We start from the raw sequence: 115,343 nt of genomic DNA, 5'->3' as shown, positions 1-115,343 counted from the left end.
GCCATCAGCCCCTAATTCCATAGCGAGAGCCACATCGGCAGGGCTTCCGATTCCTGCATCAACAATAACCGGTACCGTTGCTTGCTCAATGATGAGGCTCAGATTCATCGGATTGATAATTCCTTGACCCGAACCAATTGGTGATGCACCTGGCATAATGGCGTGACAGCCTAATTCTTGTAAACGCTTGGCTAGCACCACATCATCGGACGTATAAGGTAACACGATGAATCCTTCCTCTAGCAACATTTCCGTTGCTTTTAGTGTTTCGACTGGATCTGGAAGTAACGTTTTTGAGCAACCAATCACTTCTACCTTCACCATGTCGCACAAGCCGGATGCTTTTGCTAATCGGGCAATACGTACCGCTTCTTCCGCTGTTGAGGCTCCAGCTGTATTCGGAAGTAATTTATATTGCTCTAAGTCTAGCTTTTCTAAAAAATTCGGTTGATTCGGTTCAAAAATGTTCATACGTCGAACAGCAAACGTTAATATCTCCGCACCAGACACTTCTACTGCTTCTCGCTGAATATCCATATTTGGATATTTTCCAGTCCCTAATAACAAGCGTGATTGAAACGAATATGGTCCAATGGTTAACATCATCAACCGCCTCCTACAAAATGTACAATTTCTACTTGATCTTGATCGGACAATGTTGTTTGTTTATAGTCTTCTTTTTGAATAATGTTTCGATTGACTTCCACGATTACAATTCGATGATGAAGTTGAAAATGGATCAATAAATCTTCGACTGTTCGAATGTCATCAGGAAGTTGGAGTGTTTCTCCATTAATGTGTAACTCCATATCCTTTCCTCCTTTCTTACATACTTGTTGGTACTACTCGTAACAAGTGAAAGCTTGATAAATCGATAGATTCATATGTTTTTCCTTCTACTAAATCAGCCATAATCACTCCAGTAATCGGACTAAGTAAAATTCCGTTGCGGTAATGACCAAACGCACCAAACAGCCCTTTAATATCCGGATGCTCTCCAAGGTAAGGAAGTCCATCACTTGTTTGCGGGCGAATGCCGCTCCACACGTTTTCCCAATGGGCTTCTACTATGCTAGGAAGAATAGCAGAAGCCCGCTCGAGCAGGCTTTGCACTCCCTTTACGCTCACTTTTTGATGAAACGTTCCTTCCTGGGATGTGGCACCGATGACTAATCGGTTCCCTTTTTTCGGAACGATGTAACAGCCGTTGTTCGCAAAAATCGTGGACGTAATGAACGGAATTTCCGTTACAACGGAAAGACATTCCCCTTTGACCGGAAAAAGTGGAACATCGATGCCAGTCGGTTTTAATAATTGTTTTGACCAAGCTCCTGCACATAGAATTACATTATCGGAAGTGATTCGCCCTTCTGCCGTCTCGACTCCTTTCACTTGACCTCTTTCCCATAAAAGGCTGTACACTTCCGTATATTCCTTAATGACAGCTCCGAAACGAGAGGCGGCTTTTGCAAAAGCAATCGATAATTCAGCCGCGCGTACTTGACCGTCTCCTGGAAGGTACATAGCACCATAAAGCGTTTCCGTCACATGGGGCTCCCTCTCTTGCAATTCCTTCATCGATAACCATTGGACAGAAGGATCTTGTTGTTTCCAAAATTGATAATGTTGTTCGAGCGCCACCCCATCCTCTTTCGAACAAGCGACTTTAATTAGCCCTCTTTGAACGAGCCCAATGTCGATACCCGTTAATTCCTCTAATTCTTCAACAATTGAAGGAAACATCTCTCGGCTTTTTAACGCTAACGGAATGAGCGGGCTATCCGTGGTAAATTCCGATTGGGCCCCTAACATCCCCGCCGCTGCCCTTGACGCTCCTTGGGCGATTTCTTGTTTTTCGAGGACGATTACGGACGCCCCTCGTTTGGCCAGTTGAAAAGCAATGGAACAACCGATGACTCCACCTCCCACAATCACTGCATCATATCGTTTGTTTTCCATGTTTGGCCCTCCAGTTTTTTAGTAACCGTGTATATGCTTTTGCGGCACTTACAGGATCTTTTGCCAAAAACACACCCGACATCACGGCAATTCCCTTTGCTCCCGCATTCAGAACGTGCACGGCGTTTTCAACTGTAATTCCTCCAATCCCAATCACCGGGATAGGTACTTCGTTAGCAATCTGTGTCAACGCTTGAATTCCTCGTGGTTGTAACCCCTTTTTACTCGCCGTTGGAAAAATGTGACCATACACACAATAATCAGCACCGTGGCGAGCGGCCGCCAGCGCCTCTTCCAACGAATGAACAGAGCAACCTACCTGTAAAGATGGAAAATGGTCCTTGACTCGTTTAACGTCTAAACTATGGTAAGCAAGTTGTACCCCTTTCAAACTATAAACAACCGCCACATCAACACGGTCATTCACGACCATTTTGGAAGCGGGAACGCCTTGATCTAATAAAGAGGAGACAAGGTTACCTAACTCTTTCGCCGTCATTTGCTTTTCCCGCAAATGAATCGTATCCACGTATGGATGAATGTGGGCTACAATCTCGACAATCTCCGCACTTTGTTGCTGGCCGGTCGTAATGACATGCAATTCTTGTTCCAATTTTTCTCACCTCTAGCGGACATCGGTCATCGGGAACCACGGAAAGGTAACAGCCATGAAATATATAAGCAGAGTAAAGACGAGCATACCAAAAGAAAAAAGAACGTCATGTTTGTTGATTTTCATTTCGTAATAATACGTTCGTTCTGACTCTTCTGAAAATCCTTTCGCCTGCATCGCTACCGCCAATCGTTGCGCCCGTCGAATGCTTTGTGAAAGCAAAGGGATCGCGTATCGGTTCATGCGCTCGACAAACGCTTTGACTCCTTTTTCATTCATGACTCCTCTTACCATTAAAGCCTGCCGAATCGTTTGAAATTCCAAAAACATGATTGGAATAAGTCGGGCCCCTGCTAAAAAGCTATAGGCATATTTCGGCTTTAGCTTTAGCTGCTGCATTAACGAATAGAACAAATACACTGGTCTTGTTGTTAAAGAAAACGTTAAACCGAGCAAGGCAAACGTAAGGGCACGAAACCCTAAATGCAACCCACGATAAAAGCTTTCCTCTGTGATGTGTATCAGTCCCCATTTCCACCAAGTGGTTTCGCCTTTGCCGAAAAACATCATCGACGTGGACGTTGAGATAAAAATAACCAAAAAAGGAAGGAGGAACATGAGAAGGTGTTTCCAACGATAGCCCGTAAATAAAACGAACATGAGTAAACATCCTACCATGATGTAAAACGACACGTTTGGATTATGAATGAACAACACAGTAATAAAAAAGAAGAGCATAACCAGCAGTTTCACAGCTGGGTTCATTTGATGGAGCCACGTTTCCCGATAGGTCAATTCCCATCTCATAAGAAATCCTCCTTACCTACTTCCGACAAGTTCTTTCGTTGGACGATGGATTGGCTCATCACGTACCAATCGGCCATTAGTAATTTCCCATCGTCTTGTTGCAAATGTGTCGACAATATGGGTATCGTGCGTCACCATAAGAATGGTCGTCCCTTGTTCCCGAAGGTGTTCTAACCGTTCTAATAAGGCAAACGTATTTTGCGCATCCTGACCAAACGTCGGTTCATCTAACAGCAACAACGGTTGGTGATGTACGATGGAAGCGGCAACGCTTAAGCGACGTTTTTGCCCAACGGATAATTGATACGGATGCTGATGGCAAAGCCCGTTTAAATGGAATTGTTCTAAAAGCGTGTGGACGATCGGCTCTATTTCCACTTCTGGTCGTTTTTGCAATCGAAGGCCATACGCCAATTCGTCGTAGACGGAATTAGTGACAAATTGAAATTCAGGTTGCTGAAACACAAAACCGATTTGTTCATACATTCGTTTCATTTTGTGTACCGTTTGACCTCGAAAAATACATGTTCCTTTTGTTGGAATGAACCCAATGATCGCTTGCAGTAATGTGCTTTTCCCCGCTCCATTGCTTCCGGTAATGGCAATCCATTCTCCTTGATAAACAACCGCTTTCTCCACCTCGATGTGTATCCGCTTGTTTCGTAATCCTTGAAACTGTTCGAGTCGAAGAATTTCGGTGGTTGATACCGTTTTCCGTTTGTTCGAACGTTTTGCCTGATATCGATCCCAACAGCCCGGATACCAAATACCGTGTTGATCAATCGTCTCTTGGTACTGTTGAAATATCTGTTTTGCCGGACCATTAGCGATAACCTCACCATGTTCGTTGAACAATACGATACGGTCCACCCAATCCAAAATCAGGTCAATTTTATGTTCGACAATGATGATCGTTTTTTCCGAAGCAACGTGTTTTAACACCCGCCATACTTCTTCTGTTCCTTCCGGGTCAATCATAGCGGTCGGTTCATCTAAAAATAGTACGTCCGGGTCTCCTGCTAAAGCAGAAGCGATGGCTAACCGTTGCTTCATTCCCCCGGATAATTTTTGAATGGGTGTGTGGGGAGTATCTAATTGCAAATCGACGAGTTGAAGCAACTCTTTAATCCGGTCAGCCATTTGTTCACGAGGTACCAATCGATTTTCTAAGGTAAACGCGAGCTCTTCATCGACATAGGGCATACAAAATTGGGAATCGGGGTCTTGAAACACATAGCCCCATGAGGCCGGAGTTTGGATGCTTTCTGCCTTCATCGGAACTTCAATCGTCCGCGGAATCAAGCCGGCTAATACTTGAAGCAACGTTGATTTTCCACAACCTGATGGACCTAGTAAAAGGACCTTTTCTCCTTTGGAAATGGATATAGTTATATCTTTAAAAAATAGGGAATCGGTCCCTGGAAATTTCAGTCGTAACTTGTGGACAGAACAAACCGGTTTCATATGTTCACCTTCTATCGATCTAATGCCTCGTAATCCTCAGTAGAAGCTGGTCGTACAAGTTGCGTAACCCCAGTAGCCTCCAGCGCTTTCACTAAGCAATAAGCGAAAATTCCGGCAATCAAAATAGCTCCAACAAAGCGGGCACCAATAAATAGCATTAAATTCCATAGCGCTAACTCATCAATATACCCTTTGTATAAATCCATGATCAGAGAAGCCAATGTGGAACTAATGGCCGCTAATGAAGCAACAAATACATTGAAACGTTTGTAACGGAAAATAGCGAACACCGCTTCGGCAAACAATCCTTGTAAAAATCCGTATAGTAAAACTTCAAGTCCCCATTCCGACCCAACAATAAATTCCCCTGATGCTGCGGCTACTTCCGCTAGCAGTGCGACCCCCGGTTTACGAATAATTAAAAACGCCACAATTGCGGCAATGAACCACATACCGTAAATCAGCTGATCGAGATGAAGTCCAAATGGTTTTACAAAGTAGTAAAACGGTCCCCACAGTTTATATACAATCCCAAAAACTATCGCAATCACAATCGTTGTTAAAATGTCAGCTAATTTTAATTGTTTAGAGTGTTGCATATTGTTCCTTCTCCTTTCCTGTCATTGGCCAAGATTCTAATGTGTACGCCATTTCCCAAAATAAATATTCATAATGACTGCTAATTAGAAAATGTTGTTTCATTCGTTGGCGATCCGCTTCCGTTACTACTTCCGCAATCGCATCAAGTCGTGATATCTGCTCTTCTACGAGTTGACGGAACCATTCCGACCCGTAAGCAGCAATCCATTCTTGATAAATGGGCTCATCTGGTCGACAATCTTTTAGCCGTTCACCAATTTCGTAATAAAGCCAATAACATGGCAAAATGGCAGCCACAATATCTCCTAAATGACCTTCGTACGCCGCCCGATACATGTGGGACGTATACGCGTAAGCAGTCGGAGCTGGCATCATCGAAGCCTTCTCTTCTTCCGTAATTCCTAATTGCTTTGCAAAACGCTCATGTAACGAGAGCTCGGCTTGGTACGTATTTTGTGCGTGATGTGCCATACGAGCGGTAGTAGGTAAATCAATGGCTTTTGCTGCTCCGAGCGCTTGCACTCTCGCAAAGTGACCTAAATAATACGCATCTTGCAGTACATAGTATCGAAAACATTGTAAATTAAGCGTTCCATCCCCAAGCTGTTTCACAAAAGGATGATGAAAGCTTGCTTCCCATAGGCCATCTGCTTCTTGCCGAAGCGTCTTTGAAAATGACATATTTTTCTCCCCCTTAGTCAGGTGTCATGTATGAAAAACACAGTGTGGGCCCAAAACTGCGTTTTTTCCAATAAAAAAACCACTTTCCTTACCAACATAAGGAAAGTGGTGATTGTATCCCATACAAGTACATCACATAAATGGATGACAAACGATGTCAACCATTCCACACTTCCACTTCCCTACGCTGGTATGATCCAGATCAGGTTCTAAGGGTCTCAAAGGCACACTTTGATCTCAGCCTATCTAAAGGCACCCCTAGTGGAATTAATGAATGTATTCAATTATAATTCCTGTTGTCTTTTTTATCTTAACATGATGATTATTTTTGTCAAATCCTTTCTTAGAAAGATGTTATTCATTTTTAAGATTTCATATACCAATTAAAAAAGCTGCAACCAAATAAGTGGTTACAGCTAACAAAACCCGTAATCACAGCGGTTATTTTTTAATCAAATCTTCCCGTTGTGATTGTTCAATCCATTCTTGGAGTTTTTCTTTTAACGTGTTAAAGCCGGCCTGTGGTGTTTCATTTTTGACGCTTCCTTGGCGCTTTTTCCCTACTTTCTTTTTGCCAGTTGCTTGAGCCGCCCGAATGGATAAACTAATTTTCCCGTCCTCATCAATGGAAAGAACTTTTACTTTTACTTGATCGCCAACTTTTACATGGTCGTGAATGTTTTTCACAAACCCTTGGCTGATTTCCGATATATGGATAAGCCCTTGTGTTTGATTATCAAGCTCCACAAAAGCACCATACGGTTGAATACCGGTCACAGTACCTGTTACAATTGTTCCTACTTCTAATTTTTCAGTCATGGAAACACTCCTACAATATATGTTTTTTCACCGTTATCGACAATTGTAGATTATATCATAGTTGGGTAGAGTAAGCAAAAAACCTATCATTTGATAGTTATCGGAAATTTCAAAATTTATTTGAACAAATTTTAAAGAATGACTATACTTTTAATGAAATTCATAGTAACATGTAAAAAATTAATGATTAAGTAAAGGAGTCGTATTATGAATCAGCAAGAACAATGGTCGTCAAAAATCGGCTTTATTTTAGCCGCAGCTGGTTCTGCCATCGGATTAGGGGCCATTTGGAAATTCCCTTACATGGCAGGAACAAACGGTGGCAGCGTATTCTTTTTCTTATTTATCTTGTTCACCGTTCTAATTGGGGCGCCCGTGTTGTTAGCAGAATTTATCATCGGTCGCCATGCCCAGACTGATGCTGTTCGTGCCTACAAAAAAATTGCACCGAATAGCGCTTGGCATTGGGTTGGATATTTAGGAGTCGTCGCATCCTTTGTCCTTTTGTCCTTTTATAGCGTTGTCGGCGGGTGGATTGTCTCCTATTTACTTCGAAGTCTAAGTGGCTTATTAATCGGAAAGACACAAGAAGAATATAATCAACTTTTTGGTTCTATTATCAGTAATCCATGGGAAGTACTACTTGCTCAATTCATCTTCTTAGTACTAACGATCCTTATCGTTCAAGGTGGTATTCAACAAGGAATTGAGCGCGCGAGCCGTTATATGATGCCAGCCTTATTTATCTTATTTTTAGTATTAGTCATACGCTCGTTAACGCTCGATGGCGCGATGGAAGGGATTCAATTCCTTCTAGTTCCTGATTTTAGTTACTTAAATGGCCAAACGGCATTACTTGCTCTTGGACAAGCCTTCTTTGCGTTAAGTGTGGGTGTTTCAGTCATGGTAACTTACGCTTCTTATTTAGGCAAAGAAGAAAACTTACCAAAATCGGCCACGTCGGTCGCCGTCTTAAATATTTTTATTTCATTCTTAGCAGGCCTGGTTGTGTTTCCAGCCGTTTTCGCACTAGGATTTGAGCCAGCTAGCGGTCCTGGTCTTGTCTTCGTTGTCTTACCAGCCGTGTTTAACGAATTAGCGTTTGGAGGCTTTTTCTTCTTTATTTTCATGGTTCTGTTACTATTTGCGACACTCACATCCTCAATATCGATGCTAGAGATTGTGGTCGCCGTCTTAACGAAATCCGAACAACGAAAGCGTAAAAAATTTACCTGGATTTCCGGTCTGTTGATTTTTATTGCTGGTATTCCAAGCGCCTTATCGTTTGGTATATTTGCCAAGCCACTCCTATTCGAAAAAACTTTCTTCGATCTAGCCGATTACTTTGTTAGTAATATTTCCTTACCGTTAGGTGCTTTGTTGATCTCACTCTTTGTCGGATACAAAATTCCGCGCGAACAAGTTTGGGCCGAAATGAAGCAAGGGGCAACGATGAAACACACATTATTTACAATTTGGTATGTCTCTGTTCGTTATATCGCCCCAATTGGTATTATCATTATTTTCTTAAATTCGTTAGGGCTCTTTTAATTATTTAGCTATGTTATATGTCATTGTTGATTTTTAGAAAGTTATTCACACGGCGGCGACTCCAGCGGGAACAAGAAGCCGCAAGACCTTTACTTAAGCGTAGCGAGGGAAGCGGCTTGCGGCTTGCCCGCGGAAAGCGTCCGCCACAAGCGTAATGTATACATATCAACAGTATCGTTTAACAGACATTCATACCAATAAAAATTGGCACATCGATGAATAAAATAATAACAAAAGTTATCCATAGTTATTTTAGGGTAGAGCCAATTATTAAAAAAGAACGAACGAGGCGTTCGATCTTTTTAGGTATATATCATGGGAGGGATGGAGGAATGTCTCAATTTGGTGAAAATTTACGGATGATTCGCGAACAACGTAAGATGACTCAGCAAGAATTAGCTTTAAAAGCACGGTTAGGAACACAAACGATTGAAAAATACGAATCGGGAGAATATATTCCAGACACTCAAACCATTTTACGTCTTTCTACTGTTTTAGACGTCCCCGCCTCAGAATTATTAGAGAATGAAGTGCAAGAAAAAACGACTTCTATTGATCCGGAAATTGTTCAACTAATCAAAGAAATTGGAACGAAAAAAGCAAAATTAATTTTACGTAAAGCAAAAGAGTTCTCTGAACAAGATTTCTTACGCGTTATGCAAATGTTGTACGAAATTAAATACGAAAAAAACGAATAATTTCTCTTTTTTTCGTATTTTTTTGTATAAGACATGTATTAACTGGATATTCTGTAAATACAAAGCTTTCTAGTATTCCCCCCTTTGTTATCTTTTTATGTATGGCACTTCGACATTCGAAGTGTTTTTTTTTTTACCTGCTCTTCACGAAAATGAAATAGGACGGGATTGGGCATACTATGAGTACAATTTTTCATGGGGGAGTGAAAGATAAATGACAGCAACGATTGAACAGATAGCACACATAAACAATATTGACGTATATTATGAAAAATACGAGAAAGCGTTATCTGACGAATACGTTGTGTTAATTCATGGATTTCTTTCATCGAGTTTTACTTTCCGGCGCCTGATTCCTTCATTAACAGACCATTACAATGTCATATCCATTGATCTTCCTCCATTCGGAAAAAGCGGTAAATGTGATAAATATAAGTATTCGTATAAAAATTTAGCGAAAACGGTTTTAGAACTGCTTGATTACTTAGGCATTCAAAAGGCGTATGTCATCGGCCATTCCATGGGAGGACAAATCGCCTTAAACATGATGACGTTAGAGCCGTCCTTCGTTGAAAAAGGCGTTCTCTTATGTAGTACAAGCTATATGAAAAGGGCTCGAGTCCCCCTTATCCTTTCAAGCTACCTCCCGTATTTTCATTTGTTTGTCAAATTTCATATAGCTAAAAAAGGCATTCTGTCCAAACTACAAAATTGTGTCTGTGACCATTCGCTCATTGATGATGAAATGGTATTTGGCTATATCCAACCGTTTTTAGAAAACGATATATTTGTGGCCTTAAATAAAATGATTCGCGACCGGGAAGGCGATTTACCAAAACAAGAGTTAAATCGTATTCAAACGCCGTGTCTTCTTATCTGGGGAAAAGAAGATCGCGTCGTTCCACTTCATGTCGGTGAACGGTTAGCCCAAGATTTAACGAACGCACAGCTTGTCGTGTTAGAAAATACTGGTCACCTGCTGCCAGAAGAAAAACCAAACGAAATACAGCGGTACATTCAAACCTTTTTTCAAAAAGATGCGATTGGTTTAGGATAAATGTTACTCGGTAGGATGTTTTCTCTTAATTTGTAATAATTTTTCCTTGAACAAAAAGATTTTGCTCTTATCTGTTGTTCAAAAAAAAAAAAAAAAAGAGCCTTTTAATAAGGCTCCCTTTAATTTACAATTCACAGCTTTGTTTTTCTTTAATTAATAGCAATTTCTTGGCGATTTGAATGCAGGCTTCCAATGGAATGACTTGTTCAAAGGAAAATTCATAAGTACGCTGAATCTCTTTCGCTAATTGGTTGGCATCGTCCAATTGATGTACTTCTTGAACGACATCAACAATTTCCGTATCGTAAAAATCCTCTCCTAACTGAAAAGGATCCCATTTTTTTAACGCTTCAACAAGACGTAAATTTAATTGTTGAATATCCAAAGCGCATCACCTTTTTATTTGGTCTTTCTGACACCTTATTTTATCATAACAGTAAGAAGATGTTGAAAAGGAATGATGCAAATTGGCAAAGCGATTCAATTTTGATGAAGTGATTCCGCGAAAACAAACAGCTTCCGTCAAATGGGATCTAATGAAAACAATGTTTGGAAAAGAAGATCTATTACCGATGTGGGTGGCAGATATGGACTTTCGTCCGCCGCAAGAAGTGCTAGATTCCTTACAAGACCGGTTGCAACATGGCATTTTCGGCTACACGCACGTTCCTGAAAAAGCGAGCCAAGCGGTTCAACAATGGATGAAACGACGTCACCATTGGAACATTTCGACCGAATGGCTCGTCTACCATATCGCCGTGGTTCCGGCCATTAGTTCCTGCATTCAAGCATTAACCGAACCAGGAGATAGCGTGCTTATTCAAGCACCGGTGTATCATCCGTTTTTTGACATGATTAAGCTAAACGGAAGAAAGCTCATCAATAATCCATTAGTGTTTAAGTGTAATACGTACGAATTCAATTTTGCTGACTTCGAACAAAAGCTTCAAGCAGGAGTCAAGCTATTTTTATTCTGTAGTCCCCACAATCCAGTCGGTCGCGTATGGACGAAAGAAGAACTCAAAAAAATCGGAAAGCTGTGCCAACAATACGATGTAACGATTTTATCTGATGAAATCCATGCAGACCTTACTTTTCCACCCCACAAACATATACCTATCGCCTCGTTTCCTGAATGGAGAGAACAAGTCATTACACTGGTTTCCCCAAGTAAAACGTTCAACATAGCTGGTTTGCAAGCATCTGCTATGATTATCCCAAACAAGCGCTTACGAACTCTCATCGGTCAGCAAATGAAACGCCAAGGCTATTTTACATTAAACACCATGGGCATTGTGGCATTAGAGGCAGCATATCGGTACGGGGATGACTGGCTAGATGCATTATTAGGCTATTTATATGAAAATATTCAATTAGTAAAAACGTTCATCGAACAACATCTTCCTGCGTTGACCGTCATACCACCGGAGGGAACGTATTTAGTTTGGATTGATTGTCGAAAACTCGGACTCAGTCCAAAAGAATTGCATCGAATCCTTGTGCAAAAAGGACACCTCGCTTTGGAACCCGGAGAAAAATTCGGTCCTGGCGGCGAAGGATTTGTCCGCATGAATGTCGCTACACCAAGATCCCAACTACTGGAGGGATTAGAACGATTAAAAAAAGCGCTAGGACAAATCGAAAAAGGAGACTAGTTAATCTAGCCTCCTTTTTTATTTCACCGTTTTTTCAGTGCTAATTTCTCCACAGGCAATTCGTTCGCCGGCGTTTCCTGCCGGTTGTGACATTCCGTCATCGGCTTCTTGGTGTATCACAATCGAAGTTCCTTCTTTTGTATATAAGGAGTTTTTCCCTTCTTTTAGTGTCACTTGGGAAGCCAAAATTTCAACCTTTACCGTACCATCATCTTCTACAATGAGATTAGGTAAATCACCCGCATGTGCCCCCTCTGGATTTAAGAGCCCATGATCTTTTTCATCTGGGTTAAAATGGTCGCCAGCGGATGTAAAGTCCGGTGGTTCACAGACGCCTTTATTATGAAAATGGATCGCATGCTCACCTGAAGGGAGTCCTTTTAAGTCCACTTTTACTAAAACGCCTTCCGCTTGTTCTTCTAACGTAATTTTCCCTAATGAATCTCCATCACGATTCATCATATCTACATCCAACTTTTTCGGATGTTGTTCCGCACAAGCCGCTAACAAAAAGGTAACTCCAATGATAGGAAGTATCTTTCGCACGTTACATTCCTCCACCTATGCCAAGATTCTCCTACCATTGTTGCCTACACCATTATGGAATATTCATCCAAAAGAAAAAGCAGCCAGATTATTTCTGACTGCTATCATCGTTTTGTTGATTCTTTAGTTGTTGTTCAAACTGTTTTGCTTTCTCTTCTTCTTTTTTCGAGTAGCGAATAATGAACCGCATCGTAATGATGGCTGCAATAATAAAAATGGCCATCGTAATCGTCGCTGGAATATATTCTGATTTATCTTCTGGAAAGTATAAAAAGAGTTGTAACATTCCGATAAACCCCTTATTTGTTCACAATCATTTATTCTTGAACAACGTTCATTTTTTCAATAATAACGTCCTCTACCGGCTTGTCATGTAAACCTGTTGATACGTTCGCAATTTTGTCTACAACGTCCATTCCTGCAATTACTTGTCCAAATACGGTATGACGGAAATCTAACCAAGGTGTTCCACCGTTTTCAACATACGCCTCAATAATTTCTTTCGGGAAGCCCGCTTGTTCCATTTGCCCTTTAAAGCTCGGGTCTAGGCTTGCGTTTTGAACGATGAAAAATTGGCTTCCGTTCGTATTTGGACCAGCATTCGCCATGGATAACGCCCCACGAAGATGGAATAATTCTTTGGAAAATTCGTCTTCGAACGGCTCTCCCCAAATACTTTCGCCACCTGTTCCATTTCCATTTGGGTCACCACCTTGAATCATAAAATCTTTAATGACGCGGTGAAACGTTAAGCCATTGTAGTACCCATTTTTGCTGTGGGTAACAAAGTTTTCGACCGCTTTTGGTGCATGTTCCGGAAACAATTTTAATGTTATTGTTCCGTGATTAGTGACCATTTCCACGACGATTTCGTTTTCTAAAACGTCGGTAGTTAATTGTGGATACATTACTTCATTTGTCATTGTTTCTTCTCCTTCATTTTTCATTTCCGCATCGCTTGCCTGCGAAGATTCTTTGCACCCTGATAATAACATAATCAAAGGTAAAATGACGAATACAATTGCTCGAACCATTGCTTTAATTCCTTCCCTTCTTATCTTATTTTTTACTTTCGAACCATCTTCATGTCGTTCATAATAAAATTAAACAATTTTTTAAGGAGGTTCCACATGTCTGCCATCCAACCGAACGATCTTGTCACTTGTATTTACAAAACCGGAAAATATATTGGTGAAGTGACGGATGAAGGCCCGTCCCATTTCGTTGTCAAAATTTTAGCGGTGGTTAAGCACCCAATGCAAGGGGATTTACACCATCCGAAGCAGGTGGATGTGCCTTTTTTCCATGAACGAAAAGCTTTAGCCCATTACGAACGTGCCAATATCCCTAAACAAATGGTAAAACCGTATGAAGGTGAAGTGCCAGACTACAAAGAGTCATTGCAACAAGCTTTTTATCATTTAAAAGAAGAATTAAAACAAGAAGCCACACCGTTTGCTGAAAAAAGCTTACTCGCTTTACAAAGTATTCAAAAAGAATACGAGTTAATGTACCGATTGACATTTGCTTAAACAGCAAAAAAGCTGTTTCGAAACTGAATTTCGAGACAGCTTTTTTGGCTATTGTCCAAACGAAATGTAATTTAATAATTGTTGTAAATCGACGCGGTCCCCAATGGTCGGTGGATCGGATTTTTTCAAATACTGCTTATCTCTTTCAAACAACCGATAAATATGGTACGTTGTCAACGCATCATCTAACGCCCGATGGTGATGACCGACCCCTTCTTTTCCATATTCCTGTATCGCTTTCCACAACCCCGTTTGATTGCGGTCCCCAAAAAACCGTTTATACTCCATTGATAAATCAATAAACCGAGCATCCAATGGGAACGGAACCTCTTCCCGCTCACAATGGTCACGAAGGACTTTCATATCCATGTTCCCCCATGTAACAATACGACTTGGCCCAAACTCATCCCATTTTTTCATTTGCTCGTACAATTCTTCAAACGTAATTCCGTGATTCACTTGCTCTTGTGAAATCTTTAAAAAAGTTTTACACCGCTCGGTTAACTTAGGAAACAGTTTGGGTTGAACAAATGATGAAAATTGTTCAACGATTTTTCCTTCACGTACGACAACGATGCCGGCTTCAATAATTTCTGGTACAAATCCTCGTCTCTGCCCAGATTCGGCCATCGTGAACTCAAAGTCCATAAAAAGGAGTTGCTGTTCATTCACCTACTTCACCTTCTAACTTTCGTTGTATTTACAACCGTCACAACCTGCCGAACAAAATACCTTGTTATCTAACATTATATCATGGGCGCTTTAAATATTTTTCTAATTTACAAGAAAAATGCAAAAATATTGAAATAGACATCAAAAACAGGTTATAAATATTTAGTAAGGCGAAATATTTTTAAAAAAGGTGGTTATCCATTACCATTGAAAAGCGGAATTTTCTCATTTCTTCCGTTTTTTACATGACAAGTCTCTTCTTTTTCTTCTGCTGCATGTTATTATGGAAGGGAATGAAAGAACAACAGAGACTATCATCACTATATGAAAGTACGAAATAGGAGTAACAATGAATATAAGAACGTGGATAGGGTTTTTCATTACCGGATGTTTACTTATTTTTTTCATCCAAGGAATTCGTCTTTTTGAAAAGGAATGGGAAGTGCGGAAGGTTCAGTCTGAACAATTTACAAAATTTCCACTCGAACCGATCCATCTTCCTGAAACGAGTTATTTGCTCGACCGAGACAGCCAACTTTTTGCAGAAATCGGACCAACTAATCGTCTGTACGTGTCGTTAGACGAGATTCCGCTTTTTTTACAACAACTGTTCGTCCTATCAGAGGACCATATGTTTTACGAGCATAAAGGGTTTGATTTACTAGCGATTACCCGTGCGCTCATTACAAATGTAAAAACACAAGGTATCGAACAAGGAGGAAGTACGATTACCCAGCAGCTTGTTCGAAACGTGTATTTGTCCCACGATCAAACGTACGAACGAAAATTGCAGGAAATTTTATATGCCTACCAGTTAGAACAAATTTATACGAAAAAACAAATATTAGAGTACTATTTAAATGCCATTTACTTTCATAACGGAATATACGGAATTGGCTCGGCCGCCCAATTTTATTTTCAAAAAAGGGTACCGGACTTAACGAAAGGAGAGCAAGCCTTTCTTGCGGCCATTCCGAATAATCCGAGCAAATATAACCCATTAAAACATTTTGACGATACGAAACAACGCCAAGAACGGCTGATTGACCTCCTAGTGGAGCACGGCATGTTAACTTCTCAAGAAGGTGAACAAATCAAACGTGAGCCGATTCAGCTCCATCTAAAAAGAAAAGTCGATCGGTTTCCGGATTACGCTGTTTACGTGGAACATGAGCTCAAACAACTCATTGCCGAACAAGAGGGATATACAGCGCGTCTCCATGAGGCGACAGATGAAACGGAAGTCAAACACATTCAAGAAGAGCTCGATCAACGAGTGCAAACCATTCTTGAAAGTGGTGTGTATATTCATACCGCCCTCTTTCCTACCGTTCAAGAACGAGCCGTCGCAAGTGTCCAAAAAGTATTACAAGGAACGGGCATTCAAGGAGCAGCAGTGGTTATTGACCATACGAACCATGAAATTGTTGCGATTACCGGTGGAGTCCATTACAAAAAATACGATTTCCATCGTGGTTTCCAAGCGTTTCGTCAACCTGGCTCTGCCATTAAACCTCTTCTTGTATATGGCCCTTATATTGAGCGCTATCAACCTCCGTTAACGAAACGAGTAAATGCCGGTGCATTTTGTTATCAAGGGTATTGTCCTCAAAATTACGGTGGGACGACCTACGGATGGGTGTCCCTTTTACAAGCATTTGCTAAGTCTTACAATACGCCTGCTGTTCGGCTGGTACATGAAATGGGAATCAAATCCGCTTTTCAAGATTTCAACTTGTTTTCCTTTTCACGAGTGAATGAAATGGATCAGAAGCTTCCTGCTGCGATCGGTGGGCTGACGTACGGGGTTTCTCCTCTTGAACTTACCGATGCATACACCGTTTTCCAAAACGGAACGTATGTGCCAGCACGCGCTATTCGAAAAGTAACGGACAAAGAAGGAAACGTGCTGTATGATTGGAAAGATGAGCGAACCATCGTGTGGTCGGAAGAAACTGTGAAAAAGATGCGAATGTTACTACAAGAAGTCGTTCGTACTGGTACGGCACAATCATTAAAGCGTCCAAAGTCTTCGTTTGTCGGTGGAAAAACGGGAACGACTAACGATTTTAAAGATTTTTGGTTCATTGGCATCACCGACCAATGGACAGCCGGCGTTTGGGTAGGAAAAGACCGCCCGGAAAATTTACAAACATGGGAAAGAACGAATCCGGAATTACGCATATGGGAAGAGCTGTTCCAATAAAAGACATGCTAATTGTGCATGTCTTTTCATCATTGAATATGGTAATGTATTTATTTTACAATTTTTATAACTGGAATTTTTTATCAAAAGAGGTGGTTTCGGTGCCGTTGGAAGAAGAAGTTATGGGGCTGTTAATTGGTGGTGCTTCGTTCGTTATAGGCATGGCCTTTCTGGTAAATATCTTACTTTTTGTCAAAAATAAAAACCATCGCCTCGCATACATGTGGGTGATAGTTCATCTTATTTTACTCTCGATAGCGATTTATTTCGGAATGCAATCCATTCGTGTTGACCACCATCATCCGATGGCCTCAGAAGAAATATCGCTCCTTTTAGGGCAAGCAGGAATTCTTTGGGCTGGAAGTATTCTTTGCTTAATCGTAGGTCTAATTCAATTTTCCAAAGCAAAATCCCCTTGATGAAAGGGGATTTTTTATATCGGTAAACTGGCGAGAATGCTGTTGTATAGCTTTAAAAACGCGTATGAAATAAATACAATCGATGATGACCAACTAGCGATTTGAAACGTAATAAAACCGATTAACGAAAGCGGTGTTAATACGGAACTCATTTGATACAAGTAATAGAAAAAATAGACAACCTTGGTGGTAATAAATATGAGTCCGATAGCGAAAATGGATTTCGTAAATAAAACTGAAACAAACCCACCAATAAGTAGTATCGTCAGCCCCGACCGATTAACGCGAACTTTAATCGCATCTTCTTCAGTACGAACAAATAATAAAACGGCGAACTCATGAAACGTCTCGGCCACGAGTTTCAACGCCGCAAGTAACATAAAACAAGTGATTGAGCAAAAAACAAATAATAAGATTCTGAGCTCTTGTTCCGACAAAAACTCCAACATCCCACCGTACAATCCAATGTTTTCAAACCAATGGAGGAGCGCATTTTCCCCAAATAATCCAAAGGAAATGCTAAACAGCACAATAGAAAAAAAAGGAAAATACCCACTATAGTGACTCATCCACGTCCATCCTCTACATTTTTCCATTCGTTTATATCATAACATATCAGAGTATAATTTGGCTTAGTCCAGTTTTTCGACTTTTGTTCAGTTTTCTTAAAATTTTGTCCACTTTTTCTAACATTTGTCCACATTCTCGATCACTTTGTCCACATTTTAAGCCGAGATTTTTAAAAAAGTAACGTCACATCTTTCGTGCATTCAATTCGATTATTTTCAATTTATCCTCTATTCAATTACCAAATTTTGTACATTTTTTTAAAAATCACTAAAAAAACTGCCTCGGCACTCTTTGGCCGTAGCAGTTTTTCACATCGCACGTTTTCGTATATATTGTCTCGGTTTGAACGGGATGACGGCATCTTCCAGTTGAAGAGGAGTCGTACTTTTTAGCTGTATAACTGCTCCACGATCATTGTTTTCGACATAATATTCATCAACATGTACATGGTGATAGCGCCAGGCAGCAACGAATAAAACGGCAAAAAGTGTACAAGCTAAAACAACTTTTCTTCGCATAAATACACCCCATTGGATAGTGTGGGAAGGAAAAAGAAAATTTATGCAACTTTTTATCATTTTTATTCGTATATTATGTCAAATGTTTTACTTTAATACAGCAAGGAAAAAAAGAATCAATCATGCAAACGCACTCATTTTACGTTATAATTGCATAGAGGTTTTTCGACAAAAACCACCAAGAAGGACTGGCAAAATTATTGCATCAAAGACCCAAAAAAGGATAAGCTGAAAGAGGACTTTTGTTCAGATCGATGTTCATAATTTTGCAACAACATTCTACATACAAAAGGGGGTACTAGACGTGACTCTGTTGCATTTAGCAATTATCGCGCCATTTTTGATGGCCATTCTCGTACCGTTCTTATATAAAGCCTTTCGCTCCATCCATACCGGGTGGTTTGTTCTTCCGTTACCAATTGTCTTGTTCATTTACTTTCTTCAATATTTACCATTAACTAGAGAACACAATACTGTAACAAAAACGATGGAGTGGATCCCATCACTTGGGATGAACTTTACGGCCCATGTCGATGGGTTAGGATTACTATTTGCACTCCTGATTACAGGTATCGGTTCGCTTGTTGTTTTGTATTCTGTTTATTACCTGTCCAAGAAAAAAGAACAACTTCATAATTTTTACGTATACCTCTTGCTATTTATGGGGGCTATGCTTGGAGTTGTTCTGTCCGATAACCTAATTGTGTTGTATATGTTCTGGGAATTTACATCTTTCTCATCCTTTTTACTAATCGGTTATTGGTATCATAGAGAGCGCTCTCGGTACGGTGCTGAAAAATCGATGCTAATAACGGTTTTTGGTGGTCTTTCCATGTTGGGAGGATTTTTGCTTTTATCCCTCATGGGCAATACATTCAGCATTAGAGAATTAATTAGTCAAGCAGGTGATTTAACTGCTCAACCACTATTTATTCCTGCAATGTTGCTTGTCCTACTCGGTGCATTTACAAAATCAGCGCAATTTCCGTTTCATATTTGGCTTCCTGATGCCATGGAAGCGCCTACCCCAGTCAGTGCGTACTTGCACTCGGCAACGATGGTTAAAGCCGGTATTTATTTAGTCGCACGTTTAAGTCCAGTATTTGCGATTTCCGGAGTATGGCTCTGGCTTGTCGGTGGAATCGGAATCCTTACGTTATTCTGGGCCTCTTTTAATGCCGTTAAACAAACGGACTTAAAAGGTATTTTAGCTTATTCCACAGTGAGTCAGCTTGGCTTAATTATGTCCCTTTTAGGAGTAGGAGCGGCTGCGCTTCATTTTGAAGGAATGGATGAAAACATATATACGGTAGCCACGTTAGCTGCTGTATTTCATTTAATAAACCATGCGACATTTAAAGGTAGTCTCTTTATGGTCGTCGGTATTGTCGACCATGAAACAGGTACTCGTGATATCCGACGTTTAGGCGGTTTAATGAGCTTTATGCCAATTACGTTTACGATTGCGATTATCGGCTCCCTTTCGATGGCTGGCCTACCACCATTTAATGGATTTTTGAGTAAAGAAATGTTCTTTACGGCGATGGTTCACGTCCTTGAATTAGACTTCTTCTCATTAGAAACATGGGGCTTCTTATTCCCTGTGTTAGCGTGGGTTGGTAGCATATTTACTTTCTTGTATAGTGTGATGTTAGTATCGAAAACCTTCACTGGTAAGTATCAGCCGGAAAAATTAGAAAAGAAACCGCATGAAGCGCCGTTTGGTATGCTAATATCGCCAATCGTCTTAGCATCATTAGTTATTATTTTTGGATTTTTTCCGAATATCTTATCGGAGACAATTATTGCTCCTGCGGTTGGTGTTATTTTAGCAAGCCTGTTACATGCAGGAGAAGAATTCCACGTGCATATTTCACATTGGCACGGCTTTACCATTGAAGTGTTCATGACGTTAGGTGTCATTTTAGTTGGTCTTGGATTGTATAAACTATTGCCGAAATGGATGAAAGTGTACAACCTTCAACCAGAAAAATTGACGTTTAACTACTTGTATGACCGTGGATTAGAGATAATGGATCAAACTTCCTATAAATTCACCCGAAGCTATATGACCGGGTTTATTCGTTCATATCTTGTGTATATTTTCATCTTTTTCATTTCCATTTTAAGCATTACGTTAGTCGTGCGTAATGGATTTGTTCTTGATACGTCTAACGTAGCACCTGTTGGTACGTATGAAATTGTTCTAGCCATTGTCATGGTTGCAGGAACGATTACGACACTATTAGCCAAATCAAGATTAACCGCCATCATTGCCCTTGGTTCAGTTGGATACAGCGTATCGCTGTTTTTTGTGTTGTTCCGTGCACCTGATTTAGCGTTAACTCAGCTAGTCATTGAGACCGTGTCTGTAGCGCTGTTCCTTCTTTGTTTCTATCACTTACCGAAGCTGAGTCGTCACGAGACTCGAATGAGTTTCAAACTTGGAAATGCCGTTATTTCATTAGGCGTTGGTGCCATCGTGACATTGATTGCTTTATCTGCTCATAGTCAAAAGTTATTTGACTCTATAGCACAATATTACGTAGAAAATACGTACAATGAAGCGGGCGGTAAAAACATGGTTAACGTCATTCTCGTTGATTTCCGTGGTTTTGATACGATGTTTGAAATTTGTGTATTAGGTATTGCCGCACTTGGTATTTTCTCGATGATTAAACTACGCTTAACAAGGAGGAAAGAAGGATGAAAACAAATGACTTGATTTTACAAACGGTAACGACCGTTGTCACCTTTATTATCATTTTGTTTTCCATCCAGCTTTTCTTCGCTGGCCACTATCATCCAGGTGGTGGATTTATTGGGGGATTGATGACTTCAGGAGCCATCGTCCTTCTTTTGCTAGCTTATGATATTAAAACGGTGACAAGCATTTTACCAATTGACTACAAAATTTTAATTGGCATTGGTCTCCTCCTTGCTGTTGGAACAGGGGCTGGCGCCTTATTGTTCGACGTCCCATTTTTAACCCATGCGTATGATTATTTTCATCTTCCTCTTTTAGGAAAGACATCGTTACACACAGCGGTCCTGTTTGATACAGGTGTCTACTTAGTGGTTATTGGTGTCACGATGACCATTATTCAAACGATAGGAGAGAGTGAATAATGGAAATATTAATGGCGATTGTCATCGGCTGTCTTTTTACAGCTGCGACGTATTTAATGCTTAGTAAAAGTTTGTTGCGAATTATTATAGGTACTGGTTTGTTAAGCCACGGAGCCCATCTACTTATTTTAACGATGGGTGGCTTAAAACGGGGAGCAGCTCCGCTATTAGGCGAGCATGCGGAAGTATATGTGGATCCATTACCACAAGCGTTAATCTTAACAGCGATTGTTATTAGCTTTGGTGTCACTTCCTTTTTCTTAGTTCTCGCTTATCGAGCATATCAAGAAATTGGAACAGACAATATGGATCGAATGAGGGGAAACGAAGGAAATGATTAATTTATTAATGTTACCGATACTCATACCGTTAGTTACAGCCATTGTGTTAATTTTTATCGGGAAAAATGTGTTTTGGCAACGGACCGTTTCGGTGATTTCAACGATCGGAACCGTGCTAGCTTCGATCTTTTTAGTACGCTATGTACATTTATACGGCATTCAAACGTTAGATTTAGGTAGTTGGCAAGCACCTTTCGGAATTACGCTCGTTTCTGACATGCTCTCTGCGCTTTTAGTGTTAACAACGAGCGTGATTGCACTTGCCGTACTGTTCTATTCGTTCCGCACTATTGGAGTAGAACGTGAAAAATATTATTACTACTCCGTGTTTCAATTTATGATTGTTGGTGTAAACGGAGCCTTTACAACAGGAGATATTTTTAACCTCTTCGTATTCTTCGAAGTGATGCTTATGTCCTCCTACGTGTTGCTCGTTTTAGGAGGCACAAAAATTCAGCTTCGTGAGTCCATTAAATATATTTTAGTTAACGTAATTTCATCGGCGTTATTTGTGATTAGCGTTGCGTACTTATACTCTGTGACAGGTACGTTAAATATGGCCCATTTATCCGTTCGTATTGCGGATTTAGGACAACCAGGTATTATTACGGTTGTGGCGATTTTATTCTTGATTGTGTTTGGGTTAAAAGGAGCGATTTTCCCGCTTTATTTCTGGCTACCAGGTTCTTATTACGCTCCACCTGCTCCAGTATTAGCGTTATTTGGTGCTCTGTTAACAAAGGTGGGCGTCTACTCTATCATGCGGACGTACACGCTGTTGTTCTACCATGATACAGGGTACACCCACGCCATTTTAGGTGGATTAAGTTTAATTACCATTATTGTTGGGGTCATTGGAGCCATTGCGTATTGGGATATTCGTAAAATTGTCATTTATAACATCATTGTTGCTGTTGGTGTCATTACATATGGAATATCCGTAATGACACCTGAAAGTTTGGAAGGGTCTGTGTTTTATCTCATTCATGACATGATTATTAAAGCGTCCCTTTTCCTACTCGTAGGGACTATCGCTTATATTACAGGAACAAACCGCCTAAAAGAGTTCAGCGGCCTTATCAAAACATATCCGCTGCTCGGATGGACGTTTTTCATTGCCGCTCTCTCCTTGGCTGGTGTGCCACCATTTAGTGGATTTGTAGGAAAAGTGTTAATTGCCCGTGCTGGCTTTGCGAAAGGAGAAATGATAGGAGCACTAATTATCCTTTTATCCAGCTTGTTGGTGTTATATTCAGTCATGAAAATTTTCATCAATGGATTTTGGGGAGAACCAAAAGCCTATGAGAAAAAGCCAATTGGTTCACTATTCGGCCCTGCCGTATTCCTAATTATACTTTCTGTGTTCTACGGAGTAAGTGTGGAATGGATCAAGCCGTTTTTTGCCCAAGCTGCCGATGTGCTCGTCGAACCGACAATATACATTGAAGCTGTGTTAAAGGAGTAATGCATAATGGCTTTTCAAATGTTGTTAAATGTACTTTTAGCGTTCATGTGGATGTTTTTGACCGTTTCTTTTGATCCGTCGACTTTTATCGTCGGTTACGTGTTAGGCTTGATCATTATCTTTGCGTTACGAAGATTTTTTCACTCTCGTTTTTACGTCATTCCATTTTTAGCCCTTTTAAAACTGTTACTTATTTTCTTAAAAGAGTTAGTTCTTTCGAATATTGCGGTATTAAAAGTCATCATAAAACCGAAATTAGATATTCAACCAGGTATTTTCGCCCTGCCAACCCAATTAACGAAAGACTGGGAAATTACGATGTTAGCGAATTTAATCACCCTTACACCTGGAACGTTTGTGATTGACATCTCTGAGGACAATAAAACGTTATACGTTCATGCGATGGATGTACCAGATGTTCAAGCAGCGATTGAAGGAATTAAAAATTCTTTTGAAAAAGCGATTATGGAGGTGAGCAAATAATGTTAACTACTATTTTAAATATTTCGTTAATCATTATTTCCATCTCCATGGTCGGTCTCATTTATCGAGTCATTAAAGGACCATCTGTACCCGATCGGGTCATTGCTCTAGATGCGATGGGAATCAATCTCATCGCGATTGTTGCGATCGTGTCCATCCTGTTAGATACGAATGCATTTTTAGAAGTCATTCTATTAATTGGTATTTTAGCGTTTATCGGTACGGTTGCCTTTGCGAAATTTTTAGAGAAGGGGGTTATTATCGAACGTGAACGAGATCGCTAATTTCTTTGTCGGAGCTTTTATTCTCATCGGTGCCTTGTTGACGTTAGTTACCGCAGTTGGTTTGATAAGACTCCCTGACGTGTACACGAGAAACCATGCTGCCAGTAAAAGCGCCACGCTTGGCATCATGTCTATTTTACTGGGGACGTTTTTATATTTCTTCCTTCATGAAGGACACTTTAACTCTCGTGTCCTTCTCGGGATTGTGTTTATCTTTTTAACTGCACCTGTCTCAGGACATTTAATAAGCCGGGCAGCTTACTATTCCGGTGTGAAGCTTTGGCAAGGCAGTGTACGGGACGAATTAAAAGGTGTAAAAAAGAAACGTGCAGATCGTTCATAAGTCTGCACGTTTTTTTACGTTTATTTTTTCGGTACAACCGCAATGGTACATCGAGAAATACAAATGAGTTGTTCTTGTTCATCAACGATACGGATATTCCATACCATTGTTGTTCTACCTTGATGGACGACTTCAGCGATTGCTGTCACGAATCCATCTCGCTTGGATTTAATATGATTGGCATTAATCTCAAGTCCGAAGCATATTTCATTTTCCTGATCAATGAGCGTATAAGCCCCGACGCTGGCAACTGTTTCTGCTAAGGCAACGGATGCGCCTCCATGTAAATACCCAAATGGCTGTCGTGTACGTTCATTCACAGGCATAGTAGCCACTACTTTCCCTTTATCGACCGTTTTTAACTCAATTTGCAGCGCCTCTAATAAAGTATTTTTAACATTCATGGACGTCCCCTCCCATATTTTACATGTTCAACTTACCATATTTCACTGCTAATGAAAACGAATTTTTTACGAGAAAACTACAAACCAATAAATAATGCTCGATTGAGGGAATGAGGAAAGGCTTACCCATCATTTCTAAGGACACTTGTGCTAATACGATTATTGGTTGGCTTAGGGCATATTTTATTAGGGATTATTGATTTATTTGAACATTGGGGAGCATCGATATCAATAGAAAAAGGCGTGTCTACATCAGACTCGCCTTCTTTTTATTTTGTTATTTATCTTTTAGCTAACGTACTCCCCACAATATTTCTTATTGTTCTATTTAATAATACCCATACGGACCATATGGATAATAATATGGGTACGGATAGTAATAAGGGTATGGACGTGGACGGAAGATGGCACTACCTACTAAGCCGCCAAGCAGTCCGCCAAAAAATGGGCCACCGAAAAACGGGCCGCCAAAAAATGGGCTACCGAAAAACGGTCTTCTCCCCCCAAAAAATGGCCCACCAACAAATTGACGTGAATGCATCGGGTAACCTCCTTTATACATACTCACATTATTCGTATGCATTAAGAACCTGGTTGGTCTAGGCAAGAGCGGATATATTACGATTCCGTCAACTTTGCTCGTAATTTTTTCGGAACGGATAAATGAACCCACTGTTTTAACAATTCTTGTTTTTCTTCAAGGGTTAAATAATAACGCTCTTTTGCGACTTCTTTTGCTTTGTTGGTGATATAATGTAGTGTAATGGCTGCTGCCACAGAAATATTTAAGCTTTGAACAAACCCTTTCATAGGGATAACAAATGTACCGTCCGCTGCGTTTCTCGCATCATCCGATATGCCCGCATGCTCATTCCCAAATAAAAGAACTGTCGGTTTCGATACATCTACATCTTCTAAATACACACTCTTTTCCGATAGATCGGTCGCAAATACTTGGTAGCCTGCTTGCTGATAATCTCGAATCGCTTCTACGATTGTTGGTTTTTCTTTGATTGTTAACCATTTATCTGCACTTTTCGTAATGTTGGCGTTTGGCTGAAACGGAGCTCGTCCACGAACAATGGTAACATCTTGCACTCCAAATGCATCTGCTGTACGGAGAACTGCCGCTTGGTTATGGCCATCATCTACGCCCTCTAATAATAATGAGATGTATCGAGTGCGTTCATTAAGCACTCGATACAATTTTTCCATACGTTCATCATTAATCATTTCCCAATAAACACGGTTATCTTCAAGTAACAATTGTTCCTCTATGAGCTGTTGTTTCAGTGAAGAATGGTTCGTTTTTACATTTTTCATGTTCGTTACCCTCTCTGATGGTAATGTAAAGACTACGTTACACCATAACATAATTCACTCAAAAAATAAAGGAACGGTCAGAATTATAAAAGAATCGCCGCAAGCCATCCGAAAATAATTAATGGTACATTGTAGTGTAAAAAGGTTGGAACACACGTATCCCAAATGTGATTATGCTGACCGTCGACATTTAATCCGGATGTCGGTCCAAGGGTCGAATCAGAAGCAGGAGAACCAGCATCTCCTAATGCAGCGGCTGTACCGACTAAGGCAATAGTCGCCATTGGGCTAAAGCCAAGTTCTAACGCTAATGGGACAAAAATCGTTGTGATAATTGGAATCGTCGAAAAAGAAGAGCCGATCCCCATCGTCACAAGTAACCCAACGATGAGCATCAGAAGTGCGGCAATGGATTGATTTCCTCCTATTAAGTTGGCTGCCCCATTTACAAGGGACTCTACTTCTCCTGAAGCTTTTAACACACTTGCAAATCCAAAAGCCGTAATCATGACAAATCCGATAAACGCCATCATTTTCATACCACTAGTTAACAGCTCATCGGCTTCACTTAAGCGAATTGTACCACTGGCATATAATACAAGCATTCCCGCAAATGCACCGAAAATCATGGAATCGAATTGCAACTGAACAACTAAGGCAATAATGATCGCGACAATAGAAAATATAACGCTTATTTTCGAATACGATTCAACAGACAGTTCTTCAGAATGAATCGTTTCATAGCGACGATGTTTCCGATAGGATACGAATATCGCAAAAATTAATCCTACAACAAGGCCAAGTGTTGGTAAAAGCATCGCTAGGGGAATTTGTGTCACATCCACTTCCATTCCGCTTTCAGCCATGTTCGTTGCTAAAATATCATGAAAGATTCGCCCAAATCCAACAGGTAACAAAATATAAGGAGCAGTGAGACCAAAGGTTAAAACGGATGCAATGAGCCTACGGTCTACTTGAAGTTCATTTAAAATTTTTAATAACGGTGGAATTAAAATTGGGATAAAAGCTATGTGAATCGGAATTAAGTTTTGTGAAAAAATAGACATGATTAACACAAATAAAACAATCACTGCTTTTGATAATGCTTTTCCTGTACGATCACCTTTTTTTGCAACTATTTTTAACAAGAATTGAACAAGTACTTCTGGAAGCCCTGTTTTGGATATTGCAACAGCAAAAGCACCGAGTAACGCATAACTTAACGCGACTTCTGCTCCGTTTCCTACACCTGAAGAAAAAGCTTCAATGGTCTCATTGATGGACATTCCACTAGTGAGACCACCCACCAACGCACCAACTAGAAGGGCAAATACGACATTCACTCGTAGTAAACTAAGCGCGAGCATAGTGATGACTGCTATAACAACGCCATTCATGAATAAGAACTCCTTTCAGCTGTTAACACTTTATCTTGGTAAATTGGTAGAGAAATAAAATACGTTTCCTAAAATAGCACGGATGGATTCAACAGTCAATGAAATAATTTTCCATTAATAAAATTTATTCTTATTAGTCCAACGCCGATATGAGATGTAAATTGCTTCATAGCAGCAAGTAAACTTCACTTAGAATTAGGGGTTATGTCAAGTATTGTTTCCATTTCCGCAAGTATTTCTTCTACTTGGCAAGTAATACTCTTTACGGAAAGTATTTTTGTATGTAATAAAAAATGAAGTAACACCCCGATTTTTTCTCCTCCAACCTAAAGGAAGCCATCATTTGTTTATTTAAACAAAAACGTTTGGGATCTAACCCAAACGTTTCCATATGACTATCCATCATTTATTTGTTTCTAATTGGTTCAAATCGTTCTACAAATAGCGCAAGTGTACGAGTCATCACACCAGTTCCACCTGCTGGACCGAGATCATGGTTCACTTTTGTAGTTGCTGTACCAGCGATATCAAGATGTACCCATGGCGTATCTTCAGCAAATTCGCCAATAAAAGCTCCACCCATAATTGCGTGTCCTTCACGTCCTGGAGAATTGTTTAAATCGGCAATTTTACTGTTACGAACGCGTTCCTTATCTTTTTCTGTATATGGGAGACGCCAAATAAATTCATCTGCTTCAAAGGAGGCTTCGAGCACTTGTTCAAATAAGTCTTCGTTATTTGTAAGTGCACCCGTTTTATCTAATCCAAGGGCGATAATAACCCCACCTGTTAATGTCGCTACATCGACTAAGTAGTTCGCCCCATGGTATTTCGCATACGTAATAGCATCAGCTAGTGCTAAACGACCTTCCGCATCAGTGTTTAACACTTCGATCGTTTTTCCGCTCATCGACGTAATAACGTCATCTGGTTTAAACGCTGAACCACTAATCATATTATCGGTAGCTGGGATCACTGCCACGACGTTTTGTTCTGGACGTAGCTCACCGATGATTTCCATTGCTCCTAACACAGCAGCCGCTCCGCCCATGTCTGTTTTCATTTCAACAAGGCCTGTCTTCGGTTTGAGGGAATATCCACCTGTATCAAACGTAATCCCTTTTCCGACAAGCCCAATAACGTCGGTCCATTCTTCTTTTCCCTGATATTTTAAAACAATCATCTTTGGCGGTTCCGCCGACCCTTGGTTAACCGCTAAAAAGGCCCCCATGCCAAGCTTTTGCATGTCTTCTTTTTCTAAAATTTCTACTTCAAAGTCGTATTTGTTCGCTAAGTCGACCGCAAAATTCGCTAAATCCGTTGCAGTTAAAAGGTTTCCTGGTGTATTCACTAATGTTCGTGCTGTATTTGTTCCTTTTCCGTACACATAACCGACCGTTAACGCACTCAAGACTTCTTCTTTATCTGCCGAAGACATGACTTCTATCGTTTCCACCATTTTTTCCGGTTCGTTTCCTTTTTGCTTGTATCCTGCAAATTCGTATGTAGATAAAGCAAAAGCTTCCGCGAGCGCATGCGCTACATCTACTGCAGAGTAGTCATTATTCACAAATGTATCTAGTAGTACAGTAGCAGATGTATATTTCCATTTTTTTATAGATGAAAACGTTCGTCCAAATGCTTCTTTTAAAGCGGCGAACGAAATGTCTTTTTTACCTAATCCGACAAAAACAATCCGTTTCGGTTTAATATGGCCAAACGTATGAATTTTTGTGACTTCCTTTCGCTTCGCCGAGAGATCGCCCACTTTTACTAGCTCTGTTAATTGACCATGAAAACGCTCATCTAATTCTTTTAAACTATCTCCAAACTTATCAGGTACATCCCAAAGTCCGACAATTAAGCATTCGTTTTGTGAATTAAACCCGTTTCCATTCGAAAATTCAAACATGTTCGACACCTCCTTCTTCATTATAACAAAAGCTATTTCGACTATCTAAAAAATATCATCTATGGGAAAAGAAAACTCGGCAATGGTGGGAGAGATTTGATTTTTTCAAAAGGCACTAGTTCCACCGTTTGTGGTATAATGAAAAGGCATTGGTCAATGTACTGACAAACTTCTTGTACGTTGACTCCATCCATCGTTTCCATTGTATGGGTAAGGTAATGATGGGCAGATTGTAACATCATACGAGCTCCTTTTATGTTCCCATAACTATAATGGTAAAGACCGACACACATTTGTAACATTCCTTTAATTAAGTAATTTTGTTTATCAATCATCCATATTTCTTCTAAATAATCATGACACGTATAGTAGTCACCTTTGTTGAATGTTTGTTTGAAAATTCGAAATGTTTCTTCGATAAAATCATTCATACAATCACCTCTTTTTATGAGGATTACATATACCTCATTAATGACGAAGTCGAAAGGATGTTTCATTCACCATGGATTTATTGACAAACTTCCCTCTTTTGACCTCATTAACAGCCATCTTCTTTGCCCAATTTATAAAAGTGCCAATTCAATTTATTGCCAGCCGAAAATTGGATTGGTCCTTAATGACTTCGACCGGTGGTATGCCAAGCTCTCATTCAGCTGCGGTCACTGCCTTAGCAACTGGTGTCGCTTTGGAAACGGGACTGGACTCCCCATTATTTGCAGTCGCGACCATTTTTGCCATTATTGTCATGTTTGATGCTACTGGCATTCGCCGTCAAGCAGGAGAGCATGCCATTGTGCTCAATCAGTTAGTCGCTGATTTTCATAAATTCGTCGAAGAAGTAAAAGGATGGCCAAAGAAACCACAACAAGAAAAACAAAAGGAATTAAAAGAACTATTAGGACATAAACCGATAGAAGTCTTTTTTGGTGGATTAACTGGGGTCTTACTAACGCTCATTTTGTATTATTTTATCTTTTAAAGAAGCAGCAGGACAAAAAGCACGCAAACAAACAAAGCGTGCTTTTCACTTTCTTATGTCAATATATTCACTAAGGGGATGGAAACATGAAAATCGTATCGATTTGTCCGAGCAACACAGAACTGTTGACTTATTTAGGATTGGAAGAAAAAATTGTAGCACTCGACGATTATTCAGATTGGCCCCCACAACTTCAACACCTACCACGAGTTGGTCCAGATCTATCGATTCGTATGGATGAAGTCGAAGCACTCGAGCCTGATTTAGTGGTAGCCTCGTTAAGTGTTCCTGGGATGGAAAAAAACATCGAAGAGCTTGAGAAACGATATTTGCCTTACATCGTCTTAAATCCATCTTCACTAGAGGAGATCGGACGTGACATTCTATCACTCGGTCAAGCATGTGGGGTAGAAGTACAAGCAAAAAATGTTTTTTATGCGTATCAGGAACAATTGAATATGTTTCGCCAAGCTGCTTCACAATGTAAGACCACACGACGCTTATATTTCGAATGGTGGCCCAAGCCGATTTTTACACCTGGAAAAAAGAATTGGCTTACGGAAGTAAGTGAACTAGTTGGAGGAACAAATGTGTTTGCGGATGTTCCACTGGCTAGCATCCAAACGGACGGAAACGACGTGATTAACCGAAATCCAGACTACATTTGTTTAGCATGGGTCGGCGTACGCACGGAAAAAGTTCAGCCTGCTGTGGTGAAAAAAAGAGCTGGCTGGGAGCAATTAGAAGCTGTTCAAAACGATCGTATATATGTATTAGAAGAGGAGCTGTTTTGCCGTCCGTCCCCACGTCTCTTTGAAGGAATATTAAAGTTAGGGCGACTGCTTCATCCAGAAGTGTACGAATCCGTTTCCTTACTTCCACCTTTTAATCGATAAAAAGGTGAATCAATAAAAAAAGTGTACGTTTATTTTAAAAATATCTGTACGAAAGAATAGTAAATTTAAAGCTTGAGGACAAATATTCCTCAAGCTTTTTTGTGCAAATTACTATGTGATTTACTGTTGATTATCGCGTAATTTATTATTTATTTAATGTAAGGCTTTTCTCTACAAAAACGGAAACTTAAACGTTATTTTTTATTTGGTTGTATATAGGCTTGGCGGAAAACTTGCATAGACTCTTCTTCATTCAGCGCGATTAATTCATCTTCTGTTAATCTGCCCTCACCCATTCGTATGATGTACACATCCACCGTTTTCTTTCCCCACTGTTCATAAACAGCTTCGACCGTTTCATAATATAAATCAATTTTGTTACCCTTAATCGCTGAACCGGTATCAGCTACTACCCCAAAGCCGTAACCAGGAATGAACAAAATCGTTCCAATCGGAAACACTCGAGTATCCGCTGCGATGGTGGAATATAAATCACGCTTTACCTTAACTCCCGAAAAGGTGATTCCATATTGAGGGTGATTCGGATGTTTCCCTGTTGATTCGAATCCAGCTGTATAGCCTGTAGCGACGACTGTTTTTTTCGGATATTGACTCCAATCAAACTCTTCTTCAAGGGATGGAGTCGCTATAACAGGTTTACTAGCGGAAATTTTTACGTTTGTTTGAGCAAAATACTTCAACATCTTCTCTTTTAAACTAAATTGTCGTCCTTGATGAAGTTCTACGTCTTTACTATCTTTCCAAAGAGGCGATGCTTGGTAGTAAATCCAGTTAGCTAACGTTTTGGCCTTTACTCCAGAAATGGATTGATATGTAACTAAAAGAGCTAACATAAACAACACGGTCATAAACGTTCTTTTTAACCATTTTTTGGTCCTATCCATTATTAACATTCACTCCTCCCAGGTCTATTACTTCCCAGGAAGGAGTGAAAATATACAATAAAAACAAAAAAAACGATGGATATGTCGGAAAATTATGTTAATTATTCATAAAAAATAAAAAAGCCTTCACTTGTTCGTGAGGCTTAAAACATTCGGTATCCTTTTTTACGTAAAATTTTCATCGTAATTCCTGCTACAATGGCTCCTGCTAAGCCACTTGATAAAATAATGACATCAGCTGGAGCGAGTCGACTAAATTTTTCTCCAAGCAACCGAAACGATTCCTGTGTATTTGTAAAATAGTCGATGAAACGAACTTCGTTATTCACAATAAAAATTGCTACAATCGGATAAATAAAGGCCATAATCCATGTCATCCGAAGCAACATGTTCAATAAAAAGCCAATGCCGAAGAAAAGAACGAAAAACAAGAGCATTGAGATAATCAATCTTGGAATATCCATCATAGGTCAACACCTCCTAAACACTAAGTAAAAGTGTACTCAATGTTTAGGATGGAGTCAACCAAGAGGAGTTTTTGCATTGATTGTAAATCTAATAGGCAAATGTTGATTTATTCATCTTTTTTCTTTCCACTACCACCGCAACTAGGACAGGTTTCTGAACCACCAAGAACTAATTGAAAATACCCATTCCCAGAACAATACGGACAGCTATTCATTTGTTTTTCTCTCATCTCTTCCATCTCCCTTTTTAGAATTTTCTGATAATATATCATCATCTTCGATTGAAGGAAAGACGGAAGAGAACCGATATGAGTTAATGAAAACGGATACATCTTTATTTTCTTTTGTATATCTTATTATTTTTTAGTTTTTTGAAAATTTATAAAAATAATTTGTAGTCTTTGTATCTAAAGTGATTTCCTGGATTTAACGATCCTTTATCCTTTTTAATTGATATCATTTTATCTTTTATCAGTTCGTGAAGAATAATCGAGGCGCTACGATCTTGTAAAAGGTCTTCTGGGTCTATCCATTGAACTTCTTCCATTTCAACCTCATTTTTTTGAATGTGGACATGTTGTGGCGTTAACGAAAAGATGAGCAAATTATCGCTAATGTCATCATGTAACACCCCTGTACGTAAACCAACGAGTCCATTCACAACAGTGTCGATACCTGTTTCTTCTTTCACTTCTCGTACTACGGCTTGATCGACCGTTTCTCCTTTTTGTACAAATCCAGCAGGTAACGACCATTTTCCCTTAAGTCCTCCATACTTCTTTTTCACCACTAACCAGCGTCCCATTTCGTCTTGACACCAACCGGCTACTGCTAACCATACAGAACCAAGATCTTTTGGCATACCCAACTCCCCTTTCATATAGAGACCTGCAACAACTGCGATGGGCAAACTGTTCCGAATTTTTTTCATGCGATTTGTCAGTTTTTTCGCCGGTACTTAGTCGATTTCCTTTTTTGAATTGTCCACTTTCACTGAATTTTTTCCTACTTTTCACCAAGATTGGTCCAGTTTCTCATCCAATATGCCCAATTCCCTCAATCGTTTGTCCAGATTTACAACATTTTTAGAAAAGATAGAATGTACCCAAACATAAAAAACCTTAGCCCCCCAGTGGAGAGCTAAGGTTCATTTTATGTTAATTAAAAGAAATTAAATTTACCTTTTTTGAACACAAGTGAAGTACCGCCAATCATGTAAAGCGCACGGTTGTCAACTACTTTTTTCATGAATGCCGCTTTTGTACCCATTAATTTTTTACCAAAAACGATACCGATTGCATCGTCTTCACCTAATGAACATACCGTACCTTTAATGTCTGGTTTGAATGTCTCAAGCTCTTCTTTTCCACGAATTAAAGCGGCTAAGTTGCGAGCACACACTTCCCCTTGCTGCATCGCAATTTGAGCTGTTGGAGGGTATGGACGGTTAATTTCTTCGTTAATAATTAATGAGCAGTCACCGATAATGAACACGTTGTCGTAACCAGGTGCACGAAGATCTGGATTTACTTTTACGCGGGCACGCATGTTTTCAAATCCAGCTTTTTCAATGATGGAGTTACCGCGTACACCTGCTGCCCATACAACTGTACCGGCTTTAATTTCTTCAACTTCATCTTCACCTTTGGCAACGATAATTCCGTCAGCAGTCACTTCTTTAATAGCTGTTCCGATGCGGAATTCTACCCCTTTACTTTCTAAACGAGCTGTTGCATATTTAACAAGCTCAGGGTCGAATCCAGGAAGAACCATTGGAGCTGCTTCAACACATACGATTCGAACTTTTTCGAAATCGATATCGTATTCACGGCAAAGCTCAGGAACACGGTTTACAAGTTCACCAAGGAACTCGATACCAGTAAAGCCAGCACCACCAACAACAATTGTTAAGCGTTCATCTTTCTTCTCTTCTTCAGTGTTATATGTTGCAAATTGATATTCAATATGCTCACGAATTTGACGCGCCGAATTGACGTTTGAAATAGAAAAAGCATGCTCTTTTAGACCTTGAATACCAAATGTTTCTGGCTCTGCACCAAGAGCAACTACTAAATAGTCGTACTCAATTTCACCGCTGTCAAGGATAACTTTGTTTTCAGACGGATGAATGTCTTCAACGGTTGCTTGAATAAATTCAACTTTGTTACGGTCGATGACGTCACGGATATCGTAACGAACACGGTCGTGATGTAACGTACCAGCAGAAGCTTCATGAAGCCATGTTGTTTCATAATGGTAATCGTTTTTGTTAACTAAAACGATTTCAGCTTCATTTACACCAACTAACTTTTGAAGACGTGTTACTGTCATTAATCCACCATAACCTGCACCTAACACTACAACTTTTGGCTTTCTCAAATCGATCACATCCACCTTTTTCTAATTTTTTGGACACTGCTACCCTTTGTGATATACTTCACGAATATAAACAAAAAAATGATAAAAAATTGTCATAAAATCTTAACATTATGCCTACATTACATATTATTCTTTTTAACATCGTTTTTCAAGGTATATTCCGAAGAAGATTAACTTTAGAAAATTATGAAAACAAATAAAGAAAGCGTTTTCTTTAATATATCAACACTTGTAGTACAAGTTGTTCATGATAAATGGAAGAAATTTATATGATATGATATAGGTAAAGGTTTTAAAATGGGAGGGATCACGGTTGAAAGAAGATGCAAAATTGTATGATATTACCGTTATCGGTGGCGGTCCTACTGGATTATTCACTGCATTTTATGGGGGAATGAGGCAAGCATCGGTCAAAATTATTGAAAGCTTGCCACAGCTAGGTGGTCAATTATCGGCTCTTTATCCAGAGAAATACATTTATGATGTGGCCGGATTTCCAAAAGTTCGAGCCCAAGAATTAATCGATAATTTAAAAGAACAAATGAGTAAGTTTGACCCAACAATTTGTCTAGAACAAGCCGTTGAACATGTCGAGAAACGAGAAGATGGAACATTTAAAATTACGACGAATAAAGAAATTCACTTTTCCAAAACGATTATTATAACAGCCGGTAATGGAGCTTTTCAGCCACGAAAGTTAGATTTGCCTGAAGCCTTACAATACGAAGGGAAAAACCTTCATTATTTTGTCGACAATTTAGAATCATTTCGAGATAAACGTGTCGTTGTATGCGGAGGCGGGGATTCGGCGGTCGATTGGGCGCTCATGCTGGAGCCGATTGCTAAAGAGGTCACTATTGTTCACCGTCGCGACAAATTCCGTGCCCATGAGCATAGTGTCGAAAACTTAAAAAACTCACGTGTCCACATTATGACGCCGTTTATTCCAGTAAAATTAGTGGGAAAAGAATACATTGAACAAGTAATACTAGATGAAGTACGTGGAGTTAAGAAAGTAACGCTAGATGTTGATGCGGTCATTGTGAATTACGGATTCGTCTCTTCCCTAGGCCCTATTAAAAATTGGGGGCTAAACATTGAGAAAAACTCGATCGTTGTGAACTCCAAAATGGAAACAAATATTCCAGGTATTTATGCGGCTGGTGATATTTGTACATATGAGGGGAAGGTCAAACTGATCGCTTGTGGTTTTGGTGAAGCTCCAACAGCGGTCAATAACGCGAAAGCATACATGGATCCAAAAGCTCGTCTGCAACCGATGCACAGCACGTCGATGTTTGATCAGAAATAAAAACAGAAAAAACCTAAAACCGTAAACTTGTGGTTTTAGGTTTTTTATTCGTCATTATTTGACTAAACCTAACATTCCTCAGGCGTCCCGGTATTGGTAGCTGTTCGGAACGAAGAACCGCAACCACATGTTGCAATTGCGTTTGGATTATTAATGGTAAAACCGCCGCCCATTAAAGATTGCTTATAATCAATCGTTGTTCCTTTTAATATCGGCGCACTTTCTTTGTCCACTAAAATTTTCAATCCGTGCTGCTCGAATTGAATGTCTCCCTCTTTAACTTCATGGTCGAATCCCATTCCATAGGAAAGGCCGCTACAACCTCCCCCTTTTACAGTCACACGTAAGTATGCCCCTTCTTCTTCATTATGCTTCATCATATCTTTAATCTGAAACGCCGCTGCTTCAGTCAAAATCACGACATCGTTCATCATTTCCACCTCCAAACATTCAAAAGTGAGGTTTTACTACTAGTATATCCCTTTCTCTTTTGTCCCTCAACTAATTGAGTTCCCCATTTTTTATCAAACCTAGTTCTTTTTTCACTCTACACACATTATAATCAAAGTATAGTTATAACGACCTAAGTTAATCGAACGAAAAAGTAATAACTGAAGGTGAAATGATGGAAATACTATCTCCTTACTTTGAACGAAATATTAGCTGCCATCTTTGTGAACAGCCATTTACAACAACCAAAATTCGGTCCAGATTCGTAAAATTAAAAGGACTGGATACCGATTTTTGTCCGTTATACATTTCTAAAGAACTAAATCCTTTGATATATAATGTTCACGTTTGTCCTCATTGTGGATACTCATTTACGGACGATTTTTATCCAAAATTTATTCCAGCTATAAAAGACAAATTAGCGCTTACGTTGTTTGAACGATGGACACCTAAAAATTACGGAGGACACCGAACGATTGAAGAATCAATAAATACATACAAATTAGCTATCTTTTGCGGTATTGAAAAAAAAGAAAAACATATTGTGATCGCTGGCTTGTACTTACGGACAGCTTGGCTTTACCGAATAATGAACAACCATGAAGAAGAACAGCGCTTTTTAAAATTAGCTGTTCAAGAATATGTCAATGCTTATCTGATCGAAGACGTCCCACGCTATGGAATGTCCGAAGTCAAACTCTTATATTTAATTGGGGAATTATCACGTCGTACAGGACAATACATTCAAGCTGCTTCTTATTTCTCCCGCGTGTTTCAATTACGAAAGCATACGATTGAAAAACGGATAGTTGAGATGGCTCGTGAACAATGGTACCTAACGCGGGAAGCATACAAAAAAAGTGCCACCAACTAAAAAAGCAATCCCTTCCTTGGTAATAGATTGCTTTTTTATTAAAACATCGGATTTTCTTCCAAATATTTATAAATATTTTTAACTAAATCCTCTGGTGTTTCTCCAGTGACCATTTCTCCATTCACGAGTGCATATAACGTTTCCGCACATTTCCCACAATAGCCTAAACAACTATATTCGACAATATCTAAATCTGGATCTTTCTCTAGTATTTCTCTTGCGCGCTGGGCACCGCTCGCAAGGTTACTTACACAAAACTCAATAATCGGTTTAATCAACTTGATCACCCCTCTACTAATTGTTTATCGTACCTTTTTTCTTCAGACACGTCAATGAATTAAGCTGTATGTCAGATTTTGAATAATTTTCCCTAATTGTGTTGTGAATTTGCAGGGATTTCGCTATACTTTTTTATGGAAAAGAAAAACTAATTGACAAATACGTATTTTTTGAAAAAAAGCACAGTTGAATCAAGACAGATATAAGCATTGTGCAAAAGGGGAAATTTTCATGAAACATTTAGTGCTTCTTGGTGGAGGATATGGAAATATGCGCGTTCTCCTCCGTTTATTACCAAACAATCTACCGGAAGACGTTTCCATTACACTGGTAGACAAGGTGCCGTACCATTGTTTAAAAACGGAATATTACGCACTAGCTGCTGGAACCATTTCTGATCACCATGTTCGGGTGCCTTTCCCAGAACATCCACGGTTAACCGCTAAGTATGCGGAAGTCACAGGCATCGATTTAGAAAATAAGCTCGTTCACTTAAAAGATGAAGAATCAATTTCTTATGATGATTTAATTATTGGTCTTGGCTGCGAAGATAAATATCATAACGTTCCAGGTGCCAAAGAGTACACGTATAGCATTCAATCCATTGAGAAATCCCGAGACACGTACCAAGCGTTAAATAACTTACCAGCAAATTCTGTTGTCGGAATTGTCGGTGCTGGACTAAGCGGCGTTGAATTAGCCAGCGAGTTACGGGAAAGTCGGCCGGACCTGCATATTAAATTATTTGACCGTGGAAAACACATTTTATCTTCATTCCCAGATCGCTTAAGCACGTACGTTCAAGACTGGTTTGAAACACACGGAGTAGAAGTCATTAACAACGCGAACGTAACGAAAGTTGAGCCAACCGTTTTATACAATCATGATGAGCCGGTTAAATGCGACGTCATTGTATGGACTGCAGGTATTCAACCGAACCGTATCGTTCGCGAATTGGATGTAGAAAAAGATCCTCAAGGTCGGGTCATTTTAACGAAATATCATAATTTACCTAACGATGAACATGTGTACGTTGTAGGCGACTGTGCTAGCTTACCACATGCACCAAGTGCGCAATTAGCTGAAGGTCAAGCAGAGCAAATTGTCCAAGTGTTACTTAAACGCTGGAAAGGCGAAGAGCTTCCGGAAGAACTACCGCAGATTAAATTAAAAGGTGTATTAGGCTCCCTTGGGAAAAAACACGGGTTTGGCCTTGTCGCCGACCGAGCGATTACTGGACGGGTTGCACGCCTACTAAAGTCCGGTATTCTTTGGATGTACAAATATCATAACGGATAATCAAAAAAGAGCTAGCGTCTCCGTTACTGGAAACGATAGCTCTTGTTCTTTTTATTTTTTCCTTTAGAAATTTTTTATTCCGCGCGATATCCGTATTTTTCTAATTTGGCATATATCGTCTTTAGCTTCGGATTACCTTCTCCCACAATTTCCCCTTCAATGACAACTACGGGATAAAATAAATCTTCTTCAATCACTCGTATCGCAAAAGCTTTCATTTCTTCATCTTCTGGAGGTTGAAAAATATCAACATACTTTATCGTAAACGGCTGATTTGGAAATTTACGTGATATGGCAGCCTCTAACCATTCATAGGTTTCTTTGGATGAAGGTAAGTTCACACAGCTAGGGCAAACTTGTTCGGCCCCATAAACGACAATTTCAGCTACTTTTTCCATTTCGTTTCCCCCTTTGTTGATTCACTAATATTGTACATGAAAGTGTGCTAAATTTCTAAACATATGAAGAAGGGTTTTGGGTAATAGCGTACTTCTTAATTCTTCAATAGATTTTTTTGTGAAATGTCATTATAATGGTAATAAGGAAAGGAGTCGATAGTAATGTCTGATCAAACAATGAAAGAACAAGTACAAGAAGTATTAGATAAATTACGCCCATTCCTACTTCGCGACGGAGGAGACTGTGAGCTTGTTGACGTAGAAGACGGTGTCGTCAAACTTCGCCTTTTAGGTGCATGTGGTAGCTGCCCAAGCTCCACTATTACGTTAAAAGCTGGTATTGAACGCGCTCTTCTTGAAGAAGTTCCTGGCGTCGTTGAAGTAGAACAAGTATTCTAATATAAAAAATGATCGGGTAGATCCCGATCATTTTTTTATTTCACAGGCGTTTTAGGCGATTTTCCTGATAAAACAGCCATGATATTTTCAACGGCCAATTGCATCATACCATAACGAGTTTCCTCTGTAGCACTTCCGATATGTGGGAGGGCAACTACAGTTGGGAAAGATAACAACGGATGATGTTCATCAATAGGTTCTTTTTCAAACACGTCTAATCCTGCCCCACGAATTTCTTTCTCTTCTAACGCGCGGATTAAATCTTGTTCTACGACAATCGGACCACGCCCCGCGTTAATAAAAATAGCTGAACGTTTCATCCGACGGAACGCATCATAATTAAACATTCCTTTCGTTTGCTCCGTGAGTGGCGCCAGACAAACCACAAAATCCGATTCCGATAATAACTCTTCAAAGGAACAGTAGATCGCTCCAAGTTGTTGTTCAGCTTGTTCATTCCGCTTACGGTTATGATAAAGAATATTCATATGAAAACCTTTCGCCCGATGCGCAACCGCTTCGCCAATTTTCCCCATACCAAAAATCCCAATCGTTTTATGGTGAATATCGGTCCCAGCAAGTAATAACGGTGACCAACTTTTCCAATGTCCTTCTCGTACGTACCGGTCCGCTTCCACGATTCTTCTTGCAGTCGTCATAAGAAGAGCAAATGTTAAGTCAGCAGTTGTTTCGGTCAACACATCCGGAGTATTACAAACGATAATTCCTCTTTTTCGTGCTGCTATGACATCAATGTTGTCATATCCTACAGCTAAATTAGCAACCACTTGTAATTTCGGAGCTTTCTCGAACAACTCTTCATCGATTTGGTCGGAGAGCATCGTGAGCAATCCATTCGCTTGAGCGGCTTGTTCTAATAAAAGGTCTCTAGGTACAACTTCGTCTTCCGATGGCCACATTTCGATATGAGCTAATGTTGATAACGGTTCGACTACTTCATCTGGTAATTTGCGTGTGATAAAAACGTATGGTTTTGTCATGTTGCTTCGACCCTTTTCTTTTTTTCTTTATTGTAGCATAAGAATAATCACTATAATACAGGCTTTCCAAGCCACTTGATTGTCGGAATCTTATACTTTCGTAAAGGGACGCGGGCCACATGATAAAATGATGATAAAAAGCGCTCATAATCCGTTGAATAACGTAAACATTTTTCTAATTGTTCTTCTAATTGCTTTTGTTTTTGTTCTGACGCCACTAAAAAATATTCTTCAATGCATTCAAAGTAATGAAGCGGAAACAATAGACGTGCATATAATAGTCGCCATGAAAAGGACGACAAAGAATTTACTGTTTGATATTCTCCAAAAAACTGTTCGACATCCGGATGAAAAGTAGACGTAAACCGAAAGTACTTTCCTCTCACCCATTCGGACAAATCTCTACTTGCATGGTCAAATACCCAATCAAATGGATGATGGATCCAATACTTTTTACCCCATGCGTCATCATAAAAGTGCTCGTGACATATCGTGCCGGCATCTTGAGCAAGAGGTTTATCATCAATTTCCGTATCGACTAAATATTGAATGGCTGTTTCGGTTAATCCTAAATAATACGGAAACGATTCGACAAAGTATTTCGTAAACGGAGTATTGGGATGTTCACGCACCATTTCGTTCCAAACGTTTTCCATTTGCTGTAGCCTTTTGCTCCAGAGATCTTTCCATTGTCCCATACGACTAGTGGCTGTAATTGTTTTTTGAATGGAACGACCCATGCGATGAAGCTTCCCTAATTTTCTTCCAAAACGTACGTGAGATGGAGCATAGCGCAACGGCGCTTTCAATAAGACGAAATCTTGATCTTTTTCAGTGACTAAAAATTTATTTTGTTTTGATAATACGAACGTGGCAACATAACGATCCCCTTCTTTCACTAGGTGTTCCGACATTTCGTATAATTCTTCCATTGTTTCTTGTTCCACATGTGTAACCATCACAATACTATATAGAAAACCGTTATATATATACGTCTCATACCCATCTTTCCAATGAACAGGTTGGGCTCCTTTTATGGAAAAATACTTTTCCAAGATAGGGTGGGTCATCTTCCTCCTCCTTTGGTGTTTGAATTTCTTTGTTCTGAGGAAATATAAATACGACTTGAAATTGTTCTTTATTTCAAATATATGCGAAAGGTAAAAACCAATATGCAATTGAAGACAAAGGTTGTCCGTATAAATGACTCAATATTGTCATATATTGATTTAAATTCTATTAGAAAAGGTGAAATAAAATGGGGATTGAACAAAATAAAATGAGTACCAAGCAAGTAGCTAGACAATGGTTGTACGAGCGTGGGGTTAAAATTGAGGATATTGCTGAATTGGTGATGTTCCTTCAAAAAAAATACTACCCCAAATTAGAAATAGAAGAATGTATATATAACGTGGAACGCGTCCTTTCCAAGCGGGAAGTACAAAATGCCATTTTAACTGGTATTCAGTTAGATAAATTAGCGGAACAAAAGTTGCTTAATGAACCACTACAATCGATCATTTCTGTCGATGAAGGGCTATACGGAATCGATGAGATTTTAGCCTTTTCTATCGTCAATGTGTACGGATCGATTGGGTTTACGAATTACGGTTACATCGATAAACAAAAGCCTGGAATATTAAAAAAACTTAATGATAAATCTTCTAGAATGTGTCATACCTTTTTAGACGATATCGTCGGGGCTATTGCGGCAGCCGCCTCCAGCCGGTTAGCTCATCATTCTATCGATGAAGATGATTAAAAAGGTATCGGGTGTTTCCCGATACCTTTTTAATTAATTGGCTCTGTTATAAGTCATTGTTGATTTTTAGCAAGTTATTCACACGGCGGCGACTCCAGCGGGAACAAGAAGCCGCAAGACCCTTACTTGAGCGTAGCGAGGGAAGCGGCTTGCACCTTGCGGCTTGCCCGCGGAAACCGTCCGCCACAAGCGTAATGTATAAATATCAACAGTATCGCTTAACAGAGCCTATTAATTATTAATTATACTGTCCAATCATCAAGAGAATCGACCGTATAGGTTGGTTGGAAATCAACCTCTTTTAACGCTTCTTTTGTCGTTACTCCTGTATGAACTAGCAGGGTGTCGATTCCCGTACGAAGACCCGCTAAAATGTCCGTATGGTAGTTATCTCCGACCATAATGGTGTCTTCTTTTGATGTGCCAAGCACTTTTAAAGCCTGTTCCATAATAATTGGTTCAGGCTTTCCAATAAAAATAGGCTCCGTTTGGGTAGAGACGGTAACAACAGATGTCAATGAACCATTCCCAGGTAACAAGCCACGCTCAGTTGGAATTGCAATATCTCCATTCGTTGAAATAAACGTTGCCCCGTTACGAACACCTAAGCAAGCGAGCGCCAGCTTTTCATACGTTATCGAACGGTCAATACCGACGACGACAAAATCTGGTTTTTCTTCAACAAGCTTAAATCCTTTTTCTAATAAAGCGGTTCGAATTCCTTCTTCTCCAATAACATAAACGGTTGCGTTCGGTTTTCGTTCATACATATAATTAGCGGTAGCCATACTAGTTGTAAACACTTGCTCAGGGCGGGTTGGGATGTCAAATCGATTCAGTTTTTCAGCAACTTGTTCAGGTGTTCGTGATGAATTGTTCGTCACAAATAAATAAGGAAGTCCCTTATCAATAAGTCGGTGAACAAATCGGCCAGCTGCTTCAATTTTCTCTTTTCCGCGATACATCGTGCCATCTAAATCGATTAAATATCCTTTGTATGATTTCATATTTGTCTCACTCCTCTTAGTTGATACCTTTGTTTAGTAGATTATTTTTCGTATGTAACGATTTATTTCCCGGTTCAGCAAGGATTATTTTCAGTTTTCCTTAACTTTTTTACAGTTTTGTCGACATTATTTGCATTTTCCACTTATTTTATCTGATGATATACTTCACCCTATTGTACGTGTACAACAAATAAAAACGCTTTCATAACGAAAGCGTCCTTGCTTAATTTTTGAATGCAGAAACTGGCCCTAATTCGGTTTCTAAATAATTGCGTACCATTTGACTGAATGGACGGATTTGCTTCAAATGCTGCTGAAACGTATTGGATAGCCCTTCGTGGTCGACTTCCATATAGTTTTGTACTAGTTGTTTACGCCAACCAATGATTTGCTTTAAGCTTTTTTCAACTTCTTCAGTAATCACTTTTTCATCGAGTAAAATATCAACAATATCTTCAAAGCTGCCTGGATCTCGCATAATAAAGCCATCAATCATACTGTTGCCCACATCTAAAACTGCTTCAATGATAGTGTGACAAATCCGTTCTAAGGCTGCTTTTTGTACATCCGTTTCCCAACTAGCTTCCTTTTCTAATAATTCTAATTGCCGATCGTAAAATTGAAGCGTTTGTTCAATTTTTTGGCGATCCACAAAATACATGATGAACACCCTTTCCAACAAAGAAGGAATGGTTTTACTTCCTTTTTAGCTATATTCTCCAACCTTATTGTATCACACCTTTCCTACATTGAAACGAATTTGGTATGATGAAAAATGAAAAGGACAGGAGGAACAATACATGGAACGATTTTTTTTGTATGATCAAAAAGAAACAGCGAACATTCGTTTTGTTAGCTTTATGGGTGAATCACAACGGTACGACTTAGCTATTCTTCAAACCGATCGTTATTACGGAAAACAGTTAATATTAAATTTACAAAGCAATCAGTATGCGATTATTGGCCGAGACGATTTAGACGAACCAGGATATTTAGAGCATGTTTTTCAATTAAACGAAGAAGAAGGAAATGAATTGCGTTCTTTTTTATATGAAGTCGTGTAACTGCGCGTTTTGAATAAGTTCAGAGGGGGCACATATACTAAAAAAGAAATGGAACCATCCATTTCATTATCCTCACATTCGAGGTGAGACTGTTGACAAATCGCGACTCGGAACAATATTCTGATTTCTCCAACGTGGAAACGATGAGAAATTTTTTAATACCAGAGGGATTACCAGAAGGAGCGTATGGATCCCCTCGGGGAAAAGATAATCCTGTTTTCAACAAATCAACGCCTTGGAGAAAAGGACAACGCTATTATAGTGCCTTTAATTATGAAGTTAGAACACTTCACCAAGACTTGCCACGACAAATGGACGGGGCCCATCCTCCCCATGACGAAAAGTCCAAAAATAGCGAGCCTCCATACGGCACTGATGAAGGATAGCGTCAACCAATCGGTCAGAAGAACGATCTTTTCTGACCGATTATTTGTCTACTTTTTTCAATACAAAATAAGCACAGCCAAAATTACAATATTCATACAAATATTCCTTCAATGTACTTATTTTTGTATCATATGTGGCTTTTTGATTTTGATCATCAAAAAATCCCCGTAAGCGTAACTGTCCATATCCCCAGTCACCTAATATATAATCGTATTTCGCTAAAATATCGCTATAGCGATTACGAAACGCCTCTTCATTAAAACCGTTCCGATGCTCTTCCACTAATTCGTAATGAAGATTATTGATTGTAATCATCCGTATCACCTGCCTTAAACTGTTATCCTAATTTCCATTATAGCTGATTCACCACTTATTACTATGAAAAAAAATTAAGATCGAAGCCATCCTAATAGCGAGGGGGTGGTAAAGTTGAGAAAATGGATTCTTTCGTTAGGTGTCGTTAGTATTACTGCATTGGCAGCCTGTGCAGCAAATACCGATGACGAGCAAGGACTGTTTTATGATTCAGGAAACACCATCAATGTCCAAAACCGTGGTGAATTATATAACGAAAACGATAACTATACAACGCAACAAAATGCCGAAGAATTCGGATTCGTTCGTCACCAAAAAAGCCCTATTATGGGGGACACCGTCACATACGACAACATGTATTTAATCAATCGGGAAAAAGCTGCCGATGCAATCAGTAAAATGTCCGTTACTTTACCAAATGTCACGGACTGTTCCACACTTGTAACCGATGAAGAAGTACTCATCGCCTATCGCACGAAAGCCACTGATGACCAATCGCGATTTGAAGTTGCCGACCAAGTGAAAAAAACGGCTATGTCTGTGGTCCCAAGGTGGTATCACGTATACGTAACAGATGACCCTCAATTATTACGTGACGTAGAAAACCTCTCGAATATGGACGCGGACATGCGAAATGCCAATGCTGCTATCGAAAAAACGATTGAGCTAATGTTAGAACGTTCTCCACAAGGTCGAAACATGAGTGATGGGGAAAATCCGAACGGAGAAATGATAAACGAAATGACGGATCGAACGGATCGCTTCCAAACTCAAACGAAGATGAAATCTCCTGACGGTTCATGGCGTGGTTCGAACATTATCCGCTAATGGTTTATGAGCTGACTTTATTTAGGAAGTCAGCTCGTTTTTAGTCCTCACCATCTCCTTATGGATTATTTTCTTACATGATTTAACAGACAAACTCTTTCTAAACTTAGCAGTTGGTGTGATACAAATTTCTACTAACTAAGCATAGGAACAATTTCGCGTAGGATATAAAAGAAAAAAGTGACCCTTATGACAAAGGGCCACTCCTTAACCTTTAGTTTAGGCATTTTTTGTTTCGATTTCACCCATTTTTTGTTTCGTCTTTGCTGCTTCATTTACTTGTTCATCCGCATGGTAAGATGAACGAACTAATGGTCCGGATTCACAGTGGCTAAACCCTTTTTCTAAGGCGATTTCTTTTAATTCCGCAAATTCATCTGGATGATAATATTTTTGTACTTTAAGATGTTTTTTCGTCGGTTGTAAATATTGACCGATGGTTAAAATATCGACATGATTTGCCCGTAAATCATCCATTGCTTCAATAATTTCTTCCTTCGTTTCACCGAGACCAATCATAATGCTAGACTTTGTTGGAATATCTGGCTGTAATTCTTTCGCTCGACGTAAAAATTCCAGTGAGCGCTCGTAAGTTGCACGGGCACGAACTCTTGGTGTCAAGCGACGGACAGTCTCAATGTTGTGGTTTAAAATATCTGGTTTCGCATCCATTAACGTTTTTAAGTTTTCGTACACGCCTCCCATATCTGAAGGCAATACTTCTATTGTCGTAAATGGATTTTTGCGACGAATGGCTCGAACCGTTTCAGCAAATACAGCAGCTCCACCATCAATTAAATCGTCCCGTGCAACCGCTGTCACAACAACATGTTTTAAATTCATTAAGCGAACGGAATCTGCCACTCGCTCTGGTTCTTTCCAGTCTAATTCTGTTGGTAACCCCGTTTTAACGGCACAGAAACGACACGCCCGCGTACATACGTCTCCTAAAATCATAAAGGTAGCGGTGCGACGAACAGCCCAGCACTCATGAATGTTTGGACAGCGGGCTTCCTCACATACCGTATGTAAGTTTTTCTCCCGCATCATTTTTTTCAAGCCGGTATAGTTTTCGTTCGTATTTAATTTTATTTTTAACCATTCTGGCTTACGTAAGTATTCATCTCTTTTGCTCATACTTTCATCTCCAATCGTCCAATTGTCGTCTGCTTAAGCAAACAGAGTGAACCAATATCTCAAAACTTCTTCTGATGTCACTTTAACATACGAAAGAAGGGAACACAAGCATTGTGAAATGATGGTTACCATTAATTGATATTAATGTTTGAATCGTTCAATCACAAACTAATTATATCACGAGTAGACTCGACATTTTGAAAAAAAGGAGGACCAATATGGGAAGGCTCATCATTGTATTGCTTTTTTTGTCCCTTTTCACTCCCTTCAGTGTCCTAGCAAAGGAAGCACCTTCTGAAGAGGAAATGTATCGAAAACGGATGGAATTATATAAAAAAGTGGAAGCTGTCACTTTGATTCCATGGTATTATTTAGCAGCCATTGATCAATACGAACGAACGATTCGTACGGTTAGAAAAGATTTACCGAAACCAGAGGGGATTATTAGTATTTACTTTACAGAAGAACAATGGTCAGGTGGTTGGAATCCGAATCGAAATGACGTCAATCCTCGTTCTATTGCCTACTTTGATGGAATGGGTGTTGATGGGAATGGAGATGGTAAAGCCGAACGGACGAACGATGAAGACGTTTTATTTGCTATGGCCAAATATGTGAAGCAGTATGGCATGGATCATGACAACATTAAAATCGCTTTATGGAACTATTATAAACGGGATCGAGCCGTGAGTATTATTGTCGGGAAAGCGAAAATGTATCGTCACTTTGGCCGTTTAAATTTGGACCAAAAATCCTTCCCACTTCCTATTCGCTATAATTACAGTTATAAGAACACGTGGGGAGATGCTAGAGGTTGGGGAGGACGGCGAATTCATGAAGGTACAGATATTTTTGCCGACTATGGCGTTCCTGTTCTATCCACTTGTTACGGTATTGTCGAAATGAAAGGATGGAACAAGTATGGAGGATGGCGAATCGGCATTCGTGACATTAACAATACGTATCATTATTTTGCTCATCTCAATGGGTTTGTAAATGGCTTGCACGTCGGGCAAATGGTTGAGCCTGGTATGATGATTGGGGCTGTAGGAAGTAGCGGATATGGTCCCCCAGGTACATCTGGAAAATTCCCACCCCATTTACATTACGGGATGTACAAATATAATGGAAAAACCGAATGGTCGTTTGATCCATTTCCATACTTACGTCGCTGGGAACAAGAAGCGAAAAGAAATCGACGATAACCAAAAATGGGCTTACGCCTTCTGTATCAGCCCTCTCCCATATGCAAAAAAGTGACCGAAACAAACATCCATTTCGGTCACTTTTTGTATGATTAGTTTTTAGATTTACGAACAGCATTCGCAATCGAAAGTCCTAATCCACCCCAAATGATTAGCATACCAACAATCATCATCACTACTGCACTTGCATCCATGGTTATTGTACCTCCTTATGGGATGGAATTTCTAATTGACCTTGATTCCACTTTTTTGCATAAGCAAAGATAAATCCAAGGAAAATCACTAATGCGGCTACAAGCCAACCAGAGTAGAAGTTAAATACAGCCGGATAATCTCCATAGCTGTTCAAAATATCTTCGCGGAAGTTCATTACCATCATAATGCCTAGAACGACTGGAGTAATAATTGTTATTGAAAGTTTCCACCAAGCACCAAGGCGAATATCGGAAACAGCGTCCGCATGACCTTTTAAGTTATCAAGTTCACGTAAGAACCAAGCAACAAAAACAACTTCGACTAAACCAGCTAAAGCAATACCGTAATTGTTGATAAAGTGGTCTGCAGAGTCTAAGAAGTATAAGCCACCTTGAGTCGAGAATAATATAGAGATTAGTGCTGCAATTCCACCACCGACAGCAACAGAAGCCGTACGGGAAATGTTAAACTTTTCTTGTACACCAGCAACATATGTTTCAACAATCGAAATGAGAGAAGAAAGGCCTGCAAGTACTAAACATGTAAAGAATAAGAACCCAAATAACTCAGATGCAACTGGGAAGTTGTTAATAATTTCCGGAAATACCGCAAACGCAAGGATAACACCTTTAGAAACAACTTCTTGAACAGGGACACCTTGTTGTGCAGCCATAAATCCTAACGCACTGAAAACCCCGATACCTGCTAGCAACTCTACAGAAGAGTTTGCAAAACCAGTAATAAATGCGTTGTTCGTAATATCAGATTTCTTTGGTAAGTAACTTGAATACGTAATCATGATGGCAAAAGCTATAGATAAACTGAAGAAAATTTGTCCATACGCTGCTACCCATACTTTCCCACTTAAAATTACATCCCAGTTCGGTTTAAAGAATGTGTTTAACCCGTCTACTGCTCCTTCAAGCGTTAATGCACGAATAACGATAATTAAAAATAAGACCACTAACGCCGGAATCATTACTTTGTTTGCCAATTCAATACCTTTTTTAACTCCTTTGAACAGTACACCTAAAGTGATTGCCCAAACTAAAACCAGTGGAATAAAGACGCTAGGAACAACACTTCCTACCTCACCTGGATTTTCAGTTAATTTCAAATAGTCTCCGATTAAAAAGCTTAGTGGATCATTTCCCCATTGTAAGCTGAGCGCATAGTACGCATAAGCCATCGCCCAAGCGATAATTACAGCGTAGTAAGTTGAGATGACAAACGAGATACCGACTTGCCACCATCCAATCCATTCACCTTTTTTCGACATTCGTCCCAATGATAATGGAGCTGAACCTCGATACTTGTGCCCAAGTGTAAACTCTAAAACTAAGATGGGAATCCCTGCTGTTAACAACGCGAATAAATATGGTAGGAAGAAGGCTCCTCCACCGTTTTCGTAGGCGATGCCAGGAAAACGCCAAATGTTACCTAATCCGACTGCTGACCCGACCGCTGCTAAAATAAAACCGGCCCGAGTCCCCCATTGTTGTCGATTTTCCATTCTTTTACCCCCTTATTTCTAACTTCCAATGTGAAGTTAGATATTTTAAATTTTCTGATTATTTAATATTATCTAACATAAAGTATAAGCCTATCGACAATAGTTGTCAAAGTATTATTTTAAAAATAGTAAAAAAATTAATTATTTGACAGTTCATTACCTTCTCTCACTATTGTAAAAAAGTATCTCTATGTTGCCTAACTTCGTTTCATTTTTTATACATCTTGGAATTTCATAGATTTTTGTTTTAATATAAGATCTTTTACATATGTGCACAAAAAAACGAGCGGTCCATTGACCGCTCGTTTTTATCATCTAAGCTTCGACTGCTTCCGTTTGTTTTCCTGTATTTCTTTGCAGCCATACCGCTACAATAACAAACAGGATGGCTGCAGCGAATAATCCAATAATCGTACTACCGAAAAAGCCGATGACAATATAACTAATTGTAGAAATAACCGCTGCGATAAGCGTGTAAGGCAGTTGTGTCACGACATGGTCCATATGGTTGCTACCGGCTCCTGTAGACGAAAGAATCGTCGTATCTGAAATTGGCGAACAATGGTCACCAAATACCGCTCCTGCCAACACGGCAGCCATTGATGGTAAAAGAAGTGTCATATCAGTAACAGCCGCGATTTCTCCAGCAATCGGAAGCAATAAACCAAATGACCCCCAAGACGTACCTGTCGAAAATGCCATAATTCCAGCTACTAAAAATAAAATAGCCGGTAAAAACGCTGTATTTATGTTCGCTTTTTCCACAAGTCCCGCTAAATACGTACCTGTTTGCAATTGATCAATTAATGTAACTATCGTCCACGCTAAAATCAAAATATTGATCGCTGGTAACATGGAGCGAATTCCTGCCCAAACTCCATTCCCAAATACGGATGCAGGAATCCCTTTAAATACAACACTTTGACGAATAAATAAAAGAATTGTCACTAATAAGCCAAATAAACCACCGTATACAAGGGAAGTTGCTACGTCCGTGTTTTCAAAAATGGCAAGGATTGTAGCTTCACCTTCCACCGCTTTTGCTCCTGTCCAAATCATCGCCACGACCGTTCCAACTATTAAAGCTAGGATCGGTAGCAATAAATCACCAATCGTTCCTTTTTGACTAACTGGCAATTCTTCTTTAACTTCCCCTGGAATTTCTTTTTCTGGATCATACACTTCACCTGTTGCTATCGCCCGTTCTTCATGTTGCTTCATTGCACCAATGTTTACGTTGCGAATCGCGACAAAGAAGACGAAGGCCAAAGCTACCCATACATAAATATTTAATGGCACCATTTGCATAAATGCCGAAAAAGCCGTATATTCCGTAATGCTATGCTCAGCTAAAATCATCCCAATGATTCCAATAATATATGCGCCCCAGCTGGAGATTGGCGAAACGACACATACCGGTGCGGACGTAGAATCGATTAAATAAGCTAATTTTGCGCGTGATACTTTTTGTCGGTCTGTAATTGGGCGAGCCACTTGCCCCACTGCTAAGCTATTAAAATAATCATCGATAAAAATAATAATCCCTAAAAAGGCTGTAACTAATTGTGCACCTACACGAGATTTTACGCGCTTTAACGCCCATTCACCAAAAGCTCGACTTCCACCAGAAATATTAATAAATGCGGTAATGACACCCAAAATGAGTAAGAAAATTAAAATGTAAACATTCCACGTATTTATTTCCCCATCGGAAATAAAAATGCCCGAAAATGCCTCCCAAATATAAGTAAATGACGCACCTAGCTGGAATTGACCTAACAATAAACCTGCCAATACAATCCCAACACCTAAGGATAATATGACACGACGAGTAAGAATTGCCATCACAATGGCTACAACAGGTGGTAAAAGTGAGAAAATCGTATTTTCCATTAGTCCTCCTCCTTATTTTGATAGGGGGGAACTTTTTTCATGACAGAGGATAAACAAAAAAGGGTAATGATAGAGAACGTCTACCATTACCCTTGTAATGTCTTCCGTTTCTCCATCACGATCAGTAGCTCCCCATTATGAGGTATACCCCCTCATAATGACAGTGTTACTCTTATTCAGAGCAACCCCAGCAAAAATGACGTTGACGCATCATTTTTACTTCGGCAAAATTTCCTTTCAACTACGATCATCGTTGTCATCCTCACGTAGCCTACTCATAAATTTTGCAGCCTCTACCCCATCGGATTTCGATTAGGTTAGTTGCTTATTCACTTGTCTTCTATTACTATAACAATGTTTATTTCATTTATCAACTAGTTTTCAAATGGTACTTCAATGGAAGGGGAAGTATTACCGCCACCGTTGTAAAACTGTGGTACTTTTCCTTGAATTAGTCCCATAGCAACAGGAATATCCTGTTTGATTGTTGTCACTTTTGTTGCAAATGGAATGATAATTTGAATGTTTACCTCTATTTCAATAAAAACTTCGACCCAAACGTTATTAATTCCTAATGCTTCATAGTACGTTTTTACATTGGATTGTGCGTCACCAATTGCAAAGAAACGAACGGGAATTTGTGGACCTAAGTTCCCTAATAACGCATTGTTGGTCGCTTGCCCAAGCGGAACTTCGTACACAATCCCTTCCCGTTTTATGGTTTCTTCTTTGTTAATTTCTACATCTGATAAAAATTCCAGCGCTTCTAAATTTCCGCGCTCTGCTTCTTTAATGTTCATTTGAACAAGGCTCGTAATTTCTGACTGCACCCTACTTATAATTTCTGTATTAAATTTCGTTGTCGTCGTTCCATTTCCGTTCGGGTTCGGTACCGTTTCAATAATGTCATTAATATCAATGACATTCGCTATTTTTTTATTAATCGCTTTATTAATGACCATCGTGGCGATTTTACGGGTTTGCGTTTCGGCGTAGCTCGTTAGCGTTGGTTTAATCCCCTCATTGATAATCCATAGTCCAGCCGCAGTGGAAAAAATAAAGAAGACAAATGAAAGTAAAAAGACATAACGAAAGGGTAAGGGCCCTCTTCGTCGGGGTTTTTTGTAAAAATTAAAAGACAAAAAAATCCCCCCTTCACTACTAAATGTATGCGTGAAAAAGGGGAAATAAGCTATTTTTTTATGCTTCACATTTTACAATGGTAACGCCTAAATGTTCTTGTAAATTCATTTCATAAGGCTGTTGTAACGGTTGTCCATTTTGTTCCGTAATGCGGATATGGGGACGATCGGTTACACCTTTATTTTGCTTTGCGACAATTCCTTTCCGTCCATCGCTTAATTCAACAGTTACTCCAACCGGGTAGATCGATATCGATTTTCGGAAAGCCTCGACAATTGATGAATCAAACAAGGTTCCTGCACCAGAGTATAATAACTCTAAACCTTCATGTGGCAACATCGCCTTTCGATACACGCGATTGGAGGTAACGGCATCATATACATCTGCTACAGCAATAATTTTCGCAAATTCATGCATCTCGTCCCCTTTAATCCCGCGCGGATACCCCGAACCATTTAAACGTTCATGATGTTGATACGCACAATGAGCCGCTACTAGTGGAACGGTATGTAAACGTCGTAACAACTCAAATCCAAACTCGGTATGCTTTTTTACGACTTCGAACTCCTCATCGGTCAGCTTTCCTGGCTTGAGTAAAATCTCCCGAGGAACTTTCACTTTCCCGACATCGTGAAGTAAGGCTCCTAACCCTAATACTTCTAATTGCTTACGAGGCAATTGTAACCCGACACCTATGGCTAATGAATATAAGGTTACATTGTATGAATGCTGATAAATATAAGAATCATAGGAATAAACGTCAACTAAGACATTTAAAACATCTTGATTACCTTTAATCGCTTCTAAAATGGTCGAAACAATTCCTTTTAACTGTTTTGTATTTTTTTCAAGTACGGTCATGGTAGATAAGGAAGAGGAATTATTAATCATTCTAAGTGTATTTTCGATGGTTTTAACAGCACGGAGTCGTTCAGCTTCAGAAATAGAAGACGTCGCTTTAATTCCTTCAGATGCAGAATCGGCAATATATACGTATGTAATTTTATATTGATTTAATCGATCAATTAATCTTTCCGTTAATGACACACCTTCACGTAATAACGGTTGACCTTTTTCGTTAAAAATAGGATGTGCTAAGATCATACCTGGTTTGACTGATTTTGTAGCTATTAACCTCATTATATTCTCCTATTGATTGTTCCTATTTTTTACTCCTTCAGGTCCATCTTAAAATACAAGAAAACAAATGACAATCAAATGTTGCACTAAATAGAAGGGAAGGCAGTATCTTCCCTTCTCATTACACCAGCTTAAGCAAAGCGTCTTTCCCTTTCATTCCTGTATAAATGCCATATTCCTCCGCTTCTACCGTTACGGATTCTAACGGAGCTTCCAATAATTGCTCAATTGTTTTTACTCCAACCGCACGACCTGCAATAATTCTTCGATCTTTTAACCGTTCGTTGAGTAACGCCACATCTAAAGCGCCACACATAATATACCCTTTATCATTCGTTACCATCACTAAATTCGTTTTTGGTAACTGAACGTTTATCGCTAGAAACGTATGTCCGTCGATTACTATTGGTTCAAGGGACACCATCAATCCTCCGCTCCTTTCATACTACATGTGTATGAAAAGATGTGAAAAGGTGCTACAAGTTATTTTGACAACTTCCAAACGATAATGTCCCGTAAAAATTCTGGTAGAAAGTATGTTTTTTTCTGTGCTCGATGAATTTCTGGAAAAAATGGACCAAACGTAAACATATCAATTGTTGCTAGTTGGTATACTCGTCTGGCTTCAAGAGGTTTCCCTCGGATAGAAAAGGTTTGCCTATTTTCATCAAAGTCGATTCCACTGTACACAAACGCTCCCATCACTTGTCCACGAAAACCAAATCCCTTAATCGGTAAATGGGCTAATGATTGATCAAAACTTTGACGAAACACTTCTTTCAATTCAGCTCCGGTCAATTCTACAACACAAGGATTGATCGGATGGGGCAGTGCTTGATGGATATGAAACTTGGTTACTTTTCCTTTAGGGAGAGAATGTAAAACAAGTCCTGCATTAATAAAGGCACAGTCCCCTTGGCACCATTCTAAAATGGCATCACATAACAGTTGTGGAAAAGTAGAAGGTTGAAACCAATGGACAGCTAATTCCTCTTTTACATGTGCGATCGGTTGGTACAATAACGTTTTACCTTTTTCAAACAAACTGTCAATCTGCTCATCTTCGTATTCTCGAGGAGGTAATTGTTGAGTTTCGTACAATTGCGCTTTTTTCTCATGAATCACTTTATTTGTATCAATGGTTAATTGCACATGTCCAACATATTGACCGTGCTTTCCCCCAGCAGCTAGTAGCACATTGTTGATGACCTTTCCTTCGTGCAAAATATGATGGGTATGTCCACCTAAAATCACATCGATTCCTTCAATTTCCCGTGCCATTCGTTCATCATCGTAAATTCCGAGGTGGGATAGTAACACAATGATATCGGCATGTTCCCGAATTCGGGCAACTATGCGCTTTACTTCCTCAATTGGATCGGTCATTTTCCAACCAAGTAGCTCATAAAACCGTTTAAAATATGTTGTTACCCCAATTACTCCTAATGTAAGACCATGTTTCGTTTGATACAAACAATATGGTTTTGCCCATTCAGGTCGCTTATGATCCGGTTGGTAAACATTGGCGATAACTACATCGAACTGGGCGTTATCGTATAATGAATCTAGATCTTCATATCCAAAGGTAATGCCCTCATTATTCCCAATGGTCACGGCTGTGTAACCAACATCATTTAGGAGCTCAACATTTCCTTTTCCTAACGTTCCTTCCGTGTAAGGGTGCCAGCGGTCAACATGGTCACCAATATCAAAAACAAATACAGACTGTCCCATTTTTTGATGTAGCGCTTGTCGTTCTTTTAAAAACGGTGTAATCCGCACCCAATGCTCAAAATGACTATGTATATCGTTCGTATGATAAATATGGATGGTCTCCATCATCCCTAACACCTCAGCGCATTCATTTTTCACTTAACCTATCGCTTATTGTAATATATGATGAATACTTGTTTGCTGTCTTCTAAAGCTAACCGACAATTCCTTGATAGATGAGGCGCAGGCCGATAAGAATTAAAATAATCCGTAAAATACTTACCAGTGTATCTGATTTTAATTTCGTATTCATCCAAGCCCCAACTTTAGCGCCAATCCACGCTCCCGGAATAAGAAAAAGAGCATAAGTCCAGTTGACGTTTCCTAACCAAATATGCATCGTCGAACTAACTAATGCAGAAAGAAAAATCATAAACATCGAAGTTGCAATCGCCACATGTGGAGGAAACAGAAAAATAAGCATCATCGCTGGTACCATGAGAGAACCTCCACCAATTCCAAAAATACCAGAACAAAATCCCACAATAAACGAAATCAAGATTCCCATCAAAGGATGGTATCCATATTCGTATGTATGCCCTTCTCCATCCATAAATGTTCGCTTAATGGTTTGATTAAACAGACCTTGGACCGGTTTTAAACGATTTTTAAACATAAGTAAAAGAGCGACAAAAATCATAAAACTTCCGAAATACACATTGAACGTGCTCATCTTTAACGTTTGGTTCACCCAAGCACCCACGATCGCCCCTGGTCCGCTTCCTAGAAAGAAAATCCATCCACTCTTGTAATCAACTGTCTTATGCTTCATATAACTTAACGTAGAAGACAATCCTGTAAATATCATGATGAGTAAGGACGTCCCCACAGCTACCTGTGGAGAGATTGGTTTTAATAAAGGCGTATAGGAACCTAAATAAATTAAGGCTGGAACGATAATGATTCCCCCTCCAAGGCCGACTAGAGCCCCTAATGCTCCTGCTAGTAATCCACACACGATTAAAACAATAGCTTCCATTTGTTTAAAATCACTCTCCTCAAAATAACTCTAGTTGCCGTGGGGCTAAATCATCATATTCAATACCTAATAGTTCAATCATTTCCTTGGCATTGTCTGCAGCATCACCACCAGAATTATTGTTAAATAACATGTAAATAGTGGTAGTCCGTTTTTGAAGACTTCGTATATAATGTTTCCATTCCAGCAGCTCTTGGCGATTATAGCGGTATAAATAGCGCACATCCCGCCAGTTTTTCCCTTCCTTTGGTTTTCGCCATCCATTAACATTTCTACCATGCATGCGTATTAACGTTTTTTCTGAATCCGTTGGTTCTAAAACAGTTGGTACTGACCCTTCCCCTACTTGTGGTTCATCACAGATACTATGGATCCACTTTTCTTTTTTCATAAAAGCCAGTGTTTTTTCTCGATATTTTTCAGAAAACCACGTTCGATTCCGAAATTCTAGTGCGACTGGGAGGTCCCCCATTGCTTCTCGACAATAACGTAAGTAATCGACATTTTCTTTCGTGCATTGAAACCATGGCGGAAACTGAAATAGCACCATCGCTAATTTGCTGGATTTTGAAAACGGACGGAGTGATTGGCAAAAGGACTCGAACATTTCTTTTTTAGAAGAAAACGGGATGTCTCCACGTAAATGCCCCGTCATTCCTTGATAGGCTTTTACGATAAATTGGAAACTTGCTGGAGTTTCCTCAATCCATTTTTCGTAATTACGTTCTGGTTGGATGGCATAAAAAGAGCTATCCACCTCTACCGTTGGAAAATAGGAAGCATATACTTGTAATTTATCCCGGTTGGATACGTTCCCTTCATACAATGAATCATGATCGCCCCATCCCGTTAATCCGATATAAATCACCGTCTCACCACCTTGTTAACCTCATTCTATCATATTCCATAGTTCAGCATAGGTAGGTGCATCAACTTTTACAAAAGTGAAAAAATGACAGAAAAAATCCTCGCCCCCAAGTGGAGCGAGGTGTGTCATTAACCGATAGAACCTTCCATTTCGAATTTGATTAGACGGTTCATTTCTACCGCGTATTCCATTGGAAGCTCTTTTGTAAATGGCTCGATAAAGCCCATCACAATCATTTCAGTAGCTTCTTCTTCGGATATACCGCGGCTCATGAGATAGAATAATTGTTCTTCCGATACTTTTGATACTTTCGCTTCGTGCTCAAGCGAAATATTGTCATTTAAAATTTCGTTATATGGAATGGTATCGGATGTTGATTTGTTATCTAAAATAAGCGTGTCACACTCAATGTTTGAGCGAGCACCGTCTGCTTTACGACCAAAGTGAACAATACCACGGTACGTTACTTTACCACCTTGTTTAGAGATAGACTTAGAAACGATGGTAGAAGACGTATTTGGTGCTAAGTGAATCATTTTAGCTCCGGCATCTTGGTGTTGCCCTTTACCAGCAAGAGCAATGGATAAAGTCATACCACGCGCACCTTCACCTTTTAAGATGACAGCCGGATATTTCATTGTCAGTTTAGAACCGATATTTCCGTCAATCCATTCCATCGTTGCGTTTTCTTCACAAACGGCACGTTTAGTAACAAGGTTATATACGTTATTTGCCCAGTTTTGGATGGTTGTATAACGGCAGTATGCACCTTTCTTCACGATAATTTCAACGACCGCACTGTGCAGTGAGTTCGTTGTATAAACTGGTGCTGTACATCCTTCTACGTAATGAACGTGCGCTCCCTCGTCAACGATAATTAACGTACGCTCGAACTGACCCATATTTTCAGAGTTGATACGGAAATATGCTTGTAGCGGCGTATCCACTTTTACTCCAGGTGGAACGTAAATAAAAGAACCACCAGACCAAACCGCAGAATTTAATGCTGCGAATTTATTATCTGTTGGAGGGACTACTTTTGCCCAGTGCTGACGGAAAAGATCTTCGTTTTCTTTTAGCGCTGAATCCGTATCTTTAAAGATGATACCTAATTTCTCTAAATCCTCTTTCATGTTGTGGTACACAACTTCAGATTCGTATTGCGCAGATACCCCTGCCAAGTATTTTTGTTCCGCTTCAGGGATCCCTAATTTATCGAATGTACGCTTAATTTCTTCTGGTACTTCATCCCAAGAACGTCCAGAACGCTCAGATGGCTTAACATAGTACGTAATTTCATCAAAATCAAGAGCGGATAAGTCGCCGCCCCATTGTGGCATTGGCATATTGTAGAAGTGTTCTAGTGACTTTAAGCGGAAGTCGAGCATCCACTGTGGCTCATCTTTCATTCGGGAAATTTCTTCGACGATTTCACGAGTTAAACCGCGTTTGGAACGGAAAACGGACACGTCTTTATCTCTGAAACCGTACTTATAATCCCCGATTTCCGGCATTTTCTTTGCCATTTTTATTCCTCCAATCTTGTTGTGTGTTAAACGAAAAACCAGCTGACTCGTTATTGTTCGTTACGTAACCCTTTCTCCATTGCTTTCCAAGCAAGAGTGGCGCATTTAATACGAGCCGGGAACTTCGAAACTCCTTGCAACGCTTCAATATCGCCTAAGTCAATGTCATCATCATAGTCCTTTCCTTGCATCATATCAGAGAAGATGCTAGAAAGACGTAAGGCCGTATCAAAGTCTTTTCCTTTAATGGCTTGCGTCATCATAGATGCAGATGCCATGGATATGGAGCATCCTTCTCCCTCAAATTTCGCATCTACGACTTTTCCATTTTCAACCTTCATTGTTAAATGGATACGATCCCCACACGTAGGGTTGTTCATATCCACAGTAACGCTACCTTCTTCTAATTTGCCTTTATTTCGAGGATTTTTATAGTGATCCATAATGACTTGACGATAAAGTGTGTCTAGATTGTTAAAAGACATCGCTAAAATACTCCTTTGTTTTGATAAGTGCTTCCACTAGTTTATCGATATCTTCTTCTGTATTATACAAGTAAAAACTTGCCCGTGCAGTAGCAGAAACGTTCAGCCATTTCATTAACGGCTGTGCGCAATGATGGCCTGCTCGAACGGCAATTCCTTCGGTATCGAGGACTGTCGCTACATCGTGAGGGTGCACATCTGCAATGTTAAATGTTACTAATCCTGCACGTTTATCCGCTTCTTTAGGACCATAAATAGTAATCCCATCAATCGTCGACATTTTTTCTAACGCGTAGGCCGCTAAGCGATGCTCATGTTCTTTAATCGCTTCTAGACCGATTTCTTCTAAAAAGTCGATGGCTGCTCCTAAGCCAATCGCACCAGCAATGATTGGTGTTCCCCCTTCAAACTTCCAAGGGAGCTCTTTCCACGTTGATTCGTACAATCCAACAAAATCAATCATTTCTCCGCCAAATTCAACCGGTTCCATTTGTTCAAGCAAATGCTTTTTACCATATAATATGCCAATTCCAGTCGGTGCACACATTTTATGTCCAGAAAATGTGTAAAAATCGCAATCCAAATCTTGAACGTCTACTTTCATATGAGGTGTACTTTGTGCACCATCGACAACCATGATGGCCCCGTTTTCATGGGCAATTTTAGTCACTTCTTTAATCGGATTGATCGTGCCAAGAACGTTGGACACATGCATCATGGAAACGATTTTCGTCTTCGGCGTAACCGTATTTCTGACGTCATCAAGCGATATCGTTCCATCTTCTTGTAAAGGAATATATTTTAAGGTTGCGCCTGTTTGTTTCGCTAGTTGTTGCCATGGGATGATATTGCTATGGTGCTCCATATAAGTGATAACAATTTCATCCCCTTCATGAACATTCGCCCGTCCATAGCTAACGGCAACCGTATTAATGGAAGTGGTTGTTCCCCTAGTAAAAATAATTTCTTCCGTTGAAGAAGCATTAATGAATTTCCGAACTTTTTCCCGAGCTCCTTCATATCCGTCTGTCGCCTTTGTTCCGAGGGTATGAACCCCCCGATGAACGTTGGAATTGTATTGGCGATAATATTCATCCAATGCTTCAATAACAGGCAGCGGCTTTTGGGAAGTCGCTGCACTATCTAAATACACTAGGGGATGTCCGTTGACTTCTTGATTCAAAATAGGGAACATTTCACGAATTGCTTTTACATCCATTATCGAACTTTCCTTTCGATAACTTCAATTAATTGCTTTTTCACACCTTCAATTGGTAATTCATTCACGACCGGTGCTAAGAAGCCGTGAATAATCAGTCGTTCTGCTTCCACACGTGGAATTCCGCGGCTCATTAAATAATAAAGTTGAATTGGATCCACACGACCAACGGATGCTGCGTGTCCTGCTGTTACATCATCTTCATCTATTAAAAGAATTGGGTTCGCATCTCCACGTGCTTTGTCACTTAACATAAGGACGCGAGATTCTTGTTCAGCGTTTGATTTAGATGCACCATGCTCAATTTTTCCGATTCCATTAAAGATGGATGTTGCTTCGTCTTTCATGACGCCGTGTTTTAAAATGTAACCTTCCGTATGTTTTCCAAAATGAACAACTTTTGTTGTAAAGTTTTGAGTTTGTTTACCACGTCCTACGACAACCGTTTTTGTATCTCCATAAGAGCCATCGCCCATTAAGTTTGTTACGTTTTCAGAAATGGTATTACCGTCGTTCATTAAACCTAATGCCCATTCGATTCTCGCGTCACGGCCAGCAATACCACGACGGTTCACATAAGTGGTGGTACCTGCTGCTAAATTATCTACGGCACCATACGCTACGCGCGCGTTTGTATTCGCTACAACTTCTGTCACGATGTTAACAATTTTGTTTTCCGCAGAAGTAGTAGAAATATAGTTTTCAACATAAGTAATCGAACTATGATCATCAGCGACAACTAACACGTGGTTAAATAAAGAACTTTTTGCGTCATCTACTACATATACCGCTTGAATTGGCTCTTCAATGACTACGTTTTTTGGTACGTATAAGAATACGCCACCGTTCATTAGCGCCGCATGAAGAGCAGTTAATTTATGCTCATCGACCTTTACCGCATCTTTCATGAAATATTTTTGCAACAGGTCGCTATGCTCTTTTGCCGCTGTAAAAATATCTGTAAAAATGACACCCTTTTCTTTTAAATCATCTGATAACACAACAAATGATGGCGTGTTATTGCGTTGTACGTATAAGTTTTTCTTTTCATTATCTACATCAATAAGAGCTTGAACTTCCTTTGGTAATTCCTCTACACATTTAAATGGTTCAGATGAAACAGTATGGGACTCAAATTGTGTAAAATTCCATTTATCTATTTTCGTTTTATCTGGTTTCGGAAGCGGTAATTCACTTGCTTTTTCAAGTGCTTGAATGCGAAGTTCAGCTAACCAACCTGGTTCTCCATTTTCATTGGAGAAGGTACGAACGTACTCCTGATCTACTGGTAGTTTTATTTCTACTGTCATTTTAATCCTCCTAACGCTTACGCTTCTTGACCAACAATTTCGTCTTCAATACCAAGTTCTTTCTTAATCCAGTCGTACCCTTCAGCCTCAAGACGTTGTGCAAGTTCTGGTCCACCAGATTTCACAATTCGTCCTTGCATCATCACATGTACATAGTCAGGAGTGATATAGTTGAGTAAACGTTGATAGTGCGTAATAATTAAGCAACCGAAATCTTTGCTACGCATCGCGTTAATACCTTTAGATACAACTTTTAACGCGTCAATATCAAGACCAGAGTCAATTTCGTCAAGAATTGCGATTTTCGGCTCTAACATCATTAATTGAAGAATTTCGTTACGTTTTTTCTCACCACCAGAGAAACCTTCGTTTAAATAACGTTGTGCCATATCTGGATCCATTTCAAGGAATTCCATTTTTTCGTCCATTTTACGAATAAATTTCATTAAGGAAATTTCATCGCCTTCTTCACGACGGCTATTGATGGCAGAACGTAGGAAGTCTGCATTTGTTACCCCGCTAATCTCACTTGGGTATTGCATTGCTAAAAATAGTCCAGCACGTGCACGTTCATCTACTTCCATTTCAAGCAAGTTTTTTCCATCAAGCGTAACGCTTCCTTTTGTTACTTCGTACTTCGGATGACCCATGATCGCAGAAGAAAGCGTAGATTTACCTGTACCGTTAGGACCCATGATGGCATGAATTTCGCCACCTTTTATTTCTAAGTTAACCCCTTTTAAAATTTCTTTTCCTTCAACCGACACATGAAGATCTTTAATAGTTAATGTTGAACCAGCCATGATTATACCTCCGTCTTCAGCTTAATTATTGAAAGAATATTTTTTATTCTTATTCTCATTTTATTCTCATTACAATCTTATAACAAATGAAAACTATAAGCAACTTGTAAAGGTGAGAAACTAAAGATTCCATGATTTCCCCATCTATCTTGTACTTCCTTATCGTTTCCTTATTTTTCTGGAAACATGTATATTTTGATAAATGAGAAAACCAGTGGTTGTAAACACACTGGTTTCCGTTTTTCTACCTATAAATATGTTGTATAGATCAACCGTCTACCTAAATCAGCAATCATTCGTTGACTATTCACGTAATCGGCTTCCCTACGTCGTTCTATCATCATCCGAACATCATGCTTTCGACGATATACCTCATAACCAATCCCATGGGCTTGATAAAGCGATTTTTCCATATCAGACGTATAGTCCAATTTTAAAAGTTGAATAGGGAATCAATCCTTTCATTATTTATCATACAAGTAATATTTTACCAGTAAAGAAATAAACCGACAAACGGAGTAAAGTCACTTCTGATGTATGTAGAAAGGATTGAATCGCGTCAATTTAATTTAGGTGGATAATTCTCAATTTTTTAGCATATCTCTCATAGATGCTCCTTTATTCTTATTGCTTTAATTGATTTAGTTCTTCCATGGCCTCTTGGACAAGAGTAACTGCTTGACTCATCGCAGCACCTCCACCAAATGCGGCAGTGACACCGATTGTTTCTAAAATTTCTTCTTCTGAACACCCCTGATCTAAACAACCTTTCAAATGATAAATAATGCAATATTCATCTTGTAAATTAAGACTAATCCCAAGAGCAATTAACTGCTTTTCCTTTTGAGAAAGTGCCCCTTCTTTAAAACATTCCTGAGTAAAGGCATGATAATGATTAGCAAGCTCCGGCATTTTTTGCGTAAATGTCCCTAATCCTGCTTTGTAATGATGAAGAGCTGCTTCGGTCGAATTTCGTGGTTCATATTGCATATTCCTTCCACTCCTATCTTTCACTTCATTTCACCCGTAGTATGAGTTAAAAAGTTGGAAACTATGCTAAAAAGTGCGAGACAAAAAAATCCGAGGCGTACACCTCGGATTTAGGTTTATATAAAAAGGGGGAACACGCTATTATTCACCTGACACTGGAACGACTGCTCCATTCCATTCTTCTAAAATAAAGTCTTGAATTTCTTTAGAACGTAACACTTCCACTAATGTTTGTATTTCCTCACGATTTTCATCTCCACTGCGAACAGCAATGATGTTCGCATATGGTGAATCACTGCTTTCAATCGCAATGGAGTCTTCTAGTGGATTTAAACCTGCGTCGATTGCATAGTTAGAGTTAATGACAACAACATCACCTTCACCATTGTTATACACTTGCGGTAAGAACGAAGCTTCATAATCGTATTCAAACTGTAAGTTCTTTGGATTTTCGGCAATATCATCCGTCGTAGCTTTCAGTTTGTCTACCCCTTCTTTTAATTTGATAAGCCCTTCTTTTTCAAGTACTGATAAAATGCGGCCGTGGTCGGCAACAGAGTTACTCATAATGATTGTTGCTCCATCTGGAAGCTCGTCTAAGCTTTTGTATTTTTGGGAGTATAAACCAATTGGTTCAATATGAATTCCGCCTGCGTTCACGAAATCATATCCATGATCAGCAATTTGAGACTCTAAGTAAGGTACGTGTTGGAAGTAGTTTGCATCCAATGATTTTTCATCAAGTGCTTTATTCGGCATGATATAATCTTGATACGTAACAATTTCTAATTCGATTCCTTTTTCTTCTAAAATCGGTTTTGCTTTTTCTAAAATCACAGCGTGTGGGATGTTAGAGGCACCAACCACTAATTTTTTTGTATCGTTTGTTTCGTTAGTAGCAGCACTTTCTTCAGATGAACCACATGCTGCTAACACCCCAATAATTAGAATCGTACTTAACCAAAATAGAAATTTTTTCATCTTTCTCATCTCCCTTATCTTTTATCAATTTTTGTTGTTAGGTGATCTCCAATAAATTGGAGGACAAATACGATCAGTAAAATAATAATCGTAGCAACTAAAGTCACATCATCACGGCTTCGTTGAAACCCATCTAAATAAGCTAAGTTTCCTAGACCCCCTGCTCCAATGACGCCAGCCATTGCTGTAAAACCAACAAGAGCAATCGCGGTTACAGTAATACCAGAAACAATCGCTGGCGCTGATTCAGGTATTAACACTTTAAAGATAATGGTTGTATTGGACGCTCCCATCGCTTTGGCCGCTTCGATGACCCCTTTGTCAATTTCCCGAAGGCCAATTTCCACCATTCGCGCGTAAAAGGGTGCGGCACCAATAATTAACGCAGGAAGCGCTGCTTTTTCACCAATAATGGTACCCATTAACCACTTGGTAAAAGGAACCAAAAGTACAATTAAAATAATGAATGGGATGGAACGGAAAATATTTACAAACGCACTTACAAGCCAATGAACGACTTTGTTTTCCCACATATTCCCTTTCGATGTTAGGAACAATAATAGACCAAGCACAATTCCTAACATAAACGTAATGAGAACAGAAATCGATGTCATATAGATGGTTTCGTACGTTGCTTCCCACATTTTTTCCCAATTCACATTAGGAAGCCATTTCTCTACCATTCGCTAGCACCTCCACAATCACCCCTTCTTTTTTGACAAACGCCAGAGCGAAATCAATGTCTTCTTTTTCACCATACATCGACACAATGAGCCAGCCGTGTGACCCCTCTTGCGTACGAGACACGTTTCCTTGGACGATGTTCACATCGATTGCAAATTGCCTCACCAGTTGGGAAATAATCGGTTGTTGTACCGAATCGCCAAACTTGAACTTGACTAATACTTCTTTGTCACGTAATGGTAAGAACAAGTCGAGATGTTTGTCTGACCCAAACACAGCTTCTTCTTGCTGGATAAAACGTTTTGTGACTTCTGCTTTCGGGTGTTTAAACACCTCTTGAACAGAGCCGACTTCAACGACCGAACCGTATTCCATGACAGCTACGCGATGACAAATTTTTCGGATGACATGCATCTCATGGGTAATTAACACAATCGTAATTCCAAATTTTTGATTAATGGATTTCAACAATTCTAAAATTGAATCTGTTGTTTTTGGATCTAAGGCAGACGTCGCTTCATCACATAAAAGAACTTTTGGATTATTGGCTAATGCTCTGGCGATACCAACTCGCTGCTTTTGACCACCGCTTAATTGAGAAGGGTACGCCTCTTCTTTTCCTTCCAAACCGACTAATTGAATTAGTTCTTGAACGCGCTTTTCACGTTTTTGCTTCGGAATTTTTGCAATTTCTAAAGGGAAGGCGATGTTTTCTTTTACCGTTCGTGACCACAGTAAATTAAAATGCTGAAATACCATACCAATCTGTTGCCTTGTCTTTCGTAGAATTGCTCCTTTTATTTTGGAGATTTCTTGTCCATCTACAATCACTTTTCCTGAGGACGGAACTTCTAATCCATTAAGTAGACGAATCAATGTACTTTTACCGGCTCCGCTGTACCCGATAATGCCGAATATTTCTCCTTCTTGAATAGTTAAACTCACATCTTTCAGTGCTGTTACATCACCCGTCTTAGCAGGAAAGGTTTTCGTGACGTTGTCTATCGTAATCATCGAAGGTCACCCTCTTTAAAATTCTATTATTCTTATCAATTTAATCAGAATTAAAATGAAAACGTAAGCGGGACAATCTTTGTCTCCGCTCCCAACATACCAATAGAAACAAAAAAGTCTTCCTGCTAGATGAGCAGAAAGACTTAAACTAGTACATAGGTGCTAGCTCAATTCTTTCTCTCATCTCTCAAAGCAAACAAGTTGCCTTGTGTGAATTGGCACCATTTCAATCGAGTGAATATCGATTGACGGTTGCCGGGTTTCATCGGGCACATCCCTCCACCTCTCTTGATAAGAGCGAAGAATCGCATTCCTTTATTCAATTAAAACGTCTACGCGTTATATCATCTAATGATTACGAATTCGATTTTACAATTCGTAACAGCTGATGTCAACAAAAAATTTTTTATTTTATTAATTTTAGTGCTAAATTTGTTGTGTATTCACTTCGAAAAGCCATGCAAATGATTCAAAAAACAGTAGCGCACGGTACGACCCTTTTACTTGAATCTCCCTTTTTTTCATTAGTTGTTGAAGCATTTCTTCACCCCGTACAAGTTTCAACAGAGCAGACGTTGTCCCTTCAATAAGGAGATCGCAATGATCACCTTCGTCCTTTATCCAACGAATGTTACCATGTTGAAACATAAGGTTCCATCTTTTTTCTTTTTCACTTAAACAAATACGCCATTTTTTATTCTCTAATAGCTTGCGGATATGTTCATATGTCAGTGCTTGTTCAATCATGTACTGAATCCATTGTTCCACACCCTCATCCCCTGTCCGTTTTCTTAACAGATAACTTCCATAAGAAGAAAATATATCCTGCAAAAAAGTTCCGTCATTTTCTCTTATAATCCGATTGTTTCAGCGACGTTTATCTCCATTTCCTGAGAAATATGTCGGAACATGCTCCCTAAAATCGCTCCAAAAAAAAAAAAGCAACTTCTCCTAGTAGAGAAATTGCTTTACATCATTGCTTGTTTTTGAAAAACATCATACAAATATGCAACCGAGTGAAAAGCATAAATTTTTTCAAGAACGGTTTCTCCGTTCATGATGAGTAAACAAGGAACACTTTCGATTGAATATGCTTCCGCAAAATCTGGTGCGTAATTTAAATCCAGTTTATAAAATGAAACGTTAGATACTACATGTTCTACCACATCTAACATTTTGCTTGCTAGTTGACATGTCCCACAAAGAGGCGTATATAAATAAAGAGCTTTTTTGTTCGGGTCTTTCAAACATGAAGGTAATTCTTCGCGATTGATTTCTTTCATGTCGTAACTTTCTCATCCTTCACTTTTATATTGTTCTAAATAAATCATATTAACATCTATATTGGCGCTTAGTAAAACAGTTGCTAAATGACGTGAAGGTGCAGCGGCAACTTCACGGTACATACGGTCGATATAAATATGTTCAGCTTCTGGAAATTCTCGCTTAAATAATTTACGGAGCTTTTCTCCTGCATCGTCTGCATCGACGAGAATAAAAACTTCTTTATCATACAACTGATCGACTAATTCATCCATTTTACTAATACTTATCGTACCATTTGTACATATAATTTCAACCGGCTCATTAATGATTGCTTCAATTTTTCGTTTATCTGACGTCCCTTCGACAATAATTACTTTTTTGTTTACATCATCCATCCACCATCACACCTTATAACAATAAATTACTATTATGTTACCATATGTAGCTCATTTCGTAATGATTTATGTATACTTACTTCGTTTAAGGTACCGTTCCCTTACAAAAAAAATATCGGGATTCCCCGATATGTTAACACCATCCTCCTTCATCACAGTCGGTATAACGTTTTGTTTCTCCTTCTGTAGAGGTATATTGCTGAAATATTTTTTGATGATCTGAAAAATAATTTGGTTCCAACTGTAAATCTACTTGTGAAGATAGTTGTACCGTACCAATTTGTTCGTTTTCTAAATATAATTCGATGACATTACCGTTTAATTTTCCGACTACTTCATTCGTTACATCACGGGTTCGTTTCTTTAGCATAACCATCCCCCTTATGTTTCGATTTATTTTTATCATGCCCTTTACGCACAAAAAAACACCCTGTTTGATCAACAGGGTGTTTCATTCACTTATTAGTCTTGTTTAATCATTTCTTCATATTGTTCAGCTGTCATTAATTGTTCAAGCTCACTCATATCAGATGGTTCAATCACGATCATCCATGCTTTTTCGTATGGAGATTCATTTACATATTCTGGATTGTCGTTTAATTCATCGTTGACAGCGACAACTTTTCCGCTCATTGGTGCGTAAAGTTCAGAAACTGTTTTAACAGATTCCACGCTACCAAACGGTTCATTTGCTGTTACTTCATCGCCTACTTCTGGTAATTCAACAAACACAATGTCTCCTAATTCAGATTGGGCAAAATCAGTAATCCCAATTTTTACTTTGTCTCCTTCTACTTTTACCCATTCGTGTTCTTCTGAATAACGTAATTCTTTTGGTGTTGCCATTTCCTATCCCTCCATCAGCAAATGTATGCAAGTCTATCATGACATAAGGTCATGTGGAAAAGCAAGTGACGAAATCATTTCGACGTCAACAAATTCAAAATCATAATTTAATTTTTAACATTACAACCATGTGTTTTTAAACGTCTCTTCATTAAATCCTACCGTTACTTTTTCTCCGTCAGTGACAATAGGACGCTTAACTAACATGCCATCTGAAGCTAAAATGTCTAGCAATTCTTCTTCAGAAGCTGTTTTTACTTTATCTTTTAAGCCTAGCTCTCGATATTTTTGACCGCTCGTATTAAAAAATTTCTTTAACTCTAGTCCGCTTTTTTCGTAAAGTTCTTTTAATTCTTCTTTTGTCGGTGGAGATTCGATAAGATGTACTTCTTCATAGGAAATACCATGCTCGTCCAACCATTTTTTTGCTTTGCGGCATGTCCCACATTTCGGGTACCAATAAAATGTAATTGCCATCAGTAGGTCTCCTTTCTATCGATGTTAACGTTACTCGCACTGCTTTTCTACCGTATGAACCAGTTCTTTTAATAGTTGAATCGCATCGTCCAATGCAAGGGAATAAAAGCGTTGCGTCCCCTTTTGTTCAATTTGAACTAAATGTTGGTCTCGCAAAATTTTTAAATGATGCGAAACTGCCGGACGGGATAACGTTAAGTGCTCCGTAATTTCATTGACCGTTAACGGCTCTTTTTCCGCTAAAAGCAAAATAATATCTTGACGATAAGGATCACTTAGCGCTTGAAAGAGGGGGATACAACGACGAAACGTTTCTATCGCTTTTTGCCCCATAATTGGCTCCTTTCCATTGATTCATTACATCTCATTATACCCTTTCTCCTAAAAGCTGAACAATGGATAAACGGTAAATCCTTCTACTCGTCAGACAGCAAGAAGAAACTGACCAATGATTCAAGGTCAGTTTCTCAAATTTTTACACAATATATTTTTCCGCTTCGATTAATGCTTCAGCTGCTTCACGCTTTTTCGTAATGACATTAATTGGTGTATGACGAGTTAATTTACGAAGGACGGAAAGCATCATACGTAACGTATCACCGTGTTCGACAGCTACTAATGTTTCTTTGGCGTGTTGTTCAATTTCGTTGAACGCTTCTTGACAGAAAATCTCCGTATACAATACTTTTTGTTTCGCTTTTTCCAGACCTACTTGTTGGATTGCTTTTTCTGTACGGAGAACCGTAGACTCCATCGCATAAACGTTAGAAACAATATCCGAAATATTAACAAGTACTTCTTGTTCGTTTTCTAATGCTTTTCCGTATTTTTGTGCCGCTAAACCAGCAATCATTAACGCAATTTTTTTCGCATTACGTACTAAATATTTTTCTTGGGCTAACGGTTCGTTACCTGGTTCTTCTGGCATCATCATCATTAATTCTTCTTGCAGCGTTTGTGCTTTCTGTAAAAGTGGGAGCTCCCCTTTCATCGCTTTTCGTAAGTACATACCTGGAACTAACAGGCGGTTGATTTCGTTTGTACCTTCGAAAATGCGGTTAATGCGGGAATCACGGTACATTCTTTCAATCTCATATTCTTGCATGAAACCGTAGCCACCGTGAATTTGTACACCTTCATCAACAATGTAATCTAATACTTCTGTCGCAAATACTTTATTTAAAGAGCATTCAATCGCATATTCTGCAATTGATTTGGCTACTTCTTTACCATCATTTACTTCTTCCTCGGAAAGCTTGCTCATTCGGTCTTCAAATAAACCGACTGTTCGATACACAGAGCTTTCAGCAGCATACAGTTTCGCGCCCATTGTACCGAATTTTTCTTTCGTTAAGTTAAATTGGGAGATTGGAGTTTTAAACTGTTGACGTTGGTTCGCATATTGCAATGTAATTTCAAGAGCACGTTTGGATGCACCAACCGCACCGACACCTAGTTTATAACGACCAATATTTAAGATATTAAAGGCAATGACGTGACCTTTTCCAACTTCTCCTAAAAGGTTTTCTACAGGTACTTCCGCATCTTCTAAAATGAGTGTACGTGTGGATGAACTTTTAATACCCATTTTCTTTTCTTCGGCACCAGTGGATACGCCTGGGAAGTCTCGTTCGACAATAAATGCGGAGAAATGTTCACCATCAATTTTTGCGTAAACAACAAATACATCAGCAAAACCAGCGTTCGTAATCCACTGTTTTTCACCGTTTAAAATGTAATGTGTACCGGCTTCATTTAATTTGGCCGTTGTTTTCGCACCTAATGCATCAGAACCGGAACCTGGTTCTGTTAACGCATAAGCGGCAATTTTTTCACCAGTCGCAAGAGCCGGTAAATATTTTTTCTTTTGTTCTTCCGTACCGAATAATACGATTGGTAATGAACCAATTCCGACATGTGCTCCATAGGAAATGGAGAATCCGCCGGCACGAGACATTTTTTCCGCGATAAGTGCAGAGCTAATTTTATCTAAACCAAGCCCCCCATATTCTTCAGGAACGTCCGCACCTAGTAAACCTATTTCCCCTGCTTGTTTTAATAGTTTTACCGAACGATCGAACTCATGGTTTTCAAGATGTTCAAGCTGTGGAATCACTTCGTTTACAACAAATTCTTCTGTCGTTTTCGCAATCATTTTTTGTTCATCCGTATACTCTTCTGGAACGAACAATTGCTCATAAGACACATCATCAATTAAGAAGCTACCACCTTTAATTAAAGCATCCGTTTTGTTTGTCATTATAAAATCCTCCCTTTGATTTTCGTATTAAAGTAATTCAAATACGCCAGCGGCACCCATTCCGCCACCGATACACATCGTGACAACACCAAATTGGGCATTTCTCCGCTTCATTTCGTGAAGGAGCGTGAGCGTTAATTTTGTTCCTGTACAACCAAGTGGATGTCCTAAGGCAATCGCTCCACCATTCACATTCACTTTTTCTTCATCTAAACCTAGTTCTCGGATGACTTGAATGGATTGGGATGCAAATGCTTCATTTAATTCAATTAAGTCGATATCAGATAACTCGAGCCCTGCTAACTTGAGTGCTTTCGGTACCGCTTCAACCGGACCGATTCCCATAATTTCAGGTCGTACACCTGCAACCGCGAAAGAACGGAATTTAGCTATTGGTTTTAAGCCAAGTGACTCTGCTTTTTCTCGATCCATAACCAGTACTGCTGCTGCTCCGTCGCTCGTTTGCGATGCGTTTCCTGCCGTTACGGTACCATTTGCAGCAAAGGCTGGTCGTAACTTCGATAGCACCTCGACGTTCGTATCTGGTCGTACTCCTTCGTCTTCTGTAAATTGGAACGTTTTTTCGACAAGTCTGTTATTTTCGTCCACTTGGCGTACCGTTACATCCACTGGAACGATTTCGTCTTGAAACTTCCCTTCTTTAATCGCTTTGGCTGCTTTTTGATGACTCCGTACAGCAAAGGCGTCTTGTTCTTCCCGTGTAATACCATACTTTTTCGCCACTTCTTCCGCCGTATGGCCCATGCTCATATAATATTCAGGAGCTGTTTCAGCTAGCTTCGCATTCGGACGGACAACATGTCCCATCATCGGCACTAAACTCATCGATTCAGCGCCACCAGCAATGATTGTATCGGCGTGACCAATCATAATTTTTTCAGCAGCAAAAGCAATGGACTGTAATCCAGACGAGCAATATCGATTGATCGTAATAGCCGGTACCGTGTGTGGTAAGCCTGCTAATGCGCCGATATTTCTTGCTAAGTTTAAACCTTGCTCCGCTTCTGGCATAGCGCATCCGATAATTAAATCATCAATCGGACCTTCATAGTTACCAGCACGTTTTAACGTTTCTTTTACTACAAGTGCACCTAAGTCGTCTGGACGTACCGTAGCGAGCGAACCTTTTTTTGCTTTTCCGACTGGCGTTCTCGCACCAGCTACAATGACCGCTTCTCTCATTCTTTCCACCCTTTCTCCGTTTCGTTAATTACGTAGGGGCTTTCCTTTTGTTAACATATATTGCATACGTTGTTGGGATTTTGGTTCTTTTACTAAGCTTAAGAATGCTTCGCGCTCTAAATCGAGTAAATACTCTTCATCCACTTCTGTACCGAACGGCACTTTTCCACCCGCGATAACATACGCCAACTTTTTAGCAATCTTTAAGTCGTGCTCAGAAATATAACCTGAATAGTACATGGATTGGGCTGCTAACAGTAATGTCGCATAACCTGTTTCTCCAACAACCGGAACTTTCTTTTTCACCGGCGGTTTGTATCCGCTTTCGTAAAGGGACAGCACCAGTTGTTTTGCATCGTATAATAAATGATCGTTATTGACGCTTATACCATCAGCTAGATCAAGGAAATTAAGTTCACGTGCTTCTTCACCGGATGTTGACACTTTCGCCATAGCAATCGTTTCAAATACTTTGTTCGCCACTTTTTGTAAATCGAATTCGACTCCGTTCGGAATACTTTCCAAATGCTTAATGTAAAGCTCTTTATTACCTCCACCACCTGGAATAAGTCCTACGCCAACTTCTACTAAGCCCATATACGTTTCTAATGACGCTTGAATGCGAGCAGCTGGTAAACAAATTTCGGTCCCTCCACCTAATGTCATTCCAAACGGTGCTGCCACTACTGGACGTTTACTATATTTCACGCGCATCATCGCTTGCTGGAATTGGCGAACAACCATGTCAATTTCAAAGTCGTTATCGTCTTGGGCTTCCATTAAAATGAGGGCTAAGTTGGCACCAACACAGAAGTTTTTCCCTTGGTTTCCGATGACGAGACCTTTGTAATTTTTTTCTACTTCGTCGAGAGCAAAGTTGATCATTTGGATGATATCTAAGCCTATCGCGTTATTCGGTGAATGAAATTCCAATAACGCGACCCCATCACCGATATCAATTAAGCTTGCTCCGCTATTTTTCTTAATGACACCTTTTTGTTTTTTCAATAGCTTTAAGTCAATAACTTTTGGATTTGTTTCTACTTGACGATAGTCCCCGTTGTGATAATAGGAGACGACACCTTCTTCTTCTTTGTAAAACGTTTCATGTCCGCTTTCGAGCATTTCTACAATCCAAGCAGGGACTTCGATATTTGATTCTTTCATCTTTTCCACAGACCGTTTCACACCAATGGCATCCCATACTTCAAATGGTCCAAGCTCCCAGCCAAATCCCCATTTCATTGCTCGGTCAATAGCAACGATATCATCAGCGATTTCTCCGAGAAGCTGAGCAGAGTAGCTTAATACTGGAGCAAGAATATTCCATAATAGTGTTCCAGCGCGGTCTTCAGCGTACACGAGCGCTTTTAGTTTCTTTGGTAAACTTTTTTCTTGTTTAGCCATTTGTAATGAAGGTGCTTGTAATTTCGTACGCGGTTGATACTCAAGTGTGGTCGGATTTAACTCCAAAATTTCTTTATCTTTTTTTAAATAAAAGCCTTGACCGGTCTTACTACCGAGCCAACCTTTTTGTAACATCGCTTTCATAAACGCAGGGACTTCGAATACTTCTTTTTCGTTACCGGTCACTTTTTCATACACGTTGTTGGCGACATGAATGAATGTATCTAATCCCACCACATCTAGGGTACGGAACGTAGCGCTTTTCGGGCGCCCAATGATAGGTCCTGTCAAGGAATCGATTTCGCCGACGCCGTACTTTCCTTTCAACATTTCTTGAACAGTAACAAGTAACCCGTACGTTCCAATTCGGTTAGCGATAAAGTTCGGTGTATCTTTAGCAACAACGACTCCTTTACCAAGTACGTCCTCACCAAATGATTTCATAAATTGGAGCACTTCAGGATCCGTCTTTTTCGTTGGAATTATTTCAAGAAGCTTTAAGTAACGAGGAGGATTAAAAAAGTGCGTTCCTAAAAAATGTTTTTGAAAATCTTCAGAGCGACCTTCTGCCATCGCTTCAATCGAAATTCCGGATGTATTAGAACTTACGATACTCCCTTGTTTACGATATTGATCAACTTTTTCAAACAACTGCTTCTTAATATCGAGTCGTTCGACTACTACTTCAATAATCCAATCACACTCTTTTAATCGATCGAGATCGTCTTCTAAGTTTCCTACTTCAATAAAGGCCAAGTTCTTTTTTGAAGCTAGAGGAGCTGGTTTTTGCTTTAACAACTTTTGGAGAGCGGTTTGACTCAGACGATTACGAACTTCTTTGTGTTCTAACGTGAGTCCATTTTTCTTCTCTTCTTCGGTTAATTCTTTCGGAACAATATCGAGCAATAATGTTGGGATTCCTACGTTGGCTAAATGCGCAGCAATACCAGAACCCATAACACCTGAACCGAGAACGGCTGCTTTGTGGATGCTTCGAGTCAATGCCTTTTCCTCCTTTATCTCTTGAATGAATACTCATTCATTTTCTTCTGAAAAAAATTTCAAAATTTACCTGTCACTTATAATATATGATATTTTCAAAAATTACGCAATATTTAAATATATTAATATACTGAAAATTCGCATCTTATTTTTATCATATGCAGGTGAAACTTCGGGGATGCTAGGCGATAGGAGGTGAATTGCGTTGAAGGTAAAAAAACAACCGACAAAACATGCTGTCAGTGCAGCTAGTGTTAAAGGAAATGCAGGTCCTACTCCGGAATACGACGGTGGTGGAAAAGTAAACAGTCAAAATAATCAATACAAAAAATAATTATAAAAAAGGGACAACCCTCGGTAAGGATTGTCCCCCATATGTTACTTCTTAAGAATCCCTTTTAATACGAACGCTACGTTAGCTGGACGCTCCGCTAAACGACGCATGAAATATCCGTACCAATCAGTCCCATATGGGACGTACACGCGCATTTTGTACCCTTCTTTAACTAGCTCTAATTGACGCTCCGGACGAATGCCATATAACATTTGGAATTCAAATTGGTCATTTGGAATGTTATACTCTTTCACGAGTTGTTTCGTATATTCAATTATCGCATCGTCGTGGGTAGCCACAGCTGTATAGTTTCCGTTTAATAAATGCATTTTAATGATCTTTTTAAAGTTTTCATCAACGTCTTTTTTATCAGGGAACGCTACTTCTGGCGATTCTTTATACGCTCCTTTTACTAAACGAAGGTTCGGTGAATAAGCATTTAAGTCCTCAATATCTTTTTCGGTACGGTATAAATACGCCTGAATAACGGTACCGACATTGTCGTAATCTTTCTTTAGTTCTTTAAAAATGTCTAACGTTTTTTGACAACGGGCATAGTCTTCCATATCAATCGTCACGAACACATTGTTTTCTTTGGCTGCATCTAAAATGCGGCGCATATTGCGCATAACCACATCATAAGAAATGTCTAATCCCATCGATGTCATTTTCAATGATAATTGCGAATCTAATTTTTCACGACCAATCGCTTTAATTGCTTCAATTGATTGGTCGGCCATTTCGTTTGCTTCTTTTTCGTTATCGACAAACTCGCCTAAATAGTCAATTGTTACAGCTAACCCCTTACGATTTAAATCTTTAATCACTTCGACCGCTTGTTCAATTGTTTCTCCAGCTACAAAACGGGAAGCGCCAAAACGAAGACCATATTTTTTTGCCATCTTCGTTAAAAATTTATTTTTAGATAAAAATAAGAAAAAATTACGTAATAGTGCTTCCATGTTTGCATACCCCCTGCACGTAAAAATAAAAAAATGGAAACGTTTACTTACAAAATAATAATAAAAGATAGACAATTTCTATCTTTGAGTATTTTATCACTTTTACTGTCATTTGAATATATCTGAAATAGTTTTAGAAAAATTTTAAACTTTCCATCCACTATTGTATACATACTTTTTTTAAAGAGAGAAAAAATAACAATGAACAATAAACAAGGAGGTTATCACATGCAAAATCAATCACAACAACCTTTGTATTCCCAACAACCGGGAACAATGTCGCAACCACCTGAAGTCGTGACAGTGAAAGATTCTTTATATTTAAATGACATGCTTTCATGGAATTTATTAGCCGCTAAAAAAGCCCACCATTTTGCATCCCAATGCCAAAATCCTGATGTAAGAGCTGAATTGGAAAAATGTGTGCAAATGCATCAACGACATTATCAACAAATTCTATCTCATCTAAATCCTGCGAACCAACCAAACCATCAACAAATGCAATAACGTGTAGAAAGGAGTTTCAACATGCCAAATAATAATAAACAAATCCAAAATCCCAAAACGCAAGTACCGAAAACACCGCAAATGAATGATCGGGACTTTGTGAATGACTTGTTAGCAACAGAAAAATATATGACCGATTCGTATTGCACGTTTTTAAATGAAGCAAGTCACCAATCGCTGTACCAAGATATGCTTTCCATTTTTAATGAAACGCAAAATGCACAACGAGAATTATACAATTGTATGTTCCGCAATGGATGGTACAAATTAGAAGCGGCTGACCAGCAAAAATTACAGCAATCGTACACTCAATTCCAAGGTTACACGTCACAATTTCCAAACGGAGGACAGTATCAATAAAGTGCCTTATCTCCCAAGTTAAACTTCTTTTTTGGAAGTGGGAGTCTTAGTGACATAAATATAGAAACGCTTGGGCTAATTCCCAAGCGTTTTTAAATGATAAACGTGAAATTTGTTCAAGAAACGTTTTACAAAACCAGACAAACTTATTGTACCTATAACTGTTCTTCTATAGCGTACAACATAAAACTTTATTCCGTTAGATTAATTAGTACTGGATACACATATGGTTCCGCTGGTTTTTCAATGACTTTCCACTTACTAGTTTTAATCATTGGCAATTCGATTCCATTATACGTCGTTACGTCCAATGTGCCTTCTATCTCAAGCCAAGTATCTTGTTTAATATCACCTGCTTGTTCCATTTCAGTTAAAAACCCAATGATGGATGCATCCGCTAAACAGTGGGTAATCAGAAACCTTGAGATCACTAGTTGATTGGATGTAAAACCTTCTTCTTTATAGACAAATCCGCTCACTTTAATCTTTTTCCCAACAAAAGCCTTCGGGTCTATACTAATTGTTTCATAATAGGAAGCAAAAATATCATTTTTCATTTCGATAACATCTAATTGAGCTAACTTCTCCATCTCCTGGTCGTAATCTTCTTGCGTAAAGTAATTCTCATTGGTCACCGGTGCTTGATGCTGAATGTTCTCCTCATTAGACAATTGATCGTTACTATTTATGGAAGATGAATTCCCAATATCGGTTTCATCTTGTCCCTCATTTATTTCAGAGGTTTGGTCTACATTTTTTTTATTTCCTTGCGTCAGTACGGTCCCTTTTTTAGCAGCAATCGATGAATCTAAAACCGTAGGCGAAAGCGTAAAACCAGTAATTAGTGGAAAAATAATAATCGAATAACTTATTAATTTTTTTGATAAAGAACCCGAATAGCCGTGGTCGTGCGTACAACCGGAATGACAATGCTCATGATGATGGTCGTGTTTTTCCCATATACGGGGAAGCTGAATGAAAAAAAGAATGACCAAAATTCCTGCAGCCCATTTACTCATCATGTCGTATTTTGGATTAATATACTTAGTTATATCCCCTGTTAGATGTAATTGAATAAAAAATATAGCGAATCCAGCTAAAATCATGGCCCGCAGAAACGGTTGGAATTGAAAACGCACAGCCGTTCACCCCCTTATATCCAAATGGTCACTTGCGTACAAATAAACACGATAAAGGTAATGAGAATGAGTAAAACAAAGACGAATCTCGTTTTAAACACACTTAATAGCATAAAGGTGTTTTTTAAATCAATCATCGGCCCATAGACTAAAAAGGCTAGGATAGAAGTCGATGGGAATAAATGTCTAAAGGACGCACCGATAAACGCGTCGGCTTCAGAGCATAAAGACAAGAAATACGCGAGCCCCATCATCACGATGGTAGAGCCAATTACACCTTCACCAAACAGAAATAGAGATTTGGCAGATACGTACGTTTGCAAAAATGCCGCGACAAACGCACCGATAATTAAATATTTTCCCATATCAAAAAACTCATCAATGGAATGTTTCAACATTTCATCTATTTTATTAATAAAAGAATGATGTTTCTTAGGCTGATCCATTGATTCTGTAACTTCTGATAAAGAATGTTTTAATTGATTAGACTTAAATAATTGGCTAATTATAAGGGCAATTACTAATGCAGCAACAAAACCAATTCCCATTCGTAATGCCGCCATTTTTAGGTCATTTCCAAATGCCATATATGTAGATAAAATAACGATTGGATTAATTAAAGGACCAGTTAGTAAAAAACCGACTCCTGCATAGATAGGGACACCTTTCGCTACTAATCTACGAACAATGGGAACAATACCACACTCACAAGCTGGAAACAAGGCCCCAACGACACAACTCATCATGACAGCTAAAAATTTATTTTTAGGAATCCACCGTCGTATATGATCTTCTGTAATGAAAATTTGAATAAAACCAGCAATAAGAACCCCGATTAAAACAAACGGAATCGCTTCTATTAATATACTTAAAAAAATCATATTTAATTGTTGAAAAGATGTCGGTATATGTATGGACAGTTCCGATCCTACAAATTGACTCATAGAAACCAAATAAATAACAATGCCAATAACGAATATTCCTGTAAAATCAATTAAATGTGAATGGAGCCATCGAAACACTGGATTCATTCCCCCATTTTTCTCGTCTTTTTATACGATTGTCATTATAACATAAAACGAAATGATTCTTATTTGTTTTTTTAATAATAGTCTATTCGTATTATGAGTAGACATAACCAAATGTACTTATTGGCTTTGGATATCCGAAGTTCTCTTCTATTATTTTAAATGATTTGGATGATTATTGTTACCTGACTCTTAACAAAATCCGATACCAATGACTTCCATCAAAACCGTAATAATTACGATTTACAAATCGTAATTATTACGGTATCATTTTGAAAGTAAAAGACCATTCGTAAGGGAGAGGAGAATTCTACATGCGATATAAATTCTTGACTTTGATCGCTATATTCGTCCTTGGTACAACACTAATAGGATGTAATAATGAAATAACAACCACTCAAAAAGATGACAATAACAAATTAAAAGTTTACACGACTCTTTACCCATTAGCAGACTTTACGAAAAAAATTGGCGGAGATCATGTGGATGTCGAAAGCATTATTCCACCAGGCGCTGACGCTCATACATTTGAGCCAACTTCTAAGCAAATGATCGATATCGCCGAAGCAGATGCATTTATTTACAATGGGTTAGGAATGGAAACGTATGCAGAAAAAATAGCAGAAGCTTTAGAAAATGAAGATACCATCATGGTTGAAGCAGCACACGGGATTGAAGTCGTTCAACATACACATGATCATCACACTCATGAAGACGAACACCATGAAAGTGATGAACATGAACACGAAGCTGAACACCATGAAGCCGATGAACACGCTCACGAAGAAGAACATCATGAAGCCGATGAACACGCTCATGAAGAAGAACATCATGAAAGCGATGAACACGCTCATGAAGAAGAACATCATGAAAGCGATGAACACGCTCACGAAGATAAAGCTAATGAACATGAGCACCACCATAGAGATGTTGATCCACATGTTTGGCTTGATCCGATTCGTGCGATTATTCTTGCACAAAACATCAAAGATGCTCTTATTGAGCTAAAACCTGAAGCAAAAGAAGAATTTGAAAATAATTTTATTACATTAAAAGCTGAACTTGAAAAACTAGACGAAGAGTTCCATCAATTGGTTGACGCAAAGAAAAATCCTGAAATGATTGTCTCCCATGCTGCCTATGGGTATTGGGAAGAAAGCTATGGTATTCATCAAATTGCTGTAGCCGGAATCTCCCCAACGGATGAGCCATCACAAAAAGACTTAGCAAATATTATTAAGCTAGCAAAAGAAAAACAAATTCAATATATTATATTCGAACAAAATGTGACTCCAAAAGTGGCGGAAGTAATTCGTAAAGAAATCAACGCCGAACCTCTTCGCCTACACAACTTATCGGTCTTAACCGAAGAAGATATCCAAAATGGCGAAGACTACTTCAGTTTAATGCGGAAAAACATTGAAACATTAGATAAGGTATTACATTAATTGATAATTATAAAGGGCTGACTCAACATTGCTTAATACAATGTTGAGTGTCAGCCCCTTTTACGTATTACTTCATCTTCTTCATGGCTTTCTTACTTGGAATGTGAGACACGACATAAACTTTCGAGCCTCCCTTAATCATCACAGGGAATTTCCGATGATGTAGACCTAGAAAGTCAAATCCATTTGTGTCATCCCAGATGTTGTGTTTCAAGGTTTCTTCAGTACTATGACCCCCTCCGACTCCCTCTCCACAGTCCACCCTTTCACCATCAGGTTTATAGGTTTCCTCTTTACTTCTTCAGAAGTGTGGAGGAGGGCCTCCCCAGTTCCGTTATCTACTTTCTCAACATACCGCTCCCCTTACCCCGAGGGATTCTTCGGTGCTGCACTTCTAAGTTCTTCACACCTTCCGTGGTCTTCGCCCAACTTAACCAGGCTCGACTTCCCTTTATCCCCATAAGAGGTCTCTTTTGACGAGGCGGCAGGATTCACTTTATATTAACGGTCTGCTGATTTGCTCGCACTCTTCTAGAGAGTTACTTTGTCACAGGGCGCTGGCCTGGATTTCTCCCAGTTGCCTGTCAGCTACCGAGCGTCTTGGCACTTACTCGGGTTGGACTTGCACCAACTAGCAGTTAACAGCTTTGCTGGGCGCGCTCAAATAAAAAAACGTACGAATTCAGATTCGTACGTTTTTTATACTTCATTTCGACTTGAAAACATGTACCTTTTATTGTGATATTGAACGGAAAAGATAAGCCCCATCGCTAACATATTCCCCATCAAGGAACTACCTCCATAACTAATGAACGGAAGCGGAATCCCTGTAATCGGTAGTAACCCAATCGACATTCCAATATTTTGGAAGACGTGAAACGTAATCATAGCAATAACACCTGAACAAATGTACGATTCATATGGGTTAACCGATTCTAATCCAACCTTTGTAACGAAATAAATGAGCATAAAAAAGAGCCCCACGACTATGCTCGCACCGATAAAACCAAACTCTTCACCAATCACACTGAAAATAAAATCCGTATGGCTTTCCGGTAAATACACTTCACGATTGTTGTACCCTTTTCCAATTGTTTCACCAGAACCGATCGCTAATAGTGAACGTATTAATTGATAACCGGATGTACTTTGATAATTATACGGGTCCAACCACGAGTAAATACGCCCGAATTGGTAAGGCTTCACATTTAAATATTTTTCTAATATATCAGGATGCCATAACACTAAATAAAAGATGACCCCAACCACCGACGTAAACACCCCAAATAGAGGAAGCAAAATACGCCATGTGATACCGGAAACAAATATAATTCCGAGCATAATTGAAAGGAGAACGAGTGACGTTCCTAAATCAGGTTGCATCATCACTAACAATAGAGGCCCAGATGTGACAAGCCCAATTTTGATTAACAGCCAAAAGTCCGTTTGAATCGTTTTTTCCGTAAATTTTTCATAATGACGTACTACTGTTCGTGCGAGTGCTAATATTAAAAATACTTTAACAAACTCTGACGGCTGTAAAGACCCTAACCCAGGCACGATAAACCAGCTTTTCGCTCCGTTTTTTACTGGTGCAATGCTAGATGGAGCAATCATTAATAAGGCAAGTAAAAATATTCCAAATCCATAAGCGTACCAACTTAAGCGATACAACTGCTCTGGATCAAAACGCATAACGACTATGATAATGCACGAACCGACAATGTACCAAACAATCTGTTTCATTAAAAAATTATCGCCATATTGTCCAGTCGTTTGCGCACTATAAATGGCTAAACAACTAACAAGGCCCATAAATAAAAGAACGAATATCAGTCCTATATTAAAACGTTTTTGTTCCGTATTTTTTGATGTCATGTTGTTCTCTCCTACATCGTTCTCATGACTTCATTATACTTGATCTTATAAGAATCACAACTGACAGAATATAGTTGGAAACTTTCGATAAATATACTTCATTATTGCATGACTTCGCTTCCTCTAGGTGCTATCAAATGGAACACAGTATTTTCGGTTGGTAGCACTTTATTTTGGGTTTGCCCTTATCAAGGCCAATATGCTGCTTTACTTTAGGCTCTACCCTGAAATAACTGTGGATAACTTTTGCTGTTATTTCATTTATCGATGTGCCAATTTTTATTGGCATGGTTGTCTGTTAAACGATACTGTTGATATTTATACATTACCGCGGGCAAGGTGCAAGCCGCTTCCCTCGCTACGCTCAAGTAAGGGTCTTGCCTGGCTTGCTATTCCCTGCTGGAGTGGCCGCCGTTTGAATAACTTGCTAAAAATCAACAATGACATTTAACATAGCCTTACATTAAAAAAAGCCCAAGAAAAACGGGCCTTTCTTACACGAATGTCATTAGCACAGAGATAAGGACGGTTCCTAATACGACTTTCCACGGTGTCCCTTTCCAGAACATTAAATACGAGAAAGCGAGCATCGCGATCACAAAATCTACCTCATTTCGAATCGCACTTGTAAATACTGGGTCATAGAAAGCCGCAATTAATAGCCCGACCACCGCGCTGTTAACTCCCAGCAACGGAGCACGAAATCCAGTCCGTTCCCGAATGGAATTCCAAAATGGTAATACGCCAACAAGTAACAAAAACGAAGGCAAAAAGACGCCGATTGTAGCAACTAGCGCCCCGGTACTACCCGAAATAACCATCCCCAAATAACTCGATAACGTAAACAACGGACCAGGAACCGCTTGAGCCGCCCCGTATCCGGCTAAAAACTCTTCCTCCGTCAAAAATCCATGTGGTACTAACTCCCTCTCTAACATCGGTAATACGACATGTCCACCGCCGAAGACGGTTGAGCCTACTCGATAAAATGTATCAAAAAGAGCTAACGACATGTTCGGCGCCATCGTTCGCCAAAATGGGAGTCCGAATAATAAAAGGAAAAATAACGTGAAAGCAAGCACTCCTACTTTTTTCGAAAACAAAACCGGGGCTTCTCCATCGATCTCGTTCGTTTCTTTTCGATACAAAAAGTACCCAATCAATCCTGCCGCAACAATAACGCCAAATTGAACAATAGCGGATGGAACTAATAACATGATGGTTGCCGAAATCATGGCAATAAAAATTCGTGGTCGATCAGGAGTTAGTTTTTTCGCCATTCCTAAAATGGCGTGGGCCACAACTGCCACAGCTACGATTTTTAATCCATGAATAAATCCGCTCATATCAATAGACGTCCCTTGAAGAAAAAGGGCAAATGCGATTAAAATGAGCACACTTGGCAACGTAAAACCAAGCCACGAAAGAATGCCACCGAGTAATCCGCCCCTAATCATTCCGATTGAAATCCCCACTTGGCTGCTTGCTGGCCCAGGGAGAAATTGACAAAGAGCAATTAAATCGGCATACATCTTTTCGGTTAACCATTTTTTCTTTTCAATATACTCGTCACGAAAATAAGCTAAATGAGCGACAGGTCCTCCAAATGAGGTTAATCCTAACTTGGTCGCCGTCCAAAAAATGTCCATGTATTCTCGAAACATTCGTTTCATGTAGCAACCATTCCTCCAGTCTATATTTACAAAAGGACGGATAGTCCATGCTTCCTATTTAACCTCATCTAAACCAGAGGTCGAATATAGGTTCATTTCTCTTTTTTAGTTAAATACCGTGCCATTTGTTTATCGACTTCCCGTAAAATAGGAGCAGGAACCATCCGCGAACGGAATCGTTTCAATCCATATTTTCGTTTCTTAAGAACGAAAGTTAACGAAGCTCGATCCCCGCGGTCATCCAATTCATAAGTTTGAATATCTTCCCATCGAAAATACAGGCCGTCAATCAGCATTCCTTCTTCTCGAACTTCAATGATATGGTTAAATAGGAGTGCATAAGGTAATACGGTAAGTACAAGCATGATAACGTTCTTTTCAATCCAAATGTTATAAAACCAGGAAAACGCAACAAATGCTAAACTTGCATAGGCAATAAAAACTGCTACTCGATATCCGACATGTTCTGTCGTCCGCCATCGGAAAATGAGATTGTATTCATCAAAATCTTTTCGCTTCGGATAAAGGATTAGCCCTAGTTGATGACGCCGATGATAACTAACAATAATTTCAAAATAAAGATAAAAAGCAATAACGGAAACAACGGTAACGACGATAATGTGAAGAACTCCGCTCATTGGACTTCCTTATGTATGGTTTCAAAGTTTATTGTTATCATCGGACCGTGCCAGCTGCGAGAGAAATTCAAGCCCATTTTCCATTCTCTCATTGTTTTTCCTCCTCCAGACTCTACTATGACCTATCTTATCATATTTTTTTGACATATTAGTGAAAAAGGTCGATTTTTCATATTTTTTGTTGAAATTTTAGAGAATTTTGTATCATCGCGTCTTTTTCGTTAAAAGTAGAAGGTACATTACTTCAAAACAATCAGTCATCTTTTATATAATAAGAGGAGGGAGGTTTAAAAGAATGGAACAAATTACAAGCCAAGAACAGTTTGAACAACTAATCTCACAACAAGAACCAATTATCATTAAATTTTTTACGAACTGGTGTCCAGACTGCACACGCATGGATATGTTTATCGGTGAAATTATGGAAGAGTATAACCAATATAAATGGTACAGCATGAACCGTGACGATTTTCCTGAGATTGCGGAAAAATATCAAGTTATGGGAATTCCAAGCTTGCTCATATTCCAAAACGGTGAAAAAACTGCTCATCTCCATAGCGCCAATGCAAAAACACCTGAACAAGTGCGTGAATTTTTAAATAGTGTTCAATAATGAAAACAAAAGCACTAAAGAAACCATATTCTTTAGTGCTTTTGTTTTTATATCTTGTCGTATGGAAGGATAACATTTGTGTAAAAGGTGAGCGTAATTAAATGTTTAAGGGATTAAATGGAAAACATATTTAATCCGTAAATCACTCATTCAAATATACCCTGCACTATTTTGTCTCACGATGTAACGTATGTTTCTTGAGACGAGGAGAATATTTCATAAGTTCCAAACGTTCCGGATTTTTCTTCTTATTTTTCGTAGTGATGTAGTTTCTATCCCCTGTTTCTGTGCATGCTAATGTCACTTTTACTCTCATTGATAATCCTCCTTTTGTTATTGCATGACTGTAAAAGGTGGAAGGGGGTCTTCCCATAAAGACCAATCTTGTTCCATTTCCTCATCAGTTAATAAGCATTGATCTAATGATTGTTCGATTGCTTCTCGATTCATATCGACACCGATCATCACAATTTCTGTCATACGATCCCCAAACGTTGAATCCCATTTTTCTAAAAGCTCTGGCTCTTCTTTGAAAATGGCTTCTCTTTCTTCTTCCGGATATACAGCAACCCATTCGCCAGCCGCCTCAATACTAATAGATGGACCAGCTTGTGATAATAATCCAGCTATATCATTACGTGTTGCTAACCAGAAGAACCCTTTGGCACGAACAACCTCGACAGGCCAATCTTCTAGCCATTTCATCCAACGCTCTGGATGAAACGGGCGTCTTCTTCGATATACAAATGAGGAGATTCCGTATTCTTCCGTTTCCGGGGTGTGTTCTTCATTTAATTCTTTTATCCACCCAGCGCTCTGACTAGCCTTCTCAAAATCGAATAGATGCGTATTTAATAGCTCATTCAAATCGACTCTAGCATAAGCGGCCTCAATAATTTTCGCTTCTGGATTCAGTTTTTGAATAACCGCTTTTAATTCCCGGACCGTGTTTTCCTCAACAAGGTCAATTTTATTTAGGACTATAACATTGGCAAATTCGATTTGGTCAATTAATAAATCGACCACTTCACGCGTATCATTTTCATCTGTTGCCTGCTTACGGTCAAGTAACGTTTCCCCTGAAGAAAAATCATGCCAGAAACGGTTCGCATCGACGACGGTTACCATTGTATCCAGACGGCAAAACTCGGACAAATTAATTCCTAATTGTTCATCAACATATGTAAAGGTTTGCGCTACTGGAATAGGTTCAGAAATACCTGTCGATTCGATTACAATATAATCAATGTCGCCTGATTTCGCGAGCTTTTCGACTTCTATCATTAAATCTTCACGGAGCGTACAGCAAATACAGCCATTTTGTAGCTCTACCATCTTTTCTTCCGTTCGTTTTACTAAGGAAGCATCGATGTTCACTTCACTCATATCATTCACAATCACGGCGATTTTTTTATGTTCTCGATTAGCCAAAATATGATTTAACAGCGTTGTCTTCCCAGAACCAAGATACCCGCTTAACACGGTCACCGGAATACGTGGATCCATTCAAACACCCTTCCTTTTTTAATGCGTAATCATTACGATTTAAACCTTATGTAAAACGTAATGATTACGAATTACATTGTAGGTCATCTTTTTTAAATAAGCAAGTAAAAATTCTTTCTTATTATGAAAAAATAGACTTACGACGAAGCGTAAGTCTATAACCTCTAGAATATAGAGTATGAACATCAATGCTTATGTTGTTCCATCAACTCTCCTTGGGCAATCTCCCATAGCTCGAAAAAAAGAAACCCAATAAGCAACAAAAAGAGAACGTATAGAAATTGGACTTTTCTTTCTGTCCGGCGTTCAATGAATTGCTGGTACACAATTCTCCATTGCAGAAATAGAGCAAGAAGAAATAAAAACGTCAGGGCGTGTACAAGTTGTGGAAAAGGTGTCATGACCCCCAGCATGGCTCCCATCATACCAGCCATTAATCCAGACATCATTCCTTGAGTCCGAAGATGAAAAGATGTGCCGGACCACCCTCCACCTATGACCATCCCGGCCATCGTACCAACCAGCATTGAATACAACGATTGTTGATGCCACCATTGTGTTACCCAGCAACCAAAAAATAGACTATTTCCCATTATTACGGTCTTGGTTAAAGATTCTTTCCATCTGTCTTCGACGATCCATAAGCCCCATAAACTCATCCCCATCAAAATTACCGCTTGCACAAGATTCAACAAGGTCCCTCCCTTTTTCTGTAGTTGACCAATCGCTTTTTTAGTAAGTTGTACATACAATTAACCTAAGTGGAGTGATACGATTGGACCATTTATTTTGTGAATGCCTTTATTTTTCAGCCAATCGATTAGCCCGAATCATGAATAAAATGGCTGAAGAAGAATTTGCCCCAATTGGGCTTTCGCCGACATACGCCTTTTTATTTATGACCGTACATGCCCATCCAGGAATAACCCAAAAAGAACTAAGCGAAAAATTGCATATTGCTCCTTCTACAAGTACTCGTTTTGTTAAAAAATTAGAACTAAAAAAGCTAGTCGTTCGTGAAAATGAAGGGAAGTTAACGCGAATTTATTTAACAGAAGACGGTGTAAAGATCCAAGAACAAATAAAAAAATACTGAAAAAATTACATGTCCGTTGCTCACAAATTCTTGGGAAGTCGTGCCACTCCATCTCCATACGAAACACCCTTCACCCACCATATTTGTTGACTCGATTATAAATTATGTTCCATAGAACAACTATCATACCTTATTCCCTTATTCTACCTTCCCCATTGATTGTAGACGTTTTAGTCGGCGTACTTTTGTAACAATATCGTAACGTAATGCGCTGGGAATATCGTTAAAGTAAGCAAATACGTTTATTAATTCCCCTATCTTTAGTATCGTTTCTGAACTCTGTCAAAAGGATACTGTTTCGAAACGACTATCTGTTGTTAATCTCTAAAAATGCATATTAAATTTCATCAGAGTGTCTGGCAATTTTTTACTCGTTATTTTCGTTATGACGTATCATTATGAGAAAAGTTGAATTTCTTAGAAAGTGTAAGACGTTAAAAAAGCTCTTTACCCATGTTAAGGGTAAAGAGCTTGTTGTAGTTGTATATTGATGAGTCAAAAAACTTTCATATCATTATCAATAATTAGCAGTTAGCAGCCGAATGATGGAATGCTTCATAAATTTCTGTATATGCTACGTAGTCTACAGACATATTACGTCTTACACAGTCACAAATTTCTTTGTCGCAGCATGGATCCCATTTTTGCGATAAAGAACTCGCTAATTGTATTGACCCATATCAAAATCAAGATTATTGGAGTTGGCTTCAAATTAACACTTATTTCGAACCACGTGGATGGTTATGTTAATGATTTAATTTATAAAAAGATGCTGAATCAAATTCAGCATCTTTTTTTATTTTATGTTATTATTGTTATATATTTCATTAAAAGTAATAAAAAGGGGGGTTGTTTTGTTTAAGTATTTGTCATTGGTGTCATGGATTTTAAGTGTATTCGTGATTGTATTTTCTAAAAATCCAAACGGGTACCTTATGATCTTTTTATGGCTCATAGGTGCAACTCTTGGTTTAATTGGAAAAAAGACAAAAGAGTCAGGATGGTTGATTAAACTGGCAATATGGCTAAATGTAGTTTCAGTCACAGTATATGTTTTATGGGTATATATTGTGGGTTTAATCTGGAGTTCACCTTAATAGTACCTAAAACTCAAAAATTAAGCCATAAATTTGTAAACAGACAGATGAAATGTTTTATCTGTCTTTTTTTTTATCGGAAACTAAAAAGAATTGCGATTTACAGAAAATTTGGTTTATACCAACTTTTATTGTAGGGCTGGCGTGATAGCCTGAATTTGAACCCCTTCCCTCAGTAATGGACAAGGGATTTATCATCAATCTCTGTAAAGGGACATGTTGAAACCGTTCCTTTACCCACCAATAGAGTCAATCGTTGTATAAAATCACTTTCATCGCTTTTTCTTTAGCAGCATTACGAAACACATCGTACGCCTGCATGATCTGGTCAAGTGGAAAGCGGTGGGTGATCAACTGTTGTGGTTTGATCTTCCCAGAATTTACTGTCTTTAATAACATCGGTGTCGTGCTCGTACTTACCAGACCGGTCGTGATCTTGACATTACGGAGCCACAATTGTTCCAAGCGCAGATCAACAGGCTTACCGTGTACACCGACATTGGCTAGCCTTCCGCCAGGCTTCAAGATTTGCTGACAGATGTCAAAAGTCACTGGGAACCCGACAGCTTCAATCGCTACATCGACACCCTTTCCATCCGTTAATTCCATCACTTGTTCAACTGCATCTCCTTTGGAGCTGTTAACTGTTTTGGTCGCCCCGAACTTTTTGGACTGCTCCAAGCGATTGTCGTCAAGATCGACCATGATGATCTCCGCTGGCGAATATAGTTGTGCTGTCAAGAGTACCGCCATCCCGACTGGTCCGGCCCCGACAATAGCGACCACATCCCCCGGCTGAACTTCACCGTTAATCACTCCGATTTCCAAACCCGTTGGAAAAATGTCGCTTAACATGACTAGTGCTTCCTCTTCGCTTCCCGGAGGAATGTGATACAGGCTTGTATCAGCATAAGGGATGCGGACGTATTCCGCCTGGGTACCGTCGATTAGGTGCCCCAAAATCCAACCGCCGTTTTCACAATGAGCGTACATCGCTTTTTTACAATAATCACATCTTCCACAGGAAGTGACACAAGAAATCAGTACTCTGTCGCCTGGCTTGAAATTGTTGACATCCGTGCCCACTTCTTCTACAATTCCAACACCTTCGTGTCCCAAGGTTCGGCCGTCCGTTACCGCTGGTACATCACCACCTAAAATATGCAAATCTGTGCCGCAAATCGTCGTTTTTGTGATTCTGACAATTGCATCCGTCGGTTTCTGAATCGTCGGCTTGTCCTTCTCTCCCCACTCGATCTTTCCTGGTCCACGGAATATAAGCGCTTTCATAATTATATACCTCCTTAGTTTATGTGGTAATGAAATGGATGGTCGTTTTTGTAAAGGTGATCGTGCGCTTTTCAATAAACGTTAGGCTATTAACACGTGTCTTAATTATTGATTAACAACATTATACAGATTAACCAATAAATTATGATCATTATATTTGTATTGTTATACTATCACCGCCTAAATTTAGAAGAATTAATATATAAAAAAATCTTGAGCCGAACCCTATTTTAAGTATTGTCCTGAGGTTCTTATATAATTCCATTCGATGTGAAAGTGGTTAAAAAAATTTATTATTAACGGATGTTTCTTAAACAAGTATTTGTTTCTACTTAGAAGACTTCAAACATACTTCATAATTTCGTTTTATAATTATATAGAATGGCTATAGAAGGAATAACATAAAGGCAAAAAAGGAGTTAGTAACATTGAATTCACTAAAAGTACTAATTGTCGATGATGAAGACCAAATGAGGGAACTTATAAAAACATTTTTAAATCGAGAAGGCTATACATGTTTGGAAGCAAAAGACGGAATGGAGGCTCTCAACTTAGTAAAACATGAGCATCCAGATATGCTGATTGTCGATGTCATGATGCCGTATCTCGATGGTTTTTCGTTAGTTAAAGAAATGCGCAATTATTTTCACCTCGATATCCCAGTTATTTTTTTAACTGCTAAAGGGGACGATGAAGATAAAGTGAAAGGCTTAAAGCTAGGTGGAGATGATTACATGGTTAAGCCTTTTAATCCCGCTGAACTATTAGCTCGGATGGAAGTCATTTTTCGAAGAACACGGCAACATGAAAACAAGAATCAAGTCGTAACATATGGACCTTTACAAATAGACTTACAAGGACGAGTTGTTACTGTTGAAGGAAGAAAGCTAGCATTCACCCAAAAAGAATTTGACTTGTTGTTGTTTTTAGCGAAAAATAAGGGGACCGTTTTTTCCCGTCGCCAATTGCTCGATCACATTTGGGGGCCAGCTTATGAAGGAAGTGAGCGAACAGTGGATACGCATATTAAAACCATTCGATTGAAATTAAAAGAGCATGGTCATCTTATTGAAACAGTATGGGGACTAGGGTATAAGTTTGAGGTGCCAAAGTGAACGTGAAGATAAAGAAGCTTTCTATTAGTCAAAAAGTGTTAACACTTTTTCTTTTTAGTTTTATCTTTTCCATCCTCTTTTCGTTTTTGTTCATTCACTTTTTATATAAAGATTTATACATTCGTAGCGTAAAAGAACGGCTTGTTAACGAAGGACAACGAACCGCCGCTCATTTTCATTACGGGTCCCTTAGTGGTGACATTAAAGAAAAAATCGACTGGTATAACGTTATCTCCTCATACGAAGTCATTGCCGTGGATCAATTAGAAGAATTAGATCAATATTTTCCTTATCGAATTGATTATGAACATCTGTTAAGTGATGCGGATGAACAGAAATTATTAAACGGTCAATATGTATTGAAAGAAGGATACGTACACGAATTTAAGCGGAATATTGTCGGAGCGATTTTTCCATTAACCCATGAAGAACAATTAATCGGCTTCATTTATATTTATGTTCCGTTAGCCGAAATCCCCGAAGTGTTTCGTAAAGGAATTCCTGTTTTAGTGATTACGGGAACCTTCTTTTTCATCGTCTTATATATAATAGTAAATTATTTTGTTCGGTCTATTTTTAATCCGATACGAATGATGCGAGAATTTGCCAAAGAAGTCGGGCGTGGAAACTTCTCAAAAAGGATACAGGTGGAAACATCCGATGAAATTGGCGAATTAGCCACAGCCTTTAATAAAATGACCGAGTCGCTTGAAAAACAAGATGAGCGTAAGAAAGAATTTTTAGCCAATGTGGCGCATGAACTAAGAACGCCGCTCACGTATATTGGAGGGTATACCCGGCTTTTACTAGATGAAGCATATGAATTAAAAGTAGAGGCCAAAAATCACCTACAGCTGATTGATAAAGAAGCGAAACGGATGCAAAAGCTCATTCACGACTTACTACAATTAAATCAATTAGAAGACCCTAACTTAACGCTTCAAAAAGAGCCCATTGCCTTTTCACAATTGATTTTAGATTCGCTGGAGCTGTTTACTCCGTCACTTACGATGAGAAATATTATCGTAAAAACCGATTTAGACGATGAAGTGATCATCCTAGGAGACTTGAATCGCTTACAGCAAGTTCTTTATAACGTTATTGACAACGCCATCAAATATTCTTATGATCACGGAACGATTCATATTCGTTTGATTCAACAAGACAATCAAGCGGAATTAACAATTCGGGACCACGGAATTGGTATTCCTAAACAAGATTTAGACCGAATCGGGGAACGTTTTTACCGAACCGATAAGTCGCGTTCTCGAAAAACTGGTGGAACTGGACTCGGTCTTTCCATTGTGAAAGAAATCGTCAATCTCCATGATGGAACGATGGACATTCAAAGTGAAGAAGGAAAAGGAACAACGGTGATTTTATCGTTTCCTCTCGTTGAGCTTTAATGGAAGTCTAGCCCTCTTGCTCATTACAAGAGGGCTCTATTTAATATTAAAATGACATTTTATATTTCGTTCCTTTGTTGTTTCCGATTTTCTTAAAAACTTTGAAAATTGGTTATGCACCGATAGGATATTTTTTCACAAAAAAATGGATGGATATGTCTACTAAATACGTATTTTCAAGAAGTTTAGATACATTACCGTACAGATAATAAAGGCTCACCAACCACAGTCTAATTGAATACACTGATGTGTAATGATTTGACAGGTGGTCTTTTCATGAACAACAAAGAAAAGGCTGTGTTTGGTGCTTGGATTCAAGCAATCGGTACCATCCTTTCGGCCATTGCTAGTACTCCGTCAACAACACTTCGTGAAGCTACACGTAATGATTTGGATATATTGGGAAATGTGCTTCAAGCAACTGGGAATGCCTTAGAAGCCGATGCAGAAAAATATAATTTAAATAAACTTGGAAATATGATTCAGTCCATTGGTAATTCGACCGTTTTAATCGGACTATTAAGTGGTCATGAAACGACAGAAAAAGAACTTTCGACAAAAGGAAATTTACTTCAAGCTCTCGGTGGAGGACTTGTATTTGTATATGCCATAGAACAGGAGCCATCATACAATGGACTGTATGCTATATACGGAAATTTACTACAAGCCATCGGAAACTCACTCCAAGCACTCTCAACAAACGCTAACCGAAAAGGGAAAAATGGTCAAACATTAGACTTCATCGGTAGCTGGATACAAGCCATTGGTGCTGTTATTAGTGCGATTGGTCAAACAAAGAGTAATTTATCCCTTTAAAGCATCGCGGGACAGTCCCTCAGTACGTTAACGTACTGAGGGACTGTCCCTATTTTTGATTTTTTATCCTTTTTTGCTAAAAACATTTGACGTATACATATTTTCCCTTTTTTGAAGTCAAACTACTATACGATGTTGGTTAAAAGGGAAAGGTGGGGATTGGATTCATGGATCATCTTCTTACGGCGAGAACTTTGTTTGGGACGACGATGGCGTTTCATATTATTTTCGCAACATTAGGTGTGGGTATTCCGCTCATGATTTTATTTGCTGAGCTTATGTATCAAAAAACAAAAGATCGCGATTATGCCCTTATGGCAAATCGATGGACAAAAGCGTTAGCGATCCTTCTTGGTATCGCAATTCCATCGGGAACGATTGCTGGTGTGCAGTTATCGTTGCTTTGGCCTGGATTTATGGAAGTTGTCGGAAAAGTGATGTCGCTTCCTTTTCAGATTGAAATATATGCCTTTTTTATCGAAGCACTATTTATGTCCATTTACGTCTATGCAGCTGATAGGATTTCTCCAACTATGCGCATCGTGAGCGTCACGTTCGTCGCCATAGGTGCCGTAGCATCTGCCATTTTAATTACAAACGTCCATGCATTTGAAGGAACACCGACCGGCTTTCGTATCGAAAATGGGGAAATTGTCGATGTCGACCCCTGGAAGGCGTTTTTTAATCCAAGCTTTTTTGTTACTGCTGGTCATGTCGTTGTCTCCGCATATATGACAGGAGCATTCGCGATTGCCTCAATTGCTGCCTTTAAAATGCTGAAAAGCCGTCATCAAGAACGCGTTCGTTTATTTCATAAAAAAGCGCTCATGCTCGGATTAACAATCGGAGGAATTTTTTCTCTGTTAACAGCTATTAACGGACACGAGTCCGCTCAATTGCTTCATGAATATCAACCGGAAAAATTAGCGGCTGCGGAAGGTTTGTTTGAAACACAATCCCATGCTCCACTCGTTATTGGTGGGTTTACGGACCGAGAAACACAAACGGTCAAATGGGGCATTGAAATTCCATGGCTACTAAGCTTTTTGGCTGGAAACAGTTTCGATACGGTTGTAGTGGGACTGAATGATTTTCCGGAAGAATGGTGGCCACCACTTATCGTTCATACTTTATTTAATGCAATGGTTGGTATTGGAATGTTTCTTCTCCTTCTTTCCGTCGTCGGCTTTGTATGGAACAAAATTCGTAAAACAATCGACTTTCCAAAATGGTTTATGTGGACCGCCGTCACAGCAGGGCCGCTGGCAATGCTCGGGATTGAGTTTGGTTGGGTGTTTGCCTGTACAGGTCGACAACCGTGGGTCATTTATCACATGATGACCACGGAAGAAGCGGTAACCCAATCTACCAATTTAGGAACACTCTTTATTTTATTTACGGCGATTTACGTCTTTTTACTAGTGGCTGTTGTCCTTGTGCTCAATAGTTATTTCCGACGACATGCTCTAGAACACGAATTGCTTGGAAACAGGGAACAAACTCTACAAGGATAGGAGGAGAAGCTTATGACGGATGAACTGATTGCCATCTCAATTTTATGGGGATTTATTTTTATTTACGCCGTGATGGCCACGATGGATTTCGGGGCTGGCTTTTGGTCCATGTTGTATATGAATCGACCGCAAACAAATGCAACGAAAATTGCTAACCGTTACTTATCTCCTACATGGGAAGTGACCAATGTATTTATTGTCGCGATTGTCGTCGCCCTTGTTAGTTTTTTCCCGGGGGCGACGTATACGCTTGGAACGGTGTTGTTAATCCCGGGTAGCATCATCTTATTATTGCTCGCGATTCGGAGCGCATTTCTTGTGTTTTCCCATTTGGCGCCAAAATATGAAAAAATACTCGTCTATATCTCTGGCATAAGCGGGCTACTTATTCCTGCCCTGCTCATCAGCGTCTTACCGATTACACATGGTTCTTATATTGAAACTGTAAACGGCATCGTTAGACTTCGCTTAGATTATTTGTTTACAAGCCCCCACGAATATGCGTTTATTGGTTTTGCGATCACAAGCACCCTGTTTCTATCCTCCCTTTTACTAGCGGATTACTCCAATGAAGCGAATGAACAAGAAGCGTATAACATATATCGTCGGGACGCTCTTCTCATTGGCCCATTGGCATTAGTGATGTCGATATTGATTATGATCACGATGCGTGTGGAAGCCCGGTGGCTCTTCGAAGGGATGATGAACTATTGGCCGTGGTTGTTCGCTTCCGTTGCGATGTTTTTTATTGCTGGAGGAGCCTTGTTTCTCCCTTCCCGGAAAAATAAACAGCAATTGGGATGGCCGAGACTAGCTGTTGTGGCAATTGTATTGCAATATTTTTTCGCCAGCTATGCGTATGGAAAAGCTCATTTACCGTATATGATTTATCCCGACATTACGATTCAATCAGCCTTCACTCATCCGAATACATTTCGAGCTTTGTTTGTGACCTATATTGTCGGTTTTTCAATTTTGTTTCCTGGATTTATCTATTTTTGGCGGTTATTTATGAAAGATCGCCGGTATTTGCATCCAAATAAAGAAAAGTAACATTAAGAAAAGGACTCTCTTTTGTCAGTCAATGGGCGAACAAAAGAGAGTCCTTTTTTCTTTGAATCTACATACCTACAATTAATAAAAACAAATTTTACTTGCATCGGCTCAAAAAATTCTCTACAAATGTACATAGGTGATGATATGGAATTGTTAGATTGGACGTATACAAGAAAATACAATATTAAAGCACATTTTTCCAAATTTCCTCATTCGGTTGTTGTTTTTAGACCCATTAAAGATTACTACTTTGTCTATCAAGTAAACTGGTCAGACAAAGACCCGGTTGTGTTACGAGAAGATTTGGAAGAGATGGAACTTTTGTTAAATAGAGAGTTAAATTTGGAAGATGGCTATCTGCAACGGAAAAGCAGGTGTGAAAAAATGTGCTGATGACTAAATATACATATACGATTTAAATCATCAACCTTAGAATGTTTAACATTTTAGGATTTACACAGAAGCGGACAAGATAAACAACGAGAGCCATCTTTAGTTGTTTGATAGTACAAACAACAGGTTGTACGAATACGAATGTTTTTTTGGTGGGGGATTGAATAAGTTTTGTCTTTCCAAAAACGTGACAATGGATTGTTTTGATATCCCCCAAAAAGTTCTCCTCGTGCCTCTTGAATGACAAAATGAAAGTCTTCAAGAAGCTTTTCAGTCATATGAGTATATTGTTCATCTGCTAAAAGGGTTTCATACAACCAGAAAACATAGATGGCTACATTTTCCCAGAGTATGAGCTTAGACAGCTTTGTTGTCTGAAAGAGAAGTTCAATCAGAGGATGTATATGATTTGCAAAGAGAATCCGGATTGTTTCACAGCGCCATTGTTGTCGATCGGAGTCTAGCTGGCTGCATTCTAACTTGTCAAGTCGAAATGTAGGCAGCCATTTTTCTGATACATCATCCGTTTCTAACCATACATTCTCTGGTTGAATATGTAGCCGTTTATCCCAGATGGACATCGCATAAAGTGTCATGACAACTAAAAAGCTATAGCGTTTCATCAACATGGATGCTGTGGTAGGTAAATTCGGAATATCCATTTTTTGTTGCACCATTCTTAAGTATGCAGCCAACGAGTCTTGTTTCATCAATTGATCGGCGCGAACAGATAATACTGAATCACTTCGATCGGTCGAAAGACGATATTTTTTTAGTTCTTTTATTTCTTGTTCTGAAATAAGCACTATGAAACGCCTTCCTTTTGTAAAATACATCTTCCTCTACCATACGGAATACATAACGGTGTACCAAAGAGCGGATCATGCGTTACTTGGCAGTCCATTTGAAATACGTCTTTTACTAATTGACAAGTAATAATATCTTCAGGCTTGCCTTGAGCATAGATTTTTTTATCACGAATCGCAACAATATGATGTGCATAACGACAAGCGAGATTTAAATCATGAAGCACCATGATAATCGTTCGCTTTTCTTTTTCGTTTAGCTCAAATAACAGATCAAGAATTTCGATTTGATGCGTCATATCTAAATAAGTAGTTGGTTCATCTAATAAAATAATGTCTGTATCTTGTGCAAGAGTCATGGCAATCCAAGCACGTTGGCGTTGTCCTCCAGAAAGCGAGTCGACTTGTCGTTCAGCCAATTCCTTCATACCCGTTACTTCTAATGCAAATTGTACCTTTTTCTCGTCATCTTCCGACCATTGTTTAAACCAGTTCTGATATGGATAACGTCCTTGTTTAACAAGCTGCAGCACCGTCAATCCTTCTGGAGCTGTAGGAGATTGTGGAAGAATGGCCAATTTCTTCGCTACTTCTCTCGTTGATAATTTACTAATCTCTTTGCCCTCTAACAGAACGGTGCCATTCATCGGCTTCAAAAGTCGAGCTAACGAACGAAGCAATGTCGATTTACCGCACCCATTTCCGCCAATAAAGACGGTGATTTCCCCTTTAGGAATTTTTAAGTCGAGCTCATTAATGATGATCGTATTTCCATAGGACAATGTAAGAGATTTCGTTTCCAAAGCATCCATTTGTTTTGCACCTCGCTATGAATTTCTGCTTTTATAAAGCAAATAAATAAAGTATGGAGCGCCGATAGCCGCAGTAAATACACCAGCCGGGATTTCCAATGGTGCAAATAAAGTACGCCCAAATAAATCAGCTGCCATTACCAATATGGCACCAAGAAGAGCGGAAACAGGCAACAACGCCCCAAACGATGAACCTACTAGTCTCCTCGCCATGTGAGGTGCCATAAGACCGACAAAGCCGATTCCTCCTGCAAAAGCGACTGCACCGCCCGTTAATGCCGTACTCAACAATAATAAGAAAACTCTTTGTCTTTGAAGCAACACACCTGCTCCTAACGCAATTTCATCTCCCAGCTCTTGAATGTTCAGCTTTCTTGCAGAAACAAAACTAATAAGTAAAAGAAGAATCGTCCACGGCGCTAATATAGCAATATTTTTCCATGTGGCTCCGTATACAGTGCCGGTAATCCAAATATTCGCTTGGCTTGCGCGATAGATCGGGCCCAGTATCATAAAAAGGGTTGTACCTGCTTGCATTAATGCAGTTATACCAATTCCGATTAAGACAAGCCGCATCGGAACAATCCCGTTTTTCCAAGCAAGGATATATACAAGTATAGCGGCAATGGTAGCGCCGATAAATGCTCCAAGCGGCAGCCAATGTATACTGATGATCAAAGAATTATTTTTATCACTAAAAATCGCAAAGAAGAGAACTACCAATAGGGAGGCTCCTGCAGTCATCCCGAGAATATCTGGTGAAGCTAATGGATTGCGAATCATTCCCTGCAGTATCGCACCAGCTACCGCTAAGGACATTCCAACTAAAAGAGCAGTTACGATTCGTGGCAATCGAAATGAATATATGACAATTTGTTCCATTTCTGACCCATTTCCAAATAACGTCTTCACCACTTTTAACGGTGAAATATACATTTCTCCGCTGCCTGTACTAATGATAAATGTTACTAACACACCTAATAATAATAGGAAACTAGTAATTAATGCATTTTTATCTATTAAAAATGAAATGGTATTTCCCAATCGAAACGGTATATACTTTCTCATTTTGCTAATATCCCCCTACGGGCAATATAGATGAAAAATGGCGTACCGATAAATGCCGTCATTACCCCAACCGGCACTTCCTGAGGCATAATGATGTATCGTGCCGCAATATCTGCTGCGATTAATAAAATTCCTCCTAGAAGACCACAATATGGAAGCAGCCAGCGATGATCAATTCCGACTAATGCTCGAGCTAGATGAGGAACAACGATACCGATAAATCCGATTGGTCCGGCTACTGCTACAGCCCCCCCTGCTAATAAAACTACTATTAGAGTAATCCCAAGTTTAACGAGCTCGGTCCGTTGCCCCAGCCCTTTTGCCACATCATCGCCCATCGTCAATACGTTCACCTTTCGTGCAAAAGCAAAAGAGGCAATCCATCCAATTAACAAATATGGTAATACTGGTACTAACATTTCAAGCTTTCTGCCAGAAACGGAACCTGCAAGCCAAAATAACACTTGCTCCAGCGCTGTTTCATTTGCTACTAACAAACCTTGTGTTAAGGAAGAAAATAATGCTGCTACAGCAGCTCCAGCTAATGTCAACTTTAGCGGCGTCATTCCCTCACGTCCGATAGAACCAATGATAAATACAATTAATGACGCAAGCGCAGCACCAAGAAATGCAAGCCAAGTGAACATTTGTAAGGAACTAACATGAAATATACTTACAAATAATACAATGAAAAAACCTGCACCCGCATTTATCCCGAATAATCCTGGTGAAGCAAGTGGATTTTTCGTCAGAGCTTGCATAAGCGCACCCGCTATTGCCAAACTCGCACCAACAGCGGCGGCAATCAGTGCTCTTGGCAGCCGTACGGTTTCAATGATAATATGCTCGTTCGAGCCATTAGGATTGGTAAAAGCTTCAATAGCTGTTTTCCAGCTTGTATCGGTATAGCCATAGACAATGCTCATACACATAAAACCTATTAATAAGAAAGAAAAAATGATCAACCCTGCGGTTCGTCTCCCAGTAGTATTCAGAACCATGTTTGATAGCTTCTCCTTTAATTATTAAGTTTCCAACTTTAAGTCTATGTAATAATGACTATCAATGTCAATAATATTGAAAATCATTTTCATTTTTATATTGACAATGATTCTCATTAGCAGTATTATCATATTCGTAAATGAAAATTATTATCACATGATGGAGGGAATACATAATGCATAAACAAAATAAATTTACTTTTTTAGCATCCCTTGTTTTTGCTCTTCTCTTCGTACTTGCCGGTTGCGGCGGCGCTCAAAAAGAAGAGACGGAGTCTAATAAAGATGAAGCAAAAACGGAAGAAACAACTGCTTACACAGTTGAGCATGCGATGGGTACTACAGAAATTAAAGGTACACCAGAGCGTGTCGTTATTTTAACAAACGAAGGAACGGAAGCTTTATTAGCATTAGGTGTGAAACCGGTTGGTGCGGTTCAATCTTGGACTGGAGACCCTTGGTATGACCATATTAAAGATCAAATGGAAGGCGTAAAAGATGTTGGTACAGAGAGCGAACCTAACTTAGAAGCGATTGCAGCATTAAAACCAGATTTAATTATTGGAAACAAGTTACGTCAAGAGCAAATTTATGAGCAATTAAGTACCATTGCTCCAACTGTTTTTGCCGAAACATTAAAAGGCGACTGGAAAGAAAACTTTATGCTATATGCAAAAGCTGTTAATAAAGAAGAAAAAGGCCAAGAGGTTATGAATGCATACAACAATCGTATTGAAGAATTAAAGGAAAAATTAGGAGATAAATTAAATATGAAAGTCTCCATCGTACGCTTCTTGGCTGGTGACGTACGTATTTACCATAAAGACTCTTTCTCTGGCGTGATTTTAGATCAATTAGGCTTTGCCCGCCCGGAATCACAAGACGTTAATGACTTTGCAGAAAAAGGCGTAACAAAAGAACGCATCCCGGCAATGGATGGGGACATTCTCTTCTACTTCACTTATGAAACTGGTGACGGGGAAGCCTTAAAGGTTGAAGAAGATTGGATTAACGATCCATTATTCCAAAACTTAAATGTGGCTAAACAAGGAAAAGTATACAAAGTAAGCGACACCATTTGGAATACAGCTGGTGGTGTATTAGCAGCTAACTTAATGTTAGACGATATTGAAAAATATTTCTTAGAAAACTAATTATACAGGAGGCGTTGCCAATAGGTGCGCCTCCTTTTCTATTTTGTATTTATATTTTTACCTTCCATGGTTAATTCATTTTAATACAAAAAGCTGCCTTAGATAGAGAAGTAATATACTCTAGAAAATCAAAAAGGACTCACCGCTATCGGTAAGTCCTTGATCATATCTGTAACTTAAACCATATTTTTGCCACACTTTGAAGCATATCCTTGCCAAGACTGGTGTATTAAGGATTAATAATGTAATTTATAAAACCTAAACATTCGAAATAGTTGCTGCCACTACTTTTTTTTCCGGATATAAGATTTGGTAAGTTTGACGTTCTGATACTCCTTCACTGCTTTTACTCTAAAGGTTTAAAACGTTCCGAACCCCCGCACCACATGAGGGTTCTTCTCCAATTCTTTTATTTAAAACTCCGAACATAACTTCCTGTTAATGGTTATCCTCCGTTCATCTAATGCCTTTATTAACGGGTTTTGCATCTAAAGACATAAAAAACCCGAATTAGGGCACTTTTTTATTTAGTGTCCATAATTCGGGTTATGGTTCATTAAAACGAGGTACTTTTCTGTTTTGAAGTATATTATTGCCGTTAGTATTTGGAAGCATATCGTTGCCGTTTCAGCAAAATTATGCTTCAAGTAACAATATCGTAAGTAACCACCAATTATGTATTTTGGTGGAGACGGTGGGAGTCGAACCCACGTCCAGAGATATCGCCACTTAAGCGTCTACGAGCGTAGTCGGTATATTATTTTTCGCTGCATCTTCTGCCTACCGACAGGCGTCCGACCAGCTAGCCTGATTGGTCTCTTCCTTCATCCTCAGGCGGCGGAATCCGGCGTAGCCCACTTGGTTGAACCCCTACACTTCCACATGGGCGATGGAAGGAGGAGCTAGCTGCGTTAATTAAGCAGCTAAAGCGTAGTTTTCTTTGCCAGTTATATTTAGGTGACGTTGATGACGGAGACGATCCCTCCGGCTCGCAACTTAAGCTCGATCTACCCCTGTCGAATCCGTAACGTCCCCGTGTTAGAGACGAGGTAAATGAAACTTAAGTGCTTGGCTTCATGAGTGAAGACAATTAATATTATATCACATGAAGCCAGTTTTGCAATTGTTAAATACTGTTAGTACCCACGCTGACGCTCTTTGAATGCTTTTTCGATTTCGCGTTGGGCGGCTTTTTTCTTCAAGTCTTCACGTTTGTCGTATTTTTTCTTACCCTTCGCAAGGCCGATTAACACTTTCGCATATCCATCTTTGATATATAACTTCAACGGAACAAGAGAATATCCTTTTTCCTTCGTTTCCCCGATTAACTTATTTATTTCTTTTCGGTGAAGTAATAATTTTCGTGTGCGCAATGGATCATGATTGTAACGGTTTCCTTGTTCGTACGGACTAATGTGCATGTTGTGTAAAAATACTTCCCCTTTTTGAATTTTCGCAAACGCGTCTTTTAAGTTGACACGCCCCGCACGAATCGACTTAATCTCCGTCCCTTGAAGAACAATTCCGGCTTCGTACGTTTCTTCGATAAAATAATCGTGATGGGCTTTTTTGTTCTGCGCAATCACTTTTCCTGCTCCCTTTGGCATCACAAATCCCCCTTCTTACCGCATCGCCTACTATTATACACAGGAAAGGAGGAGGTTAGAAGTAAAAACCTCTAACCTCTTGTTATCCTTTCTTTCTTCGTTTTTTACTTCGCTTACTATTCGGAATTTGCTCGTAAAATTTTTGTTTCTTTTTCTCTTTTTTTGACTTCTTCTCTTCTTTTCCTTGCTTTTTCTTCTTTTCTTTAGCTTTCACAACGCGTAATTCTTCATTGCGCTCTTTTTTCCGATTGTTTTTCATTCCGACGATTTCAAAATCAATCGACCGTTCTTCTTTATTCACATTGATAACTCGAACGGTAATTTCATCACCAATCCGGAAGACGTTACCTGTTCGTTCTCCAATCATCGCATAGTGGCGTTCATCGTAACGGTAAAAATCGTCCGTCATATAGCTGACGTGAACAAGCCCTTCGATGGTATTTGGCAGTTCCACAAACATACCGAAATTCGTGACGGAGCTAATAATACCTTCAAACTCTTGACCAATTTTATCTTCCATAAATTCCGCTTTTTTCAGCTCGTCTGTTTCGCGTTCCGCATCAACCGCCCTTCGTTCCATTTGGGACGAATGTTGCGCTATTTCTGGAAGTTGTTGCTCCCATTTCGCCCGGGTTGCTTCATCCATTTTTCCTTCAATTAAATACGTCCGAATGAGACGATGGACAATTAAGTCTGGATAGCGACGAATTGGTGACGTAAAGTGGGTATAAAAATCGGTTGATAACCCGAAGTGGCCTACGCTTTCTGGGTCATACTTCGCTTGCTGCATGGAACGAAGCATCACCGTCGAAACGACCATTTCTTCCGGTTTTCCTTCCACCGCTTCTAGAATTTCCTGTAACGCGCGTGGATGCACCGAGTTGGCTGTTCCTTTAACAACAAGGCCGAAATTCGTAATAAATTCAAAGAACCGGTGCAACTTGTCTTCTTTCGGGTCTTCGTGGATCCGGTAGATGAACGGAACGTCCAACCAATGAAAATGTTCAGCCACCGTCTCGTTCGCAATTAACATAAACTCTTCAATGAGACGTTCGGCAACCGATCGTTCCCGAATAACGACATCGGTTGGTTTTCCTTCTTCATTCACAATGATTTTCGCTTCTTTAAAATCAAAATCAATCGCACCGCGTTTCATTCGCTTGTCTCGAAGAATGGAAGCTAGCTCTTCCATTAATTCGAACATCGGTACGAGCGGTTCATATTTTTTACGCAGTTCTTCGTCTTTGTCGACTAAAATTTTATTCACATCGGAATACGTCATCCGTTCCGTTGTTTTAATGACACTTTGGAAAATTTCGTGATGAATTACTTCACCTTGTGGATCGATTTCCATTTCACAAGAAAGCGTAAGCCGATCGACCTTTGGATTTAATGAACAAATACCGTTCGATAAGCGGTGTGGAATCATCGGAATCACACGGTCGACTAAATAAACGCTCGTTCCTCGTTCAAACGCTTCCCTATCAATAGGCGAGCCTTCTTTGACGTAGTAACTTACATCCGCAATATGAACGCCGAGCTTATAGTTTCCGTTCTCTAACCTTTTGACCGTTACCGCATCGTCTAAGTCTTTTGCATCAGCTCCGTCAATTGTCACAATCATTTCATTACGTAAATCCCGACGATTGGCAATTTCCTCTTCAGAAATCGTATCTGGCGTCTCATTTGCTTGTTTCATCACATCGTCCGGAAATGATTGCGGTAACCCATGTTTATGAATAATCGATAAAATGTCTACCCCAGGATCGTTTTTATGTCCTAATATTTTAATAACTTCTCCCTCTGCACTTTTTCGACCTTCTGGGTAGGTGGTAATTTTTACGACCACTTTATGTCCTTCGACCGCACCCATATTCGCATTTTTCGGGATAAAAATATCACTAGCGAGCTTTTTATCGTCCGGAATGACAAACCCAAAGTATTTACTTTCGGTATACGTACCAACGACTTCTTTTATGCCACGCTCTAGGATGCGGACGACCGTACCTTCGCGGCGTGCCCCGGAGCTTTCGCTAGAAACACGAACGAGCACATGGTCCCCGTGCATGGCATCGTTCGTCTCATTCGGAGGAATAAATATATCATCTAAATTTGGATCGTCCGGCACGACAAAAGCAAATCCTTTCGCATGTCCTGTCAGTTTACCACGGATTAAATTCATTTTTTCCGGCAATCCGTACCGATTGCTTCTCGTCCGAACCACTAACCCCTTCTCTTCCATATATACGAGTGCCTTGACAAATTCTTTAAACGCAGCCGAATCTTCTATGCCAAAAGCTTCTTCTAGTTCTTGAACGGTGAGCGGCTTATACGCTTCGTCCTTCATATAATGAAGAAGCTTTTCAACGTGCTGCTTTAATTTATTCTCCATGGAAAATTCCTCCTTTATTTCCCCTACACGTTCCAATCAAGACGTTCTAAAAATTGATAAATATCTTCATGTAGTTGTTCCTTTTCTTTGTCGAGCGTAATGACGTGTCCGGACTCTTCGTACCATTTCAGCTCCTTCACGTCCGACTCGACCTCGTTATATATAATATTGGCACTATCCGTATTAATCATGTTATCGTGACGGGCTTGTACGACAAACGTTGGTGCATAAATCATATCGACATTTTGACGTACGTCGGCAATTAATTGCTGTAATGCCTTTAGCGTTTTCATCGGTGTTTTCTTAAACTCTTCCATTTCTTGTTCTATTTGCTCTGGTGATTTTCCTTCAAACTTTTTATATTCACGAGCATACGCTAGCACCCCTTCGTACATCACCTCTTCGCTTTTAATGTACATCGGGGCACACATTGGAATAATTCCCTTTACAGGTACAGTGTAACCTAATTTTAACGAAAATACCCCTCCGAGTGATAATCCTGCGACCGCAATTTCATCATATCCTTTGCTCTTTAAAAACTCGTATCCTTCCATGACGTCTTGCCACCAATCTTCCGGTCCCGTATGTACTAATTCTTCTGGTGGCACGCCATGACCTTTGTATTGTGGCGCATGGCACGTATATCCTTTTTTTTCTAAAAAGCGACCAAGCATACGAACATCGGCAGAGCTACCAGTAAATCCATGTAGAAGTAAAACGGCACGAGGACCGCTTTCAAACGTAAACGGTTTTGGTGCGACTTTTTTCATGACAAAAACTCCTTTCGATATGGTTTATTTTCTCGCAATTGCTCAAATTTTCTCACGATAAAAAAGAAAAACCTGACCGAATGTGGTCAGGATATCCATTGTGTGTTTTTACAATGAAAAATACGTCACAGCAATCGTTAATACAAAAAATAGAACGGATAAAACAATCGTAATTCGATGAAGTACTAAATCAATTCCGCGCGCTTTTTGTTTACCGAAAAGCTGTTCTGCGCCTCCAGAGATGGCACCAGAAAGTCCAGCACTTTTTCCTGATTGTAATAAAACGACCGCAATAAGGGCGATGGATACGATGACCAATAAGACGATTAAGAATGTATGCATTAGTCCCACCTCCTGCAACGAACATCACAATACTTTTAATGTAACACAATTCAAACTTTTTCTCAACAAAATCTGCCAACCTTACGAGACTTTAATCCGTGACTGTTTGTTGACATTTGTCGGCTAAATCAAACAGAAAGTAAAATTTGCGGAACTGAAAGTAATTTGTGCCAAACATAAAGTAAAATTTACAGAACTGAAAGTAATTTGTGTCAAACATAAAGTAAAATTGTTCAAACGGAAAGTATCCGGAAGAGAAGTTAAAAATTTCGATCCAGATATTCAAATTAAACAAAAAGCACACAAGATGATTTTAACATCTTGTGCGCCTCATTCACCGGTTAAACCGATTATTTCTTTAAGTTATAGAAAGCTTTAATACCAAGGTATTGCGCAGTGTCTGCTAATTGGTCTTCAATGCGAAGTAATTGGTTGTATTTCGCTACGCGGTCTGTACGAGATGGTGCACCTGTTTTGATTTGACCAGCGTTTGTTGCCACCGCAATATCCGCAATTGTGCTATCTTCTGTTTCACCAGAGCGGTGAGAGATAACAGCTGTATAGCCAGCACGTTTTGCCATTTCAATCGCATCGAATGTTTCAGTAAGTGTACCAATTTGGTTCACTTTGATAAGGATTGCGTTTCCTACACCTTTTTCAATACCTTCTGCAAGTTTCTTCGTATTTGTTACGAATAAGTCGTCACCAACAAGTTGTACTTTGTGACCAATGCGCTCAGTTAGGAGTTTGTGACCGTCCCAATCGTTTTCATCTAGACCGTCTTCAATAGAGATGATTGGGTATTTAGAAACAAGCTCTTCATACCAGTCAACCATTTCTTCAGACGTTTTGACAACGCCTTCGCCAGCAAGGTGATATTTACCGTCTTCTTTGTTGTAAAGCTCAGAAGAGGCTACGTCCATCGCTAGCATTACCTCTTCGCCAGGCTTATAACCAGCACGTTCAATCGCTTCGATGATTGTTTGAAGCGCTTCTTCATTCGATTTTAAGTTTGGAGCAAATCCACCTTCGTCACCAACTGCAGTGTTGTAACCTTTTTCTTTCAATACTGCTTTTAAGTTGTGGAAGATTTCTGCGCCCATACGAAGCGCTTCACGGAAGTTTGGTGCACCAACAGGCATGATCATGAACTCTTGGATGTCCACGTTGTTATCTGCGTGAGCACCACCGTTTAAGATGTTCATCATTGGTACAGGAAGTTGTTTTGCGTTGAATCCACCTAAGTATTGATACAGCTCAACACCTAAGTAGTCAGCTGCAGCGCGCGCAACTGCCATGGATACTCCAAGGATCGCGTTCGCACCTAGTTTTCCTTTATTTTCTGTACCATCAAGCTCGATTAACGCTTTGTCGATACCTACTTGGTCTGTTACATCAAAACCAACGATTTCTGGAGCGATAACTTCGTTTACGTTTTCAACCGCTTTTAGAACACCTTTTCCTAAATAACGGCTTTTATCTCCGTCACGAAGTTCTACCGCTTCGTATTCACCAGTAGATGCACCGCTTGGCACAAGGGCACGACCAAATGCACCAGATTGAGTGTAAACTTCAACTTCAACTGTTGGGTTACCACGTGAATCTAGTACTTCACGAGCATAAACTTCTGTAATGAATGGCATGTTCATCTCTCCTTTTTATTTTTTAATTAATGACTGTCCTGTCATTTCTTTTGGTTGTTCTAATCCTAATAGGTCAAGCATCGTTGGCGCTAAGTCACCCAAAATACCGCCTTCACGCAATTCAATGCCTTCTTTTGTCACAATGACTGGAACTGGGTTGGTTGTATGCGCCGTCATTGGTTTTCCTTCAAGTGTGACCACTTCATCAGCGTTTCCGTGGTCAGCAGTAATAATTGCAACGCCGCCTTTTGCTAAAATCGCATCTACGACTTTACCAAGGCATTCATCAACCGCTTCAACCGCTTTAATCGTCGGCTCTAGCTTACCGGAATGACCCACCATATCTGGGTTCGCAAAGTTTAAAATAATCGCATCGTGTTTGTCGGCTTCGATTTCTTTTAACAGCGCTTCGGTCACTTCATAGGCGCTCATTTCCGGTTTTAAATCGTAAGTCGCGACTTTTGGTGAGTCGATTAAAATTCGTTCTTCGCCAGGGAACGGCTCTTCACGGCCACCGCTCATAAAGAAGGTGACGTGCGGATATTTTTCAGTTTCCGCAATACGAAGTTGCGTTAAACCGTTTTGAGAAATGACTTCTCCAAGCGTATTATCCAAGTTCGTTGGCTTAAATGCCACATACCCTTTTACTGTTTCACTAAAATGAGTTAAGCAAACAAAGAATAAGTTTTTCGGATGCTTCGGTCCGCGATCAAACGAACGAAAATCTTCGTTAGTAAATGTGTTGGAAATTTGAATCGCCCGGTCTGGACGGAAGTTGTAGAAAATGACAGCATCTTCGTCTTTGATTGTTGCTACTGGATCGCCTTGTTCGTCTGTGATGACGGATGGGATGACGAACTCATCATAGATTCCGTTTTGGTAGGAATCTTCGATACAGTCGATCGGGTTCGTATATTTCGGACCTTCACCATATACCATTGCTCGGTATGATTTTTCCACGCGTTCCCAACGTTTGTCACGGTCCATGGAATAATAACGGCCAGAAATAGTCGCAAACTTTCCGACACCGTACTCTTTCATTTTCTCTTCCGTTTGCTGAATGTACGTTTTTGCCGTTTGTGGACCGACATCGCGACCATCTAAGAACGCGTGCACATAGACGTTTTGAACGCCTTCTTTTGCCGCAAGTTTTAAAAGAGCAAATAGGTGGTCAATATGGCTATGTACGCCACCGTCAGAAAGCAAGCCAAAAATGTGTAAGTTCGTGCCTTTTTCTTTTACATGATTCATCGCTTGCAGGAACGTTTCATTTTTATCGAATTCTCCTTCGCGGATCGCAATGTTCACGCGTGTTAAACTTTGATACACAATTCGTCCTGCACCAATATTTAAGTGACCAACTTCAGAGTTCCCCATTTGACCTTCTGGTAATCCAACGGCTTCTCCACACGCTTTTAACGTTGTATGAGGATATTTATTCCAGAAACGATCAAAATTTGGCTTTTTTGCTTGAGCGACGGCATTTCCTTTTACTTCATCACGTAAAGCAAAACCGTCTAAAATAATCAAAGCTGTAGGTGCTTTACTCATTATTACCTGCCTCCAATAGTTGCAAGAACGATTTTGGATCTAAGCTAGCTCCACCAACTAATGCACCATCAATATCTGGTTGTGATAAGAACTCTTTAATATTCGCTGGCTTTACGCTGCCACCGTATTGAATTCGTACAGCATCTGCCACTTGTTGAGAAAAGTTGTTTGCGATCACTTGACGGATATGGGCACATACATCATTCGCGTCTTCCGCTGTAGAAGACTTACCTGTACCAATCGCCCAAATTGGTTCGTAAGCGATCACGACTTGTTTAGCTTGTTCGTTTGTTAAGCCTGTTAATGCTTTTTTCACTTGGTCTTCAACCACTTGCTTTGTTGCGCCATTTTCACGTTGTTCTAACGTTTCACCAACGCACACAATCGGCGTTAAATCATATTTAAATGCAGCTAATACTTTTTTATTAACAGCGTCATCCGTTTCGTTAAACATTTCACGACGCTCAGAATGCCCTAAAATCACGTAAGTTACACCTAAATCTTGGAGCGCTTTCGGACTAATTTCTCCTGTAAATGCACCGCTTTCTTCAAAGTGCATGTTTTGTGCACCAATTTCGACATCATATTCTTTCGTCACTTCTACAAGACGCTCTAAAAAGATTGCTGGGGCACAAATGACAGAATCCACACGCTCTTTCGGTGGAACGAGACCTTTTACTTCTTCTGCAAAAGCTTTTGCTTCGCTTAACGTTTTGTGCATCTTCCAGTTACCAGCAATAATTGGTTTACGCATCTTGCTTCCCCCTTTCATTCATTTCTTTACCAATTGAGCGGATTATTTATCATCTAATGCCACTACACCTGGTAAAGCTTTTCCTTCCATAAACTCAAGAGAAGCACCGCCACCAGTAGAAATATGGCTCATTTGATCCGCTAAGCCAAACTTTTCAACAGCTGCTGCGGAGTCACCACCACCGATAACCGAATACGTACCTTCTGCTTTAGCTAACGCTTCGGCAACTGCTTTTGTTCCGTTCGCGAATTGGTCCATTTCAAATACACCCATTGGACCGTTCCAAATCACTAGTTTGGATTCATTGATCACTTGGCTGTATAGTTCACGCGTTTTCGGACCGATATCAAGCGCTTCCCAATCTGCAGGAATCTCTTCAATGGATACCGCTTTCGTGTTCGCTGTTTCAGAGAAATCATCAGCGACGATCACATCTTGAGGCATATAGAAGTTAACGCCTTTTTCTTCAGCTTTTTTCATAAATTCTTTCGCTAATTCAATTTTATCTTCTTCTAATAGGGATTTACCGATTTCGTACCCCTTTGCTTTTACGAACGTATAAGCTAATCCCCCGCCGATGATTAAGTTGTCCACTTTGTCTAATAAGTTTTCAATAACACCAATTTTATCTTTTACTTTGGCGCCACCAATAATCGCTGTAAATGGACGCTCTGGATTTGATAACGCATTTCCTAACACGCTTAATTCTTTTTCCATTAAGAACCCAGCGACAGCTGGAAGGTGTTTTGCAATACCTTCAGTAGAAGCATGAGCACGGTGAGCCGCACCGAACGCGTCGTTCACATATACATCCGCAAGCTCAGCGAACGCTTTCGCTAACTCTGGATCATTTTTCTCTTCACCAGGATAGAAGCGGACGTTTTCTAAAAGCATGACGTCTCCTTCATTCATTTCAGCGATTTTCGCTTGAACTGCTTCCCCATATGCTTCGTCGACTTTCACTACAGGGGCACCAAGAAGCTCTTGTAAGCGCTCAGCCACTGGAGTTAAGCGTAACTCTTCAACAACTTGTCCTTTTGGGCGTCCTAAGTGGCTCGCTAAAATGACTTTCGCCCCTTGTTCTTTTAAGTATTGAATGGTTGGTAGAGCCGCCCGAATACGTGTGTCGTCAGTAACCGCACCGTCTTTCATCGGCACGTTAAAATCTACGCGGCAAAACACTCGTTTTCCTTTTAGTTCAATATCTTTTACCGTTTTTTTGTTCATCAAAAAGGACCTCCTTGTTTCCATTGAAGGACTTTGATAAGTGAAAAACGGGGAGAGGGCACTCCCCCCTACTCCCCTTCCATCCCAACTCTATTATAGATGCTGGGACATAATTTATCCATCATTTCCATCTAAAAATGATGTCACATTTGTTAACTTTTTATTAAATAGTGTAACACTTTATTGAATTTGTTTTTATTAAAGGCCCTTTTGAGCGATGTAGTCAACTAAGTCTACTACACGGTTAGAGTAACCAGTTTCGTTGTCATACCAAGAAACAACTTTTACCATGTTGTTATCGATAACCATTGTAGAAAGCGCATCGATTGTTGAAGAAGCTGTATTACCGTTGTAGTCGCGAGAAACAAGTGGTTCTTCGCTATATGCTAAAATTCCTTTTAATTCGCCCTCAGCTGCTTCTCTAAGAGCTGCATTTACTTCTTCAGCAGTTACTTCTTTTTCAAGCTCAGCTACTAAGTCTACTACAGAAACGTTTGGAGTTGGAACACGCATCGCCATACCGTTTAATTTACCTTTTAATTCAGGTAATACGAGCGCTACTGCTTTTGCTGCACCAGTTGTTGTAGGGATGATAGACTCGCCAGCTGCACGCGCACGACGATAGTCTTTATGCGGTAAGTCTAAGATTTGTTGGTCGTTTGTGTACGCGTGTACAGTAGTCATCATACCGCGCTTAATACCGAATTTTTCGTGAAGTACTTTCGCGAATGGCGCTAAGCAGTTTGTTGTACAAGATGCATTAGAAATCACGTGATGGTTTGCTGGGTCGTATTTGTCTTCGTTAACACCCATAACGATTGTGATATCTTCATCTTTTGCAGGAGCGGAGATAATCACTTTTTTCGCGCCAGCTTCAAGGTGTTTTGCTGCATCTTCACGTTTTGTGAAGCGACCAGTAGATTCAACAACAACTTCTACACCAAGTTCACCCCAACCAAGTTGAGCTGGGTCGCGTTCTGCTAATACTTTAATTTTTTTACCGCCAACGATGAGATATTCACCGTCAACAGAAACTTCCTCTTCTAATTTACCGTGAACAGAGTCGTATTTTAAAAGATGAGCAAGCATGTTTGCATCTGTTAAGTCGTTTACAGCTACTACTTCTACGTTAGGGTTTTTAAGTGCTGCACGGAATACGTTACGACCAATTCGACCAAAACCATTGATACCAATTTTTACTGCCATTTAAAGAGTCCTCCTTTTATATGTGTAAAGGTTTATTTTAAAGGTTGTTTTCGAGTATGGAGTGGGATGATGAGATAGGAAAACAACCTTTATTTACTGTTTTTCATTTTTAGTAATTCACGAGCAGCTCCTTCGTCCGTAATTAAAATCGTCGAACGTGGTGCCCGTTTCATATACGCTTGAATGGCTTTTGCTTTTGAGCTTCCACCAGCTACGGCGAAAACGTGTTCTACCCGGTCCAAATCTTTTAATTGAATGCCTACCGTCTGCACCCGATGAACAACTTCTCCGTCTTCATCAAAGTAGTAACCGAACGCTTCGCCGACAGCTCCACTTTTTTTAATTTTGTCCAAATCTTCCGGACTTGTTTTACGTCGATTCGCCATCGTAATCGCATCTCCAATTCCGTGAAGAACCATGTTAGCGGACGTAATTAAGTGGAGCACTTCTTTAATCGCCGGTTCTTTAATAAAAGATTCGTATACTTCCTTACTTACTTGATCAGGAACGTATAACACTTTATGAGAAGCTCCCGTATGCTCAGCCATCTTGGCACAGATTGTATTGGCTTGATTTTTTACATCTTCGCCAATACCCCCGCGTGCCGGAACAAATAATAATTCACCTTTTAAAAAGTCAGGGGTCAACTGTTCTGCAACAGCGGCCATCGTCGTTCCACCAGTGACAGCAATGATATTTTTCTCTGCCAATCGCTTTTTCATGCTTACAATACAAGCTCTACCAAGCTCTTCTTTTACCCATGGCGTTTCATCACTGTTGCCGTCGACAATGACAACTTCTTTCACGCCGAACCGGAGTTTTAATTGCTTCTCCATTTCATTTATTCCCGAAACTTCTCGCATCATGCCTTCTAATTTTTCGAGAATGTTGACACCTTCAGTCGTCAGACTCATTCCCGTTGTTTTAATGTCAATTAAATTTTGTTCTTTTAAAAACTCAACTTCACTTCGTAACACC

General features: G+C 39.5%; 128 protein-coding genes, 1 other RNA gene, 1 pseudogene and 2 riboswitches (2 of these 132 only partly in view). Of the genes and pseudogenes, 40 read left to right on the top strand and 90 right to left on the bottom strand.

Features of this window, described 5'->3' with window-relative positions; genetic code table 11:
• The 9 genes from H0Z31_02625 to yugI form a co-directional block, all read right to left on the bottom strand.
• Positions 1-609, bottom strand: partial view of a thiazole synthase gene (locus H0Z31_02625; GenBank protein MBO8176330.1) — the 5' portion only. The gene continues 165 nt to the left of window position 1, outside the view; the window shows 609 of its 774 coding nt (coding positions 1-609); its start codon is at positions 607-609; its stop codon lies off the left edge, out of view.
• The gene (gene thiS / locus H0Z31_02620) at positions 606-809 is read right to left on the bottom strand and encodes a thiamine biosynthesis protein ThiS (GenBank protein MBO8176329.1); all 204 of its coding nucleotides are present in this window, start codon (positions 807-809) and stop codon (positions 606-608) included. Before thiS ends, H0Z31_02625 begins: the two co-directional genes overlap by 4 nt.
• A gap of 16 nt (positions 810-825) precedes the next feature.
• Positions 826-1,959: a glycine oxidase ThiO gene (gene thiO / locus H0Z31_02615; protein ID MBO8176328.1), complete on the bottom strand. Its 1,134-nt coding sequence runs from the start codon at positions 1,957-1,959 to the stop codon at positions 826-828.
• Positions 1,940-2,572, bottom strand: a complete 633-nt coding sequence (gene tenI, locus H0Z31_02610) for a thiazole tautomerase TenI (protein MBO8176327.1) — start codon at positions 2,570-2,572, stop codon at positions 1,940-1,942. The genes thiO and tenI overlap by 20 nt, the downstream gene beginning before the upstream one ends.
• Positions 2,573-2,584: 12 nt before the next feature.
• Positions 2,585-3,379, bottom strand: a complete 795-nt coding sequence (locus tag H0Z31_02605) for an energy-coupling factor transporter transmembrane protein EcfT (protein MBO8176326.1) — start codon at positions 3,377-3,379, stop codon at positions 2,585-2,587.
• A gap of 12 nt (positions 3,380-3,391) precedes the next feature.
• The gene (locus H0Z31_02600; GenBank protein MBO8176325.1) at positions 3,392-4,843 is read right to left on the bottom strand and encodes an ABC transporter ATP-binding protein; all 1,452 of its coding nucleotides are present in this window, start codon (positions 4,841-4,843) and stop codon (positions 3,392-3,394) included.
• 11 nt (positions 4,844-4,854) lie between these two features.
• Positions 4,855-5,442 (bottom strand): ECF transporter S component, encoded by a 588-nt coding sequence (locus tag H0Z31_02595; protein MBO8176324.1) that lies wholly within the window; start codon positions 5,440-5,442, stop codon positions 4,855-4,857.
• Positions 5,429-6,124, bottom strand: coding sequence for a thiaminase II (tenA, locus tag H0Z31_02590; GenBank protein MBO8176323.1), 696 nt, complete (start codon positions 6,122-6,124; stop codon positions 5,429-5,431). Before tenA ends, H0Z31_02595 begins: the two co-directional genes overlap by 14 nt.
• 162 nt (positions 6,125-6,286) lie before the next feature.
• Positions 6,287-6,394: riboswitch (TPP riboswitch) on the bottom strand.
• Between the two features lie 171 nt (positions 6,395-6,565).
• Positions 6,566-6,943 carry a general stress protein 13 gene (yugI, locus tag H0Z31_02585; protein MBO8176322.1) on the bottom strand — a complete coding sequence of 126 codons (378 nt, stop codon included), beginning with the start codon at positions 6,941-6,943 and terminating at the stop codon, positions 6,566-6,568.
• Positions 6,944-7,150: 207 nt separating this feature from the next.
• On the opposite strand from yugI, the gene H0Z31_02580 reads away from it, so the two are divergent.
• From H0Z31_02580 to H0Z31_02565, 4 genes are all read left to right on the top strand, one after another.
• On the top strand, positions 7,151-8,494 hold the full coding sequence (locus H0Z31_02580; GenBank protein MBO8176321.1) for a sodium-dependent transporter: 1,344 nt from the start codon (positions 7,151-7,153) through the stop codon (positions 8,492-8,494).
• Between the two features lie 17 nt (positions 8,495-8,511).
• Complete coding sequence (locus H0Z31_02575) at positions 8,512-8,649, top strand: hypothetical protein (GenBank protein ID MBO8176320.1); 138 nt, start codon at positions 8,512-8,514, stop codon at positions 8,647-8,649.
• Between the two features lie 177 nt (positions 8,650-8,826).
• On the top strand, positions 8,827-9,192 hold the full coding sequence (locus H0Z31_02570; GenBank protein ID MBO8176319.1) for a helix-turn-helix transcriptional regulator: 366 nt from the start codon (positions 8,827-8,829) through the stop codon (positions 9,190-9,192).
• Between the two features lie 214 nt (positions 9,193-9,406).
• On the top strand, positions 9,407-10,249 hold the full coding sequence (locus H0Z31_02565) for an alpha/beta hydrolase (GenBank protein MBO8176318.1): 843 nt from the start codon (positions 9,407-9,409) through the stop codon (positions 10,247-10,249).
• Between the two features lie 124 nt (positions 10,250-10,373).
• Here the strand turns inward: H0Z31_02565 and H0Z31_02560 are convergent, their stop codons facing one another.
• Positions 10,374-10,634, bottom strand: a complete 261-nt coding sequence (locus tag H0Z31_02560) for a DUF1871 family protein (GenBank protein ID MBO8176317.1) — start codon at positions 10,632-10,634, stop codon at positions 10,374-10,376.
• Positions 10,635-10,716: 82 nt separating this feature from the next.
• Here H0Z31_02560 and H0Z31_02555 point away from each other — a divergent pair, with 82 nt between their 5' ends.
• On the top strand, positions 10,717-11,904 hold the full coding sequence (locus H0Z31_02555) for a putative C-S lyase (protein MBO8176316.1): 1,188 nt from the start codon (positions 10,717-10,719) through the stop codon (positions 11,902-11,904).
• Positions 11,905-11,922: 18 nt separating this feature from the next.
• Here H0Z31_02555 and H0Z31_02550 read toward each other — a convergent pair whose 3' ends face one another.
• The 3 genes from H0Z31_02550 to H0Z31_02540 form a co-directional block, all read right to left on the bottom strand.
• The gene (locus tag H0Z31_02550) at positions 11,923-12,366 is read right to left on the bottom strand and encodes a superoxide dismutase family protein (GenBank protein ID MBO8176315.1); all 444 of its coding nucleotides are present in this window, start codon (positions 12,364-12,366) and stop codon (positions 11,923-11,925) included.
• 172 nt (positions 12,367-12,538) lie between these two features.
• Positions 12,539-12,736 (bottom strand): hypothetical protein, encoded by a 198-nt coding sequence (locus H0Z31_02545; protein MBO8176314.1) that lies wholly within the window; start codon positions 12,734-12,736, stop codon positions 12,539-12,541.
• A gap of 31 nt (positions 12,737-12,767) precedes the next feature.
• Positions 12,768-13,373: a peptidylprolyl isomerase gene (locus H0Z31_02540; protein MBO8176313.1), complete on the bottom strand. Its 606-nt coding sequence runs from the start codon at positions 13,371-13,373 to the stop codon at positions 12,768-12,770.
• Positions 13,374-13,580: 207 nt separating this feature from the next.
• On the opposite strand from H0Z31_02540, the gene H0Z31_02535 reads away from it, so the two are divergent.
• A complete protein-coding gene (locus H0Z31_02535) occupies positions 13,581-13,982 on the top strand; it encodes a kinase-associated lipoprotein B (GenBank protein ID MBO8176312.1) in 402 nt (133 codons plus the stop codon).
• Between the two features lie 48 nt (positions 13,983-14,030).
• Here H0Z31_02535 and kapD read toward each other — a convergent pair whose 3' ends face one another.
• On the bottom strand, positions 14,031-14,654 hold the full coding sequence (gene kapD / locus H0Z31_02530; GenBank protein MBO8176311.1) for a 3'-5' exonuclease KapD: 624 nt from the start codon (positions 14,652-14,654) through the stop codon (positions 14,031-14,033).
• 367 nt (positions 14,655-15,021) lie between these two features.
• On the opposite strand from kapD, the gene H0Z31_02525 reads away from it, so the two are divergent.
• Positions 15,022-16,860: a penicillin-binding protein gene (locus tag H0Z31_02525; GenBank protein MBO8176310.1), complete on the top strand. Its 1,839-nt coding sequence runs from the start codon at positions 15,022-15,024 to the stop codon at positions 16,858-16,860.
• Between the two features lie 44 nt (positions 16,861-16,904).
• On the top strand, positions 16,905-17,279 hold the full coding sequence (locus H0Z31_02520) for a hypothetical protein (protein ID MBO8176309.1): 375 nt from the start codon (positions 16,905-16,907) through the stop codon (positions 17,277-17,279).
• A 14-nt stretch (positions 17,280-17,293) separates the two neighbouring features.
• On the opposite strand, the gene H0Z31_02515 is transcribed toward H0Z31_02520, so the two are convergent.
• Together H0Z31_02515 and H0Z31_02510 are read right to left on the bottom strand one after the other, a co-directional pair.
• On the bottom strand, positions 17,294-17,848 hold the full coding sequence (locus tag H0Z31_02515) for a DUF5366 family protein (protein ID MBO8176308.1): 555 nt from the start codon (positions 17,846-17,848) through the stop codon (positions 17,294-17,296).
• Positions 17,849-18,157: 309 nt separating this feature from the next.
• Entirely contained in the window at positions 18,158-18,367 is a 210-nt protein-coding gene (locus H0Z31_02510; protein MBO8176307.1) for a hypothetical protein, read from the bottom strand.
• A gap of 304 nt (positions 18,368-18,671) precedes the next feature.
• Between H0Z31_02510 and H0Z31_02505 the strand changes: the two genes are divergently transcribed.
• The 7 genes from H0Z31_02505 to H0Z31_02475 are packed head-to-tail and all read left to right on the top strand — an operon-like array spanning position 18,672 to position 24,412.
• Positions 18,672-21,077: a Na+/H+ antiporter subunit A gene (locus tag H0Z31_02505; protein ID MBO8176306.1), complete on the top strand. Its 2,406-nt coding sequence runs from the start codon at positions 18,672-18,674 to the stop codon at positions 21,075-21,077.
• On the top strand, positions 21,074-21,496 hold the full coding sequence (locus H0Z31_02500) for a Na(+)/H(+) antiporter subunit B (GenBank protein MBO8176305.1): 423 nt from the start codon (positions 21,074-21,076) through the stop codon (positions 21,494-21,496). The genes H0Z31_02505 and H0Z31_02500 overlap by 4 nt, the downstream gene beginning before the upstream one ends.
• On the top strand, positions 21,496-21,837 hold the full coding sequence (locus H0Z31_02495; GenBank protein ID MBO8176304.1) for a Na(+)/H(+) antiporter subunit C: 342 nt from the start codon (positions 21,496-21,498) through the stop codon (positions 21,835-21,837). Before H0Z31_02500 ends, H0Z31_02495 begins: the two co-directional genes overlap by 1 nt.
• Positions 21,830-23,302 carry a Na+/H+ antiporter subunit D gene (locus tag H0Z31_02490; GenBank protein ID MBO8176303.1) on the top strand — a complete coding sequence of 491 codons (1,473 nt, stop codon included), beginning with the start codon at positions 21,830-21,832 and terminating at the stop codon, positions 23,300-23,302. The genes H0Z31_02495 and H0Z31_02490 overlap by 8 nt, the downstream gene beginning before the upstream one ends.
• A gap of 6 nt (positions 23,303-23,308) precedes the next feature.
• The gene (locus tag H0Z31_02485; protein MBO8176302.1) at positions 23,309-23,785 is read left to right on the top strand and encodes a Na+/H+ antiporter subunit E; all 477 of its coding nucleotides are present in this window, start codon (positions 23,309-23,311) and stop codon (positions 23,783-23,785) included.
• Positions 23,785-24,069, top strand: a complete 285-nt coding sequence (locus H0Z31_02480) for a Na(+)/H(+) antiporter subunit F1 (protein MBO8176301.1) — start codon at positions 23,785-23,787, stop codon at positions 24,067-24,069. The genes H0Z31_02485 and H0Z31_02480 overlap by 1 nt, the downstream gene beginning before the upstream one ends.
• Complete coding sequence (locus H0Z31_02475; protein MBO8176300.1) at positions 24,053-24,412, top strand: Na+/H+ antiporter subunit G; 360 nt, start codon at positions 24,053-24,055, stop codon at positions 24,410-24,412. Before H0Z31_02480 ends, H0Z31_02475 begins: the two co-directional genes overlap by 17 nt.
• Positions 24,413-24,432: 20 nt before the next feature.
• Here H0Z31_02475 and H0Z31_02470 read toward each other — a convergent pair whose 3' ends face one another.
• The 6 genes from H0Z31_02470 to H0Z31_02445 form a co-directional block, all read right to left on the bottom strand.
• A complete protein-coding gene (locus H0Z31_02470) occupies positions 24,433-24,816 on the bottom strand; it encodes a hotdog fold thioesterase (protein MBO8176299.1) in 384 nt (127 codons plus the stop codon).
• Positions 24,817-25,144: 328 nt separating this feature from the next.
• Positions 25,145-25,357 (bottom strand): hypothetical protein, encoded by a 213-nt coding sequence (locus H0Z31_02465; protein MBO8176298.1) that lies wholly within the window; start codon positions 25,355-25,357, stop codon positions 25,145-25,147.
• Between the two features lie 77 nt (positions 25,358-25,434).
• Entirely contained in the window at positions 25,435-26,139 is a 705-nt protein-coding gene (locus H0Z31_02460; protein MBO8176297.1) for an RNA methyltransferase, read from the bottom strand.
• Between the two features lie 83 nt (positions 26,140-26,222).
• A complete protein-coding gene (locus H0Z31_02455) occupies positions 26,223-27,536 on the bottom strand; it encodes a Na+/H+ antiporter family protein (GenBank protein MBO8176296.1) in 1,314 nt (437 codons plus the stop codon).
• Positions 27,537-27,942: 406 nt separating this feature from the next.
• Positions 27,943-29,448: a leucyl aminopeptidase gene (locus tag H0Z31_02450; GenBank protein MBO8176295.1), complete on the bottom strand. Its 1,506-nt coding sequence runs from the start codon at positions 29,446-29,448 to the stop codon at positions 27,943-27,945.
• A 59-nt stretch (positions 29,449-29,507) separates the two neighbouring features.
• Positions 29,508-29,879 (bottom strand): DUF309 domain-containing protein, encoded by a 372-nt coding sequence (locus tag H0Z31_02445; GenBank protein MBO8176294.1) that lies wholly within the window; start codon positions 29,877-29,879, stop codon positions 29,508-29,510.
• A gap of 71 nt (positions 29,880-29,950) precedes the next feature.
• Between H0Z31_02445 and H0Z31_02440 the strand changes: the two genes are divergently transcribed.
• Positions 29,951-30,427 carry a divergent PAP2 family protein gene (locus tag H0Z31_02440; GenBank protein MBO8176293.1) on the top strand — a complete coding sequence of 159 codons (477 nt, stop codon included), beginning with the start codon at positions 29,951-29,953 and terminating at the stop codon, positions 30,425-30,427.
• Between the two features lie 86 nt (positions 30,428-30,513).
• Positions 30,514-31,323, top strand: a complete 810-nt coding sequence (locus H0Z31_02435; protein MBO8176292.1) for a cobalamin-binding protein — start codon at positions 30,514-30,516, stop codon at positions 31,321-31,323.
• Between the two features lie 194 nt (positions 31,324-31,517).
• Here the strand turns inward: H0Z31_02435 and H0Z31_02430 are convergent, their stop codons facing one another.
• From H0Z31_02430 to H0Z31_02410, 5 genes are all read right to left on the bottom strand, one after another.
• Complete coding sequence (locus H0Z31_02430; GenBank protein ID MBO8176291.1) at positions 31,518-32,228, bottom strand: 3D domain-containing protein; 711 nt, start codon at positions 32,226-32,228, stop codon at positions 31,518-31,520.
• A gap of 143 nt (positions 32,229-32,371) precedes the next feature.
• Positions 32,372-32,665, bottom strand: coding sequence for a YuiB family protein (locus H0Z31_02425; protein MBO8176290.1), 294 nt, complete (start codon positions 32,663-32,665; stop codon positions 32,372-32,374).
• Between the two features lie 137 nt (positions 32,666-32,802).
• The gene (locus H0Z31_02420) at positions 32,803-32,967 is read right to left on the bottom strand and encodes a YuiA family protein (protein MBO8176289.1); all 165 of its coding nucleotides are present in this window, start codon (positions 32,965-32,967) and stop codon (positions 32,803-32,805) included.
• A gap of 107 nt (positions 32,968-33,074) precedes the next feature.
• Positions 33,075-33,557, bottom strand: a complete 483-nt coding sequence (locus H0Z31_02415) for an NUDIX hydrolase (protein MBO8176288.1) — start codon at positions 33,555-33,557, stop codon at positions 33,075-33,077.
• A gap of 299 nt (positions 33,558-33,856) precedes the next feature.
• A complete protein-coding gene (locus H0Z31_02410; protein MBO8176287.1) occupies positions 33,857-35,074 on the bottom strand; it encodes an NAD(P)/FAD-dependent oxidoreductase in 1,218 nt (405 codons plus the stop codon).
• Positions 35,075-35,387: 313 nt separating this feature from the next.
• Here H0Z31_02410 and H0Z31_02405 point away from each other — a divergent pair, with 313 nt between their 5' ends.
• Positions 35,388-36,386, top strand: coding sequence for an NAD(P)/FAD-dependent oxidoreductase (locus H0Z31_02405; protein ID MBO8176286.1), 999 nt, complete (start codon positions 35,388-35,390; stop codon positions 36,384-36,386).
• A 68-nt stretch (positions 36,387-36,454) separates the two neighbouring features.
• Here H0Z31_02405 and erpA read toward each other — a convergent pair whose 3' ends face one another.
• Positions 36,455-36,817: an iron-sulfur cluster insertion protein ErpA gene (erpA, locus tag H0Z31_02400; protein MBO8176285.1), complete on the bottom strand. Its 363-nt coding sequence runs from the start codon at positions 36,815-36,817 to the stop codon at positions 36,455-36,457.
• Positions 36,818-37,011: 194 nt separating this feature from the next.
• Between erpA and H0Z31_02395 the strand changes: the two genes are divergently transcribed.
• On the top strand, positions 37,012-37,710 hold the full coding sequence (locus H0Z31_02395; protein MBO8176284.1) for a DUF2225 domain-containing protein: 699 nt from the start codon (positions 37,012-37,014) through the stop codon (positions 37,708-37,710).
• A 38-nt stretch (positions 37,711-37,748) separates the two neighbouring features.
• Here the strand turns inward: H0Z31_02395 and H0Z31_02390 are convergent, their stop codons facing one another.
• Positions 37,749-37,988, bottom strand: a complete 240-nt coding sequence (locus H0Z31_02390; GenBank protein MBO8176283.1) for a YuzB family protein — start codon at positions 37,986-37,988, stop codon at positions 37,749-37,751.
• Between the two features lie 232 nt (positions 37,989-38,220).
• Between H0Z31_02390 and H0Z31_02385 the strand changes: the two genes are divergently transcribed.
• On the top strand, positions 38,221-39,288 hold the full coding sequence (locus H0Z31_02385) for an NAD(P)/FAD-dependent oxidoreductase (protein ID MBO8176282.1): 1,068 nt from the start codon (positions 38,221-38,223) through the stop codon (positions 39,286-39,288).
• A 74-nt stretch (positions 39,289-39,362) separates the two neighbouring features.
• Here H0Z31_02385 and H0Z31_02380 read toward each other — a convergent pair whose 3' ends face one another.
• Positions 39,363-39,686, bottom strand: coding sequence for a YuzD family protein (locus tag H0Z31_02380; GenBank protein ID MBO8176281.1), 324 nt, complete (start codon positions 39,684-39,686; stop codon positions 39,363-39,365).
• Positions 39,687-39,848: 162 nt separating this feature from the next.
• On the opposite strand from H0Z31_02380, the gene H0Z31_02375 reads away from it, so the two are divergent.
• A complete protein-coding gene (locus H0Z31_02375; GenBank protein ID MBO8176280.1) occupies positions 39,849-40,085 on the top strand; it encodes a NifU family protein in 237 nt (78 codons plus the stop codon).
• A 35-nt stretch (positions 40,086-40,120) separates the two neighbouring features.
• On the opposite strand, the gene H0Z31_02370 is transcribed toward H0Z31_02375, so the two are convergent.
• Together H0Z31_02370 and yutH are read right to left on the bottom strand one after the other, a co-directional pair.
• The gene (locus H0Z31_02370) at positions 40,121-41,086 is read right to left on the bottom strand and encodes a D-glycerate dehydrogenase (protein ID MBO8176279.1); all 966 of its coding nucleotides are present in this window, start codon (positions 41,084-41,086) and stop codon (positions 40,121-40,123) included.
• Between the two features lie 50 nt (positions 41,087-41,136).
• Positions 41,137-42,156: a spore coat protein YutH gene (gene yutH / locus H0Z31_02365; protein MBO8176278.1), complete on the bottom strand. Its 1,020-nt coding sequence runs from the start codon at positions 42,154-42,156 to the stop codon at positions 41,137-41,139.
• A 188-nt stretch (positions 42,157-42,344) separates the two neighbouring features.
• Here yutH and H0Z31_02360 point away from each other — a divergent pair, with 188 nt between their 5' ends.
• Positions 42,345-42,848 (top strand): phosphatidylglycerophosphatase A, encoded by a 504-nt coding sequence (locus H0Z31_02360; GenBank protein ID MBO8176277.1) that lies wholly within the window; start codon positions 42,345-42,347, stop codon positions 42,846-42,848.
• Positions 42,849-42,859: 11 nt separating this feature from the next.
• Positions 42,860-43,090, top strand: a complete 231-nt coding sequence (locus H0Z31_02355; protein MBO8176276.1) for a hypothetical protein — start codon at positions 42,860-42,862, stop codon at positions 43,088-43,090.
• Here H0Z31_02355 and H0Z31_02350 read toward each other — a convergent pair whose 3' ends face one another.
• Both H0Z31_02350 and H0Z31_02345 read right to left on the bottom strand, forming a co-directional pair.
• On the bottom strand, positions 43,091-43,855 hold the full coding sequence (locus H0Z31_02350; protein ID MBO8176275.1) for a TIGR01457 family HAD-type hydrolase: 765 nt from the start codon (positions 43,853-43,855) through the stop codon (positions 43,091-43,093).
• A 223-nt stretch (positions 43,856-44,078) separates the two neighbouring features.
• Positions 44,079-44,516 (bottom strand): DUF86 domain-containing protein, encoded by a 438-nt coding sequence (locus H0Z31_02345; protein MBO8176274.1) that lies wholly within the window; start codon positions 44,514-44,516, stop codon positions 44,079-44,081.
• 139 nt (positions 44,517-44,655) lie between these two features.
• Between H0Z31_02345 and H0Z31_02340 the strand changes: the two genes are divergently transcribed.
• Both H0Z31_02340 and H0Z31_02335 read left to right on the top strand, forming a co-directional pair.
• Positions 44,656-44,919 carry a DUF3055 domain-containing protein gene (locus H0Z31_02340; GenBank protein MBO8176273.1) on the top strand — a complete coding sequence of 88 codons (264 nt, stop codon included), beginning with the start codon at positions 44,656-44,658 and terminating at the stop codon, positions 44,917-44,919.
• Between the two features lie 92 nt (positions 44,920-45,011).
• Entirely contained in the window at positions 45,012-45,305 is a 294-nt protein-coding gene (locus tag H0Z31_02335) for a cytosolic protein (GenBank protein ID MBO8176272.1), read from the top strand.
• Positions 45,306-45,345: 40 nt separating this feature from the next.
• Here the strand turns inward: H0Z31_02335 and H0Z31_02330 are convergent, their stop codons facing one another.
• Complete coding sequence (locus H0Z31_02330; GenBank protein ID MBO8176271.1) at positions 45,346-45,621, bottom strand: DUF1027 domain-containing protein; 276 nt, start codon at positions 45,619-45,621, stop codon at positions 45,346-45,348.
• 114 nt (positions 45,622-45,735) lie between these two features.
• Between H0Z31_02330 and H0Z31_02325 the strand changes: the two genes are divergently transcribed.
• Positions 45,736-46,449, top strand: a complete 714-nt coding sequence (locus tag H0Z31_02325; protein MBO8176270.1) for a YhcN/YlaJ family sporulation lipoprotein — start codon at positions 45,736-45,738, stop codon at positions 46,447-46,449.
• Between the two features lie 219 nt (positions 46,450-46,668).
• Here the strand turns inward: H0Z31_02325 and lipA are convergent, their stop codons facing one another.
• Positions 46,669-47,586: a lipoyl synthase gene (gene lipA / locus H0Z31_02320; protein ID MBO8176269.1), complete on the bottom strand. Its 918-nt coding sequence runs from the start codon at positions 47,584-47,586 to the stop codon at positions 46,669-46,671.
• A 218-nt stretch (positions 47,587-47,804) separates the two neighbouring features.
• Between lipA and H0Z31_02315 the strand changes: the two genes are divergently transcribed.
• Positions 47,805-48,791, top strand: coding sequence for a M23 family metallopeptidase (locus H0Z31_02315; protein MBO8176268.1), 987 nt, complete (start codon positions 47,805-47,807; stop codon positions 48,789-48,791).
• 92 nt (positions 48,792-48,883) lie between these two features.
• On the opposite strand, the gene H0Z31_02310 is transcribed toward H0Z31_02315, so the two are convergent.
• The 29 genes from H0Z31_02310 to H0Z31_02170 form a co-directional block, all read right to left on the bottom strand.
• Positions 48,884-48,985 (bottom strand): methionine/alanine import family NSS transporter small subunit, encoded by a 102-nt coding sequence (locus tag H0Z31_02310; protein MBO8176267.1) that lies wholly within the window; start codon positions 48,983-48,985, stop codon positions 48,884-48,886.
• Positions 48,986-48,987: 2 nt separating this feature from the next.
• A complete protein-coding gene (locus tag H0Z31_02305; protein ID MBO8176266.1) occupies positions 48,988-50,499 on the bottom strand; it encodes a sodium-dependent transporter in 1,512 nt (503 codons plus the stop codon).
• A gap of 315 nt (positions 50,500-50,814) precedes the next feature.
• Positions 50,815-52,392 carry a Na+/H+ antiporter NhaC family protein gene (locus H0Z31_02300; GenBank protein MBO8176265.1) on the bottom strand — a complete coding sequence of 526 codons (1,578 nt, stop codon included), beginning with the start codon at positions 52,390-52,392 and terminating at the stop codon, positions 50,815-50,817.
• 374 nt (positions 52,393-52,766) lie between these two features.
• Positions 52,767-53,534 carry a sporulation protein YunB gene (gene yunB / locus H0Z31_02295; GenBank protein MBO8176264.1) on the bottom strand — a complete coding sequence of 256 codons (768 nt, stop codon included), beginning with the start codon at positions 53,532-53,534 and terminating at the stop codon, positions 52,767-52,769.
• A 58-nt stretch (positions 53,535-53,592) separates the two neighbouring features.
• Positions 53,593-54,675 carry an HD-GYP domain-containing protein gene (locus tag H0Z31_02290; protein MBO8176263.1) on the bottom strand — a complete coding sequence of 361 codons (1,083 nt, stop codon included), beginning with the start codon at positions 54,673-54,675 and terminating at the stop codon, positions 53,593-53,595.
• Between the two features lie 121 nt (positions 54,676-54,796).
• Complete coding sequence (locus H0Z31_02285) at positions 54,797-55,099, bottom strand: DUF1805 domain-containing protein (GenBank protein MBO8176262.1); 303 nt, start codon at positions 55,097-55,099, stop codon at positions 54,797-54,799.
• 59 nt (positions 55,100-55,158) lie between these two features.
• Complete coding sequence (locus tag H0Z31_02280; protein MBO8176261.1) at positions 55,159-56,517, bottom strand: bifunctional metallophosphatase/5'-nucleotidase; 1,359 nt, start codon at positions 56,515-56,517, stop codon at positions 55,159-55,161.
• Between the two features lie 85 nt (positions 56,518-56,602).
• Positions 56,603-57,427, bottom strand: coding sequence for a sulfite exporter TauE/SafE family protein (locus H0Z31_02275; protein MBO8176260.1), 825 nt, complete (start codon positions 57,425-57,427; stop codon positions 56,603-56,605).
• A gap of 19 nt (positions 57,428-57,446) precedes the next feature.
• Positions 57,447-58,295 (bottom strand): DUF72 domain-containing protein, encoded by an 849-nt coding sequence (locus H0Z31_02270; GenBank protein ID MBO8176259.1) that lies wholly within the window; start codon positions 58,293-58,295, stop codon positions 57,447-57,449.
• 128 nt (positions 58,296-58,423) lie between these two features.
• Complete coding sequence (gene sufB, locus H0Z31_02265) at positions 58,424-59,821, bottom strand: Fe-S cluster assembly protein SufB (GenBank protein MBO8176258.1); 1,398 nt, start codon at positions 59,819-59,821, stop codon at positions 58,424-58,426.
• A 50-nt stretch (positions 59,822-59,871) separates the two neighbouring features.
• A complete protein-coding gene (locus tag H0Z31_02260; protein MBO8176257.1) occupies positions 59,872-60,306 on the bottom strand; it encodes an SUF system NifU family Fe-S cluster assembly protein in 435 nt (144 codons plus the stop codon).
• Positions 60,296-61,525 carry a cysteine desulfurase gene (locus H0Z31_02255; protein ID MBO8176256.1) on the bottom strand — a complete coding sequence of 410 codons (1,230 nt, stop codon included), beginning with the start codon at positions 61,523-61,525 and terminating at the stop codon, positions 60,296-60,298. The genes H0Z31_02260 and H0Z31_02255 overlap by 11 nt, the downstream gene beginning before the upstream one ends.
• Positions 61,525-62,835: a Fe-S cluster assembly protein SufD gene (sufD, locus tag H0Z31_02250; protein MBO8176255.1), complete on the bottom strand. Its 1,311-nt coding sequence runs from the start codon at positions 62,833-62,835 to the stop codon at positions 61,525-61,527. Before sufD ends, H0Z31_02255 begins: the two co-directional genes overlap by 1 nt.
• A 17-nt stretch (positions 62,836-62,852) precedes the next feature.
• The gene (sufC, locus tag H0Z31_02245; protein ID MBO8176254.1) at positions 62,853-63,638 is read right to left on the bottom strand and encodes a Fe-S cluster assembly ATPase SufC; all 786 of its coding nucleotides are present in this window, start codon (positions 63,636-63,638) and stop codon (positions 62,853-62,855) included.
• A gap of 248 nt (positions 63,639-63,886) precedes the next feature.
• A complete protein-coding gene (locus H0Z31_02240) occupies positions 63,887-64,051 on the bottom strand; it encodes a hypothetical protein (GenBank protein ID MBO8176253.1) in 165 nt (54 codons plus the stop codon).
• 211 nt (positions 64,052-64,262) lie between these two features.
• A complete protein-coding gene (locus tag H0Z31_02235) occupies positions 64,263-64,628 on the bottom strand; it encodes a carboxymuconolactone decarboxylase family protein (GenBank protein ID MBO8176252.1) in 366 nt (121 codons plus the stop codon).
• Positions 64,629-64,769: 141 nt separating this feature from the next.
• Entirely contained in the window at positions 64,770-65,609 is an 840-nt protein-coding gene (locus H0Z31_02230) for a MetQ/NlpA family ABC transporter substrate-binding protein (GenBank protein MBO8176251.1), read from the bottom strand.
• Between the two features lie 14 nt (positions 65,610-65,623).
• Positions 65,624-66,292 (bottom strand): ABC transporter permease, encoded by a 669-nt coding sequence (locus tag H0Z31_02225; protein ID MBO8176250.1) that lies wholly within the window; start codon positions 66,290-66,292, stop codon positions 65,624-65,626.
• Positions 66,270-67,307, bottom strand: a complete 1,038-nt coding sequence (locus H0Z31_02220; GenBank protein MBO8176249.1) for a methionine ABC transporter ATP-binding protein — start codon at positions 67,305-67,307, stop codon at positions 66,270-66,272. Before H0Z31_02220 ends, H0Z31_02225 begins: the two co-directional genes overlap by 23 nt.
• Positions 67,308-67,484: 177 nt before the next feature.
• Positions 67,485-67,605: riboswitch (SAM riboswitch) on the bottom strand.
• A gap of 128 nt (positions 67,606-67,733) precedes the next feature.
• Positions 67,734-68,075, bottom strand: a complete 342-nt coding sequence (locus H0Z31_02215) for an SCP2 sterol-binding domain-containing protein (GenBank protein MBO8176248.1) — start codon at positions 68,073-68,075, stop codon at positions 67,734-67,736.
• A 200-nt stretch (positions 68,076-68,275) separates the two neighbouring features.
• Positions 68,276-68,590 (bottom strand): thioredoxin family protein, encoded by a 315-nt coding sequence (locus tag H0Z31_02210; GenBank protein ID MBO8176247.1) that lies wholly within the window; start codon positions 68,588-68,590, stop codon positions 68,276-68,278.
• 12 nt (positions 68,591-68,602) lie between these two features.
• Positions 68,603-68,968: a hypothetical protein gene (locus H0Z31_02205; protein MBO8176246.1), complete on the bottom strand. Its 366-nt coding sequence runs from the start codon at positions 68,966-68,968 to the stop codon at positions 68,603-68,605.
• Between the two features lie 133 nt (positions 68,969-69,101).
• Positions 69,102-69,338, bottom strand: a complete 237-nt coding sequence (locus tag H0Z31_02200) for a DUF2553 family protein (GenBank protein ID MBO8176245.1) — start codon at positions 69,336-69,338, stop codon at positions 69,102-69,104.
• A 92-nt stretch (positions 69,339-69,430) separates the two neighbouring features.
• Entirely contained in the window at positions 69,431-69,814 is a 384-nt protein-coding gene (gene gcvH / locus H0Z31_02195; protein MBO8176244.1) for a glycine cleavage system protein GcvH, read from the bottom strand.
• A 120-nt stretch (positions 69,815-69,934) separates the two neighbouring features.
• A complete protein-coding gene (locus H0Z31_02190; GenBank protein MBO8176243.1) occupies positions 69,935-70,291 on the bottom strand; it encodes an arsenate reductase family protein in 357 nt (118 codons plus the stop codon).
• Between the two features lie 30 nt (positions 70,292-70,321).
• On the bottom strand, positions 70,322-70,624 hold the full coding sequence (locus tag H0Z31_02185) for a winged helix-turn-helix transcriptional regulator (protein ID MBO8176242.1): 303 nt from the start codon (positions 70,622-70,624) through the stop codon (positions 70,322-70,324).
• A gap of 142 nt (positions 70,625-70,766) precedes the next feature.
• On the bottom strand, positions 70,767-72,551 hold the full coding sequence (locus tag H0Z31_02180) for an acyl-CoA dehydrogenase family protein (GenBank protein ID MBO8176241.1): 1,785 nt from the start codon (positions 72,549-72,551) through the stop codon (positions 70,767-70,769).
• A 27-nt stretch (positions 72,552-72,578) separates the two neighbouring features.
• Positions 72,579-73,754: an acetyl-CoA C-acetyltransferase gene (locus H0Z31_02175; GenBank protein ID MBO8176240.1), complete on the bottom strand. Its 1,176-nt coding sequence runs from the start codon at positions 73,752-73,754 to the stop codon at positions 72,579-72,581.
• Between the two features lie 24 nt (positions 73,755-73,778).
• Entirely contained in the window at positions 73,779-76,163 is a 2,385-nt protein-coding gene (locus tag H0Z31_02170) for an enoyl-CoA hydratase/isomerase family protein (GenBank protein MBO8176239.1), read from the bottom strand.
• A gap of 205 nt (positions 76,164-76,368) precedes the next feature.
• Here H0Z31_02170 and H0Z31_02165 point away from each other — a divergent pair, with 205 nt between their 5' ends.
• The gene (locus H0Z31_02165; GenBank protein ID MBO8176238.1) at positions 76,369-76,497 is read left to right on the top strand and encodes a YuzL family protein; all 129 of its coding nucleotides are present in this window, start codon (positions 76,369-76,371) and stop codon (positions 76,495-76,497) included.
• A gap of 44 nt (positions 76,498-76,541) precedes the next feature.
• Here the strand turns inward: H0Z31_02165 and H0Z31_02160 are convergent, their stop codons facing one another.
• Positions 76,542-77,459 (bottom strand): proline dehydrogenase, encoded by a 918-nt coding sequence (locus tag H0Z31_02160; GenBank protein MBO8176237.1) that lies wholly within the window; start codon positions 77,457-77,459, stop codon positions 76,542-76,544.
• Positions 77,460-77,687: 228 nt separating this feature from the next.
• Between H0Z31_02160 and H0Z31_02155 the strand changes: the two genes are divergently transcribed.
• Together H0Z31_02155 and H0Z31_02150 are read left to right on the top strand one after the other, a co-directional pair.
• Positions 77,688-77,966, top strand: coding sequence for a spore coat protein (locus H0Z31_02155; GenBank protein MBO8176236.1), 279 nt, complete (start codon positions 77,688-77,690; stop codon positions 77,964-77,966).
• A 21-nt stretch (positions 77,967-77,987) separates the two neighbouring features.
• Entirely contained in the window at positions 77,988-78,326 is a 339-nt protein-coding gene (locus H0Z31_02150; GenBank protein MBO8176235.1) for a spore coat protein, read from the top strand.
• 191 nt (positions 78,327-78,517) lie between these two features.
• Here H0Z31_02150 and H0Z31_02145 read toward each other — a convergent pair whose 3' ends face one another.
• Both H0Z31_02145 and H0Z31_02140 read right to left on the bottom strand, forming a co-directional pair.
• A complete protein-coding gene (locus H0Z31_02145) occupies positions 78,518-79,465 on the bottom strand; it encodes a TIGR03943 family protein (protein ID MBO8176234.1) in 948 nt (315 codons plus the stop codon).
• Positions 79,466-79,479: 14 nt separating this feature from the next.
• Positions 79,480-80,487, bottom strand: coding sequence for a permease (locus tag H0Z31_02140; GenBank protein ID MBO8176233.1), 1,008 nt, complete (start codon positions 80,485-80,487; stop codon positions 79,480-79,482).
• A 320-nt stretch (positions 80,488-80,807) separates the two neighbouring features.
• Between H0Z31_02140 and H0Z31_02135 the strand changes: the two genes are divergently transcribed.
• Positions 80,808-81,941: a zinc ABC transporter substrate-binding protein gene (locus tag H0Z31_02135; protein MBO8176232.1), complete on the top strand. Its 1,134-nt coding sequence runs from the start codon at positions 80,808-80,810 to the stop codon at positions 81,939-81,941.
• A 699-nt stretch (positions 81,942-82,640) separates the two neighbouring features.
• Here the strand turns inward: H0Z31_02135 and H0Z31_02130 are convergent.
• From H0Z31_02130 to H0Z31_02120, 3 genes are all read right to left on the bottom strand, one after another.
• Positions 82,641-83,819 (bottom strand): rod shape-determining protein RodA, encoded by a 1,179-nt coding sequence (locus tag H0Z31_02130; GenBank protein MBO8176231.1) that lies wholly within the window; start codon positions 83,817-83,819, stop codon positions 82,641-82,643.
• Between the two features lie 494 nt (positions 83,820-84,313).
• A complete protein-coding gene (gene chrA / locus H0Z31_02125; GenBank protein MBO8176230.1) occupies positions 84,314-85,492 on the bottom strand; it encodes a chromate efflux transporter in 1,179 nt (392 codons plus the stop codon).
• Positions 85,493-85,584: 92 nt separating this feature from the next.
• The gene (locus tag H0Z31_02120) at positions 85,585-86,130 is read right to left on the bottom strand and encodes a hypothetical protein (GenBank protein ID MBO8176229.1); all 546 of its coding nucleotides are present in this window, start codon (positions 86,128-86,130) and stop codon (positions 85,585-85,587) included.
• A 295-nt stretch (positions 86,131-86,425) separates the two neighbouring features.
• On the opposite strand from H0Z31_02120, the gene H0Z31_02115 reads away from it, so the two are divergent.
• Positions 86,426-86,743 carry a thioredoxin family protein gene (locus H0Z31_02115; protein MBO8176228.1) on the top strand — a complete coding sequence of 106 codons (318 nt, stop codon included), beginning with the start codon at positions 86,426-86,428 and terminating at the stop codon, positions 86,741-86,743.
• Positions 86,744-86,909: 166 nt separating this feature from the next.
• Here the strand turns inward: H0Z31_02115 and rpmG are convergent, their stop codons facing one another.
• From rpmG to H0Z31_02100, 3 genes are all read right to left on the bottom strand, one after another.
• Positions 86,910-87,059: a 50S ribosomal protein L33 gene (rpmG, locus tag H0Z31_02110; GenBank protein ID MBO8176227.1), complete on the bottom strand. Its 150-nt coding sequence runs from the start codon at positions 87,057-87,059 to the stop codon at positions 86,910-86,912.
• Between the two features lie 17 nt (positions 87,060-87,076).
• Positions 87,077-88,249 carry a GTP-binding protein gene (locus tag H0Z31_02105; GenBank protein MBO8176226.1) on the bottom strand — a complete coding sequence of 391 codons (1,173 nt, stop codon included), beginning with the start codon at positions 88,247-88,249 and terminating at the stop codon, positions 87,077-87,079.
• Positions 88,250-88,434: 185 nt separating this feature from the next.
• Positions 88,435-88,941, bottom strand: a complete 507-nt coding sequence (locus tag H0Z31_02100; protein MBO8176225.1) for a hypothetical protein — start codon at positions 88,939-88,941, stop codon at positions 88,435-88,437.
• 140 nt (positions 88,942-89,081) lie between these two features.
• Between H0Z31_02100 and H0Z31_02095 the strand changes: the two are divergent.
• Positions 89,082-89,446: pseudogene (locus tag H0Z31_02095) on the top strand (MarR family transcriptional regulator).
• Between the two features lie 1,245 nt (positions 89,447-90,691).
• On the opposite strand, the gene H0Z31_02090 reads toward H0Z31_02095, so the two are convergent.
• A complete protein-coding gene (locus tag H0Z31_02090; GenBank protein MBO8176224.1) occupies positions 90,692-91,732 on the bottom strand; it encodes a zinc-dependent alcohol dehydrogenase family protein in 1,041 nt (346 codons plus the stop codon).
• A 428-nt stretch (positions 91,733-92,160) separates the two neighbouring features.
• On the opposite strand from H0Z31_02090, the gene H0Z31_02085 reads away from it, so the two are divergent.
• The 6 genes from H0Z31_02085 to H0Z31_02060 all read left to right on the top strand — a co-directional run bounded on the left by H0Z31_02085 (position 92,161) and on the right by H0Z31_02060 (position 98,032).
• Positions 92,161-92,847 carry a response regulator transcription factor gene (locus tag H0Z31_02085; GenBank protein ID MBO8176223.1) on the top strand — a complete coding sequence of 229 codons (687 nt, stop codon included), beginning with the start codon at positions 92,161-92,163 and terminating at the stop codon, positions 92,845-92,847.
• A 2-nt stretch (positions 92,848-92,849) separates the two neighbouring features.
• Positions 92,850-94,253, top strand: coding sequence for a HAMP domain-containing protein (locus H0Z31_02080; protein ID MBO8176222.1), 1,404 nt, complete (start codon positions 92,850-92,852; stop codon positions 94,251-94,253).
• Positions 94,254-94,529: 276 nt separating this feature from the next.
• Positions 94,530-95,069, top strand: coding sequence for a hypothetical protein (locus H0Z31_02075; GenBank protein MBO8176221.1), 540 nt, complete (start codon positions 94,530-94,532; stop codon positions 95,067-95,069).
• Between the two features lie 167 nt (positions 95,070-95,236).
• Positions 95,237-96,583, top strand: a complete 1,347-nt coding sequence (locus H0Z31_02070) for a cytochrome ubiquinol oxidase subunit I (protein ID MBO8176220.1) — start codon at positions 95,237-95,239, stop codon at positions 96,581-96,583.
• 12 nt (positions 96,584-96,595) lie between these two features.
• On the top strand, positions 96,596-97,636 hold the full coding sequence (locus tag H0Z31_02065) for a cytochrome d ubiquinol oxidase subunit II (protein ID MBO8176219.1): 1,041 nt from the start codon (positions 96,596-96,598) through the stop codon (positions 97,634-97,636).
• 147 nt (positions 97,637-97,783) lie between these two features.
• On the top strand, positions 97,784-98,032 hold the full coding sequence (locus tag H0Z31_02060) for a hypothetical protein (protein ID MBO8176218.1): 249 nt from the start codon (positions 97,784-97,786) through the stop codon (positions 98,030-98,032).
• A gap of 53 nt (positions 98,033-98,085) precedes the next feature.
• Here H0Z31_02060 and H0Z31_02055 read toward each other — a convergent pair whose 3' ends face one another.
• From H0Z31_02055 to H0Z31_02040, 4 genes are read right to left on the bottom strand one after another with little or no spacing between them, the layout of a single operon-like run.
• Complete coding sequence (locus H0Z31_02055) at positions 98,086-98,838, bottom strand: (2Fe-2S)-binding protein (GenBank protein ID MBO8176217.1); 753 nt, start codon at positions 98,836-98,838, stop codon at positions 98,086-98,088.
• The gene (locus H0Z31_02050) at positions 98,838-99,650 is read right to left on the bottom strand and encodes an ABC transporter ATP-binding protein (GenBank protein MBO8176216.1); all 813 of its coding nucleotides are present in this window, start codon (positions 99,648-99,650) and stop codon (positions 98,838-98,840) included. Before H0Z31_02050 ends, H0Z31_02055 begins: the two co-directional genes overlap by 1 nt.
• A 15-nt stretch (positions 99,651-99,665) precedes the next feature.
• Entirely contained in the window at positions 99,666-100,718 is a 1,053-nt protein-coding gene (locus H0Z31_02045; GenBank protein ID MBO8176215.1) for an iron ABC transporter permease, read from the bottom strand.
• Positions 100,715-101,719: an iron ABC transporter permease gene (locus H0Z31_02040; GenBank protein ID MBO8176214.1), complete on the bottom strand. Its 1,005-nt coding sequence runs from the start codon at positions 101,717-101,719 to the stop codon at positions 100,715-100,717. Before H0Z31_02040 ends, H0Z31_02045 begins: the two co-directional genes overlap by 4 nt.
• A 176-nt stretch (positions 101,720-101,895) precedes the next feature.
• On the opposite strand from H0Z31_02040, the gene H0Z31_02035 reads away from it, so the two are divergent.
• A complete protein-coding gene (locus H0Z31_02035; GenBank protein MBO8176213.1) occupies positions 101,896-102,873 on the top strand; it encodes an iron-siderophore ABC transporter substrate-binding protein in 978 nt (325 codons plus the stop codon).
• A 683-nt stretch (positions 102,874-103,556) separates the two neighbouring features.
• On the opposite strand, the gene ssrA is transcribed toward H0Z31_02035, so the two are convergent.
• The 11 genes from ssrA to H0Z31_01980 form a co-directional block, all read right to left on the bottom strand.
• Positions 103,557-103,908, bottom strand: a transfer-messenger RNA (tmRNA) gene (gene ssrA / locus H0Z31_02030).
• A gap of 101 nt (positions 103,909-104,009) precedes the next feature.
• The gene (smpB, locus tag H0Z31_02025; GenBank protein ID MBO8176212.1) at positions 104,010-104,480 is read right to left on the bottom strand and encodes an SsrA-binding protein SmpB; all 471 of its coding nucleotides are present in this window, start codon (positions 104,478-104,480) and stop codon (positions 104,010-104,012) included.
• An 82-nt stretch (positions 104,481-104,562) separates the two neighbouring features.
• Positions 104,563-106,872, bottom strand: coding sequence for a ribonuclease R (rnr, locus tag H0Z31_02020; GenBank protein MBO8176211.1), 2,310 nt, complete (start codon positions 106,870-106,872; stop codon positions 104,563-104,565).
• Positions 106,873-106,895: 23 nt separating this feature from the next.
• On the bottom strand, positions 106,896-107,642 hold the full coding sequence (locus H0Z31_02015; GenBank protein ID MBO8176210.1) for a carboxylesterase: 747 nt from the start codon (positions 107,640-107,642) through the stop codon (positions 106,896-106,898).
• Positions 107,643-107,750: 108 nt separating this feature from the next.
• Entirely contained in the window at positions 107,751-107,984 is a 234-nt protein-coding gene (gene secG / locus H0Z31_02010; GenBank protein MBO8176209.1) for a preprotein translocase subunit SecG, read from the bottom strand.
• Positions 107,985-108,334: 350 nt separating this feature from the next.
• Positions 108,335-109,627: a phosphopyruvate hydratase gene (eno, locus tag H0Z31_02005; protein MBO8176208.1), complete on the bottom strand. Its 1,293-nt coding sequence runs from the start codon at positions 109,625-109,627 to the stop codon at positions 108,335-108,337.
• 15 nt (positions 109,628-109,642) lie between these two features.
• Entirely contained in the window at positions 109,643-111,178 is a 1,536-nt protein-coding gene (locus tag H0Z31_02000) for a 2,3-bisphosphoglycerate-independent phosphoglycerate mutase (protein ID MBO8176207.1), read from the bottom strand.
• Positions 111,171-111,932, bottom strand: a complete 762-nt coding sequence (locus tag H0Z31_01995; protein MBO8176206.1) for a triose-phosphate isomerase — start codon at positions 111,930-111,932, stop codon at positions 111,171-111,173. The genes H0Z31_02000 and H0Z31_01995 overlap by 8 nt, the downstream gene beginning before the upstream one ends.
• Positions 111,933-111,974: 42 nt before the next feature.
• The gene (locus tag H0Z31_01990; GenBank protein ID MBO8176205.1) at positions 111,975-113,159 is read right to left on the bottom strand and encodes a phosphoglycerate kinase; all 1,185 of its coding nucleotides are present in this window, start codon (positions 113,157-113,159) and stop codon (positions 111,975-111,977) included.
• Between the two features lie 198 nt (positions 113,160-113,357).
• A complete protein-coding gene (gene gap, locus H0Z31_01985) occupies positions 113,358-114,365 on the bottom strand; it encodes a type I glyceraldehyde-3-phosphate dehydrogenase (protein MBO8176204.1) in 1,008 nt (335 codons plus the stop codon).
• 89 nt (positions 114,366-114,454) lie between these two features.
• A protein-coding gene (locus H0Z31_01980; protein MBO8176203.1) for a sugar-binding transcriptional regulator crosses the window boundary here: on the bottom strand, positions 114,455-115,343 show its 3' portion. Its footprint extends 146 nt past the window's final position; the window shows 889 of its 1,035 coding nt (coding positions 147-1,035); its start codon lies off the right edge, out of view; its stop codon occupies positions 114,455-114,457.

Origin of the sequence: Bacillus sp. (in: firmicutes) (assembly GCA_017656295.1) — a bacterium.
Taxonomy (GTDB): domain Bacteria; phylum Bacillota; class Bacilli; order Bacillales; family JACDOC01; genus JACDOC01.
This window is presented reverse-complemented; position numbering and strand designations above follow the sequence as displayed.

Bases quoted from the DNA above. Each gene is read 5' to 3' on its own strand.
- yugI (MBO8176322.1), bottom strand. From the start codon at position 6,943: ATGACTGAAAAATTAGAAGTAGGAACAATTGTAACAGGTACTGTGACC.
- H0Z31_02060 (MBO8176218.1), top strand. From the start codon at position 97,784: ATGGAATTGTTAGATTGGACGTATACAAGAAAATACAATATTAAAGCA.
- sufD (MBO8176255.1), bottom strand. From the start codon at position 62,835: ATGACAGTAGAAATAAAACTACCAGTAGATCAGGAGTACGTTCGTACC.
- rnr (MBO8176211.1), bottom strand. From the start codon at position 106,872: ATGGAGAATAAATTAAAGCAGCACGTTGAAAAGCTTCTTCATTATATG.
- H0Z31_02545 (MBO8176314.1), bottom strand. From the start codon at position 12,736: ATGTTACAACTCTTTTTATACTTTCCAGAAGATAAATCAGAATATATT.
- H0Z31_02105 (MBO8176226.1), bottom strand. From the start codon at position 88,249: ATGGATCCACGTATTCCGGTGACCGTGTTAAGCGGGTATCTTGGTTCT.
- H0Z31_02445 (MBO8176294.1), bottom strand. From the start codon at position 29,879: ATGAATGATTTTATCGAAGAAACATTTCGAATTTTCAAACAAACATTC.
- H0Z31_02520 (MBO8176309.1), top strand. From the start codon at position 16,905: ATGTATTTATTTTACAATTTTTATAACTGGAATTTTTTATCAAAAGAG.
- H0Z31_02075 (MBO8176221.1), top strand. From the start codon at position 94,530: ATGAACAACAAAGAAAAGGCTGTGTTTGGTGCTTGGATTCAAGCAATC.
- H0Z31_02260 (MBO8176257.1), bottom strand. From the start codon at position 60,306: ATGTCTTTTAACAATCTAGACACACTTTATCGTCAAGTCATTATGGAT.
- H0Z31_02345 (MBO8176274.1), bottom strand. From the start codon at position 44,516: ATGTATTTTGTGGATCGCCAAAAAATTGAACAAACGCTTCAATTTTAC.
- H0Z31_02380 (MBO8176281.1), bottom strand. From the start codon at position 39,686: ATGGAAAAAGTAGCTGAAATTGTCGTTTATGGGGCCGAACAAGTTTGC.
- H0Z31_02070 (MBO8176220.1), top strand. From the start codon at position 95,237: ATGGATCATCTTCTTACGGCGAGAACTTTGTTTGGGACGACGATGGCG.
- H0Z31_02190 (MBO8176243.1), bottom strand. From the start codon at position 70,291: ATGGCAATTACATTTTATTGGTACCCGAAATGTGGGACATGCCGCAAA.
- H0Z31_02300 (MBO8176265.1), bottom strand. From the start codon at position 52,392: ATGGAAAATACGATTTTCTCACTTTTACCACCTGTTGTAGCCATTGTG.
- H0Z31_02150 (MBO8176235.1), top strand. From the start codon at position 77,988: ATGCCAAATAATAATAAACAAATCCAAAATCCCAAAACGCAAGTACCG.
- H0Z31_02425 (MBO8176290.1), bottom strand. From the start codon at position 32,665: ATGCTCTTGTTTTTCGTTCTTTTCTTCGGCATTGGCTTTTTATTGAAC.
- H0Z31_02175 (MBO8176240.1), bottom strand. From the start codon at position 73,754: ATGAGAGAAGCGGTCATTGTAGCTGGTGCGAGAACGCCAGTCGGAAAA.
- H0Z31_02340 (MBO8176273.1), top strand. From the start codon at position 44,656: ATGGAACGATTTTTTTTGTATGATCAAAAAGAAACAGCGAACATTCGT.
- H0Z31_02580 (MBO8176321.1), top strand. From the start codon at position 7,151: ATGAATCAGCAAGAACAATGGTCGTCAAAAATCGGCTTTATTTTAGCC.
- H0Z31_02065 (MBO8176219.1), top strand. From the start codon at position 96,596: ATGACGGATGAACTGATTGCCATCTCAATTTTATGGGGATTTATTTTT.
- H0Z31_02385 (MBO8176282.1), top strand. From the start codon at position 38,221: ATGAAACATTTAGTGCTTCTTGGTGGAGGATATGGAAATATGCGCGTT.
- H0Z31_02370 (MBO8176279.1), bottom strand. From the start codon at position 41,086: ATGACAAAACCATACGTTTTTATCACACGCAAATTACCAGATGAAGTA.
- H0Z31_02280 (MBO8176261.1), bottom strand. From the start codon at position 56,517: ATGATGGAGACCATCCATATTTATCATACGAACGATATACATAGTCAT.
- smpB (MBO8176212.1), bottom strand. From the start codon at position 104,480: ATGCCAAAGGGAGCAGGAAAAGTGATTGCGCAGAACAAAAAAGCCCAT.
- H0Z31_02090 (MBO8176224.1), bottom strand. From the start codon at position 91,732: ATGAAAGCGCTTATATTCCGTGGACCAGGAAAGATCGAGTGGGGAGAG.
- H0Z31_02350 (MBO8176275.1), bottom strand. From the start codon at position 43,855: ATGAAATCATACAAAGGATATTTAATCGATTTAGATGGCACGATGTAT.
- H0Z31_02415 (MBO8176288.1), bottom strand. From the start codon at position 33,557: ATGCCAAAAGATCTTGGTTCTGTATGGTTAGCAGTAGCCGGTTGGTGT.
- H0Z31_02435 (MBO8176292.1), top strand. From the start codon at position 30,514: ATGAAAATCGTATCGATTTGTCCGAGCAACACAGAACTGTTGACTTAT.
- lipA (MBO8176269.1), bottom strand. From the start codon at position 47,586: ATGAGCAAAAGAGATGAATACTTACGTAAGCCAGAATGGTTAAAAATA.
- H0Z31_02200 (MBO8176245.1), bottom strand. From the start codon at position 69,338: ATGCTAAAGAAACGAACCCGTGATGTAACGAATGAAGTAGTCGGAAAA.
- H0Z31_02540 (MBO8176313.1), bottom strand. From the start codon at position 13,373: ATGACAAATGAAGTAATGTATCCACAATTAACTACCGACGTTTTAGAA.
- H0Z31_02375 (MBO8176280.1), top strand. From the start codon at position 39,849: ATGTCTGATCAAACAATGAAAGAACAAGTACAAGAAGTATTAGATAAA.
- thiS (MBO8176329.1), bottom strand. From the start codon at position 809: ATGGAGTTACACATTAATGGAGAAACACTCCAACTTCCTGATGACATT.
- H0Z31_02360 (MBO8176277.1), top strand. From the start codon at position 42,345: ATGGGGATTGAACAAAATAAAATGAGTACCAAGCAAGTAGCTAGACAA.
- sufC (MBO8176254.1), bottom strand. From the start codon at position 63,638: ATGGCTGGTTCAACATTAACTATTAAAGATCTTCATGTGTCGGTTGAA.
- secG (MBO8176209.1), bottom strand. From the start codon at position 107,984: ATGCATACATTCTTAATCGTCTTATTGGTCATCGTATCCATCGCCCTT.
- H0Z31_02235 (MBO8176252.1), bottom strand. From the start codon at position 64,628: ATGCAATATGAACCACGAAATTCGACCGAAGCAGCTCTTCATCATTAC.
- H0Z31_02220 (MBO8176249.1), bottom strand. From the start codon at position 67,307: ATGATTACGATAGACAACGTCACGAAAACCTTTCCTGCTAAGACGGGT.
- H0Z31_02460 (MBO8176297.1), bottom strand. From the start codon at position 26,139: ATGAAAAATGTAAAAACGAACCATTCTTCACTGAAACAACAGCTCATA.
- H0Z31_02310 (MBO8176267.1), bottom strand. From the start codon at position 48,985: ATGGATGCAAGTGCAGTAGTGATGATGATTGTTGGTATGCTAATCATT.
- H0Z31_02535 (MBO8176312.1), top strand. From the start codon at position 13,581: ATGTCTGCCATCCAACCGAACGATCTTGTCACTTGTATTTACAAAACC.
- H0Z31_02570 (MBO8176319.1), top strand. From the start codon at position 8,827: ATGTCTCAATTTGGTGAAAATTTACGGATGATTCGCGAACAACGTAAG.
- H0Z31_02135 (MBO8176232.1), top strand. From the start codon at position 80,808: ATGCGATATAAATTCTTGACTTTGATCGCTATATTCGTCCTTGGTACA.
- H0Z31_02000 (MBO8176207.1), bottom strand. From the start codon at position 111,178: ATGAGTAAAGCACCTACAGCTTTGATTATTTTAGACGGTTTTGCTTTA.
- H0Z31_02490 (MBO8176303.1), top strand. From the start codon at position 21,830: ATGATTAATTTATTAATGTTACCGATACTCATACCGTTAGTTACAGCC.
- H0Z31_02115 (MBO8176228.1), top strand. From the start codon at position 86,426: ATGGAACAAATTACAAGCCAAGAACAGTTTGAACAACTAATCTCACAA.
- H0Z31_02240 (MBO8176253.1), bottom strand. From the start codon at position 64,051: ATGGAAAAATCGCTTTATCAAGCCCATGGGATTGGTTATGAGGTATAT.
- H0Z31_02040 (MBO8176214.1), bottom strand. From the start codon at position 101,719: ATGGTTCTGAATACTACTGGGAGACGAACCGCAGGGTTGATCATTTTT.
- H0Z31_02130 (MBO8176231.1), bottom strand. From the start codon at position 83,819: ATGACATCAAAAAATACGGAACAAAAACGTTTTAATATAGGACTGATA.
- H0Z31_02420 (MBO8176289.1), bottom strand. From the start codon at position 32,967: ATGATATATTATCAGAAAATTCTAAAAAGGGAGATGGAAGAGATGAGA.
- H0Z31_02205 (MBO8176246.1), bottom strand. From the start codon at position 68,968: ATGGATGATGTAAACAAAAAAGTAATTATTGTCGAAGGGACGTCAGAT.
- rpmG (MBO8176227.1), bottom strand. From the start codon at position 87,059: ATGAGAGTAAAAGTGACATTAGCATGCACAGAAACAGGGGATAGAAAC.
- H0Z31_02440 (MBO8176293.1), top strand. From the start codon at position 29,951: ATGGATTTATTGACAAACTTCCCTCTTTTGACCTCATTAACAGCCATC.
- H0Z31_01990 (MBO8176205.1), bottom strand. From the start codon at position 113,159: ATGAACAAAAAAACGGTAAAAGATATTGAACTAAAAGGAAAACGAGTG.
- H0Z31_02450 (MBO8176295.1), bottom strand. From the start codon at position 29,448: ATGTTTGAATTTTCGAATGGAAACGGGTTTAATTCACAAAACGAATGC.
- H0Z31_02050 (MBO8176216.1), bottom strand. From the start codon at position 99,650: ATGGATGCTTTGGAAACGAAATCTCTTACATTGTCCTATGGAAATACG.
- H0Z31_02290 (MBO8176263.1), bottom strand. From the start codon at position 54,675: ATGAGGTTAATAGCTACAAAATCAGTCAAACCAGGTATGATCTTAGCA.
- H0Z31_02510 (MBO8176307.1), bottom strand. From the start codon at position 18,367: ATGCGAAGAAAAGTTGTTTTAGCTTGTACACTTTTTGCCGTTTTATTC.
- chrA (MBO8176230.1), bottom strand. From the start codon at position 85,492: ATGAAACGAATGTTTCGAGAATACATGGACATTTTTTGGACGGCGACC.
- yutH (MBO8176278.1), bottom strand. From the start codon at position 42,156: ATGACCCACCCTATCTTGGAAAAGTATTTTTCCATAAAAGGAGCCCAA.
- H0Z31_02315 (MBO8176268.1), top strand. From the start codon at position 47,805: ATGGGAAGGCTCATCATTGTATTGCTTTTTTTGTCCCTTTTCACTCCC.
- H0Z31_02015 (MBO8176210.1), bottom strand. From the start codon at position 107,642: ATGAAAAAAGTCGCACCAAAACCGTTTACGTTTGAAAGCGGTCCTCGT.
- H0Z31_01995 (MBO8176206.1), bottom strand. From the start codon at position 111,932: ATGCGTAAACCAATTATTGCTGGTAACTGGAAGATGCACAAAACGTTA.
- H0Z31_02575 (MBO8176320.1), top strand. From the start codon at position 8,512: ATGTCATTGTTGATTTTTAGAAAGTTATTCACACGGCGGCGACTCCAG.
- thiO (MBO8176328.1), bottom strand. From the start codon at position 1,959: ATGGAAAACAAACGATATGATGCAGTGATTGTGGGAGGTGGAGTCATC.
- H0Z31_02230 (MBO8176251.1), bottom strand. From the start codon at position 65,609: ATGAAAAAATTTCTATTTTGGTTAAGTACGATTCTAATTATTGGGGTG.
- sufB (MBO8176258.1), bottom strand. From the start codon at position 59,821: ATGGCAAAGAAAATGCCGGAAATCGGGGATTATAAGTACGGTTTCAGA.
- gap (MBO8176204.1), bottom strand. From the start codon at position 114,365: ATGGCAGTAAAAATTGGTATCAATGGTTTTGGTCGAATTGGTCGTAAC.
- eno (MBO8176208.1), bottom strand. From the start codon at position 109,627: ATGCCATTCATTACAGAAGTTTATGCTCGTGAAGTACTAGATTCACGT.
- tenA (MBO8176323.1), bottom strand. From the start codon at position 6,124: ATGTCATTTTCAAAGACGCTTCGGCAAGAAGCAGATGGCCTATGGGAA.
- H0Z31_02155 (MBO8176236.1), top strand. From the start codon at position 77,688: ATGCAAAATCAATCACAACAACCTTTGTATTCCCAACAACCGGGAACA.
- H0Z31_02455 (MBO8176296.1), bottom strand. From the start codon at position 27,536: ATGAATGGCGTTGTTATAGCAGTCATCACTATGCTCGCGCTTAGTTTA.
- H0Z31_02330 (MBO8176271.1), bottom strand. From the start codon at position 45,621: ATGATTACAATCAATAATCTTCATTACGAATTAGTGGAAGAGCATCGG.
- H0Z31_02160 (MBO8176237.1), bottom strand. From the start codon at position 77,459: ATGGAAGCACTATTACGTAATTTTTTCTTATTTTTATCTAAAAATAAA.
- H0Z31_02185 (MBO8176242.1), bottom strand. From the start codon at position 70,624: ATGGGGCAAAAAGCGATAGAAACGTTTCGTCGTTGTATCCCCCTCTTT.
- H0Z31_02595 (MBO8176324.1), bottom strand. From the start codon at position 5,442: ATGCAACACTCTAAACAATTAAAATTAGCTGACATTTTAACAACGATT.
- H0Z31_02180 (MBO8176241.1), bottom strand. From the start codon at position 72,551: ATGACAAACAAAACGGATGCTTTAATTAAAGGTGGTAGCTTCTTAATT.
- H0Z31_02395 (MBO8176284.1), top strand. From the start codon at position 37,012: ATGGAAATACTATCTCCTTACTTTGAACGAAATATTAGCTGCCATCTT.
- H0Z31_02275 (MBO8176260.1), bottom strand. From the start codon at position 57,427: ATGGAAGCTATTGTTTTAATCGTGTGTGGATTACTAGCAGGAGCATTA.
- H0Z31_02255 (MBO8176256.1), bottom strand. From the start codon at position 61,525: ATGGATGTAAAAGCAATTCGTGAAATGTTCCCTATTTTGAATCAAGAA.
- H0Z31_02045 (MBO8176215.1), bottom strand. From the start codon at position 100,718: ATGAGAAAGTATATACCGTTTCGATTGGGAAATACCATTTCATTTTTA.
- H0Z31_02480 (MBO8176301.1), top strand. From the start codon at position 23,785: ATGTTAACTACTATTTTAAATATTTCGTTAATCATTATTTCCATCTCC.
- H0Z31_02305 (MBO8176266.1), bottom strand. From the start codon at position 50,499: ATGGAAAATCGACAACAATGGGGGACTCGGGCCGGTTTTATTTTAGCA.
- H0Z31_02430 (MBO8176291.1), bottom strand. From the start codon at position 32,228: ATGGATAGGACCAAAAAATGGTTAAAAAGAACGTTTATGACCGTGTTG.
- H0Z31_02285 (MBO8176262.1), bottom strand. From the start codon at position 55,099: ATGGTGTCCCTTGAACCAATAGTAATCGACGGACATACGTTTCTAGCG.
- H0Z31_02465 (MBO8176298.1), bottom strand. From the start codon at position 25,357: ATGCATTCACGTCAATTTGTTGGTGGGCCATTTTTTGGGGGGAGAAGA.
- H0Z31_02565 (MBO8176318.1), top strand. From the start codon at position 9,407: ATGACAGCAACGATTGAACAGATAGCACACATAAACAATATTGACGTA.
- gcvH (MBO8176244.1), bottom strand. From the start codon at position 69,814: ATGGCAACACCAAAAGAATTACGTTATTCAGAAGAACACGAATGGGTA.
- H0Z31_02470 (MBO8176299.1), bottom strand. From the start codon at position 24,816: ATGAATGTTAAAAATACTTTATTAGAGGCGCTGCAAATTGAGTTAAAA.
- H0Z31_02225 (MBO8176250.1), bottom strand. From the start codon at position 66,292: ATGGTAGAGAAATGGCTTCCTAATGTGAATTGGGAAAAAATGTGGGAA.
- H0Z31_02485 (MBO8176302.1), top strand. From the start codon at position 23,309: ATGGCTTTTCAAATGTTGTTAAATGTACTTTTAGCGTTCATGTGGATG.
- H0Z31_02605 (MBO8176326.1), bottom strand. From the start codon at position 3,379: ATGAGATGGGAATTGACCTATCGGGAAACGTGGCTCCATCAAATGAAC.
- H0Z31_02515 (MBO8176308.1), bottom strand. From the start codon at position 17,848: ATGAGTCACTATAGTGGGTATTTTCCTTTTTTTTCTATTGTGCTGTTT.
- H0Z31_02210 (MBO8176247.1), bottom strand. From the start codon at position 68,590: ATGAAAGAAATCAATCGCGAAGAATTACCTTCATGTTTGAAAGACCCG.
- H0Z31_02550 (MBO8176315.1), bottom strand. From the start codon at position 12,366: ATGATGAATCGTGATGGAGATTCATTAGGGAAAATTACGTTAGAAGAA.
- H0Z31_02500 (MBO8176305.1), top strand. From the start codon at position 21,074: ATGAAAACAAATGACTTGATTTTACAAACGGTAACGACCGTTGTCACC.
- H0Z31_02495 (MBO8176304.1), top strand. From the start codon at position 21,496: ATGGAAATATTAATGGCGATTGTCATCGGCTGTCTTTTTACAGCTGCG.
- H0Z31_02600 (MBO8176325.1), bottom strand. From the start codon at position 4,843: ATGAAACCGGTTTGTTCTGTCCACAAGTTACGACTGAAATTTCCAGGG.
- H0Z31_02120 (MBO8176229.1), bottom strand. From the start codon at position 86,130: ATGAGCGGAGTTCTTCACATTATCGTCGTTACCGTTGTTTCCGTTATT.
- erpA (MBO8176285.1), bottom strand. From the start codon at position 36,817: ATGAACGATGTCGTGATTTTGACTGAAGCAGCGGCGTTTCAGATTAAA.
- H0Z31_02035 (MBO8176213.1), top strand. From the start codon at position 101,896: ATGCATAAACAAAATAAATTTACTTTTTTAGCATCCCTTGTTTTTGCT.